Here is a 115,343-nt window from a genome sequence, read left to right on the forward strand (position 1 = left end):
GGGGCGTTGCAGGAGTCGTATCCGGTGTCGGAGGACGTTGATCCGGAGGTGCTCGCGGAGCTGCGGACGCTGGACGACATCGCCGGCTTCCTGGCGTCGACTGTTTCGACCGTTTCCGCCGAGTCCGCCCCGCAGCCCGCCCCCTCGAAGCCCGAGCCCGAGCCCGAGCCCGTTTCCGTGCCTGCCGCCGACTCGCCTGTCGCCGCCGGTGTGATGGAGGCGCTGATGGGGGCGGTGGCGGAGAAGACGGGTTATCCGGTGGAGATGTTGGAGCCCGGGATGGATGTCGAGGCCGATTTGGGCATCGATTCGATCAAGCGGGTGCAGATACTCGGCGCGTTGCAGGAGACGTATCCCGTTTCGGAGGACGTCGATCCGGAGGTGCTCGCGGAGCTGCGGACGCTGGACGACATCGCCGGCTTCCTCGCCTCCACGGTTTCGACCGTTTCCGCCGAGTCCGCCCCGCAGCCCGCCCCCTCGAAGCCCGAGCCCGAGCCTGTGTCGGTGTCTGTCGCCGGCTCGTCTGTCGCCGCCGGTGTGATGGAGGCGCTGATGGGGGCGGTGGCGGAGAAGACGGGTTATCCGGTGGAGATGTTGGAGCCGGGGATGGATGTCGAGGCCGATTTGGGCATCGACTCGATCAAGCGGGTGCAGATACTCGGCGCGTTGCAGGAGGCGTATCCCGTCTCGGAGGACGTCGATCCGGAGGTGCTCGCGGAGCTGCGCACGCTCGACGACATCGCCGGCTTCCTCGCCTCGACCGTGGCCCCCGCCTCCAGTGACCCCGCCCCCCAGACAGCGGTCTCCGTGCCCATCGTCGCCCCCCTCGCCGTCACCTACCCCTCCGCCCCCGGTATCGGCCGTACCTACGCCGACGTCATCGAGATCGCCCCGCCCCACACCCTCGTCGGCGCGTACGCCGAACCGCGGACCGCGGTTCTCGTCGACGACGGATCGACGCTCACCCGGCCGCTCGCCGGGGCGCTGCGCGGGGACGGCTGGCGGGTGGAGATCGTGGCGCTGCCCGGTGTCGACAGCGTGGTGCCGGAGGCGGATGCCGTTCGGCGGCTGGCGAGTTGGGAGGAGAGTGAGCTCGCCGGGACGCTCGTGAGCGGGCGGGTCGATCTCGTCGTGCAGATGGCCGCCGCAGCGGGGCAGGAGTGGGCCGAGGGTGTGCAGCGGCTGGAGCACTGCCTGCTCGTCGCCAAGCACAGCCTGGCCGCGCTGAAGCCGGTGGCCGCGCAAGGCACCCGCGCCGCCTTCGTGGCCGTCACCCGGCTCGACGGGGCGAACGGCTACCGCGGTGGCGGCGACGCCTCTCCGCTGCTCGGCGGGGTCGGCGGGCTGGTGAAGACCCTCGGCATCGAGGTGCCCGAACTCTTCGCCCGTACGGTTGACTTCGCGCCGGAGCTGGCCCCCACCACCGTCGGTGCCCGCTTCCTCGGCGAGATCCACGACCTGTCGGCCGAGCACGCCGACGTGGCGCACGACCCGGCCGGGCGGCGCACGATCGCGCTCGCGGCCGAGCCGCACGAGGCACACGCGGCCGCCGTCCCGGAGGTCTCCTCCGACGACCTGTTCGTCGTCACCGGCGGCGCCCGCGGCATCACCGCCGACTGCCTGCAGGCCCTGGTCTCCGCCCGGCCCGCCGGACTGCTGCTGCTCGGCCGCAGCCGGCCCGCGCCGGAGCCCGACTGGGCCGCGGGTCACGAAGGCCCGGCACTGCGCGGGCTCATCGCACGGCGGGCCGCACAGAGCGGGCAGAAGCCCAACCCCCGGGCGGTCGAGGCGGAGTTCCGCGAGATCACCGCCTCCCGCGAGATCACCGCCAACCTCGCCCGGCTCACCGCCACCGGCGCCCGGGTCGAGTACCTCACCGTCGACATCACCGACGCCGGCGAGGTGCGTCGCGCGCTGACGCCGTACGCCGGACGGGTCACGGGTGTCGTGCACGGGGCCGGTGTCCTCGCCGACCGGCTCGTCGCCCAGAAGTCGGCTGACGAGATACGCCGGGTGCTGGGCACGAAGCTGATCGGCCTCGGCAATGTGCTGGACGCGCTCCGTGGGATCGCCGAGCTGCGGCACCTCGTGTTCTTCTCCTCCGTCGCCGGGTTCTTCGGCAACCGCGGCCAGTCCGACTACGCCATGGCCAACGAGGCGCTGAACCGCATCGCCGTACGGCTGAAGCGGGAACTGCCCTCCGCGCGCGTCACCGCGATGAACTGGGGCGCCTGGGACGGCGGCATGGTCTCCGACGACCTGCGCGCCATGTTCGCCTCGCGCGGCATCGCCCTGGTGCCGATCGCGACCGGAGCGGGCATGTTCGCCGAGCAGTTCACGGCCGGGCACGGCCACGACACCGTGATCGTCACCGGGCCGCTCACCCCGCTGTCCGCGCCGCCCACGGTGGAGGGCTCCGCGCTCACACCCCTGGTCGTCGACCGGACCCTCACCGACCTCGCCGAGCAGCCGCTGCTCGCCGACCACGCCATCGGTGACCGGCGGGTGCTGCCCGCCACCGCGGCACTCGGCGCGCTGGCGAACGCCGTCGAGACGGCGACCGGCGAAACCGTCGTCGGGGCGAGCGGGTTCAAGGTGTTCAAGGGCGTCGCCTGGGACGAGCCCGACGGGCAGCAGCCGCAGCGGCTGCGGCTGTCCGTCGAACCCGCCGACGACGGCATCGACGTGCTCGCCTCCTCCGTGGACGGCAGCGGTCGCAGCCGGCCCGCGTACAGCGTCCGGCTCAGCACGGGTGACACCGGGCCGCGGCCCGCCGACCGCACCGACCTGGCGGGCCTCGCCCGCGGCGCGGCCGGACAGGACGCGGCGCGGCTGTACCGCGACGGCACGCTCTTCCACGGGCCCTCCCTGCGCGGCCTGCGCACGGTGCTGGCCGGCGACGAGCAGCGGCTTCTCGTACGGGCCCGGCTCACCGACGACCGGCCCGCGCTCGGCGGCTACCACACCCGGCTGTACAGCCCCGTCCTGGCCGACCTGCTGCTGCAGGCCGTGCTGGTGTGGGTGCGCGAGCAGCGCGGGCGGGCCTGCCTGCCGATGGAGATCGGACGGCTGAGCCTGTACGCGCCGCTGCCGTCCGACGGCGACTTCCTCATCGCGGTCGAGGACGTACGGCCCGGGCGGACCGGCGTCACCTGCACGGTGACCGCGCTCGACCCGCAGGGCCGGGTGCTCGCCGTGCTGGAGGACGTGGTCGCGGTCGAGGACGCGGAGCTGGACGCACGGTTCAGGCAGCCGGGCCGGGCGGCCGCCACGGTCACGGTCTGACGAGGCTCGGAGGCTGATCCCGCATGGGGAAGTACGCGATCGTCGGACTGTCCTGCCTCTTCCCGGGGGCGGCCACGCCCGACGCCTACTGGAACAACCTGATGGGCGCGGTCGACTCGCGCACCGAGGGCGGTGAGCGGATCTTCGGGCACGACCCGCTCGCCGGGAGCGACAGCGAGGACCGGCACCGCATCTACTGCACGCGGGGCGGATTCCTCGAGGCCGTGCCGGACCTCGACCCCTCCCGGTACCTGCTGCCCGCCGACTACCTGGCCGGCCTGGACCGCTCGTTCCACTGGGCGCTCCGGGTCGCCGGGGACGCCCTGGCCGACGCGGGTGTATCCCCCGCTGCCGCGGACGGCCGGGCGGCCGGCCGGAGGACCGGGGTGGTGTTCGGGAACTATCCGTTCCCCACCCCGGCCTCCGGCCGAACAGCGGGGAAGCTGTGGGACGCCGCGATCTGTGAGGGCCTCGCGGCGGCTGGCTTCCCCGCGGCCGGGTTGCCGTCCGGTGCGGCGGACGGCAACCCGGCCCGTGACCGGGACAACGGCCCGGCACGGGGACCGGTGGCCGCCCGGGCCGAGGCCCACGACCTCGGACCGTTCGGCGGCGGTGCGGCGGGTGGCCGGGGTGGTTCTTCGGCTCAGGGGCTGCTCGACGGCCGGCCCGAAGCTCATCGCCTTGGGTCGTTCGAGGCCGGGGGCGAGGCCGGCAATCTCGGGCCGTTCGGCGGCGGCGCGGCCGGTGGGCGGGGGAGTTCTTCGGCTCAGGGGTCGGTCGACGGCCGGCCCGAAGCTCATCGCCTTGGATTGTTCGAGGCCCGGGCCGAGGCTCACAATCTGTGGCCCGGTGGGCTGCCCGCCCATGTGGTCGCCGCCGCCCTCGGGCTCGGCGGCCCCCGCCACACCCTCGACGCGGCCTGCTCCTCCGCCCTGTACGCCATCAAGCTCGCCTGCGCCCAACTCGCCACCGGGCGTGCCGACCTGATGCTGGCCGGCGGGGTCTGCGCGCCCGACCCGACCGTCATCCACCTGTCCTTCTCCGATCTGCACGCCTACCCGCCGGACGGCGTCAGCCAGCCCTTCGACGCCCGTTCCAAGGGCATCATCACCGGGCAGGGCGCCGCCATGGTCGCTCTCAAGCGGCTCGCCGACGCCCGGCGCGACGGGGACCGGGTGTACGCCGTCGTCGACGCCGTCGCCCTCGGCAACGACGGCCCCGGCAAGCACCTGCTCGTCCCGAACGTCAACGGCCAGCTCGCCGCGTACGAACTCGCCCACCGGGACGCCGGCATCGCACCGCAGGACATCCAGTACGTCGAGTGCCACGCCACCGGCACTCCGCTGGGCGACCGCACCGAACTCGAGGGCGTGGAACGGCACTTCGGGCGCACCCCGCTGCTCGGTTCGGTCAAGGGCAACATCGGGCACCTGCTGACCGCGGCCGGCATGAGCAGCCTCGTCAAGGTCGTTCTCGCGCTCGGGCACGGTGTCATCCCGCCCACCGTCGGTGTGGAGCGGCCGCTGCCGGGCACGGTCGCGGACCGTGTCGTACGCGAACCCACGCCCTGGCCCGCCACCGACGGCGCACGCCGGGCCGCCGTCTCGGCCTTCGGCTTCGGCGGCACCAACGCACACGTAGTCCTGTCCGGACCCGAGACGGATGTGGAGGACGACGGCACCGACCGGCGGGCACCGCAGTCGCTCGCCGTCATCGGCATGGGCGCGCACTTCGGGTCCTTCACCACGCTCGACGAGTTCGAGCGGGCGGGATACGAAGGAACGGGCGCCGTACGGGAGTTGCCGTCCCACCGGTGGCGCGGGTTCGAGACGCTCGGCGAGGGCGGGGCGCCGCAGGCCGCGTACATCGACGGCTTCGAGGTGGACGCCACCTCCTACCGCATCCCGCCCAAGGACCTCGACCACTTCAACCAGCAGCACCTGCTGATGATGCGGGTCGCGGAGGAGGCCCTGAAGGACGCCGGGTACGAGCGTCCCGCCCCCGGCGGCAAGGACGGGGCCAAGGGGCGACGGGTCGCCGTCGTCCTCGGCATGGAGATGGAGCCCAGCGCCGAGGGGCACGGAGCCCGTTACGCGCTCGACCGCAAGCTCGCCGCATGGTCGGCCGCGGCCGGTCTGGAGCCGACGGAGGACCAGCTGGCGGCGCTGACCCGGGCCGCCCGGGACGGCATCCACGACTCCATCGAGGCCAACGAGGTCCTCAGCTACATCGGCAACATCATGGCCGCGCGGATCTCCTCCCTGTGGAACCTGACCGGCCCCTCCTTCACCGTCTCCTCCGACAGCGCCGTCGGCGTCGACGCCCTCGACACCGCCCGGCTGCTGCTGCTCGACCCGAGCATCGAGGCGGTCCTGGTCGGAGCGGTCGATCTCGCGGCCGGCCCGGAGTCCACGCGGGCCCGGGAGCTGCTGGCGCCCGGGAGCCTGCTCGGTGACGGCGCCGGTGCCGTCGTCGTGACCCGGCCCGGCTCCGTCCCGCCCGAGCGCACGGTGTACGCCACCGTCGACGCCCTCGCCGTCCACCACTCGCCGACCCTCGATCCCCGGCCGGCCCCGGACCTCGTGGCCGCGGCGGCCGAGGAGGCGCTCGCTGCTGCCGGACTGACACCGGCCGACGTCGAGCTCGTGGAGGCAGGGGCCGCGCAGGACGGCACGCTGGAGGGCCTGACCCGAGTGTGGTCGGCCGAGCGGGCGGGCGGGGGGCTGCGGACCGCGGTCAGCGGGGTCAACTCCGCGGTGGGGGACACCGGTTGTGCCTCCGCGCTCGCCTCCGTCATCCGGGCCGCGCTGTGCCTGCACTACGGCTACCAGCCCATCGCTCCCGAGGGCATCGACGGTGCCCGGCTCGCCGGGTCCGCGTTCTTCCTCGCCGGCGACTCGCGGCCCTGGCTGCGCGAACGCCGCGAGGGCCGTCGTACGGCCGGTGTCAGCGTCATCGGCAGTGCGGGCAGTCACGCCCATGTGGTGCTCGGCGGCGCGCAGACGCGCGGCGAGGTGGCGGCCACCGACTGGGTGCGCTCCGGCGGCAGCCTCGTCGTGCCGGTCGGCGCCGACGACATCGACACCCTGATGCGGCGGCTGGGCGAACTGCGCGACGCCGTCGACAGCGGCGCCGACTGGACGGCGCGGCTCGCCGAGGACCGGCCCGCCGCGCTCAAGGCCGTACTGGTCGCCGACGACACGGCAGGGCTGGTACGGCAGTTGGACCAGGCGGCCAAGGACCTGCCGGCGGTGTACCGGGCGGGCGGCGAGTGGACCTCGCCGTCCGGGAGCTGCTTCGCCGCCCGTCCGGCGGGCGGGCCGGGCACCAGGACGGCACTGGTCTATCCCGGCGCCTTCAACTCGTATCTCGGCCTCGGGCGTTCGCTCTTCCGCGCCTTCCCCGGACTCCTGCCGCGCTTCGAGACACAGGCCGAACTGCCGGCGGAGATGCTGCGCTCGGCGGCGCTGTACCCGCGTGCCCTGGGGCCGCTCGGCCGGCGTGAACTGATGGGCCGCGAGGCGGAGTTGATCGAGGACATCCCGCTGATGCTGGCCGTCGGCACCAGCTACGCCCTGCTCTCCACCGACCTGGTGCGCGAGGTGCTCGGGGTGCCGGTGCACGGGGCGTTCGGCTACAGCCTCGGCGAGAGCAGCATGCTGTTCGCGACCGGCGGCTGGATCAAGGAGGCCCGCGCCACGACGAAGATCGATGCCTCGCCCCTCTTCGTCGACCGGCTGCGCGGCCCGAAGAAGACCGTACGGGCGCTGTGGGGGCTCGGCGACGAGGTGCCCGACCAGCAGGTCTGGGCGACGCATGTACTGCTGGCGCCCGCGGACGCCGTCCGCGCCTCGGTGCAGCGCCACGACCGCGTCTTCATCACCCACGTCAACACGCCGACCGAGGTCGTCGTCGCGGGCGACCCCGCCCAATGCCGCGACGTGATCGACGAGTTGGGCTGCCAGAGCGCACGCTCTCCCGCAAACCACGTCATGCACTGCCCGGTGGTGGACGGCGTACTTTCGGAACTCGCCGACCTCAACCGCTACCCGACCGGCGACGTGGGCGACCTCGTCCTCTACAGCAGCCGCCACTACGCCCCCGTCGGCGCCCTCGACCAGGACGTCGTCGCCCACAACATCGCCGTCACCCTGCGCGAAACGGTCGACTTCCCCCGACTGATACGACGGGCCTACGAGGACGGCTTCCGCTGCTTCATCGAGGTCGGCCCCTCCAGCACCTGCACCCGCTGGATCCACGAGACGCTCGGCGACGACCCGCACCTCTCGGTCCCCGTCGACCGCCGGGGAGCCCGCGGCGCAACGGACATAGCCCGCCTCGTCGCCCGCCTCGCCACCCACGGCGTCCCGGTCGACCTGACACCGTTCCGCCCCCGCACGGCAGCCCCCCGCCGCGCGCCGGGCCTGCGCACCTTCACGGTGGGCGGCACTCCGGTGGCGCCGCTGGTGAGGGAGGCGGCTGCGCCGGTGCTGGGTGCGGTACGACGGGTGCCCCGCCGGCCCGTCCCACCGCCGACGCCTGCCGCTGCCGTCATGGGCGGCGGAGCCGAGCGGGCAGGACATGGCGCGGCTCCCTCACCGTCGCGCGCCCCGGCCGCGGCGGCGACGAACGCGCCGGGCGGCGAGGCCGCTCCCCGGGACGGAGCCCCACCGCAGGCACCCCCGCCGGGAGGCGGAGACAAACGGCGCCCCGCACCATCACTGCCGGTCCCGGCAGCACGCCCCCTCCGGCCGAAGCCCGCACCGATAGCCACCACGTCGGGCAGGGCAGCCGCGCCGCAGGACCGTGCCGCGCCGGCGGTGCCGGTGCCGGTTGGGAAGGCGGCCGTGCCGGTGTCCGCGTCCGTGGCCCCAGCGGCCGCCCAGCCCGCAGCCGGACCAACCGCACCGGTGGCGACCGCGTCGGGCAGGGCAGCCGCGCCGCAGGACCGCGCCGTGCCGGCGGCGCCGGTGCCGGTCGGGAAGGCGGCCGTGCCGGTGTCCGCGTCCGTGGCCCCAGCGGCCGCCCAGCCCGCAGCCGGACCAACCGCACCGGTGGCGACCGCGTCGGGCAGGGCAGCCGCGCCGCAGGACCGCGCCGTGCCGGCGGCGCCGGTCCCGGTCGGGAACACGCCTGTGCCGGTCCCGGTCCCAGCGGCCGGCCCGCCCGCATCGACGCCCGCCGCGGCCCCCCTGCCGGCAGTGACCGCCGTTGCCCCGCCGCGCTCTGCCCCGCCCGGCGCGGCAGCCCCCGTCCCGGTGACCGCCGGGGCCCCCGACCAAGCCCCGGAACTGCCTGTCACGGCACTCCACGCCACGGAATGGGACACCGCGATGCCGACCCGCCCCGACGGTCCGCCCGTACCCGCGCTCTCGCTGGAGCGGGAACCGATCACGATGCTCCCCGCCGACGCGGTTACGGCGCCGGCCCTCGGTGCCGTGCCGCCGCAGGCCGAGCGCGCCGATGCGCCGCTCCGCCCGGCCATCTTCGGCGCCCCCCTGCCCGTACCGGACAAGCCGCGGCAGCCGGACCGGCCCGCGGACGACCACTCGGCCACGCTCACCCTGGTCCGCAGCCTGCGTGCCGAGATCCTGGAGGCGCACCAGGAAGTCCTGGACGCCCAGCGGGAGTTGCGGGAGGAACTCACCGCCGTGCTGTCCGCCTCGACGCCCGTCCCGGCGGCGCCGGCAGCCGCCACTGCGCGTCCGCCGAAACCCGAGGGCGTCGTCTGGGACGAACACGACCTCCTCGAGTTCGCCGTGGGGAAGGTCGGCAACGTCTTCGGCCCCCGCTTCACCCGCATCGACGGCTACGAACGGCGCGTACGGCTCCCCGCCCCGCCCTACCTCTTCGCCACCCGCGTCACCCGACTCGACGCGGAACCCGGGGAGTTCAAACCGTCCTTCATCCGCACCGAGTACGACGTACCCGAGGACGCCTGGTACGCCGTCGACGGCCAGGTCCCGCCCGCCGTCACCATCGAGGCCGGCCAGTGCGACCTGCTGCTCATCAGCTATCTCGGCGCGGACTTCACCAACCGCGGCCGGCGCGTCTACCGCCTCCTCGACAGCAGCCTCAGCTTCCTGGGAGACCTGCCGCGCACCGGGCAGACCCTGCGCTACGACATCTGGATCGACCAGTTCGTCCGCCAGGGCGACACTCTGCTCTTCTTCTTCCACTACGACTGCTACGCCGACGGCGAGCTCATCCTCAAGCTCAACAACGCCTGCGCGGGCTTCTTCACCGACGAGGAGCTGGAGAGTTCGCCGGGCCTGGTGCAGGGCCGGGTGGCCCCCGGCCTCAAGCAGGCGGCGGACCCCGGGCGCACGGCCTTCAAGCCGCTCGCCACCACCCACCGCACCTCCCTCACCTCCGCCGACCTCGACGCCCTCGCCGAAGGCCGGATCGCCGACGTCTTCGGCCCCGGCCACCGGCAGCCCCCCGGCTGCAACACCTCACTGCGGCTGCCCACCCGGCCGCTGCTGATGGCGGACGAGGTGACCGTCCTCGACCGCAAGGGCGGCAGCCACGGCCTCGGCCGGATCGAGGCCGTCAAGGAACTCGCCCCCGACGCCTGGTACTTCACCAGCCACTTCCCCGACGACCCCGTGCTCGCCGGATCCCTCGTCGCCGAAGGAGCCGTACAGCTCCTGGAGACCTACGCCCTCTCCCTCGGCCTGCACCTCACCCTCCCCGACGCCCGCTTCCAGCCCGTGCCGGACCTGCGGACCGAGGTGAAGGTGCGCGGACAGATCACCCCGCGCAACGCCCGTATCGAATACCGCATCGACATCACCGAGCTGACCCTGTTGCCGCGGCCCTCGCTCGTGGCCGACGTGGTGGTGCTGCGCGACGGAACCCCGTCGATCAGCGTCACCGGACTCGGCATCCGCCTGCGTGAGAAACCCGGCACGCCCTACCGCCCGGAGACCGCCGGCACCGTCCCGCACTTCCTCGGCCGGCTCTCACCGGCCACCGGCGAACCCGCGCTGCTCAACGAGTTCCACATGGCGCACGCGGCCAAGGGCGACCTCGCCGTCGCGATGGGGCCCGAGTTCGAGATCTACGCCGACAGCCGGGCACCGTACATCCCGAACGGCGACTTCCTCTTCGTCGACCGGGTGATGAAGCTGGAGGGCACCCGCGGCACGCTCAAGCGCGGCGCGGTGATGGTCACCGAGTACGACTCGCCCGAGGACGCCTGGTACTACGCAGACAACGGCCACCCGTACATGCCCAACTGCGTCTACATGGAGTCCAGCCTCCAGGCGGCCATCCTCCTCGGCTACTACCTGGGCGCCACCCTGCCCTTCCCCGAGGAACAGTTCAGCATCCGCAACCTCGACGGCCACGCCACCCTCGTCAAGGACATCGACCTGCGCGGGAAGACCGTCCAGCACCGCTCGACGCTGCTGTCCAGCGACCGGATGCCCGGCTCGATCCTGCAGAACTTCTCCTACGAACTCTCCTGCGACGGCGAGGTCTTCTACACCGGGGAGTCCCTCTTCGGCTACTTCAACGAGAAGGCACTCGCCCACCAGGTCGGCCTCGACAAGGGGCAGCACGTGCTGCCGTGGCTGGACACGCAGCCGGCCAGGCCGCCCGGCACCCGACGCGTCGACCTGCGCGACTTCCGGACCGCCGAGTCCGCCCGCCGGGGCCCGCGGCTGGCCGGCGGGCACCTCGACCTCGTCGAATGGGTGGACATCCTGCCCGGTGGCGGCGAACACGGCCAGGGGTATCTGCGCGGGCACCGCTCCATCCGGCCCGACGAGTGGTACTTCTCCTGCCACTTCCACCGCGACCCCGTGATGCCCGGCTCCCTCGGCGTCGAGGCACTGCTGCAGGGCATGCAGGTGTACGCCGTGGAGACCGGCCTCACCGACGGGCTGCGCAACCCGCGCTTCGCGCTCAGCGCCGGCACCGACACGACCTGGAGCTACCGGGGGCAGATCCTGCGCACCGACCCGGACATGGAGTTCGACGTCCACATCAAGGAGATCCGCCGCGAACCCGGCCGGATCGTCCTGCTGGGAGACGCCCACGTCTGGAAGTCGACTCTGCGGATCTATCGCCTCGGCGATCTGGGCATCGAGATCCACCACGACTAGGCGGCCTCGCCGAAGTCCGGTGCGGTTCCGGCAGCGCCCTGAAGGGGCGCGGGGAACTGCGCGACCAGCCACGACGATGCTGCAGTCGATCGACGGCACATCGCGGCACCACGCCACGAGGAGGCGTACTGATGAGCACCGAACAGCCTCGGCCGCGGTGGAGCGGCCCCGTGGCACCCGCGGTCGGCGAAAGCGGGATCCAGGAGGCGCTGATGTGCCTGGACGAGCCCGTCTACATACTGCGCGGGCCCTACGGCCTCGGCGCCGCCGTGGGCGGTGGCGCACGGCCCGGTGGGGAGCACGAGATCGTCGCCGCCGTGCCGCCGCTCGGGCCCGAACGGCTGGGCAGCGCCGCCTTCCTGGAGGCGTACGGGGTGCGTGAGGCGTACATGAGCGGCGCCATGGCGAACGGCATCGCCTCCGCCGATCTGGTGATCGCCATGGCGCGGGCCGGCTACCTCGGCTCGTACGGGGCGGCCGGGCTGCTGCCCGAGGCCGTGGAGAAGGCTCTGGTGCGCTTCGCGGCCGAGATCCCGGGGCTGCCGTACGCCTGCAATCTGATCCACAGCCCGAGCGAGGAGCGTCTGGAGCGCACCGCCGTCGACCTGTATCTGAAGCACCGGGTGCCGTGCGTGGAGGCGTCCGCGTTCCTGGCGCTCACCCCGCACATCGTGCGCTACCGGCTGGCCGGGCTGCGGGCCGGCGGGCCGCACGGGGTCGTCGCCGAGAACAAGGTCATCGCCAAGATCTCCCGTACGGAACTCGCGGAGCTGTTCATGCGGCCCGCGCCCGAGCCGATGGTGCGGGCGCTGCTCGACGAGGGCGGGATCAGCGCGCAGCAGGCGCGGCTGGCCGAACGGGTGCCGCTCGCCGACGACATCACCGTGGAGGCCGACTCCGGGGGGCACACCGACCGGCGTCCGCTGCCCGCGCAGCTGCCGGTGATCATCCGTCAACGGGACGGTTTGATGCGGGAGTTGGGGTATCCGGTGCGGATCCGGGTCGGTGCGGCGGGCGGGATCGGCACGCCCGAGGCGGCCTGGGCGGCCTTCGCGATGGGCGCCGACTATGTGGTGACCGGCTCCGTCAACCAGTCCTGTGTCGAGGCCGGCACCTCCGCGCAGGTCAAGGAGATGCTGGCGCAGGCCGACCTCGCGGACTTCGAGATGGCGCCCGCGGCGGACATGTTCGAGATGGGCGTGGAGCTGCAGGTCCTCAAGCGCGGCACGCTCTTCCCGATGCGCGCGCGGCTCCTGTACGAGCTCTACCGCGACCACGACGGCATCGACGCGATCCCGGCGGCGGCCCGCGCCCGTATCGAGAAGCAGCTCTTCCGGCGGCCCCTGGAGGACGTCTGGGCGGAGACCGTCGCCTACTTCGAGCGTCGCGACCCCGACCAGCTCGCCCGTGCCGCCGCCAGCCCCAAACGGCGGGCGGCGCTGATCTTCCGCTGGTACCTGGGCATGGCCTCGCGCTGGGCCAAGACGGGGGAGGCGGACCGCGCCGTCGACTACCAGATCTGGTGCGGGCCCGCGATGGGCAGCTTCAACTCCTGGGTGCGGGGCACGTACCTGGCCGCCCCGCGGAACCGCCGCGTCGCCGACGTCGCCCGCCACCTCATGACCGGTGCCGCCTTCCACCAGCGCCTGTCCATGCTGCGGGCAGCGGGCCTCGCGCTCTCACCCGCGATCGCCGACTACCCGGTGCCGCAGCCCGACCCGGCCCTGGAGGTACGGCCATGACGGCCCCCTTCGCCGCCGCGGCGCTCCTCGACGAACTGCTCGGCGACCCCTGGCGGGCGGACAACGTCTACGGCTTCGAGGCCGGGGCGGAGCGGGACGACCGGGGCGACTTCCCGCATGCCTTCGCCGCCCGTCTCGACTCCGTCGACTTCCCGCTCGCCTATCTGCCGCCATCGCTGGGCGGCGCGCTGCGCGGCCTGGACGACACGCTGCAACTGGTGCGGGTGGCCGCCCGGCGCGATGCCGCGATCATGCCGGCCACTCTGCTGTCCTGCTCCGCCGTGATGACAGTGCTCGCGGCGGGCACTCCCGAGCAGGCGAAGACCGTCGCCGACTGGGTGCAGGAGGGGCGGACGATCGCCTTCGCACTCTCCGAGGAGCGCTCGGGCAGCGACGTCCTGGCGGGCGCGTGCCGCCTCGATCCGGCGCGGGACGGCGGTTTCCGGCTGACCGGACGCAAGTGGCTCGTCGGCCGGGGGGCCACCGCGGACGCCGCGGTCGTGGTGGCCCGCACGGCAGCGCGCGGCCCGGCAGCGTTCACGGCGGTACTGCTGGGGCCGGGGGAGATGCCCCGGGTGCGGCGGCAGCCCGCGCAGCCCGTCACCGGAATGCGGGGCATCGACTTCGCCGACCTGACCTTCGACGGCACTCCCGTACCGCAGTCGGCGGTGATCGGGGACCTGGGCGGCGGCCTCGCGGGCGCGATGCGGGCCCAGCAGGTGGTACGGCTGCTCAGCACGGCGGCCTGCCTGGCAACGGCGGACACGGCGCTGCGCACGGCACTGCGGTTCACGCAGAGCAGGCGGGTCGGCGGCGTCCGGGTCGCGGACACCGCCCACGGGTCCCGCGAACTGGCATTGGCGGCAGCGGAGTTGTTCGCGGCGGACCTCCTGTCCCTGACCGCCGCCCGCTACGCCCACCTCTCACCGGCGACATTCGGCCTGTGCTCGTCGATCGTCAAGCGCGTGTCCACCCGCCTGACGGCCTCCACGGTGGCCCGCTCCCGCTCCCTGCTCGGCGCCCGCGGCACCCTGGCCCACGGCCCCGGCGCACTCATCGACAAGGCCCAGCGAGACAACACCATCGTGGAGTCGATCGACACCAGCCCGCTCGGCGTACTCCGCGCGGTGGCCTTACAACTCCCGGGCTACGCCCCGGCATTCGCCCCAGTTCACTTCGAGGGGGCGGTCAGGCCGGGGTCCGGCGTCGGGGGCGGGCATGTGGGCGGGCTTTCGGTCGCGGGCGAGTCCGGTGTCCCGATCCGCTTCGAGGCGTCGGTCGGCGGTGAACTGCCGTACGCGGCCGGCCCCGTGAGCCCGGCCGGGCTGGACGCCCTGTTCGCCTTCGGCGAGTCGCTTCCCGGGCTCGATCCGGGGGCGCTCGACCTCTCCGCGCGGCCCAAGGACCTGGTGCTCCTCGGGTTTGCGGCGCATGCGGAAGACATCGCGCGGGACCTCACGGCACGCGGCGAGGAGCGGGGTGCCGGTCTGGTGCGTGACGTACGTACCGCCCTCGCCGACACCTTCGCCGGCGCCGCCGAGGCTCAGCGTGATCGCGCCCGCGGGCTGGGGGCCTCGGCCGAGCTGCTCGATCTCGCCGAGCGTTGTTGTCTGCTGTACGCGGCTGCCGCGGCAGCCCTCGCCTGGCGTGCGCACCCCGACCGCGGTCTGTACGGCGAGGGGCCCGCCGGGGCCGGGTGGCTCACCGCCGTGCTGGCCGTGCTCGTCGCCCTGGCCGAGGGGCGTGATCCGCGGCAGGCGGCTTCCGATCTGCCGTCCGCCGCCCGTGCGCTCACCGCGCTCGACGCCGCGCGGCTCCTGTTCACCGCGTTCCCGGTCCAGCTGTCCGACGGGCCGGCACCCGAGGAGGACGAGACGACATGACCGACCTCACCGCGCTGATGGCGGACCTGGAGCGGTATCTCGGCGACCCGTGGGACGCCGGCGGCCCCATGCCGTACCCGCGCATCCTCGACCTCGACGAACGCCAGGAGTACCCGCACGAGTTCGTGGACACCCTGGCCGCGTGGGGCCTGTACGACTGGATCGTCCCCGCCGCCAACGGCGGCAGGGCCGTCCATGTCGAGGACGGCTTCAACCTCTACCGCCTGGTCGGCCGCCGCGACCCCACCTCCGCCACCGCCATGGTGCTGACCAGCCTCAGCTATATGCCGGTCTGGATCGCCGGCAGCCCCGAGCAGCGGCAGCACTTCGCCGACGCCATCCGCGACGGCAAGAAGCTGGCCTGGGGGCTGTCCGAGCGCCGGCACGGCAGTGACGTACTGGCGAACGAGACCGTCGCCCGCCGCACGGACGGTGGCTGGCTGCTCAGCGGCGAGAAGTGGACCATCGGCAACGCCACCGTCGCCGCCACGGTCATGGTCTTCGCCCGTACCTCGGAGAAGGGCGGGCCCGGCGGGTACTCGGTCTTCGCCGTCGAGAAGGCCGGCATCCCAGCCGAGCAGCTGGAGCATCTGCGTGACGAGCCGCTCCACGGGCTGCGCGGCCTCGACATGAGCGGGGTGCGGCTCACCGACTGCCTCGTGCCGGACTCGGCGCTCGTCGGACGGGTCGGGCAGGGGCTCGAAGTCGCCCTGAAGAGCAGCCAGTTGGCTCGGATCGCGATCTCCAGCATTGCCATGAGCTGTGTGGACACGGCCCTGCGCAGCACCCTCGACTTCGCCTCCCGCCGCGTCATCTTCGGCGGAACGGTGCTCGAAGTGCCGTATTCGAAGCGTCAGTTGGCCGAATGCTTCGCCGAGCTGCTGATCGCCGACGCGCTGACCACCGGCGCCGTACGCTCGCTCCAGCTCGCCCCCGCCCAGGCCAGCATCTGGTCCTCCGTCGTCAAGTACTTCGTGCCGACCCTGCTGGAGGAGACACTCTCCCGGCTGACCACCGTCCTCGGCGCCCGTTACTACCTGCGCGACCACCCCCGCCACGGCATCTTCCAGAAGGTGCTGCGCGACTTCGCCATCTCCAACTTCGCCGACGGCAACACCGTGGTGAACCTCAAGAACATCGCCCTGCAGCTGCAGAACCTGCTCGCGAACGCCGTCGCTCAGGAACCCGCCCCCGTGGCCGAGGCAGTCGCCGCCACTACCCGGCTCTTCGATCCCGCCCACCCCATGGACCCCTACGAGCCCGCCGCGCAGCAGCTCTTCAGCCGCGGCGGCGACGACTCCGTACTCGCCCTCCGCTCGGCCGTCGCCGAACTGCGCCGGGCAGCCGGCGAAGCGGAGGGCCGCGAGGCCGCATGGCTGGCCGGCTGCGCCGACACCGCGGGGCTGATCGCCGACGAAGTGCACCGCCTCGCCGACGAGCACGCCAAGCTCCTCGCCGAGCAGGGGCGGCAGGCCGGGCAGTCCGCCGAGCTGTACGACCTCGCCAAGCAGTACGCGGCCGTGTCGGCGGCAGCCGCCTGCGTCCACCTCTACCTGCGCGGACGCGACAGCTTCGCGCCCGCCCTGCGCTCACCGGCCGTCCTGCTGCTCTGCCTGGAGCGGCTGCTGCGGCGCTTCCACCCCACGCGCCGGGTGACCGGACCCGAGGACGTCGACGCCGTCGCCGGGGTCATGGCGGGCGCCCACCGCGAGGGGCTGCTGTTCTCCTTCCGTCCGTTCCAGGTGAGTTGGTGACCGGAAGATGCGTACGACCGAGGAGGCCCCCGGTCTGCCGGGAGAAGGGGCGGCCCTCCACGACCCGCTGGCCGAAGGCGCCGACGTATGGCTCCTGGCCGAGGAGGACGTGGAACGGTTCGCCGAGGCCACCGGCGGCCTCGAACTGCTCACCGAGGAGGAGCGGGCCCGGCACGACCGGCTGCTCTTCCCCGCCGCCCGCACCCGTTTCCTCGGCGCCCGGCTGCTCTCCCGCCAGGTGCTGTCGCAGTACGCCGACGTGGCGCCGGGGGAGTGGCGGTTCGACAAGGGCCGGTTCGGGCGGCCGACCGTCCAAGGGGCCGACTGGGGGCTCGACTTCAACATCACCCACACCAATGGGCTGATCGCCGCGATCGTGGTGCGCGGCCGTACCGCGGGCGTCGACGCCGAGAACACCCCGGCCCGCCCCGAGGCCCTCCAGTTCGCGCCGAAGGTCTTCACCCCGCTGGAGCAGGAGGTGCTGCGCCGGGACCGGGAGGACCAGCAGGGGCACGCCTTCGCGGACTCCTGGGTGGCCAAGGAGGCGTACACCAAGGCCACCGGCATGGGCATGGCCCGCGGCTTCGACGCCTTCTCCGTACACCGGCTCAGGGGCGGCGGACTGGCCGTCGTCGACGACGAGATCCCGCAGGAGGAGCGGCCGTTGTGGCAGATCCAGGTGCTGCAGGTGTGGGACCGGTTCGCGCTCGGCATCGCCATCCGGGGCAGCGAGGACGAGCCCGGGCCGATCCCCGTACGGCTGCGTTCGGCCATGGCCGAGCTGCTTCCGGAGTCCCCCGTGGGCGGCCCCCGATGAGCAACTGCCCACTCCACGCTGTCCACTCCTGGTCTGACCGCTACCTGACGCCGTCATCCGTTTCCGGCCGTAACGCGCGGTGTGTTGCATGGAAGCCGGAGCCCGCTGCCGTGCGGGCGGTCGCAGACGGAGGACGAGCGATGCCGGCGAAGGGGAACGCGGAGCTGCTCGCGGGCTGTGCCCGTGGCGAGGCGGAGGCATGGGACGAGACCGTGGGCCGGTACGGCCGGCTGGTCTGGTCGGTGGCCCGCAGCCACCGGGTGAGCCGGGTCGACGCCGAGGACGTGCGCCAGCTGACCTGGTTCCGGCTGATGCAGAACGCCGACCGCATCCGCGACCCCGACCGGCTCGGCGACTGGCTCGCCACCGTCGCCCGCCGCGAGGCCATCAAGGCGGCCACCCGCGACCGGCGTCTGGTCATGGTCGGTGACAGTGCCTCGCTGGAGCATCTGCTCGATCACCACGAGAGCCCGGAACAGATCACCCTGCGCGCCGACCGCGGCCAGGAGGTGCTGCGCGCCCTCGACAGCCTCTCCGACCAGTGCCGCGAACTCCTGCTGCGGGCCCTGCAGGACCCGCCGGCCTCGTACCAGGAGATCGCCGCCGCGCTGTCCATGCCGGTGAGCTCGGTCGGCCCGATCCGCACCCGCTGTCTGCGCCGGCTGCGGCGCGCCCTCGACCGGGACGGTACGCAGGCCGCCCCCGACGACGACTGCGCCCGCTGCCCCGTACGCACCCATGACGCAACCGAAACCGAGGTGCCCAGGTGACCGCCCTCACCGCGTCCGAGACCCGGCTGGTCAGCCGGGAGATCACCACCGGCGAACCGCTCGGCGCCGTCGAGCTGTCCACCCCCGACCGTGTCACCTCCGCCGCCCGCCGCGCGGGTGCCGCGGCCCCCGCCTGGGCGGCCACCCCCGCCGAGGAGCGTGCCGCGATCGTCGAACGCGCCGCCGACCTGCTGGTGGAGCGCGCCGAGCAGGCCCAGGAGCTGCTCGTGCGGGAGGGCGGCGCGATCGGCGGCAAGGCGTTCTTCGAAGTGCACCAGGCCGCACAGGAGTTGCGGCACGGCGCCCGGCTCGCCCGGCACCCCGGGCTTCCGCACCCGCCCGCCGACGACCCCGACCGCGCGGCCGAGGTGACCCGCGTCCCGCTGGGCGTGGTCGGCGTGATCGTTCCCTGGAACTTCCCGCTGCTGCTCGCGGCCCGCTCCCTGGGCCCGGCGCTCGCCCTCGGCAACACCGTGCTCCTCAAGCCCGACCCGCACACCCCGCTCAGCGGCGGCCGCCTCTTCGTCGAGGCGTTCGCCGACGCGGGGCTGCCGCCGCACGTGCTGGAGGTCGTGCACGGCGACGCGGAGGCCGGTTCGGCGCTGGTGCAGGCGCCCGACGTGGCCATGGTGTCGTTCACCGGGTCGACCGAGGTGGGCCGCGAGATCGGCGCGCTGTGCGGGCGGCTGCTCAAGCGGGTCGTGCTCGAACTCGGCGGCCAGAACGCCTTCGTGGTGCTCGACGACGTCGACGTGGAGCAGGCCGCGGCCGCCGGGGCCTGGGGCTCCTTCCTGCACCAGGGCCAGATCTGCATGTCCGCCCGCCGCCACCTGGTGCACCGGTCCATCGCCGAGCAGTACACGCGGGCGCTCGCCCGGCATGCGGCCGCCCTGCGCGTCGGCGACCCGTACCGCTCGGACGCCCAGATCGGCCCCGTCATCGACCGGCGCCAGCTCACGACCGTCGCGAACGCCGTGGAGCAGGCCGTCGCCCAGGGCGCCCGGCTGGTCACCGGAGGGCGCCCGCAGCCGCCGTACTACCCGCCGACCGTCCTCGCCGACGTCACCGAGCAGATGGACGTCTTCCACACGGAGGTCTTCGGACCGGTCGCCACGGTCACCGCCTTCGCGGACGACACGGCGGCCGTCCGCCTCGCCAACACCAGCGACCACGGCCTGACCGCCGCCGTCTACACCGGCGACACGGCGCGCGGGGAGGCCATCGGCCGCCAACTCCACTGCGGAGTCACGCACATCGGCGACCAGACCGTCGTCCAGGACGCCGGCCTGCCCTTCGGCGGCATCGGCGCCTCCGGCAACGGCTCCGGCTTCGGCGGGCGCGCGAGCCTCGAGGCGTTCACCCGCTGGCGCACCCTCACCACCAGCACGCCCCCGCGCACGTACCCCTTCTGAGACTCCGATGGGAGCTTCCGTGGCAGCCAAGGTCGAGTTAGTGCCCCAGGTGGCGGACCCGCCCGAGGGAACCGTGGTGTTCCTCATCGGCATGCGGATCAACAGCTTCTGGAAGGTGCACCGCTGGCTGCCGTCCTTCCTGGCGATGGTCCCGATGCTGGTCGAGCTCCACAAGCAGAAGGAGTACGGCTTTCTGGGCGCCCGCACCTGGATCGGCCGCACGGTCGTGGTGATCCAGTACTGGCGCTCCATGGACGAGCTGATGGCGTACGCACACGACACGGACGCCGCCCACCGGCCCGCCTGGGGCCGCTTCAACCGCACCGTCGCCGACAACGGCGCGGTCGGCATCTACCACGAGGCGTATGTCGTCGACCCGGCGCGCATGCACACCGTCTACCGCAACATGCCGCCGTTCGGCATCGCCGCGGCCACCGGCAGCCGGCCCCAGCGGGCCGTGCCGGTGCCACGGGAGCGCGGCAGCGGCAGTCGACAAGAGCGGAGCACAACGTGACGACCACACCAGGGCCCATCCGGGCCGGACAGGACGTGCAGTGGCGCCGGTGCGCCTCCTGCGGCGCGTACATCTACGGCAAGCGGCTCGACCGCAACCGCAAGGTGTGCCCCGAGTGCCAGTTCCACTTCCGTATCCCGCCCGACGTACGGATCGCCCAGCTCGCCGACGCCGGCACCTTCGAGGCGTTCCCGGACGACTACGCGCCGCGCGACCTGCTGGGCTTCCGTGACAGCAAGCCGTACCCGGACCGGCTGCGGGACGCCCAGTCCCGCACCGGGCGGCAGGACGCCGTGCTCGCCGGGCGGATGAGCGTGCGCGGCCGTCACTTGGTCGTCGCCGTCCTCGACTTCACCTTCATGGGCGGCAGCATGGGCACCGTCGTCGGTGAGACCGTCGCCGCCGCGGCCCGCACCGCCCTCGCCGAGCGGCTGCCGCTGCTCCTGATCGCCGCCTCCGGCGGGGCCCGGATGCAGGAGGGCGCGCTGTCGCTGATGCAGATGGCCAAGACCTCCCAGTGGATCGCGGCCTTGCGCGAGGCCCGGGTGCCGGTGATCAACCTCAACACCGACCCGACCTTCGGCGGGGTCAGCGCCTCCTTCGCGATGCTCGGCGACGTCGTCCTCGCCGAGCCCGGCAGCCTCCTCGGCTTCGCCGGGCCCCAGGTCATCCGCAACACCATCCGCCAGGAGCTGCCGGCCGGCTTCCAGAGCGCCGAGTTCCTCCTCGAACACGGCATGATCGACGCCGTCGTACCGCGGGAGAGCCAGCGCGAGCAGCTGGCGCGACTGCTGGCCCTGCTGGGCCCCTCCGTGCCCGAACTCCCCGAAGGATCCGCGGACTCGGTGCTCACCCGCCCGGTACCCACCACCCGCACCACCCGCGAGACCGTCGCCCTCGCCCGGGACATCCAGCGGCCCACCACCCTGGAGTACATCGGGTACGTCTTCGACGACTTCGTCGGCCTGCACGGCGACCGGGCCTTCGGTGACGACGAGGCGCTGGTCGGCGGGATCGCCCGGTTCGGCGGGCAGAGCGTCGTCGTCCTCGGGCACCAGAAGGGCCATGACACGGCCGAGTTGGTGCGCAGCAACTTCGGCATGCCGAACCCCGAGGGCTACCGCAAGGCACTGAGGCTGATGCGCTTCGCCGACCGCTTCGGGCTGCCGGTGATCGCGTTCATCGACACCCCGGGGGCCTTCCCGGGCATCGGTGCCGAGGAACGCGGCCAGAGCGTGGCCATCGCCGAGTGCATCCTCGAACTGTCCCGGCTGCGTGTCCCGGTCGTCTCCGTCGTCACCGGCGAGGGCGGCAGCGGCGGCGCACTCGCCCTCGGCGTCGCCAACTCCGTGCTCATCCTGGAGAACGCCTACTACTCGGTGATCAGCCCCGAAGGCTGCTCCACGATCCTCTTCGGTACCGCCGAACACGCGGGCCGCGCGGCCGACGCCCTGCGTCTGACCGCCTCCGAACTGCTGCGCCTCGGCGTCGTCGACGGCATCGTGCCCGAGCCGCCCGACGGAGCCCACACCGCACCGCACACCACCGCGCTGACGGTCAAGAGCGCCCTCGCGCGGACCCTCGCCCCGCTGCTCGACCTCTCAGGGGAGCAGCTCGTCGACGCCCGACGGAGGCGGTACGACCGCTTCGGGGACCCCCGACTGCAGCCCGTAGTGGACTGGGAGACGCACGATGAGCACTGAGGTGACCACCACCAAGGCCGAGGACAGCACCGACATGACGGTGGAGGAACTACGGGCCCACACCCTGCGCCTCGCCGGTGAACTCCCCGGCACCCTGCGGCGGATCACCCTGCGGGCCGGCGCCCTCAGCGTGGACGTGGAGTGGGAGAACGCGCCGGTGCAGGCGGCTCCGGCCGCCCCGGCCGCGCAGGCGGCCCCCGTGGCGGCGGCCGCGGCTGCGGAGCCGGAGACCGCCCCCGCCGACCTGGTACGGGTCACCGCGCCCCTCGTCGGCACCTACTACCAGGCCTCCTCCCCGGGCTCCGAGCCCTTCGTCAAGGTGGGCGACACCGTGGAGGCCGGGCAGCAGCTCGCCATCATCGAGGCGATGAAGCTGCTCAACTCCATCACCGCGGAGGTCAAGGGCACCGTGCACGCCATCCATGTACAGGACGGGGACGTCGTCGAGTACGCACAGCCGCTCATCGACCTCGTCCCGGCCGGCTGAGACGAGGCGGACGACGACATGTTCGACAAGGTGCTCATCGCCAACCGCGGCGAGATCGCGCTCAGGATCATCCGGACCTGCCGCGACCTCGGGGTCCGCACGGTCGCCGTGTACTCGACCCCGGACGCCGACGCGCAGTTCGTGAAGGCCGCCGACGAGGCCGTCCACATCGGCCCTGGCGCGCCCACCCGCAGCTACCTCAACATCCCCAACATCATCGGCGCCGCCGTCAAGACGGGCGCCGAGGCCATCCACCCCGGCTATGGATTCCTCTCCGAGGACCCGTACTTCGCCGAGATCTGCGCGGACGACGGCATCACCTTCATCGGCCCGCCGCCGGACGTGATGGAGAACGTCGGCGACAAGGCCACGGCCCGCAAACTCATGACGGCCGCGGGCCTGCCGCTGCTGCCCGGCACCACCGAGCCCGTCGACTCGGTCGAGGCCGCCGAGGAGATCGCGCGGGAGATCGGCTACCCCGTGATCATCAAGGCCGCTGCGGGCGGCGGCGGGCGAGGCATCACCGTCGTACGCCGGCCGCGGGACCTGCGCGACGCCTACACGAGGACCAGGGCCGGCGCCCTGGCGGTGTTCAAGAACAGCGCCGTCTACATCGAGCGCTACCTCACCGACACCCGGCACATCGAGATCCAGGTGCTGTGCGACGACTTCGACGGCGCCGTCCACCTCGGCGAACGCGACTGCTCCGTACAGCGCCGCCACCAGAAACTGGTCGAGGAGTCGCCCGGCCCCGGCATCCCGCCCGAACTGCGGGCCAGGCTCGGCGCGGCAGCCGTCTCCGGAGCGCGCGCGGTGGGCTATCGGGGCGCCGGCACCGTGGAGTTCCTGCTGGAGGCCGACCCGGACGCGCAGGACGCCTTCTGGTTCATGGAGATGAACGCCCGGATCCAGGTCGAGCACCCGGTCACCGAACTCGTCACCGGAGTCGACCTGATCAGCGAACAGCTGCGGGTGGCCTCCGGCTCCCCGCTCACCGTCAAGCAGGAGGACATCGAGGTCCGCGGTCACGCCATCGAGTGCCGTATCAACGCCGAGGACCCCGACCGCGGCTTCGCGCCCACGCCCGGACTGCTGGAGAACTACCGCACCCCGGGCGGCCCCTGGGTCCGCGTCGACACCGACTACGTGCCGGGCTCCCGCGTCAGCCCCTACTACGACTCGATGATCGGCAAGCTCATCGTCTGGGGTCCGGACCGCGCCACCTGCCTGGACCGCGCCCTGCGCGCCCTGTCGGAGTTCGAGGTGTCGGGCCCGGGAGTCCACACCACGATCCCCATGCACCAGGAGATACTCGGCCACCCGGAGTTCCGCCGCGGGGGAGTCGCCACGGATTTCCTGGAGCGGCATTTCGCTCTGTAGACGCTCGGAGGCCGACATGTTCGGCGACATCGGCGACATCTGCGACACGGAAGTCGCGATCCTACGTCAACTGGAATGCGGCAGGTCCGACGAATTCATTTCCCGCAGCCTTGGCGTCTCCACCCGCACACTGCGCCGCTATCTGGCCGGAATGTGCGCGAAACTCGGCGTGGTGACCCGCTTCCAGCTGGGCGCGGCCGCAGCCCGGCTGGGTCTGCTCGGCGCCGTGGACACCCCGGACACCTGACGTATGGAAATTCCTGATCTCCGGTACGGGAACTCCGTTGGGCGGCTTCTGTACTTTCGCCCGGGCGAATCCAAGAGTGATGGGTATGTCTCTCCGTATTGTCGTTTCCAGCGTTTCTTCCGACGCACACATGTGGAATCTGGTCTATCTGCAGCTGCTGCTGGAGGAGGCCGGGCACGAGGTGACCAATCTCGGGGTGTGCCCGCCGGACGAAACCGTCATGGACGCCTGCCGCGGTGCCGACCGCCCCGACCTCCTGGTGCTGAGCACCGTCAACGGACACGGCCACCTCGACGGTCTGCGCCTGATCCGGGCCCTGCGCCGCGATCCCGAACTGGCCGCCCTGCCGGTCGTCATCGGCGGCAAGCTCGGGGTGCGGGGCGCGGACGCCGAGGAGGTCCGGCGGCTGCTCGACGCGGGCTTCGACGCCGTGTTCAACGAGTCGGACCAGCCGGCCGGCCGCACCCTGGCAGCCTTCGGCGACTTCCTCGCCGGGCTGGCCGGGCCGGCAGCCGTACGTGAGCCTCTCGTTGCCGGGGCGCCGCGCTGATGCCCCGGTTCGCCGAGTTCGTCCGGACGGCGGCCGCGGCAGGGCGGCTGGTCGTGCAGCCGCGCATGGGCTTCGGTGAACTCGCCCGGATGCGGGCCGGGTTGAGCGCGGTGCGCGACTGCCGGGCGACCTCCGTCGGCACCATCACGCTCGACAGCTACACCCGGGTCGGCGACTACGCCTCCGCCCGCCGCGCCCTGCGCGAGGGAGCCGAGCTCAATGGCTTCCCGCTGCTGGCCCACGGCGCGGGCACCGTGCGCAACCTTCTGCGCGAGGTCTCGGGGGCGGACTTCCCGGTCCAGGTACGGCACGGCTCGCCCCTGCCCCTCGACCTGTTCCGTTCGATGGTCGCCGCGGGCGTCGACGCCACCGAGGGCGGCCCGGTGTCGTACTGCCTGCCCTACGGCCGGGTCCCGCTTCCCGAGGCGACCGACAACTGGGCCCGCTGCAGTGAACTCGCCGCGGGCGCCCCCGACCCCATGCACCTGGAGACCTTCGGCGGCTGCATGCTCGGCCAGCTCTGCCCGCCCTCCCTGCTGGTGGCGCTCAGCGTCCTGGAGGCGATGTTCTTCCACGAGCACGGGCTGCGCTCGATCTCCCTCAGCTACGCCCAACAGGTGCACCTGGGCCAGGACCTGGAGGCCCTGGCCGCCCTGCGCCGCCTCGCGGCCGAACACCTCCCCGACGCCGACTGGCACGTCACCCTGTACACCTACATGGGCGTCTTCCCGCGCACCCCCATCGGCTCCTACCGCCTCGTCGAGGACAGTGTCCGCCTCGCCGTGCACAGCGGCACCGAGCGGCTCATCGTGAAGACCCCCGCCGAGGCCCGCCGTATACCCGCGATCGAGGAGAACGCCGAGGCCCTGGAGTTCGCCGACGCCGTCGCCCGCCAGGCCGCCGCCGACTGCGCGGTCACCAAGTGCCCCCCGCCCACCGACACCGGCCTCCTCGCCGAGGCCCGCACCCTGATCCACGCCACCCTCGAACTCGGCCGCACGGTCGGCTCCGCCCTGGTCACCGCCTTCGCCCGGGGCGTCCTCGACGTGCCGTACTGCCTGCACCGCGACAACGCGAACGCCGCCCGAGCCGTCATCGACGAGCACGGCATGCTCAGCTGGTCGAAGGCGGGCCGCATGCCGGTCACGATCCGCGACACGGACACCTCCCCCCTCACGGCCGACCGCCTGACCACGATGCTCGCCTACAACGAACGCCGCTACGACCGCGAGGACCTGGTCGGCTCCCTGCTGCGGAGCGCGGCATGAGGCCCCGCACGGCGGCCGCCACCTCCCCGACCGCGCTCACCCCCCGCGCCCGCGGCAGCCGGTGCGATCGCGAGGGCTTGGCTGTTGCGGGGCGCGGTATGCGGCCCCGCGTCGTCGTCGCCGCATCCCTGGACGTGTTCGGCTGCAGGGGGCGCCGCCGTGAGGGTCTGGGCGGTGCGTTTTTGGGGAGCGTCGCGTGAGCGCCCGTACGATGCTTGCCGGGACCCTGGCCGCCGTTCGCGCGCGTGGTGCCGTGCGTGCCCTGGTTTCCCAGGGGCAGCCCGGGCTGTCCCTGTGCGCCGCCGACGGGCGTTGGACCGGGCTGGACGCGGACATCGCCCGTGCGGTCGCCGCCGCCGTGCTGGGCGATCCCGAAGCCGTCGACTGGCGGCCGGCGGGATCCGCCGCCCGGCTCAGCCGGCTGGCCGCCGGGCAAGCCGATCTGACGGTCTGCAACGTCAGCTGGACCATGGGGCGCGAGGCCGCCCACGGGCTTCTCTTCGCCGGGGTCACCTGCTACGACGGCGAGGGGTTTCTCGTGCCCGCGGAATCCGGGTTCGAGGACCCCGCCCAACTCACGGGCAGGCGGCTCGCCGTGCACGCCGGCTCCACCTCCCCGGCCAATCTTGCCGCCTGGTACCGGCCGCGGGGCCTCGCCGTGGAGCCCGTCCCCTTCGACCGGCCCGCCGACGCGCTGCACGCCTACGCCTCCGGCGAGTGCGCCGCGTACGTCCTCGACAAGGTCGCCCTCGCGGGCGCGAGGCGTACGCTGCCCGACCCCGAGGCGCACCGGATCCTGCCCGCCGAGATCTCCCGCGAGCCCATGGCCGCCGTGGTGCGGGACGACGACCCCGGGTGGTTCCGGATCTGCCGCTGGGTGCTGCAACTCCTGTTCGCCGCCGAGTACGAGAGCCACCGCACCGGCGGCGCCGGCCGCGACGCCGTCGCCCGCCAGGCCGGACGGCACGGCCCCGCCGCCGGCCTCGACGAGCGGTGGGCGGCCCGTGTCCTCGACGCCGTGGGCAGCTACGCCGACCTGTACGAACGCAACCTGGGCCGCGCCTCGGGCCTCGATGTGCCGCGCGGCCCCAACGAGCTGTGGACCAGAGGTGGTCTGCACTACGCCGTGCCCCTGCACTGAAGACGCGGACCCACCGGGAGAAGAGGTACCGACTGTGAGCACCCCCAGCCGTCAGCAGCAGACCAGAGGAGCCGTCGAACTCACCGCGGCCATGGTCCTGTCGGGCACCCTCGGCGTCTTCGTCGTCGAGTCCGGCCAGCCCAGCTTCAACGTGGTGTTCTTCCGCTGCGTCTTCGGCGCCGTCGCCCTCGCCGCGTACTGCCTGGCCCGCGGCCTGTTCAAGAACCACAACTTCACCCGCCGCACCTTCGCCCTGGCGGTCCTCGGCGGCGTGTGCATCGTCTTCAACTGGGTGCTGCTGTTCAGCAGTTACACCAAGACGTCGATCTCGGTGGCCACGGTCGTCTACCACACCCAGCCGTTCTACGTGGTGATCCTCGGTCTGGTCCTGTTCAAGGAGAAGCTCAACCGGCACCAGGCCGGCTGGATCGTCCTCGCCTTCCTCGGCGTGCTCCTGGTCGCCGACCTCACCTCGGCCGACGGCAAGAAGGGCGACGCCTACTTCCTGGGCGTCGGCCAGGCCCTGCTCGCCGCGCTGCTGTACGCCTTCGCCACCGTCATCGCCAAGCACCTGAAGTCCGTACGCCCCGAACTCACCGCCCTCACCCAGGTGCTGGTCGGCATCCCGCTGCTGCTGCCGTTCACGGCACTCGGCAAGACCGCCGGTCTCGGCGCCGACTGGGCCTGGCTGGTCGGGCTCGGCGTCATCCACACCTGCCTGATGTACATCCTGCTGTACGCCTCGTACCAGAAGCTGCCCACCGCGAAGATCGCGGTCCTGTCCTTCGTCTATCCGGCGGTGGCCATCCTCGCCGACTTCACCGTGTACGGGCACCACATCACGCTCCTCCAGGCCCTGGGCGTCCCGCTGATCGTCCTGGCGGGCCTCGGCGTGAACCTCGGCTGGCGGCTGCTGCCGTCCGCAGGCCGCCGTACGCACGGGGACAAGGCGGCGGCACCCGCGCTCACCCGGATCGGAGAACCCCGATGACCTTCGTCAGCGACACCAAGGCGCCGAAAATCGCGCTCGTCGGCGCGACCGGAGCGGTCGGCCACACCCTCATCGAGCTGATCGAGACACGGGGGCTGCGCCACAACGGCATCAGGCTCGCCGCGTCCGCGCGTTCGGCGGGGCGGCAGCTGGAGGTCGACGGCCGTACCTGCACGGTGGAGGACCTGGACGGCTTCGACTTCTCGGACGTCGACATCGCGTTCTTCTCCGCCGGTACGTCCGTCAGCGAGAAGTGGGCCCGCCCGGCCGCGGCCCAGGGCGCGCTGGTCATCGACAACACCAACGCCTTCCGCATGGACCCGGACACCCCGCTGGTCGTCCCGCAGGTCAACGCGGACGTCCTCACCGGACGCCCGGCGAGCGGCATCATCGCCAACCCCAACTGCTCCACCATCCCGCTGGTGCGGCTGCTGCAGACCGTGGAGCAGCGGTGGGGGATACGGCAGGTGGTCGTCAGCACCTACCAGGCGGCCTCCGGCCAGGGCCAGCACGGCATCGAGGAACTCCAGGAGGGCACCGAACTCGCCCTGCACGACCCGGACGCCGAACTGCCCGCGGAACGCTTCACCGCCCCGCTCGCCTTCAACGTCGTGCCGTTCATCGACCGGCTCCTGGACAGCGGGTTCACCATGGAGGAGCAGAAGATGCTCCAGGAGTCCCGCAAGATCCTCGGCCTGCCGCACCTCGACGTCACCACCACCTGCGTCCGCGTCCCGGTCGTCAACTCGCACTCCGAGGCGGTGTGGGTGGAGGCCGCGGCCCCCGTCGACCGCGCCGAACTGGTCGGCCGCCTGGCAGCCCTGCCCGAGGTCACCGTCCACGACCAGGACATCCCGGGCCGCTTCCCGACCCCGCTGACCGCGGGCAACCCGGACCACGTCCACGTCGGCCGGGTCCGGGTCGCCCCGCACAACCCGCGCGGCTTCTGGCTCTGGCTGGTCGCCGACAACCTGCGTATCGGGGCCGCCCTGAACGCCGTACAGATCGCCGAGACCGTTCTCGACCGGGGGTTGCTGTGACCGACGCTGCCATTCTGAAGTTCGGCGGCTCCACCTTCCGTACCCACGCCGCCTACGACAGGCTCGCGGCCGGCCTCGAAGCCAGGCTGGAGCGTGAGGGCCGCCGGCTCGCCGTCGTGGTCAGCGCCATGCAGGGGGAGACCGAGCAGCTGCGGGGCCGGCTGCACGAGGTCAACGCCCACCCCGAGGACGCCACCCCGGCAGGCATGCTCGCCACCGCCGACCTGATCAGCGCCCACCTGCTCGCCACCGCCCTGCACCGCAGGGGCCGCACCGCGACCGTCCTGGCCGGCCACCAGATCGGCCTGATCACCAACTCGTCCTTCCTGTGGGCCCGGGTGATCGAGACCGACCCGGGACCGCTCGACAGGACGCTGGCCGAGTACGAGGTCGTCGTCGTCCCCGGCGGACAGGCCATCGACGCGCAGGGCCGGCCCACCTGGCTCGGCAAGAACAGCTCCGACCTGTCGGCCATCGCCGTCGCCCGCGCCCTCGGCGGCACCGCCTGCGAGATCCACTCCGACGTCGACGGCATCTACACCTCCGACCCGCACCTGGTGCGCGGCGCACGGCTGCTGCCGAAGGTCTCCTTCAACATGGCCGCCCTGATGTCCCTGTACGGCGCGAAGGTGCTGCACCGCCGGGCCGTGCAGCTCGCCCTGCGGCACGGCATCGAGATCGTCTGCCGCTACAACCGGGCACCGTTCTCCCGCGGCACGACCATCAGCCGCGAGGGCGACCAGATGGCCGCCATCGTCTTCAATCAGCGTTCGGTGGTACTGAGTTACGACAACGACGACTGCGCCGACCTCGCCCACGGCGTCTTCCACGCGGCCGGCATCGACACCGTACGGCTGACCGAGAAACCGTGGGTCGCCGTCGTCGGCGGCTTCGTCGACCTGGAGGCCGTGCAGCGCCGCCAGAACCTCAAACCCGGCACCTACGTCGGTGTCCCGGTCGCCGAGATCCGCGGCTCCAAGGTCACCACCCACCTCGCCGAGAGCGGCGAGGACGCGCTGCATGTCGCCCAGCGCCTGCACGACCGGATCGACCTGCCCGTCATGGAACCCGCACCAGAGCCCCACCTCGCCGGAGTGTGACCGCCTTGACCTTCGCCGACCTCGAACTGCCCGACCGGGTGCGCGACACCATCGGTGCGGAGCTGTGTCTGCTGCCCGACCCGACCACGGACGTCGACCGGGCCCTGACCCGCTACCACCGCGTCTTCGCCGCCCTGCCCACCGAACTCCTCCAGCAGATCATGGACTTCGGACGGCACAACGACTCCCCGGGCGTGATGCTCGTACGCAATCTGCCACTGGACGCGGACCTGCCGCCCACCCCGGTCGACGGCGAACCGTCCACCGCCAAGAACAGCTTCGTCGCCGAAGGCGTGCTGCTCGGCCTGACCGGACTGCTGGGCGAGCCGATCGGCGTGCTCACCGAGAAGGCCGGCCGGCTCGTCCACGACGTCGTCCCGGTCCGGGAGGGGGCACGGGCCCAGACCAACCAGGGCTCCGCGGTCTTCCTCAACTTCCACAGCGACATCACCTACGACACCACCGGCCGCTACGACGTCGCCAACCCGGACTTCCTCGTCCTCAACTGCCTGCGCGGTGCCGTCGGCAACGACGCCTACACGTACTACGCCGACGCCCGCGACCTGTGCCGGCACCTGCCGGACCCCCTGGTCGAGACGCTGCGCAGCCCGCTGTACCGGCTCAACGCCCCCGGCAGCTACACCCGCAGCGTCGGGCAGGAGGTGCTGTCCGAGCCGGTGCCCATCCTCAGCGGCGCCGCCCCCTTCCCGGAGATCACGGTCTCCGCCAACGGCACCCGCCCGCTCACCCGCGGCGCCCGGACCGCCCTCGACGCGCTGCAGGAGGCCTGCCGGTCCGTCGCCCACACCGTACGGCTGGAACCCGGCCAGGCCCTGCTGATCAACAACCGCAAGGGCGTCCACGCGCGCTCCACCTTCCGGGCACACCACGACGGCCGCGACCGCTGGCTCCAGCGCACCTATATCCGCCGCAACCTGTGGAACGTGCGTTACAGGGCCACGCCCGAGGACCGACGCGTTCATTACTGAATGCGGTGCCGTACCTAACGCTCTCAGGCCGACGGGCCCCGCACGGGAGTTCGGGCCGGGAAAGGCGTCCTAGGGTGAAAAGGCAAGAAGCAGCGCGCGGCGACGCGCCGACCTCGTGGGGCTCGGGTGTGTTGGGGGGTGAGGAATTGACGGACGAGATTCCTCTTCTCGGCGACCTCGCGGTGCAGGCCTACGAAGCGGCACTGCAGAAGGGCCGCTTCGACGACGAGGAGATCACCACCGCCCTCGACGCGGACATCACCGCGGTCGAGGAGATACGCAAGTCCCTCCAGGACCTGCACCTGCTCAGCCCGAGCGCACCCGGGCGTCCCGTCGTCCCCCTCGACCCCGAAGTCGCCGAGGCCGAACTGGTCACGCCGCTGGAGGTGGAGATCGGCCGACGCCGACGCGAAATCGGCCGTATCCACGAGGAGTTGCGCTCCCTGGCCGCCGACTACCGCGCCCGGCCGGGCGGCTCGGCGGCCGACGTGCCCATCACCGTCCTCGACGACGTCGAGGAGGTGCGCCGCGAGATCGACCGGGCCCGCTACGGCTGCACCCGGGAACGCATGAGCCTGCAGTCCGGCGGCGGCCGCCCGCCCGAACTCCTCGAGGCCGACCGGGAACACACCCTGGAACTGCTGCGCAGAGGCGTCCGCGTGCGCACCCTCTACCAGCACACCGCCCGCACCAGCCTCGCCACCCGCACCTACGTCCAGGAGATCAGCCGGCGCGGCGCCGAGGTGCGCACCGTCGACGAACTCTCCGAGCGGCTCATCATCTACGACCGCAGAATCGCCTTCATCCCCAAGGAGCGCACCGGCCGCCGGCCGCCCGGCGCCGCCGTCATCACCGAACCGACGGTCGTGGACTATCTGGCCCGCACCTTCGAGTCGGTGTGGCAGATCGGCCGGCCCTTCGAGGTGGACCAGCAGACCGCCGAATACCCGCAAGTCGCGGAAGAAGTACGGCATTCCATTATTCGCCTCATGGCCCTCGGGCTGAAGGACGAGGTCATCGCGCGCAGGCTCGGCATGGCGACCCGGACCTGCCGCCGCCACATCTCCGCCGTCATGGAGGAAATGGGGGCGGTCAGCCGATTCCAGGCGGGCCTTATAATCGGCCGCGAGAACCGGGAGAACGGCGAGGACCGGGAAAACGGCGAAGACCGGGAAAACGGGGATGTTGGCCGCTAGCTGACGTCGCCTGTCCCGAAGGGGACACCGCCGGGACATGGCGCCCGTGCCCGCCCGGTGATTCGCTGGAACAGGAAATCCATCCGTTGTCGGCCCATGCAGGAGAACACCATGGATATCAGGCAGCTGGCGGCGTTCCACAAGGTGGCCACGCTGCTCAGTTTCTCGAAGGCGGCGACGGAACTGAAGTACGCGCAGTCCAGTGTCACCAGCCAGATCAAGGGACTAGAGATGTCCCTGGGCGTCGACCTCTTCGACCGCCTCGGCGGCCGCATCCAGCTCACCGAGGCGGGCCAGCGGCTGCTGCCCTACGCCGAGCAGATGCTGGCCCTGGCCGGCGAGGCCCGCGGCGCCACGGTCGGCTCCGGGGACCCCTCCGGCGTGCTCACCATCGGCTCGATGGAGAGCATCACGTCCTACCGGATGCCGCCACTGCTGGAGTTCTTCCACCACCGCTACCCGGCCCTGCACATCGTGCTCCGCCCGAGCCTGTGCGCGGAGACCTGCCATGCGCTGCGGCAGGGGATGTTCGACATGGGCTTCCTGATGGAGGCCGAGACGCAGCACCCGGGCGTCCAGACCGAAGTCCTCGGCTCCGAACCCCTGACGGTAGTGGCCGCCCCCGACCATCCGCTCACCCAGGTCCCGAAGGTGACCACGGAGGAACTCCGCCGCACCCAGGTCATCTCCGCCGAGGCGGGCTGCGCCTACCGGGAACTGTTCGAGGCCGAACTGAACGACGGCACGGGAGAGGCCCTGCCGTTCCTGGAGTTCGGCACGATCGAGTCCATCAAGCGGGGTGTTGCGGCGGGCCTCGGCATCAGCCTGCTGCCGACGGCCTGCGTACAGGACACATTGGACGCCGGCCTTCTCGTGAAACTGGACTGGGACATCCCGTTCGAGGTGTTCACGCAGCTGGCCTGGCGCCGGGGAAAAAATCTCACGAGGGAGATGCGGGTCTTCACCGACCAGTCCATCCGATTCTTGGCCGAGGAATACGGGCGCTGACAATTCAACTCCGGCATGCAGGAGCGCCCCGTCAGGGGCGCGGGGAACTGCGCGACCAGCCCCCACCGGCCCGCAGATTCACTCACAAGCGATTGACCCCAATTCCCCCAACGCACTCTGCAGCATCCGGATGTGGGCGTCCACTGTCGCCAGGCCCATCCCCATCGTGCTCAGGCACAGGTGAGTCGCCCCAAGATCACGCCAACCAGCCACAAACCCCGCCCACTTTGCCTCGGGCACCTCCGCAAGCTTGAGCCGAGCCTCGAACCCGATCCCCGCGGGATCACGCCCGGCCGCGACGGCATAGGACCGCACACGCTCCACCATGGAGCGCGCCGTCCCGTCCGGAGGACGCTGCGGCAGCCAGCCGTCACCCAGTTCGCCCGCCCGGCGCAGCACAGGCTCCGCGTTGCCGCCGAACCACACCGGAATACGCCCCCGCACCGGCCGCGGCAGGATCCCCGCGTCCTCGATGCGATGCCAGCGCCCCTCGTAGGTCACCGTGGGCCGAGCCCACAGCGCGCGCAGCACCTCGACCTGTTCGGCGCTGCGGGCGCCGCGGTCGGTGAACGTCGCGCCCAGGGCGTCGTACTCCACCCGGTTCCAGCCGATGCCCACGCCCAGCCGCAGCCGGCCGCCGCTGAGAACGTCGACCTCGGCGGCCTGCTTGGCCACCAGGGCGGTCTGCCGCTGCGGCAGCACCAGGACCCCGGTGGCGAGCTCCAGGGTGCGGGTGACCCCGGCGAGATAGCCGAACAGCACGAAGACCTCGTGGAAGGGGTCTTCGCTGGTGTAGCCGTACCAGCCGGGGCGGCGGGCGGTGCCCGCGCCGAGTACGTGGTCGAAGGCGACCGCGTGCGCGAAGCCCAGCTCCTCCACGGCCTCGGCCCAGGCGCGCACCGCGCCCGGGTCCGCGCCGATCTCCGTCTGCGGGAAAACTGCTCCGATACGCATGCTCAGCCGACCAGACCCCAGCCGTCGTCCGCTGAGGACGTGGTCCGCAGTGCGCTGCCGTTCACCATCAGTGCCTCCTCGTGGGTTGGTCGTCCCACGGTCCCCAGCCGACTCCTCGCCCGCGCGGCGCCGCGCCGCAGGTTCCGGCACTCTGTCACACGGCGGATGACACTGCGTCAAGTGAATGGTCAGTTCGAATGAACTGACGTAGTACCCAGGTGGAGCTCGCAGAGTGCGTCGGGCGGCCGCGGCGCCGGGACCTCCCCTCCGGCCCCGTCACTAGCGTCGGCCGGGACCGATCGTCCAGCACGCCCGCCCCGACCCGGGCGCGCCCCCACGGAGTTGCCGATGACTTCCGCCGAAGACCGGATCGACGTCACCGAGACCTGCACCAGGATGCTGTGGCACGTCGACCTGCGCCAGTGGGAGGCCCTGCCGGCCCTGCTCGCGGAGAAGGTGACCCTGGACTACACGAGCCTCTTCGGCGGGCAGCCCGTGGTCAGCACCCGTGACCGCGTCATCGCCGACTGGCGGGCCGGGCTCGGCCACCTCGAGGCCACCCAGCACATGATCGGCAACCAGATCGCCGAGGTGCACGGGGACGAGGCGGTCCTCACCGCCCACTTCCAGGCCACCCATCTGCTGCCCAACGCCCATGGCGGCCCGACCTGGACGCTCGGCGGCCGCTACCGCTTCGACCTGACCCGCAGCGGGTCCGGCTGGCGCATAACCGGCCTGGTGATGACCGCGGCGTGGGCGGACGGCAACCAGCAGATCATGACCCCTCCGGACAGCCAGTAGGCCGTGAGACGGCCACAAGGAGACGACATGAGCGACCTCACCGAGCAGACCCGGGACGTTGCCAAGCGGTGGTTCGCCGCCCTGACGAGCGGCGACTTCGGCACCGCGCTCGGGCTTCTCGCCGACGACGTCGAATGGATCAACTACCGTCCCGTGCCCGGCTACAACGACGACATGAAGTGGATCGGCACCCTGCACAGCAGCGCCGAAGTGGCGGACAGCGTGGGGGTGTTCGCCGGTCAGTGCGAGGTGGTCTCCGAGGAGCTGCTCGACCTCGTCGTCGAGGGCGAGAAGGCCGCCGGGATCATCCACGAGATCTCCCGGGTCAAGGAGACCGGCATCGACTTCGAGATCATCTTCACGCACTGGCTGACCGTCCGCGACGGCCGGATCGTCCGCTGGGAGTCCCACACCGACCCCTCGCAGATCATCCGGGCGATCCGGGGCGAGGCGGTGGCCTCATGAGCGCCGCTCTCATCGCGGCCGTGCGCGGCCGTTCCACCGAGGAGGTCCAGCGGCTGCTGGACGCGGGCGCCGACCCGAGCACGCGCGAGCACTCCTCAGGGCTCACCGTCTTGATGATCGCCGCCGGTCAGGCCGACCCGGCGACCACCGAGACGCTGATCGCGTCCGGCGCCGACGTCCACACCGCCGACACCAGGGCCGGCGCGACCGCGCTGCACAAGGCCTGCCAGGGCGGCAGCCTGGACGTCACCCGGCAGCTCGTCGAGGCCGGTGCCTTCGTGGACGCCGTGGCCCCCACCACCGGGCACACCCCGCTGATGGACGCCCTCTGGTACAAGTACCCGGACCTGGTCGAGTACCTCCTCGACCAGGGCGCGGGCCTCAAGCTCCACACCCACTACGGCTTCTCGCTCGAGGAGCACTTCGCCTACGAGCTGAACGTCAACACGTTCGGCAAGGACAAGCTGCTGCGCGCCGAGCAGCTCCTGAAGGAGCGCCGGGAGGCCGACGCGAGCGCCGTCGAGGCCCAGCCCCTGATGGCCGCCACCGCCGCCGGAGACACCGAGGCCGTACGCCGGCTCCTCGCCGACGGCGCCGAAGTGGACGCCCGCGCCCCCTTCCTCAACGGCTTCAACGACGCCCACACCCCGCTGCTCGTCGGCTCCCGCGACGGCCACGGCGAGATCGTCCGGCTGCTGCTGGGCGCGGGCGCCGACATCAACGCGGTCGAGCCCTGCTTCGGCGCCGTACCCCTGCACAAGGCCGTCTACAACGGCCACGCCGACATCACCGCCGACCTGGTCGCCCACCCGGGCATCGACCTCGACTTCCAGGGCGCCACCAACGGCTACACCCCCCTGCACGACGCCCTGTGGCACGGCTACGCCGACTGCGTGACCGTCCTGCTCGACGCCGGCGCCCGCACCGACCTGGTCGGCCACGACGGGAAGACCCCGCTCGACCTGGCCGTCGAGGTCTTCGGCGACGACGACCCGATCACCCGGCGGATCGCGGCACTCGCGGCGGCGTGACCCCAACTCCCCTAAGGAACCCCATGTTGTTCTACGTCCAGATGCGCTGGAACCACGAGGGCCGGATCTCCCTGGACGAACTCTGGGAGATCGAGCGCGAAGAGGCCGAACACGCCCAGGAGACCCTCGACTCCGGATTCGCCGTCGGCCTGTGGAAGGTCGCCGCGCAGAAGCGCGTGATCGGGATCATCGAGTCCCCGAGCGCCGAGGAACTGGACCGCACGGCCCTCGGCCGGCTGCCGATGCGCGAGTACCTCGAGTTCGAGGAGGTCTGGCCGTTGCGCGACTACCTGGGCTTCGCCGAGGACGTGAAGAAGGCCTACAAGGTCTGACCGAACCGTCCGACCGACCGACTCCCCTGGAGACCGCCATGATCCACCAGCTGATCTTCGCCCATCCCAAACCCGGAATGTCCGAGCAGGAGTTCCAGGACTACTGGGTCGACGTCCATGCGGTGCAGTACGCGAGCAAGATCCCGCAGATCAAGAAGTACCTGATCGACACCCGTATCCCCTTCGGCCCGGAACCGGACGACCCGCTGTGGAGCGGCATCGCCGAGATCTGGCTGGAGAACGACGAGGACCAGCTCGCCTCCCTGCAGACCCCGGAGTTCCTGGAGGGCGCCCGGCTCGACGAGCCCAAGTGGGCCGCCTTCTGGCGCACCGTCGTCCTCGACACCGACGCACACGTCCTGCGGGCCGGGGACCACCCGGCGCCCGAGGACGGCGTGAAGATCGTCGCCCTGGTCAAGCGCGCCGAGGGCACCACCGTGGAGCAGTTCCGCGAGCGCAGCCTCGGCGAGCACGCCGAGCTGATGCTCCAGGTGCCGGGCCTGCGCCGCTACCTCCAGTGCTTCACCCGGGACGGCGCCTACGCCATCGGCGAGGCCCTCCTCGACGCCGCCTACCTGCTCTCCTTCGACAGCCTCGAAGACCTGGAGAAGGCCGCGGCATCCGAGGAGTACGCGAGGGCCAAGGACGACCTCATCACCTTCGTACAGCCCCGCTATCTGCACCACATGGCGGTCAAGGAGCACTGGATCATCGGTTCGGAAGGCGAAGCACGTGACCACCGCTGAGCACACGCACGACAACCAGGCGCGTCGCACCCAACTCGCCCTGGGGACACTGGCCCTGGGCGCGTTCGTCATCGGCACGGCGGAACTCGTCATCGTGGGCATCCTGAACCTCATCGCCAAGGACACCGGCGTCTCGGTCGGCACCGCCGGCCTGCTGGTCACCGCCTACGCCCTCGGCATCTGCGTCGGCGGCCCCCTGCTGACGGCCGTGACCATCCGGCTCGGCCGCCATCTGCTGCTGTGGTCGGCGCTGTCCGTGTTCCTCGTCGGGAACCTGCTCGCCGCGCTCACCACCAGTTTCGGCGCGCTGATCGTGGCGCGCGTCATCACCGGCGCCATCCACGGCCTGTTCATCGGCGTGGCCTCGGCGCTCGCCGCGCACCTCGTCCCGGCCGGGCAGCAGGGCAGGGCCGTCGCCATGGTGTTCGGCGGGATCGCCGTCTCCACCGTGATCGGCGTGCCGCTCGGTACCCTCGCCGGCAACGCGATCGGCTGGCAGGCCACCTTCGTCGGCATCGTCGCCCTCGGCGCGCTGGCCCTGGTCGCCACCCTCGCCTTCGTCCCGAGGGTCGGCATCACCGGGCCGACAGGGCTCGGCTCACAGGTCCGGCACGCCTTCGCACCACGGGTGCTGGCCCAGCTCGGCGTCGGACTGCTTTTGCTCGGCGGCCAGTTCGCCGCGTTCACCTACCTCGCCTCCTACCTGGAGGACGTCACCGGCATCTCTGGCGGCGCGGTCAGCGCCTTCCTGCTGGTCTACGGCATCGCCAGCGCCGTCGGCGTGTTCGGCGGCGGCCGGTTCGCCGACCGCGGGGCGGCCACCACGCTGGTGGTGGCCAACGTCGCGCTCGCGCTCATCCTCACCGCCCTGCACTACGTCGGCGACAGCCCGGCGCTGACCGCCGTGGCGCTCGCCGTGTGGGGGCTGGTCGGCTTCGGCCTGGTGCCCTCCTTCCAGCTGCGGGTGATCACCCTGGCCGGACCCGGCGGCGACCTCGCCGCCACTCTCGGCGCCTCCGCCGTCAACGCGGGCATCGCCGGGGGAGCGGCCGCCGGCGGCTGGGCCGTGGAGGCCCACGGCGTCGGCTCGGTGTTCGTACTCGCCCTGATCGTCATGGTCGTGGCGCTGCCCGCGACCTGGGCCGCGACACGACTGCGCCCGGCTGCCGACGAGCCCGTCCAGGCGGTGTCCCCGGTCGCCGACCCGATCGCCGATCCCACCTGAGGACCCCGAAGGACCGACCCATGCAGATCATCGCGAAGCACAGCCTGCCCACCGTGCAGATCAACGGCGAGGTCGCGGCACACATTCTCAACGCGAGCGACCACCCCGGTCTCAGCGTCTCGGCGTTCATCGTCGACGTCGCGACCGACGCCGGCCCCCCGCGCCACACTCACCCCTACGAGGAGATCTTCGTGATCGTCGAGGGCACGGTACGGCTGGAGGCCGGCGGCGAGAGCGTCGACGCGACCCCGGACGACATCTGCGTCGTACCGGCCGGAATGCCGCACAAGTTCGCCAACCTCGGCCCCGGCCGGGCCCGCATGGTCAACATCCATGCCGCCAAGGACGTCGTCACCGAGTTCGTCCCCGACGAGGCCGACACCAACGAGTCGTACGCGTACAACCGCCCGGGCGCCTGAGAGGACCCGCACATGAGGATCGGCATCCTGGGCAGCGGCGAGATCGGCGGCACCCTCGCCCGGCTGCTCACCGCCGCCGGACACGAGATCGCCGTGGCCAACCGGCGCGGCCCCGGCTCCCTCGCCGGGCTGGTCGCGGAACTCGGCGGACGGGCCCGGGCGGTCGCCGTCGAGGAGGCCATCGCCTTCGGTGACCCGCTCGTCGTGGTGGCCATCCCGTTCGGCGCCTACGAGAGCCTGCCGGCCGACGCGCTCGCCGGGAAGGTCGTCGTGGACACCACCAACTACACACCCGGCAGGGACGGCACGTTCCCCGACCTGGAGTCGGACCGGACCACGTCGTCCGAGCTGATCGCGGCCCACCTGCCGGGCGCCCGCCTGGTCAAGGCGGTCAACACCCTCAACTACAAGTACCTGCTCGACCTCGCCCGGCCGGGCGCAGCGCGCGAGGAACGGACCGCGCTGTTCGTCGCCGGCGACGACCCCGAGGCCAACCGGCTCGTCACCGAACTCCTCGACGAGCTCGGCTTCGCGCCCGTGCCGACGGGCTCCCTCGCCGGGGGAGGACGCCGGCAGCAGCCCGGCACCCCCGTCTTCAACCGCCCCCTCGACGCACGTCTCGCCCAAGAGAGGTGGAGCACATGACCACTGTGGAGACCATCCGGTTCAAGCTGCGTGCCGACGTCGACGACGCCGAGTTCCAGCAGCTCAACCGCACCATGGAGAAGGAGTACCTGGAGAACCGGGCCGGCTTCCTCGCCCGCTCGACCGCCCGCGGCGCCGACGGCGAGTACCTGGTGACCGTCCACTGGGCCTCCCCCGAGGACGCCGAGGCCACCATCGCGGCCTTCTTCGCCGCCCCCGAGACCCAGGCCTTCCTCGCCGCCGTCGACCTGGAGACCGTACAGCCCGGCCGCTACGAGCTGATCGAGAGCTGAGGCCGACTCCTCGGGCTCTCTCCCCGGCCGGGCCGGCTCCAGGACTGTGAGGGATCCGGAGCCGGCCCGGCCCACCTGTCGACAAGAAGAGAAGTGGGAGCCATGGCACCCTCAACGACCACTCCCGCGTCGGCGGCCGCCGTACGCGCACTGCGCACCACCCTGCGGGGGAACGTGCTCGCGCCGGGCGACCCGTCCTACGAACCGGCGCGGCGCCTGTGGAACGGCGCGGTCGACGCACGGCCCGCGGTCATCGTCCGGCCCGCCGACGAGACCGACGTGACCTGGGCGGTCCGTATCGCCCGCACTCACCGGCTGCCACTGACCGTCCGCGGCGGCGGCCACGACTGGGCGGGTCGGGCGAGTGCGGACGACGGCCTGATGATCGACCTGTCCGCGATGCGCCGGGTCACCGTCGACCGGGCCTCCCGCACCGCCGTGGCACAGGGCGGCGCCCGGGCCGGCGACCTCGTCGAGGCCACGCGGACCCCCGGGCTCGCCCCCGTCACCGGCACCGTCAAGGCGGTCGGCTTCGCGGGACTCACCCTCGGCGGCGGCTACGGACTGCTCGCCGGCCGGTGCGGACTCGCCCTGGACAACCTGGTCGCCGCCCGGGTCGTGCTCGCCGACGGCCGCCCCGTCGTCGCCAGTGCCGAGGAGAACCCCGACCTGTACTGGGCGCTGCGCGGCGGAGGCGGCAACTTCGGCGTCGTCACCGAACTGCGGGTACGCCTGCACCCCATCAGCACCGTCCTCGCCGGCATGATCCTCTACCCCCTCGCGCAGGCCGCCTCCGTCCTGCGCGGCTACCGCGAGATCACCGCCTCGGCGGCGGACGAACTGACCGTCATGACCGGCTTCTTCGGCGGACCCGACGGACAGCCCCTGATCTACGTCCTGCCGGTGTGGTGCGGCGACATCGCCCGGGGCCGCCCGGTCATCGACCGCTTCACCGCCCTCGGCACACCCCTGGCCGGACAGGTCTGCCCACAGGAGTACGCGGGCGTCCTCGGCATGTTCGACCAGGTCGTCGTCGACGGCCGGCACAACGAGGTCGGCACCCAGTGGCTGCCCGAACTCACCGACGCCACCGTCGAGTTGATCGTCGACGCGGCGGCCACGGCGACCTCGCCGTACTCCGGCATGTACATCCACCACTTCCACGGCGCCGCCGCCCGCGTACCGGCCGCGGACACCGCCTTCGCACTGCGCCGGGACCATCTGCTCGTCGAGATCGCCGCGGCCTGGGAGGGCGCCGAACGGGCCGCGCCGCACCGGCGCTGGGCGCGCGAGGTGACCACCGCGTTCGCCGAGCACGCGCTGCCCGGCGGCTACCCCAATCTGCTCGGCCCCCAGGAGAGCGGGCGCGCCGCGGCCGCGTTCGGCCCGGGCGCCGCCCGGCTGCTGCGGACCAAGGAACGCTACGACCCCGACCACGTCTTCAGCGCGGCGGCGGCGCTCGAACCGACCCCTACCGACTCAGGAGCCTGATCACCATGACCGAAGCGGCGAGCACCGCCCCCACCGTGCGGGACGCGACCCTCGACGTCCTGCGCGCATTAGGTCTGACCACCGTCTTCAGCAACCCCAGTCACACCGAGATGAAGCTGTTCGAGTACTGGCCCGAGGACGAGTTCCGCTTCGTCATGGGCCTTCAGGAGGCCGCCGTCGTCGGCATGGCCGACGGCTACGCCCAGGGCACCGGCGAACCCGCCCTGGTCCTCATCAACGGCGGGCCCGGCCTCGGCAACGCCATGGGCAGCGTCTACACGGCCGCCGCGGCGAACACGCCGATGGTCATCCTCGGCGGGCAGCAGGCCCGCAAGATGCTCCTCGGGGACCCCTTCCTGGTCGCCAAGGACGCCACCCAGCTGCCCAAGCCGTACATCAAGTGGGCCGGCGAACCCGGGCGTCCGCAGGACGTGCCCGCGCTGATCGCCCAGGCCTACCAGATCGCCAAACAGGCCCCGCAGGGCCCGGTGTTCGTGGCCGTCCCCGAGGACGACTGGGTCCGCCCGGCCGATCCGGAGCCGGTGCGGATCGCCGAGGTGGAGAGCGCCGTCGTACCCGATCCGGCGGCCCTCGCCCGCCTGGCCGAGGCGCTCAACGGAGCCGAGCGGCCCGGACTGGTGGCCGGCGGCCCGGTGGACGCACAGGGCGCGCGCGGCGACCTGATCGCGCTGGCCGAGAAGCTGAACGCGCGGGTGTGGGGTGCGCCCGTGTGGAACCGCGGCGCCTTCCCGGAGAACCACCCCCTGTTCGCCGGCGTCCTGCCGCCCGTCCCCGAACTGGTCAACCAGCGGCTCGCCGAGCAGCACGACGTGGTCGTCGTCCTCGGCGGCCCCGCGTTCACGCTCTTCACGGCGTGGGACCTTTTCTCGACGGCACCCGCGGACCTGGACAGGTCCCCACGGCCCCAACTCACCCCGGACGTAAGCTTCCTGCACGTCACCGACAACCCGCAGGCCGCCGCGGCCACCCTGGCGAACACCAGCTTCGTGGCCCCGCCCGGCGCGGTCGTCAAGGGGCTGGTGCCGCTGGTCGAGCAGCGTGAGCGCGTCGAACTCGCCCCGGTGCGCGAACCGGTGGCGATCCCCGAACCCTCGACGCCGCTCACCCAGGCGTACCTCTTCCACGTCCTCTCCCAGGAACTCCCCGACGACGCCCAGCTCTTCGAGGAACTGCCCATCGCCCGCGCCGACTTCCACGAGCAGATACCGCTCGGCGCGGACAACGGCTACTTCGCCACGGCCAGCGGCGCCCTCGGCTTCCCCTTCGCCGGCGCCGTCGGCTACGCCCTCGCGCACCCCGAGAAGCGAGCCGTGGTCGTGGTCGGCGAGGGCTCGGCGCAGTACACGCTGCACGCCCTGTGGACCGCGGCCCAGCACCGGCTGCCCGTCACCTTCGTCATCCCCGACAACTCCGGCTATCTGTCCCTCAAGTACTACCTCCAGGACCAGAAGTCCTGGCAGAAGGGCTGGGACCTCAGCGGCGTCGACATGGCCCAGCTGGCCCGCGGCTTCGGCGTGCGCGGCGAACGCGTCGAGACCCCGGAGCACCTGCGCGAGTCCCTGCGCAGCGCCCTGACGGCCGACGGACCGGTCCTCCTGGACGTGGTGGTCGCCGACCCGGGGCTGTTCCGCCTCTGACCCGAGGGACCGACACCGGACGCCCTCCGCCCTGCGCGGGGGGCGTCCTTCGTTGCGCACTGGACAACAGCCCCGGCCACGGCCCGATTTGCCGTAGTGCGGTCTGCCACTTGGGGATGTGCGTCACCCGGAGCCCTCCCTTCTGGTAGTGGCCAAAGCCCGAAAACTAGACATGAGTTCGGCAGTTCACGTGTCCGAAGCGAACGCCGACCCAGCCGACCGAGAGGAACCCCATGAGCAGGCGCATCCTCGTCGTCCTGTCCGAGTACGGCTATTGGGGCGAGGAACTGATCGGCCCCCTGGAGACCTTCGACAAGGCGGGATACCACCTCACCTTCGCCACCCCGACCGGCAAGCGGCCCGTGGCGCTGCCCCCGAGCATGGACCCCGACTACGTCGACCCGCCGCTCGGCCGCTCCGTCACCACCCCGGAGATGGCGGCGAAGGTCAAGGCCGTCGAGGCCTCCGACCGCCTCGACAACCCCCTCGACCTGTCGTCCTGGCTGCCCGACCGGCCCTACCGTTCGAAGCCGTACTTCCTGCGCGACTGGGAGGCGTACAACAGCCGCGTGGAGAAGGTCCGCGACCAGATCGCCGACCGCTACGACGCCCTCCTCATCGTGGGCGGCAGCGGCCCGATCGTCGACCTCGCCAACAACTGGCGCGTCCACGACCTGATCCTCGCCTTCCACCACCTGGACCGCCCGATCGCCGCCGAGTGCTACGGCGTGGCCTGCCTGGCGTTCGCCCGCGACCAGGAGGACCGCGAGAGCATCATCCGTGGCAAGCACGTCACCGGGCACTGCATCGAGTACGACTACCTCGACGGCACCGGGTTCGTCGGCACCGACTTCAACATGGGCCCGCCGCCGTACCCGCTGGAGTACATCCTGCGCGACGCGACCGCCCCCGGCGGCGCCTACCACGGCAACTTCGGCAAGACCACCTCGGTGATCGTCGACTACCCGTTCATCACCGGGCGTTCGACGCCCGACTCCTACCTCACCGGTCAGAAGACGGTCGAGGTGCTCGACCAGGGCCTGCGCCAGTGGGGCTTCCGGGCCGCCGCCCAGCCGTAGCCACCGACCCCGACGAGAGGCGGTACCACCATGGACAGCAGGCCGGCCCGGGCGGCGTTCCTCGAACAGCTCGCCGTCGAGGGGGTGCCGTACATGTTCGGCAACCCCGGCACCGTCGAGCAGGGCTTCCTGGACGAGCTGCGCCACTTTCCCGGCATCGAGTACGTGCTGACCCTGCAGGAGGCCGTGGCCGTCGGCATGGCGGACGGCTACGCCCGCTCCACCCGCCGCCCGGCCGTGGTCCAGCTGCACTCCGGGGTGGGCCTCGGCAACGGCATCGGCATGCTCTACCAGGCCAAGCGCGGCCACGCCCCGCTCGTCGTCCTGGTCGGCGAGGCCGGCCTGCGCTACGAGGCGATGGAGGCGCAGATGGCCGCCGACCTGGTGGCCATGGCCGAGCCGGTGACCAAGTGGGCGACGCGGGTCGTGGACCCGGATTCCACGCTGCGGGTGCTGCGCCGCGCGTTCAAGGTGGCCGGCACCCCGCCGTACGGGCCGGTCCTCGTCGTGCTGCCCGCCGATGTGATGGACCGGCCCACGCGCGAGGAGGCAGTGCCGGTGTCCTACCCCGGCACCGCCTCCGCACCAGAGCCGCAGTCGCTGGCGCGTGCGGCGGAGCTGCTGGCCGGGGCGCGCAAGCCGATCGTGATCGCGGGCGACGGGATCCACTTCTCCGGAGCCCAGGAGGAGTTGGGGCGGCTGGCCTCGGTGTGGGGCGCGGAGGTGTGGGGCGCCGACTGGGCCGAGGTCAACCTGTCCGTCCAACACCCTGCCTACGCCGGCCAGTTGGGCCATATGTTCGGCGAGAGCAGCCGTCGGGTCACGGGCGCGGCGGACGCCGTGCTGCTGTGCGGCACCTATGCGCTGCCGGAGGTCTTCCCGGCCCTGGAGGGTGTCTTCGGCGAGGGTGTGCCGGTGGTCCACATCGACCTGGACACCGACGCGATCGCCAAGAACTTCCCCGTCGACATCGGTCTCGTGGCCGATCCCAAGCGGTCCCTCGCGCTGCTCGCCGACGCGATCGAGGCCCGGATGAGCGGCGACCAGCGCACGGCCGCCCAGGACAGGCTGCGACGAGGCGCAGCCGCACGCGCCGAGGCCCGGGCGGCCGCCGCCCGCGGCGCCCGGGAGCGGGCCGACGCGTCGGAACTCCCGCACATCGCCTTCGCCGAGGAGCTGGCGGCCCGGCTCCCGGACGACGTCGTCCTGTTCGACGAGTCCCTCACTGCCTCCCCGGACCTCTTCGGGCCGCTCCCGGCGGCCGAGCCCGGCCGCTGGCACCAGACCCGCGGCGGCTCCCTCGGCGTCGGCATCCCCGGCGCTCTGGGCGCCCAGCTCGCCCGCCCCGACGCCACGGTGGTGGGCTTCAGCGGCGACGGCGGCAGCATGTACACCTTCCAGGCGCTGTGGACGGCGGCCCGGCACGACATCGGTGCCAAGTTCGTCGTGTGCAACAACAGCAGCTACCGGCTGCTGGAACTCAACATCGACCAGTACTGGAGGGAGCAGGGGATTCCGGAGCACGAACACCCGGGGATCTTCGACCTCTCCCGGCCGGCCATCGACTTCGTCGCCCTGTCGAGGTCCCTGGGCGTGCCCGCGCTGCGGGTGGAGAAACCGGGCCAGGTCGCGGCGGCCGTCGACGAGGCGCTGTCGCACCGCGGCCCGTTCCTGATCGACCTGGTCACCGAACGGGGGAGGGGACGGTAACGGTGCGACTGACGGGTCACAAGATCGCCGTACTGATGGAGAGCGACTTCTACGAACCCGAGATCCTGTACTACGCGCGCCGCTTCCCCGAGGAGGGCGCCGAGGTCCACTTCCTGTCCCGGCTGTGGGGCGAGAAGGAGATGACCTTCCAGGGACACGAGCACCGGATGCCGTTCACGGTCACCGAATCCTTCGAGGACGTCGACGAGTTCGCGCTGAAGGAGTTCAGCGCCGTCATCGTTCCCTCCGGCATGGTCGCCGACCGCCTGCGCTACACCGAGGACCCGGACCGGCTCCCGCCTGCCGCAACGTTCCTGCGCCGCGCGTTCGCCGACCCCGCCATCCTCAAGGGCGTCATCTGCCACGGCATGTGGCTCGCGGCCCCGGTGCCGGGACTGGTCCGCGGCCGGCGCGCCGTGGTCCACAACAACCTGCTGGGCGATCTGCGCAACATGGGCGGCAGCTACGTCGACCAGGACGTCGTCGTCGACGACGACCTCGTCACCGCCCGCACCGGCGAGCACTGCCATCTCTTCGCCCGCACCATCATCGACCTGCTCGCCGCACACGGTACGAGAAGCGCCGGCACCGGCTTGTGGGCGCGGTGAGCTGATGGACACTCACGGGGGAACGCGCCGAGCAGGCCGGTCAGCTCTGGTGCTGCTGCTGTCCGGTCAGGGCCTGCGCGGGATCGTAGGTCGTGGGCATCCCGGAGGCCTGCAGCGCCTGGTCGTAGGCGTCCAGGGCCTCCTTCGCGCGGCCCTGGCGCTTCCACACGTCACCGAGGTGGCGCCATTCCTGCGCGGTCTCGTACGACGCCGCGAAGTGCCTGAGCTGGCGGGTCGCCGCGTGCAGGCCCTGCAGGCCCTCCTCGGTCTCCCCGCGCAGCAGATGGATCTCGGCGATCCTGACGCGCGCCCCGACCGCCTCCACGCGCGGGCCCGAACTGAGCAGTCCGAGGGCGCGCCGGGCGTGGGAGACGGCCTCGTCCCACCGGCCGAGCTGGGTGTTCGCGTCGATCAGGCAGATCTCGCACCTGGCCTGTTCCACGGCGGTGCCGAGCTCCGCGAGCGTCTGACCGGCGTCCTGAAGCAGTTCCAGCGCCCGGGTGGGGTCGGGCACCTCGGACTGCAGTTCCAGCCAGGCGACCGTCATCTTGAGCATTGCCACATGCCGCAGGTTGTCGTCGTCGGCCATCATCGCCAGGGCCCGCTCGGTCAGGGCGAGCGCCTCGGGGAGCTGCCGCCGGGAGAGGGCGACGAGACCGGCGTTCCAGTACACCGCGCCGCGGCCGGCGCGTCCGCCGTGGTCCTCGGCCACCGGAACGAGCTTCTGGGCGAGAAGGTGGGCGCGGGTGATGTCACCGCGCATGAGATACGACCCGATGAGCGTCGCACCGACCTGGATGTGGTCCACGGTGACGTCCAGACCGAGCGCGTCCAGCCTGGCCAAGGCCCGCTCGCCGATCTCGATGCCGAGGGTGATGTCGCCCATGTTGCGGTAGCAGCGGCTGAGGGCGACCTGTACACGGCACCACTCGTCGGAGCCGGCCGCCAGGGACGGGTCCCTGCCGAGCTCCTCAAGGACGGGGATGGCGGCCTCGATCCGGTCGAGCTTCTCCAGCGAGGTCGCCTGGCCGATGCGGGCGCGCAGCCGCATGTGCGGGTCCAGCAGGGCGGGTTTGGCGAGGAGTTCACCGAAGGCCTGGAGGGCCTCGCCGTTGTCGCCGTTCCGCAGTGCCATTTCGGCGAAAGAGAGCTTCAGCCTGGTGTCCTCCAGAGCGTGGTCGTCGCGCCCGGTGCGCAGATGATCCGGCGAGCACCCCAGTTTCCCGGCGAGAGCGGAGAGCACCGCATCCGAGGGAGCCCTTTTACCTGATTCGATGAGCGAGATGTAGCTCGCCGAGATATCCGAGGAGGCCAGATCCTGCTGCTTCAGCCCGAGTTTGACCCGGAGGGTCCGGATGCGCCTGCCCAACTCGACCGGAGATGCGCTTTCCGTTTGATCCATTTGGCTTCCCAGAGGTGAGCACATGACTTGAGATGTCATAGATCACAATACCAGCATGACTGGGCCACGCCAATGGGCTTGACCCGGCTGTGGCCTGGAGCGGCCGAAAACACCCTGCTCCGCTTGTGGTTGTCGTGTGCTCGAACAGGACACGGAAATTCCGATTCCAGCAATAGAAATACATTCTCCATTTTACCGAGGCGCACTTGACTGTCGATGTAATGTTCGATTGACTCGAATTGTAAATAAAAAACCTCTAGGGGGAATGGAGAAAAGGAGTGATTCACAAACTCGCCGCAATACTTGTGGCTGTGCTGTTCGTCGCCGGACTGGTCGGCGGCGGGACCTTCCTCGCAGAAGGAGGGGCGTCCGTGCACACGGTCGTGCCCGCGAAGGCAAACGGTCCGGGGGGCGGCGGCTGCTGCTGAACCGGCCGGCGCACCTCGGCCGACCGCCGTAAAGGGAGCCCTACCCGGATACGCCCCGAGGATCCGTGAGCGGAAAATGACAGGCGACTGAACGGCCACCCCCCACAGCCGTCTTCAGGGTCGCCGGGATTTCCCGTTCACACCTGCGCTGTTCCTCCCGTCGAAGTGAAGCGAACACGGGGCAGCGTGTCCGGAACCGGCATCCCGTCGCGTACGCGCCGACCGTCGACGGATCGCCCCGTAGGACAACGGTCGTACGTGTCCGCTGCAGCGCGGGATCAGGCACCGGCACCGCGTCGAGCAGCGCCCTGGTGTACGGGTGGGCAGGCCACTCGAACACCTCCTGGACCTCGCCGGTCTCGACGACGCGACCGGCATGCATGACCGCGACCCGGTCGGCCAGCTGTCGCACCACGGCCAGGTCGTGCGAGACGAACAGACAAGACGGGCCGGGATCCTCCCTCAGCCTGAGCAGCAGATCGAGGATCCCCGCCCCCACGGACACGTCGAGCGCCGACAGGGGCTCGTCCAGCAGCAGCAGTCCTGGCCGGGCGGCCAGGGCCCGGGCAAGGGCGATCCGCTGCCGCTGGCCGCCGGAGAACCGGTGCGGGCAGGCGGACAGGTCCTCCGGGCCGAGCCCGACGAGCCGCAGCACCTCCGCCACCCGCGCGGCCACCCGCTCGGCCGGCATCCGCTGCACCCGCAGCGGCTCGGCGACGATGTCACCCACCGGCATCCGCGGATCCAGGCTCGACATCGGGTCCTGGGGCACGAGCTGCACCGCACTCCGCAGCCGCCGGGCCGCCTCGCGCGACAAGGACGAGGTGTCCTGCCCGAGGATCTCGATCGTCCCGCTCTGCGGGACCGCCAGGGAGACCACTTCGAGCAGCGTGGTGGACTTCCCGGCTCCGGACTCGCCCACGAGCCCGAGGGTCTCCCCCCGGCGCACCTCCAGATCGACCGACTCCACGGCGCGCACGACGTGTTCGGCCGCCGTCCCTCGCCCCCGCCGCAGGCGCCACATGTTCCCTGGCCCGAAGGCGCCGGGCGCGGGATAGGACTTGGCGAGCCCCGTGATCCTCAGAACCGGCTCCGCCTCGGGCCCTCCCGGGAGCGGCCTCCGGTACACGGACGGCGGAAACAACTCGACGCAGCTGCGCTTCGCGGCCTCGTCGCCCCGATGGCAGGCGGCCTCATGCCTCTCATGACCCTTGAGTTCGGGCAACTGCTCCCGGCACTTCCGCTCGGCGAGCGGGCACCGTGGGGCGAAGGCGCAGCCGGGCCCGCTGCTGCCCGCGGCCGGCGGTTCGCCCGGCACGGGGGTGGGCGGTGTCTCCCCGTCGACGCGGGGAACGGCTCCGATCAGCCCCTTGGTGTACGGCATCCGGGGCCGCGCGAAGAGCGCGTCGACGCCCGCGCTCTCGACGATCCGCCCGGCGTACATCACGGCGACCCGGTCCGCCGCCCCCGCCACCACTCCCAGGTCGTGGCTGACCAGCAGCAGGGCCGCGCCGGTGGCCCGCCGCGCCGTCGTCAGCGCCTCGAGCACCTGGGCCCGCACGGTGACGTCCAGGGCACTGGTGGGTTCGTCGGCCACGATCACCTCGGGGCGGCCCGCCATCGCCATGGCGATCATGGCCCGCTGCCGCATCCCGCCCGACAGCTGGTGCGGGTAGGAGCGGGCGGCCCGATCCGGCTCCGGCACCCCGAGCGCGTCCAGGAGGTCGGTCGCGGCCCGCAGCGCCGACTCCCGCCCCGGGCGCGGGCGTTGATGGATGCGCAGCACCTCACCGATCTGGTCCCCCACCCGCTGCACTGGGGTGAACGCGCTCAGCGCGTCCTGGAACACCATGGCGATGTGCCGCCCCCGCACCCGGGCGAGTTCGCGCGCGGGCAGCCCGACCAGCTCCCGCCCGAGCAGCCGCACCGAACCGCTCACCTCCACCCCGGGCGGGCACAGACCGAGCAGCGCCAGCGCGGTGAGGCTCTTGCCCGCCCCCGACTCGCCGACCAGTCCGAGGACCTCCCCCCGGCGCAACCGGAGATCGACGCCGTGCACCAGCGGCACCCCGGCCGACCGGCGGCCCGCCGTACACCCGACACGCAGCCCGCGCACGTCGAGCACCACCTCGCCCGTCACACCCGGCTCCCCGCTGCCCCGCCCACCACCAACGCCTCCGCCTCGGGATCCAGCGCTGCCCGCAACGCATCCCCGATGAGGTGGAACGCCAGCACGAGCAGCACCAGCAGCCCCGCCGGGAAGCAGAACATCCAGGGATACGTCGTCGGCACATCCGCGGCATCGGCGATCAGCGTGCCGAGGGACACGTCGGGCGGCTGCACCCCGAAGCCGAAGTACGACAGTCCGGTCTCGCTGATGACGGCCCCGGCCACCGCCACCGTCGCGTCCGTGACGAGGAAGGACGCCATGTGGGGGAGGATGTGCCGCCGGATGACCACGACCGGACCGACCCCCATGTGCCGGGCCACCAGCACGAACTGACGCTCCTTCAGAGAGCGGGTCATGGCCCGCACCGCCCGCGCCGTGACCATCCAGCCGAACGCGGCGATCAACCCGACGTACGCGAGCCAGCCGAAAGCCCGCAGCCGCGGCGCCACCACCACCAGGACCAGGAACGCCGGCACCACCAGCATCAGATCCACGAGAAGCATCAGCGCCCGGTCCGCCCAGCCCCCGAAGTACCCCGCGCACACCCCCACGACCGCGGCGAGCCCCGTCGAGAAGCCCGCCGCCAACGCCCCGATGAGCAGCGACTTCTGCAGCCCCCGGGCGCACTGCGCGTAGACGTCCTGGCCGATCCGGTTGGTGCCGAGCCAGTGCCGGGCGTCCGGCGGCCGGTGCAGTGCCGAGTAGTCGATGTCGGCGTAACCCCAGCCGGACAGATGCGGCCCGGCGAAGGCGAACAGGAACAGACCGAGCAGCAGCGCCCCGCCCGCCACCGCGCCCGGTGAACGGACCAGCCGCCGCCGTACCGCCGCCCCCCGGGCGGACCTCACGCGTACCGCACCCGTGGATCGAGCGCGCTGTGCAGCAGATCGGCGACCAGGCCGGCCAGCAGGACGAGCGCGGCGCTGAACACCTCGACCGCCATGGCCGCGTTCACATCGCCCCGCTGAGCGGACTCGATGAACCAACTGCCCATGCCGTGCCAGCCGTAGATCTTCTCCGTGAACACGGCGCCCGTGAACAGTGTCAGGAATCCGAAGGAGAAGAACGCCGTCAGGGGGATCAGCGAGGTCCGCAGGCCGTGCCGGAGCAGCGCGCGCCCGGGGGTGAGCCCCTTGGCCCGGGCGGTGCGCAGATGGTCCGAGGCGAGGACGTCCAGCGTGGCACCCCGCTGATAGCGGCTGTACGCGGCGATCGCACCCAACGCGACAGAGAGGGTGGGCAGCGCCAAGTGCACCGCCGCATCTCCGAGTTGGGTCATCGCGCCGCCCTCCAGACCGGGCGTCCGCTCCCCGGTGTACCGGATCACCGTGCGGCCCGCCGCGTCATTGACCGTGAGCGCACCCGCCTGCAGCAGCAGCCCCAGCACGAACGGCGGCACCGACAGCACCCCGAAGGAGAACAGCGTCAGCGCCCGGTCGGGCAGCCGGCCCCGCCGTACCGCCGCCCACACCCCGGCCAGCACCCCCAGCACCGTGCCCACGACCGTCCCGATGATCAGCAGCCGCGCGGTGACCCCCACCCGCCGGCCGAACTCGGCGTCCACCGCCGTGCCGTCGAGGGTGCGGCCGAGATCCCCGTGCAGCGCCCGCCACGCCCAGTGGCCGAACCGCTCCGTCACCGGAGTACCGCTGTCGAGCCCGATGTCCGCGAGCCGCGCATCGACCACGGCGGCCGGCGGCCGGGGCGTCCGGTCCTCGAAGTAGGACCGCGGATCGAGTGCCGCGGAGGAAATCAAATAGCAGAGAAACGTTGAAACGAGAAGCAATATCAGGCAGTTCGTCAGACGTTTTGCCAACAATGCGAGCATCGGGTGTCGGACTCCTCGGCAACCCGTCGGCTTCATGTGCTTGACATGGGCCAATGTTAAGCTCGCCGACGCTCCTTGAAGACGTGTTTGCGCTTTCTTACGGCAGACTGCTCGCCGATGGGCCCGCCGCGTTAGCGGCAGGTGTTGCTGTCACACGGGGGAGAGGGCATCGCAATGACGGGGTTCCTCATACGCGGCAGACGGTTGTGGCCCGCGCTGGTCTGGATCGCCCTCTGCGCTCTGCTGGGCGGCTGCACCGGGGCCCACGGCAGCGCCGCCCCCGGCAACAGCAGCTCCAGCGCGGCGGTTCCGGCCTACGGCCGCACCGACGTCAACCCCCGCCCGCGCGGCGAACTCAAGCAGGGCGGCACCCTGACACTGCCGATCTACCAGTGGCTGACGCAGTTCAACTACTACCAGGCGGACGGCACCCTGGACGACGTCTTCACGGTCGCCGGCATGCTGGAACCTTGTCTGTTCACCCGCGACGCCGAAGGCGCACCCCGGCCTGTGCCCGACTACCTGCGCTCCGCCTCCGTCACCTCCACCACCCCCCAGACGGTCACCTACCGCCTCAACCCCCGAGCGAGGTGGTCCGACGGAAAGCCGCTCGACTGGCGGGACTTCGGGGCCCAGTGGCGTGCGCTGGGCAGAGGTGACGCGCGGTACCGGATCGCCGATCCCAGCGGCTACGAGGACATCACCTCCGTACGTCAGGGTGCGGACGCACACGAGGTGAGGGTCACCTTCAAGCGGCCGTTCGCCGACTGGCAGCGGCTCTTCACGCCGCTGTACCCGGCCGCGGGCTTCGGCAACCCGGCGGACTTCAACACCGGTTGGCAGGGCAAGGCGCCGATCACCGCCGGCGCCTTCAGGATCGGTTCGCTGGACGACACCGGCCAGACCCTGACCCTCGTACCCGACCCCGCCTGGTGGGGAACCCGCCCCCGCCTCGACCGGGTCGTCTTCCGCACCCTCGACCCCGCGACCGCCGTCCAGGCCTTCCTCAACGGCGAGATCGACGCCGTCAACGCCGCCTCCGCCGACGTCTACGACCGGCTCAGGAACGCCCGCGACACCGATATCCGCACCGGCTCCGCCTGGGACGACGTCCAGGTCGCCCTGAACGGCGCAGCGGGCCCCCTCGCGGACGTGCAGGTGCGGCGGGCCGTGCTGCGGGCCATCGACCGCCGTGCTCTCGCCGGGGTGGCGGGCACCGGCCTGCCGGTCGGGGTACCCCTGCTCGGCAACCACTTCTTCATGACCAACCAGCCCGGATACGCGGACAATTCCGCTTCCCTCGGCACCTACGACCTGAAGGCCGCCGAGCGAATTCTGGATCAGCGGGGGTGGCACCGCACCGACGGAAGCGGGACCCGCAGCAAGAACGGTCAGGAGTTGCGTCTGCGTTTCCTCCTCAGCCAGTCCACCAACCGACTTGGTCTCGACCTTTCCCAGCTGATCCAGCAGATGCTCCAGCGCGCGGGAATTGCGGTGGAGATCCAGAAAGTCCCGGCCGACGACTACCTGCCGAAGTACCTCAACCGCGGGAATTTCGACCTGGCGATCTTCCGTTTCAGAGGGCTGACCTATCCCAGCACCCTGTACCCGGTCTACCGGCGGCCGAGCGGCGGCCAGTTCTACGAGAACTACGGCAGGATCTCCAGCCCCGAGATCGACGCCCTGCTCAGCCGTGCCGTGCACACCCTGGACGCGGGACGCCGCGCCCAGCTCTACAACCAGGCCGACCGCCTGATCTGGCAGCTGGGCCACGACGTCCTGCTCTACCAGCGCCCGCAGGTGCTCGCGGTCAGGAAGGGCCTCGCCAACTACGGTGTGCCCGGCCTCGGCGACATCGACTTCACCGCGGTCGGCTGGCAGCGGTAGGGCCGGCTCAGCGTGTCGTAGCCCATCGCCACCGAGGCGAGCGTGACGTGATGGTGCCAGCCGCGGAAAGAGCGGCCCTCGAAGTCGGCGAGCCCGAAGTCCTGCTGGAGCCGGCCGAGGCTCTCGCCCGACAGCGCCCGCAGCTGGGCCAGCGGCAGCACGTCCGACAGCCTGCGCCCGGGCAGGTTGGTCAGCCAGTACGTACGCGGGGTGGGCCGGCCGTACGGCCAGTCGGTGACCAGATGCCTCGGCCGCTGCGGCGGCTGCGCCCCCGCGGACCGGGCGCCCGCACCCCCGCCGTGGGGCGCCTCGGTCAGCAGCAGCGCCGGAGCGGACAGCACCTGGGACTGCCGCATCCGGGCCGTCGTCCGGTCCTGCCAGGCGATCGGCATCCGCTTGCGGTGCTGGACGGCGTGCACGGCGAGCTCCGTCAACGTCCCACTGCCGTACGGCGATCCGGCGCACGGCCGCGGCAGGGTGACCGCGGTGCTGGGCGAGGCCTCGACCAGATATGCCAGCCCGCGCGCCTCGAGGCCGCGCAGCAGGGGTGCCACATCGGCCTCACCGCGCCAGTCCACCAGCACCGGCAAAGGTTCCAGATACCACTCCTCCAGCATCTCGTCGACGGCCTCCAGGATGTACCGCCAGCGCGGCCGTGAGCGCTCCTGAGGCGGCAGATGCGCCTGGGTGCGCAGCCGCTCGTCGCGGTCCCAGCGGGCCGGCAGCATCAGCCGCCAGCTGACCGGGACCCCGCCGTGCCGGCCCACCAGCGAAGTGGCCAGCGCCAGCTGGCAGTTGACGGTGCGCTCCAGCGAGGGCGCGTACTGCCGTGCCACACCCACCGAGCGGTCGCCGTTCTTCGCGAAGACGACCTCGTCGACGCACCAGGCCTCCGAGCGGAAGGCCCGGCTCAGCTGCCCGGCGAGCCGCCGGCGCACCGGACCGCAGGGCCACGGGCTCTGGTTGACGAACTGCTGGATCTGCTGGACGGCCCGGCGGCCCAGCACCTGCTCGGAGATGCGGGCCGGGGTCTTGCGGCCGGGCACGCCGAGCAGTCCACGGACATAGACCTCGCCCCAGCGCCGCTGGTCGGAGCGGCTCAGGGTGCCGAAGAGGTCCTGGCAGTAGGCCGAGAGGTCCACCGGCTCTACGGGCACCTCGTAGGGCGGGCCGAAGTCCGGCTCCGCGGCAAGGATTCCGGGGGGCAGGGTGGTGGTCACGGTTCAGTCCTCCTCGCCCTCTAGCAGGAAGGCGTCAGTGGCCATCAGGGCTTCGCGGACCTCGGGCAGGACGGAGCCGACGACGACGAAGTCGACGTCGAGCCCTGCCTTGGTGCGCTGCACGAGCAGTTCGTTGACCGCGGGCCGGCACATCTCGCTGACCTCGGACAGATGGAACTCCACACGCCGGGGACCCGCGGCCATCACCTCGCCCAGGACCCGGCGGAACTTGTCCAGCTCGCCGCCGTCGACCGCGCCGCCGCAGCGGACGTGCGCGGTGCCGCCGTCGAACTCGCTGCGCATCCTCAGACGCATCTGCACGGGCTCCAGCTCCACCCGCACCCGCACCGGCCCGTCGCTCTCGGGGAGCTTCACGGTGAGCTGCTTGGCGTCGAAGTGATGGTGCTCGCGCCCGTCGACCCACACCCGGGTCAGCTCCACCGTGCCGGGCGGCAACAGGTCGGGCGCCACCCGCAGTTCACGCTCCGGCAGGTCGTCGGGGCGCGGCCGGAAGTACAGGGTGAGCGGCTCGTGGCTGATCAGCAGACCGGTGTAGGCGGCCGCCAGGTAGCACAGCTCCAACGAGTGGTAGCCGGCCATCGCGTGCGAGCCCTTGAGCCGCTCGGTCCCCACCAGATACGGGATCCCGTCGGCCAGCACATTGAAGTAGACCCCGCCGTCCTGGTGGTCCAGGAAGAAGGCGTTGTAGAAGGAGGCGGCCTCCCGCGCGAGCCTGAGCGACTCGGGGTCGTCCGCCGTCCCCGCCAGGATCAGATAGGCGAGGATCGCCTGCTCCTGCTGCCACCAGGCCTTGCGGTCGTGCCACACCATCCGGTGGATGCCGCTGTCCGGGTCCGCCCGCCGCTCCACCACGTCGTACCAGCCGCCGCGCTGCTGGTCGCTGCCGACCGGCGGCATGATCTCGCCGATCCGCCGGGCGGTCTCGGCGTACTCCTGCTTGTCGTGCAGGGCCCGGATCCGGGTCAGGTTCCAGGCGATCTTCAGGTTGTGCCCGACCACTGCCCGGTCCTGCTGCCAGCCCCAGGTGCGGTCCGGACTCCAGTCCTCGTGGAAGCGCTCCTGCACGAACGGGCTGTCCGGCTCGTCCGGGAAGCGGGCCACGATGGTGTCCGCGGTCTCCTCCAGGAGCTCGGCGAAGTCCTCCCGGCCGGTGGCCAGATAGGCGTTGATCAGATACGCGGGGGCGTGGTCGCCGACCGAGTTCCAGTTCTTGCGGGAGCGGTTGCGGCCCAGCGCGTCGTCACAGGCGGAGAGGTTGATCGGGTCGATGTGCGAGAAGAAGCCCCCGCGCTCCTCATCACGGAAGTACCGCTGGAACAGGGCGACCGTCCGGTCGATGTCCTCGAGGATCCGCGGATCGCCGGTCACCCGGTACGTCTGGGTCGGCCCGGCCAGCGCATAGATCTGCTCGTACATCGGGATGGCGTCGAAGTCGTCCCCGAACTCCGAGGCGTACACCTTGCGCCGTCCGGTCGGGGTGATGTCCATGCCGTGGTACCAGTAGACGATCCCGTCCTGCTTGTCGTCGACGCGCATGTACTGCCGTAAGTACTCGGTCCCGCTCTCGGCCGCGTCCAGGAACCGGTCCTCGCCGGTCAGCAGATACGCGGTCGAAAGGCCGTAGACCAGCCGGGAGATGGTGTCGGTCTCCTGCCGCACGTTCTCACCCGCGTGCTCGGGCAGGTGCGCCCCGTCGAGGGTGAGGTGGGTGCGGTAGTTGCGCCAGTCGAACTTGCCGTCGGGGAACTGGCCGCGCAGATAGAAGTCGGCGATCGCCGCGGCCTGCTGCACCCACCAGTTGGGATGCTCGAAGACGTAGTGGCCGCGGCTCTCCTCGGGGAAGGTGATCTCCTTCGCCTCGAAGCGCGCGCCGCCCTCCCACTCGTAGAAGATCCCGTACGCGAACAGGAAGCGCCCGGTGCCGAGCATGTCCCGGGTGCGCGAGGTGGTGTCGTGGTAGGGGTCGCCCAGGTTGCGGACGATGCGGGAGACGACGTTGCGGGCCAGGTGCACGGTGAACTCGCGGCCGTCGGAGGTGCGCAGCCCGAAACGGTGCTGGGTGGGGCTGTGGTACGTCACATATCCCGCGAGGGTGTCGGAGAAGATACGGCGGTCGGTGGTGACACTCATCTCGTCACGTGCCCTTCTCGTCGGGTAGCGCCACAAGGAGGACGACACTGCGGCCGTGGGCGTGGAAGACGGCCCCGTCGACCGGTTCCTCCGCGCCGGCGGGCAGCAGGTCGTGCGGCCCGGAGCAGGCCGTGTCCAGGACCCGGAACCAGCGGTGGCCCTCGACGGCCGGCAGCTCGAAGTCCAGGCCCAGGTGGTACATGTTCAGGATCAGATGCAGGTCGGGGTCGCCGTCGAAGCCGCCGAGCGTGGCCGCCAGCACCCGGGCGTCCGCGTGGTCCCAGCCGGGGCACAGCAGCTTGGTGCCGTGCCAGGTGACGTCGGCCTGACCCCGTTCATTGCGGCGCTCGGTGAAGAAGCGGGCCTCACGGAAGGTCCCAAAACGCTTGCGGAGCCCGATGACCCGTTCTGTGAAGGAACGTATCTCCGTTTCCTTCTCCGCCTGGTCCCAGTCCAGCCAGGAGGTCTCGTTGTCCTGGCAGTAGGCGTTGTTGTTGCCGTGCTGGCTGTTGCGGAACTCGTCCCCGGCGAGCAGCATCGGCACGCCCCGGCTGAGCATCAGGATCGACAGGAAGTTCTTGATCTGCCGCACCCTGAGCCGCTCCACCTCCTCGGAGTCCGTCGGGCCCTCCACCCCGCAGTTCCAGCTGAAGTTCTCGTGCGCACCGTCGGCGTTCGACTCGCCGTTGGCGTGGTTGTGCTTGTGCTGGTACGAGACCAGGTCGTTGAGGGTGAACCCGTCGTGGCAGGTCACGAAGTTGATGCTGTTGGTGGGCAGCACCTGCTGCGGGAAGAACAGGTCGGCCGATCCGCCGAGCCGGGAGGCGATCTCCCCGACCAGGCCGGCGTCCCCGCGCACGAAGCGCCGTACGTCGTCCCGGAACGGCCCGTTCCACTGCGCCCAGCGCTTCCCCGGGAACCGGCCGACCTGGTACAGCCCGCCGCCGTCCCAGGGCTCCGCGATGATCTTCGTCTCGGCGAGCACCTGCGACAGCTCGATCGCCCACAGGGCCGGCGGTACGGCCATCTCGTAGCCCATGGGCCCGCGGGACATCTCCGAGGCCAGGTCGAAGCGGAAGCCGTCGACATGGTGCTCGGTCACCCAGTACTCCAGGCACTCCAGGATGAACTTGGTGACCATCGGATGGTTGGCGTTGACCGCGTTCCCGCAGCCCGTGAAGTCCATGTAGCGGCTGCGGTCCTGCGGCCACAGGTGGTAGTACGCCTCGTTGGCCAGGCCCCGGAAGCTGATCGTCGGCCCGTACTCGTTGCCCTCGCTGGTGTGGTTGAAGACCACGTCGAGAATGACCTCGATGCCCGCCCGGTGCAGTGCCTTGACCATGTCCCGGAACTCGGTGATGTGCCCGGCGAGATGGGGCTCGGCGCAGTAGCCGGTGTGCGGGGCGAAGAAGCCGTACGGGTCGTAGCCCCAGTAGTTGTGCAGCAGTGTGCCGTCCGGGCTGGTGCGCAGGATCTGCGTCTCGTCGAAGTCGAAGACGGGCAGCAGCTCCACGGCGGTGATGCCGAGCCGCTTCAGCTCCGGGATCTTCTCCACGACCGCGGAGAAGGTGCCGGGGTGGGCGGCGCGCGAGGTGGGCGAGGCGGTCAGTCCGCGGACGTGCATCTCGTAGATGACCGTGTCCGCCATCGGCGTCCGTAACGGACGGTCGCCCTCCCAGTCGTAGTCGTCGAGGTCGACGACCAGGCTGCGCATGCAGTGCTCCACGTTGTCCCCGCCGCCGATGGCGTGGGTGCGGTCCCAGCAGCTGTTGATGTTGGCCCGTGCGTATGGATCGAGGAGCACCTTGCGGTGGTTGAAGCGGGCCCCCGAGTGGTGGGTGTTGCGGGGGCCGTCGATCCGGTACGCGTACACCTGCCCCGGACCGATCCCGGCCACATGGCAGTGCCAGAAGTGGAAGCTGCGGTGCCGCTCGGGGTGCAGGCGCACGACGCGGGACGGCAGGGGCGCGTCACAGCGGTCGAACAGCAGCAGGTCGACGCGTGTCGCGTGCTCGGAGAAGAGCGAGAAGTTCACGCCGTCGGCGTCGACGGTGGCGCCCAGGGGCTGTGGGCGCCCCGGTGTGACTCTCGGGACGGCCTCCGGCAGACGCTCGATCGTCAGGCTTCCCTGGGTCCTCACAGAGCTTCACCTCTTGTCACCTGGGAGTCACTGGCTCCGAACCAGTCAACAAGCCCTGTAAGGTCGAGTCAAGTAAATTGTAAATCCGGAGGGCGCCACGGAGCCCGGCGCGCGCCGGAGCGCACGGGGGGAGCTGGGACTTCGCCGGCCCACGGGGAATCTTGCGGAATCCGCGCGGGAACGGCGCCGGACGAGGGGTTGCGGCCAGATCGGCCGCGAACATACGACGGAGCCCCCGGCCGCTGAGCGGCCGGGGGCTCCGGCTGGTGTCCGAGGGGGGACTTGAACCCCCACGCCCGATAAAGGGCACTAGCACCTCAAGCTAGCGCGTCTGCCATTCCGCCACCCGGACAAGGTGTCTGTCGTGCGGGGTTTCCCCCGCGGCGACGAAGGAAACATTACCAGGCTTTCGAGAGGTCCCCGGTCACCCCCCGTCCGGCGTGAACGGCGTGTGACGGGCGGGGTCCGGTCTTGGGGAGCGGCCGGGCGGGGAGGGAGGATGAGGGGAACCACCAGCAGTGACAGCGGGAGGAAGCAGCGTGAGCGAGACGGACACGGCCAGGGGCGTCACCGGCGAGGACGAGGTCGTGGACCTCTGCCGCGAGCTGATCCAGATCGACACCAGCAACTACGGCGACCACTCCGGGCCGGGTGAGCGGGAGGCGGCCGAGTACGTCGCGGAGAAGCTCGCCGAGGTGGGCCTCGACTCGAAGATCTTCGAGTCGCACCCGGGCCGGGCCTCCACGGTCGCCCGGATCGAGGGCGAGGACCCGTCACGGCCCGCGCTCCTCATCCACGGCCACCTCGACGTCGTACCGGCCAACGCCGACGACTGGACCCACCACCCCTTCTCCGGCGAGGTCACCGACGGCTGTGTGTGGGGCCGCGGGGCCGTCGACATGAAGGACATGGACGCCATGACCCTGGCGGTCGTGCGCGACCGGCTGCGCAGCGGGCGCCGGCCCCCGCGCGACATCGTCCTCGCCTTCCTCGCCGACGAGGAGGCGGGCGGCACGTTCGGCGCCCGGCATCTGGTCGACAAGCACCCCGACCTCTTCGAGGGCGTCACCGAGGCGATCAGCGAGGTCGGCGGCTTCTCCTTCACGGTCAACGAGCAGCGGCGGCTCTATCTGATCCAGACGGCCGAGAAGGGCATGCACTGGATGAAGCTGACCGTGGCCGGCACCGCCGGGCACGGGTCGATGATCCACCGGGACAACGCCATCACCGAACTGTCGGAGGCCGTCGCGCGGCTCGGACGGCACAAGTTCCCGGTACGGGTGACGAAGACCACCCGGGCCTTCCTCGACGAACTCGGCGACGCGCTCGGCACCGAGCTGGATCCGGAGGACATGGAGGGGACCCTGGCCAGGCTCGGCGGCATCGCCAAGCTCATCGGCGCGACCCTGAGCAACACCGCCAACCCCACCCAGCTCGGCGCCGGTTACAAGGTCAACGTCATCCCGGGCGAGGCCACGGCGCACGTCGACGGGCGCTTCCTGCCCGGGTTCGAGGAGGAGTTCCTCGCCGACCTGGACAAGATCCTCGGGCCGAAGGTGAGGCGCGAGGACGTGCACGCCGACAAGGCCGTCGAGACCACCTTCGACGGGGCGCTGGTGGACGCCATGCAGTCCGCGCTGGTGGCCGAGGACCCGGCCGCCAAGGCGATCCCGTACATGCTCTCCGGCGGCACGGACGCCAAGTCCTTCGACGAGCTGGGCATCCGCGGCTTCGGCTTCGCGCCGCTCAAGCTGCCCCCGGAGCTGGACTTCGCCGGCATGTTCCACGGTGTCGACGAGCGGGTGCCGGTCGACGGCCTGAAGTTCGGTGTGCGGGTGCTGGACCGCTTCATCGACGCCTCGTGACCTTCGTAATCGGCCGCGCGTACGGAGCGGGCCCGAGAAGGGTGAATGCGACCATCAGCTCGTAGCTCCATTACTTCCTCCTCGTTACAGGTAATGCGATCAGCAACACGAGATCGCTTTTGCCAACAAGGAGGAATAATGCTCAAGAAGGTCGTCGCTGCTGCGGCTGCCACTGGTGGTCTGGTTCTCGCGGGTGCGGGCCTGGCCGTCGCCGACGCCGGTGCTCAGGGTGCCGCGGTGCACTCCCCGGGTATCGCTTCCGGCAACGTCGTTCAGGTGCCCGTGCACGTCCCCGTGAACGTCTGCGGCAACACGATCTCCGTGATCGGGCTGCTGAACCCCGCCTTCGGCAACACCTGCATCAACAAGTGAGGTCGACCCGCTGAGGGTCGTTCACGCCCGTCGGCTCCGGAGCGCGGCCCTGCGCTCCGGAGCCGACGGGCCGTTTCGCGAATTTCCACATGGGATTTCGCGGGATTCCAGGTCAGGAATGAAGGCAGGGAGAATTCAGCAATGCGACAGGTCACCCGCAAGGGCCTGATGACCGTGATGGCGGCGACCGGCGTGCTCGCCGCGGCGGGCGGTTACGCCCACGCCGACTCGGGCGCGAACGGCTCCGCTTCGGACTCGCCCGGCGTGCTGTCCGGCAACACGGTGCAGGCGCCGGTGCATGTACCGGTGAACGTCTGCGGCAACACGGTCAACGTCGTCGGACTCCTCAACCCGGCGCACGGCAACGAGTGCAGCAACGAGGGCGGCGGCAGCTCGTCCGGCGGGCACGGCGGCTCCGGCGGCGGAGCCCACGCCGGCGGTCACGCCAGTCACTCGCCCGGCATCGGCTCGGGCAACACCGTTCAGGCACCCGTCGACGCGCCGGTGAACGTCTGCGGCAACACTGTCGACATCGTCGGACTGCTCAACCCGGCGCACGGCAACGAGTGCAGCAACGAGGGCGGCGGGCACGGCGGTTCCGGCGGCGGAGCCCACGCCGGCGGACATTCCAGTGACTCGCCCGGTATCGGCTCGGGCAACACCGTCCAGGTGCCGGTCGATGTACCGGTGAACGTCTGCGGCAACACCGTCGACCTCGTCGGCATCGGCAACTCCGCCGAGGAGAACGAGTGCACCAACGGCGGTTCCGGCGGTGGGCACACGACGCCTCCCGGCGGCGGCCACCAGACACCGCCGCCCGGGAACCCGGGACACCCCGGCAACCCCGGACACCCCGGTAATCCGGGACATCCGGGGAATCCCGGCACACCCGGTCACCCCGGCACCCCTGGCCACCCCGGCACCCCTGGCCACCCGGGCAACCCGAACCACCCCGGTCACCCCGGCAACCCGAGCACGCCGGGCGGCTCCTCGCACACCAACCACCCGGGCACCCAGACGGTGACCCAGCCGCAGGGCGGCGCACAGCTCGCGCACACCGGCAGTGACCTGCCGATCGGCGTCGTGCTCCCGGTGGGCGCCGGGGCGCTGCTGGCGGGCGCGGTCATGTACCGCAAGGCGCGCGCCTCGGTCTGAACCGGCGCATATCACGCCAAGCACCGCAAACTTCCCCTACGGTGCGCAGAACGGAGCGGGCCCCGTGCTGGCGGGGCCCGCTCCGTTTCCGTCGTCTCCGTCCTCGCCTCAGCTCACCACGTGGCCCGCACCTGGCGGATGATCCGCCGGCGCAACCGCACCCTGCGGCTGCCGTCGCGCAGCAGGCTCAGACGGTCCAACTCCCAGTGTCCGTACTCGGCATGGTCCGTCAGCAGGCGTGTCGCGTCCTTGCGGGACACCCCGCGCGGTACGTACACGTCGACAAATTCGTATTCCGGCATCGCATCTATTGTGCGGGCTGGGGCCCGGTACGGATAGCGTCTGCACTATGTCTGATGCTGCGCAGCCCACCGCTGCCGAGGTACGAGCCGCCGCCGAGGCGGTCAAGACCGCGCTCGACCGTCACCTGGCCGCGGTCGAACGCAGGTCCGGGGAGGACGACCAGGCCGTCTACGAGGCGTTCAACGAGCTCGCCGCGGCCGCCGAGACGTACGACGAGCTGCTCTACGACCGCTACGACGAGGTCACGCCCTTCGAGATCCCCGGTGCGGAGGACACGCTGCCGCCGTACGCGGGCCCCGAGGAGCCGAACGCGCTGAGTGTGCTGATCCGCCGCGACTACGCCGTGGCGGATCAGCATCGGCTGCTGGCGCAGGCGGAGCGGGTGGAGGCGGCGGACGACGACGGGCGGGGGGCGGCGGCCTCCGCGACCGTGCACGGGGCGCTGGGCGTGCTGTTCGGCGAGTTCGAACCGGACGAGATCGCCTCGCGGCACAAGGAGTTCGGCCTCGAGGAGGGCGACTCCACGCTCTGGGTGACGGCCACGGACGAACCGGCCGAGCCGGGCGACTGGCTGGAGGCGCCGTTCGAGCAGATCGATCCGCAGCGGGTGGTCTGCCGCTTCGACGTCAGCGCGGTCTTCGACGACGAGATCGACGACGGCCGCCTCGCCGGCGTGCACGACGACGACCTCGAGGACGAACTCGACACCGACCTGGACGGCGACGAGGACCTGGAGCCACTGGACGCGGATCGCTGAGCGCAGGGCTCGACCGGGCCATTACGGCGGCGGCGTCCACGGAGATCATCCGTGGACGCCGCCGCCGTTCGGGTGCGTGGTGGGTGCGGTCGGTGTCCGGCTGCCGGGAGCCTGGGTCAGGCGGTGGCCGGTACCTGTGCGCTGAGCAACAGCGGCAGACGGGTCGTGCGGGGCTTGGCGGGGACCTCGGCCACGGCACGGGGGAGCGCCTGGTCCACGCCGTGGACCACCGAGAGGTGGCGGTCCGCCCTGCCGAACGCCGTGTAGACCCAGGGCCGGCTGAGGGACTGCGCCGCGTCCCCGGGCAGCACCACGACCACCGCGGGCCACCGGTTGCCCACCGCCTGGTGCGCGGTCAGCGCCCACCCGTGCCGCACGGACTGCTCCACCCGCTCCTTCGGTACGACGACGGGGGTGCCCGCACAGGACAGATGCAGCCCGGCGGCGTCGGCCGACACGACCTTGCCCGCTGTCGTACGGCCCGGTGCGGGGGAGTAGGCGATCCGGTCGCCGGGGTCGAAGCCGCCGAAGCGGCCGGGGCCGGGGTTGAGGCGCTCCTTCAGCGCCGCGTTGAGCGCGCGGGTGCCGGCCGCGCCGCCGTGGCCCGGAGTGATCACCACGGTCTGCTCGGGGGGCACGCCGATCGCCCGGGGCACCGAGTCGGCGACGAGCTGCACGGTCCGGTGCACCGCCTCGCCCGCGTCCCGCACCGGGACGATCACGACCTCCTTGCCGGGGGCCTCGACCTGGCCCAGCTCACCGATGCCGACACCGGAGACCAGTTCGCCCAGCGGGCCGAGGTCCGGCCGCCGCGAGGCGATCCGGGGGCAGACCCGCGCCGCCAGCAGATCGGCGAACACCCGCCCGGGCCCGGCCGACCACAGGACCCCCGGATCCCCGGCCAGCACCAGCCGGGCACCGTCGGGCAACGACTCGACGAGCAGGGCCCCCGTCTCGACGTCCAGCTGAGGCGCGTCGAGCACAACAAGAAGATCCAGATCCAACGCCCCGTCCGCATCCCGCCCGGGCCCCTCGTCACCGGAGAGCAGCCCGGCGACGGTGGCGACGCAGGAGGCGCCCCCGGGGCCCGCCGGCGCATGACTGTCGGGCCGGACCCTCGACGTGACGTGCTCAGGCGCAGCCCCGCCCGCGGTGCCGCCGCCCGGCGCAGGCTCGTTCCCCGTGGAGCCTCCCGGTGTGCCGCTGTTCGTCACGCTGGGCTCCGCAGCGGCGCCGCTCGCCGCGTTGCCGCCCGGCACGGAGGCGCTCCCTCCGTCGTGTCCCTGCACGGCCCCGGCGGGGCGGCCCGCGCACAGCGCTGCGAAGCGGTCGCGGCCCAGCGGGCTGTGGGTGGCCGCCCAGGCGCGCAGGCCGAGGGCGGTGGCTGCCTGCAGCAGTGCTGCCGGTTCGGCCAGGGAGGCCTCGCCGCCGGTGTGCAGGACCAGGCCGTGGCCCGCGACCGCGCGGACCAGTTCGGCGGTGGAGTCCGGTGCGGAGGCGGCGGCCTCCTCCCAGGCCTCGGCCGAACCGTCCTCCTTCGGCACCGAGTTGATCAGGCGGGCCAGTCCGTCGGCGAGGCTCTCCTCCGCGAGCGCGTACCGCTCCAGGCCGACCAGGATCCGTACCGGACGCTCTTCGGACTCCTCGGCCGTCTCCGGTGCCGGAGCGGTCGGGTCGAGGGCGTCCTGGAAGACCAGTGCCTCACCCTCCGCGACAGCGCTCTGCACGGCCGCGTCGGCGTCGGGCACGCCCCGCTGGGTCAGCGCCGCGGTGAGCGCGGGCATCTCCAGCGCCGTGTGCCCGGCGAGGGCCGCCTGCTCCAGCAGCCAGCCCGTCAGCGCCCGGCCCCGCCGTTCGTCGTCCGGACCGCACTCCGCGCCGAGCAGCGCCCGCGCGAAGCCGTCGGCCTGCTCGGGCCGCACACCGCCGACACGCAACAGCAGCCAGGGGTCCTCCCGCAGAACGTCCTCGGCGCCCTCGCCGAGAGCGGCGGCGACCTGCGGCGCCAGAGCGTCCGGTGCGCCGCCGTCGCTCAGCGCGCGCCGTACCGCGTCGAGGGTCTCCGGCGCCGGAGCAGCGGGCGCGGCCGCGGACGCCGGCTGCGGACGCCGTACCGGCTCGGGGGCGGGGCGGCGCGGAGCGGACTCGCTGAACACGGTGGCCACGGGCTTCGCGCCGCTCTCCACGGCACGGACGGCGGCCAGCAGATCGGCGGCCTTCCCGCTGAGCTTCGCGCCGCTCGCGACCGGCCCCGCCTTCTCGGCCTTGCGCCGCTCGATGCGCTCCCGCTCCAGCCGCTGAGCCGCCAGCTCGGCCTCGGCTTCGGACAGTTGGGCGGCCAACTCGCCGTCACCGCCCGCCGCGGTCACGCCCTCGCCGCCCGGCCCCGCGGCGCCCGGCGTCCCCGGCTCGGCGTTCTCTGCGTCCTCGGTGGGCTCGGGCTCCGTGCTCACAGCGTGCTCCAGTCGTGATCGGGATAGCGGTGCACGGGCGCCGACACGTCGTCGAGCGCCCGGCAGATCTCGTCAGGAAGACTAAGGGCCTCCACTGACAATGCCGCCGTGAGCTGCTGGGAGTTGCGCGCACCGACGATGGGCGCGGCCACCCCGGGCCGGTCGCGGATCCACGCGAGGGCGACCTGGAGGGGTGTCACCGCGAGCCCGTCCGCCGCGGTCTGCACAGCGTCCACGATGCGGCTCGCGGTGTCGTCGAGGTACGGCGCGACGAACGGCGCCAGGTGCTCGGAGGCGCCGCGCGAGTCGGACGGCACGGCCTCGCCCCGGTACTTGCCCGTCAGGACCCCGCGGCCCAGCGGCGAGGACGGCAGCAGGCCGATGCCCAGGTCCAGCGCGGCCGGCAGCACCTCGCGCTCCACACCCCGCTGCAGCAGCGAATACTCCATCTGCGTGCCCGCCAGCCGGGTCCGCAGCCCTGGGGCCGCCAGCTGCCACGTCGCCGCCTTGGCGAGCTGCCAGCCGCAGAAGTTGGAGACGCCGGCGTACCGCGCCCGGCCGCTGCTGACCGCCAGGTCGAGGGCCTGCAGGGTCTCCTCCAGCGGGGTGTGCGGGTCGAAGGCGTGGATGTGCCAGACGTCCACGTAGTCCGTGCCGAGCCGGGCCAGCGAGGCGTCCAGCGCGGAGAGCAGGTGCCCGCGCGAGCCGTCGACCCGGCGCTCCGGGTCCGGCACGCTGCCCGCCTTGGTCGAGATCACCAGGTCCCGGCGCGGAACCAGGCCTTCTATGAGCCGTCCGAGCAGGTACTCGGCCTCCCCGTCGCCGTACACGTCCGCCGTGTCGACAAGGCTCCCGCCGGCCTCCCAGAACGTCTTCAAGAGGTCCGCGGCGTCGTGCTCGTCGGTGTCCCTGCCCCAGGTGAGCGTGCCGAGTCCGATGCGGGACACGCGAAGGCCGGTACGGCCGAGATACCTCTGCTCCATGAACGCCGAGATTACTGGCCCGACCCTTCGGCGTGGGGGCCTGTGGACAACCAGTTTCCACGCGCTAGGGTCTGCCGAACAGGGACGTTACTGATGGGTAAGGGGCAGGCGCATGCAGCTCGGGATCAACCTCGGCTACTGGGGTGCCGGAATGGACGCGGACAACCTGGAGGTCGCCAAGGAGGCCGACCGGCTCGGGTACGCCGTGTGCTGGGCCGCCGAGGCCTACGGGTCGGACGCGGCCACCGTGCTCAGCTGGGTCGCCGCCCAGACCGAGCGCATCGATGTCGGGTCGGCCATCTTCCAGATCCCGGCCCGCCAGCCCGCCATGACCGCGATGACCGCCGCCACCCTCGACTCGCTCTCCGGCGGCCGCTTCCGCCTCGGCCTCGGCGTCTCAGGACCGCAGGTCTCCGAGGGCTGGTACGGCGTCAAGTTCGACAAGCCGCTGGCACGCACGCGTGAGTACGTCGAGATCGTGCGCAAGGCGATGACGCGCGAGCGGCTGTCGTTCGAGGGCGAGCACTGGACGCTGCCGCTGCCCGGCGGCCCGGGCAAGCCGCTCAAGCTGACCGTGCACCCCGAGCGCGAGCACATCCCGCTGTACATCGCCGCGATCGGCCCGAAGAACCTCGAGCAGACCGGTGAGATCGCCGACGGCGCCCTGCTGATCTTCCCCTCGGCCGAGCACCTCGAGGAGACCACGATCAAGCACCTGCGCGCCGGGCGGGAGAAGGCCGGCAAGACCCTCGACGGCTTCGACGTCTGTCCGACGCTCCCGCTCTCCGTGGGCGAGGACAAGGACGTGGCCACCCTCGCGGACGCGTTCCGGCCCTACACCGCCCTGTATGTCGGCGGCATGGGCAGCGCCAAGCAGAACTTCTACAACCAGCTCGCCCAGCGCATGGGGTTCGAGGCGGCCGCCGCCGAGGTCCAGGCGAAGTACCTGTCCGGCGACAAGCAGGGCGCCGCTGCCGCGATCCCGCACGACCTGATCGACAAGACGGCACTGCTCGGTTCCGTGGACCGCATCGCGGACCGGATGAAGGAGTACGCGGCGGCCGGAGTCACCACCCTGAGCCTCAACCCGGCCGGCTTCACGCTTCAGGAGCGGGTCGCCTCGCTCCGCGCCGGTACCGAGGCCCTGGAGCGGGCCGGACTGGCGTAACGCGCGCTCCGGGGCGGCCGGTGAGAGGTTTCTGCGGCCGTGGTGGGGGCTCGGGGGTCTTCCCCGCCACGGCCGTCACGGGGAACAACGCGCCCGGCCGCGCGCGGTTACGCCTCCGATGTGACCCCTTGGGTCCTCCTTTTGGCCGAGTTGTCCGACACAGCTGTTGCAGCACCTCCAGCGCCGCATTTGACTCGTTCTTCGCGGGGCCCTCCGGGATCCGGCGGGGGCCGGCAGAACAGAGACCGGCAGAGAGGTGCCCACGATGCTTTCGGCCAGGAGTCTTTTCCAGGAGATCCTCGACGACGACGAGTCGTTCGCCCTGTTCTGCTCCATCGCGGCCGGCGGGGAGTCCCAGGGCGGCTGGGAGAACGGCCGGATCGCCGCGCTGGTCCCCGACAGCCAGCGCGCCCTCGCCCCCAAGATCAGCCGGCACGGCGCCGACGAGGACAAGCACGGCCGGATCTTCAACGCCCTGATGACGAAGCGCGGTCTCGAACCCGTCCCCGTACCGCCCGAGACCGACTACACGATGCTCCTGGAGAAGAACGGCATCGGCCTGCCCCACGACAAGCTCAGGAACGACGAACCGCTCACCGTGCAGGACCTCGTCACCTACCTCTCCCACAGCCGGGTCACCGAGCAGCGCGCCTCCGAGCAGATGCGACTGCTGCGCCGGCACTTCGCCGACCACCCCGACATCGGACGCGCGGTGCGGATGATCTCCGACGACGAGGACAACCACCTGGCGTACTGCCACGAGGAGTTGCTGCGCTTCGCATACGCCGGACACGGCCGCGCCATCCAGCGCACGCTGCGGGAGTGCGCGCTCGCCGAGATCCGCATCTACCGGGACGTCAGCCTCGCCGTCATGGACCACATGGGGCGCATCCTCGGCTGGCCGCGGGCCAAGTCGGCGCTGCTCGCCGCCGGCATCCACGCCGGCTACGCCTACGAGCGGTTGGCCGGCTGGCGGCGCATGGTGAGCCTGCGGATGCCCGAGCGGCGCGACGCACTGGGCGGACCCGCCACGACGGCACCCGAGTTCGCCTGAACTACAGCCAGCCCCGGTGCTTGAAGAGGCGGTACAGCAGCACCTCCAGGCCGGCCATCACCAGGATCACCGCCGGATACGACAGACTCCAGTGCAGCTCCGGCATGTGGTCGAAGTTCATGCCGTAGATTCCGGCGATCATCGTGGGGATCGCGGCCATGGCCGCCCACGCGGAGATCTTCCGCATGTCGTCGTTCTGCCGCACGCTCATCTGCGCGAGATGCGCCGACAGCACGTCCGAGACCAGCCGGTCCAGGCCCTCCACCGACTCGTTCACGCGCGTCAGGTGATCGCTCACGTCCCGGAAGAAGGGCTGCGCCTTCTCGTGCACGAAGGGCACCCGGGTGCTGAAGACGCCCCCGCCCGCCAGCCGGGCCAGCGGCTGCGCCAGCGGGCCCGTGGCCCTGCGGAACTCCAGGATCTGCCGCTTGAAGGCGTAGATGCGGGACGCCGTGTGCCGTGAGCCCCCGCTGCTCGGCGAGAACACCTCCGTCTCCAGCTCCTCCAGGTCGGTGCCCAGCTCGCCGGCCACCTCCACGTAGTGGTCGACCACGGCGTCCGCGATGGAGTACAGCACCGCGGTGGGGCCGTGCCGGAGCATCTCGGGCTCCTCCTCCAGCCGGTGCCGCACCGCCGCGAGCGGCGCCTCCTCGCCGTGCCGCACCGTCACCACGAACGAGTCGCCGATGAAGACCATGACCTCCCCGGAGGTGACGATGTCGCTCTTCGCCTCGTACCCGACCGGCTTGAGGACCATGAACAGCGAGTCGTCGTACACCTCCAGCTTGGGCCGCTGATGCGCGTTCAGGGCGTCCTCGACGGCCAGCGGATGCAGCCCGAACTCCTGCGAGACCCGGTCGAACTCGTTCTCCGTCGGCTCGTACAGGCCGATCCAGACGAAGGCGTCGCGCCCGCGACGGCACTGCGCCAGGGCGTGCGAGAAGTCCGCGGGCCCCTCCGTCCGGCGCCCGTCCCGGTAGATGGCGCAGTCGACGATCACGGAGCGTATTCTCCCGCCCCGGGCCCGCCGATGCACCCCGGCGTATGCCTACTCTTGGCCGCATGCCCACGCTGATCCTGGTCCGGCACGGACGTTCCACCGCCAACACCGAGGGGGTGCTCGCCGGCTGGACGCCCGGTGTCGCCCTCGACGAGCGCGGCGCCGCGCAGGCCGCCGCCCTGCCCGGCAGGCTCGTCGGGCTGCCGATCTCCGAGGTCGTCACCAGCCCGCTGCAGCGCTGCCAGGAGACGGTCCGGCCGCTCCTCGACGCCCGCCCCGAGCTGACCGCGCACACCGACGAACGGATCGGGGAGGCCCACTACGGCGACTGGTCCGGCCGCAAGCTCGCCGAACTCAAGGACGAGCCGCTGATGGAGGTCGTGCAGGCGCACCCGTCGGCCGCCGCCTTCCCCGGCGGCGAATCGATGCGCGCGATGCAGACCCGCGCCGCCGAAGCCGTACGAGAATGGAACGCGCGCGTGGAGCGCGACCACGGCGCCGACGCCGTCTACCTGATGTGTTCGCACGGCGACATCATCAAGTCGCTCGTCGCGGAGGCACTCGGACTTCATCTCGACCTGTTCCAGAGGATTTCCGTTGAACCGTGTTCCATCACCGCGATCCGTTACACACGTCTGAGGCCGTTTCTCGTACGGCTCGGTGACACCGGCGATTTCGCGTCACTGGCGCCGCGCGAGGAACCCCCGGCCGACGACGCCACGGTCGGGGGCGGTGCGGGCGCACCGTGATCGTCGGGCGCAGTAGGGTGAAGCGGTCGCAGTAGCGCCGCACCCGTCCGCACCAGCAGGCCGTGCGGTCATCCGGTCCGAAGTCGATTCACGAATTCCAGGAGACAGGACGTGTCCCGTCAGGTGTTCCTCTACGACCCCCCGGACCGCTTCGTGGCCGGTACGGTCGGTATGCCCGGACGCCGTACGTTCTTCCTCCAGGCCACCGCGGGTCCCCGCGTGACCAGCGTGGCCCTGGAGAAGACCCAGGTCGCCGCCCTTGCCGAACGCATGGACGAACTGCTCGACGAGGTCGTACGGCGCAGTGGCGGCAGCGCCGCCGTCCCGGCCGTGGCCTCCGCCGAGATCTCCGACACCGATCCGCTGGACACCCCCGTCGAGGAGGAGTTCCGCGTCGGCACCATGGCCCTCGCCTGGGACGGCGAGGAACAGCGCATGATCGTCGAGGCGCAGGCCCTCGTGGAGCTCGACGCCGACTCCGAGGAGGACCTCGCCGAGGCGGAGGAGCGCCTGCTCCAGGACGAGGAGAACGGGCCCCCGATGCTGCGGGTCCGGCTGACCGGCGCGCAGGCCAGGGCCTTCGCCAAGCGCGCCCTCGACGTCGTCAACGCCGGGCGGCCGCCGTGCCCGCTGTGCAGCCTCCCGCTCGACCCGGAAGGACACGTATGTCCGCGCCAGAACGGATACCGCCGCGGAGCGTGACGAGCGACGAGCCGCTCGCCGACCTGCTCACCCATGGCGAGCTCACCGTGCGCGGCCGTATCCGCGAGGCGTCCAACGCCGCGCTGTACTGCACGATCTCCCACGACGGCCGGGAAGCGGCCTGCATCTACAAGCCCGTGGCCGGCGAGCGGCCCCTGTGGGACTTCCCCGACGGCAACCTCGCCCGGCGCGAGGTGGCCGCCTACGAGGTCTCCGAGGCGACCGGCTGGGGCCTCGTCCCGCCCACCGTGCTGCGGGAGGGGCCGTACGGCGAGGGAATGGTCCAGCTGTGGATCGAGGTGAGCCCCGAGGCAGAGCTGCTCGCCCTGGTCGACGGTGAGGAGCCGGAGCCGGGCTGGAAGGCGATCGGCTTCGCCGAGGTCGGCGACGGGAAGACGGCGCTGCTGGTGCACGCCGACGACGAGCGGCTGCGCCGGCTCGCCGTGCTCGACGCCGTGATCAACAACGCGGACCGCAAGGGCGGCCATCTGCTGCCCACGGCCGACGGCCGGTTGTACGCGATCGACCACGGAGTGACCTTCAACACCGAGAACAAGCTCAGGACACTGCTGTGGGGGTGGGCGGGGGAGTCGCTGGCCCCGGAGGCCGTCGACGTCCTCAAGACCCTCCAGGAGGCCCTGGCCGCGCAAGGAGCGCTGGCCACGCGGCTGGCGCCACTGATCACGGACGCCGAACTCGACGCCACGCGCGCGCGTGTCGCCGTACTCCTGGAGTCGGGGACGCATCCCGAGCCCAGCGGTGAGTGGCCTGCGATTCCCTGGCCGCCCGTGTAGAAGCAGACCGGCGGGTATCGCGCAAGAGCGCCTTACCGGCCATCCGGCCCGGTCCGGTTCGTATACGGAACTTCCGTCCGGTTAGGCTCATGACATGCATGCCTGGCCCGCTTCCGAGGTCCCCGCCCTGCCTGGTCAGGGCCGCGACCTGAGGATCCACGACACCGCGACCGGCGGTCTGGTCTCCCTCGACCCCGGTCCCGTCGCCCGTATCTACGTCTGCGGCATCACGCCGTACGACGCGACCCACATGGGTCACGCGGCGACCTACAACGCGTTCGACCTCGTTCAGCGCGTGTGGCTCGACACCAAGCGGCAGGTTCAGTACGTCCAGAACGTCACCGACGTGGACGATCCGCTGCTGGAGCGGGCGCACCGTGACGGCATCGACTGGGTCGCCCTCGCCGAGCAGGAGACGGCCCTGTTCCGCGAGGACATGACCGCTCTGCGGATGCTGCCGCCGCAGCACTACATAGGCGCGGTCGAGGCGATACCCGGCATCGTGCCGCTCGTCGAGCGGCTGCGGGACGCGGGAGCCGCCTACGAACTCGACGGCGACATCTACTTCTCCGTGGAGTCCGACCCCAACTTCGGCAAGGTCTCGGGCCTGGACGCGGCGGCCATGCGGCTGCTGTCCGCCGAGCGCGGCGGCGACCCGGACCGCCCGGGCAAGAAGAACCCCCTCGACCCGATGCTGTGGATGGCCGCCCGCGAGGGCGAACCCAGCTGGGACGGCGCATCGCTCGGCCGCGGTCGCCCCGGCTGGCACATCGAGTGCGTCGCCATCGCCCTGGACCACCTCGGCATGACCTTCGACGTCCAGGGCGGCGGCTCCGACCTCGCCTTCCCGCACCACGAGATGGGCGCCTCGCACGCCCAGGTGCTGACCGGCGAGTTCCCCATGGCCAAGGCGTACGTCCACGCCGGCATGGTCGCCCTTGACGGCGAGAAGATGTCCAAGTCCAAGGGCAACCTGGTCTTCGTGTCCAAGCTGCGGCGCGACGGGGTGGACCCGGCCGCGATCCGGCTGGCGCTGCTCGCCCACCACTACCGCTCCGACTGGGAGTGGACCGACCAGGTGCTGGAGGACGCCGTGGCCCGCCTCGGGCGCTGGCGCGCCGCCGTCTCCCGTCCCGACGGGCCGCCCGCCGAGGCCCTCGTCGAGGAGATCCGCGAGGCTCTCGCGAACGACCTGGACGCCCCGGCCGCGCTCGCCGCGGTCGACCGCTGGGCCGCACTGCAGGACGCCGAAGGCGGCACGGACATCGGCGCACCCGGTGTCGTGTCGCGGGCGGTGGACGCTCTGCTGGGCGTGGCCCTGTAGCCGTAGCCGGCACGGCACGGGAAAGGGGCGCTTCCTCCATGGAGGAAGCGCCCCTCGTGTTGCTCGGGTCTGCTGCGCGATGTTGGCGCGCCGGCTACGTCGCTCGGCCTGTTTTTCTGCCGGGGGTCCGGGGGTTGTCCCCCGGGAAGACGCAGTACCCGGTGCGGATCAGATCCTGCGCACCTGGATGCTGCGCAGGACGTTCGGAGAACCCGAGTCCCAGATGCCGACGACCTGGTGGCCGAAGGCGAATGCCTCCTGGACCTGGTCATGGGTCTGGGGGTTCGGGTTGGCGAAGATCCTGAACTGGCCCTGGATGCGCAGTGCGATCAGGCTGGGCTGGCCCGGCAGCGGCTGCAGGACGTCGATGTAGCCGTCCGCTATGCCGGCCTGCAGCACCTGCTGCTGGACCTGCTGCTGAACGTGCTGCACGGCGATCTGGGCGATCTGGTGGAGCTGCTGCTGCACCTGCTGCTCGTGCTGCTGTTGTTGCTGCTGACCGTAGCCCTGGTGCTGGCCGAGCTGCTGCAGCAGCTGCTGGAAGGGCTGCTGCTGGCCGAGCTGCTGGAGCTGCTCCAGCGAGCCCATGCCCATGCCCATGGGCTGCTGCTGCCCGAACGGCTGCTGCTGGTACTGCTGGTAGGGCGACGTGCTCGGGAACTGCTGGCCCTGCTGTTGTCCCAGTTGGCTCATCTGCGGGGTGGTGCTCATACGGGTGTCACCTTCCCTTGATGGTTGGGATTCGTCAGCCCGTGACGACCAGGCCGACGATCTCGTCGTCCGAGAACCACACTCGGACGTCGGGCCGTCCCCCCGCGAAGGCGGAGTGCACCGCCTGGTGGATCTCCGGGGACGGGTGGTTCAGGTTCCGCCAGGCACCGGCCACGAACAGCCTCAGCCTGGGCGGGAGTTCACGGGGATAGGGCAGCAGCTCGTCCCAGTACCGTTCGGCCTGGCCCGAGCCGACCGCCTCCGGCAGCAGATGGGTGACCGCCGCCTTGATGTCGGGCCGGTTGCCGATCCGCTGCGAGGCGGGCCGGCCCGGCGCGTCCTGCTGCGGGGAGCCCGTGGCCCGCAGCACGGCGCGCGCACGCTCCGGGGACATCGGCTGCTGGCCGGCCGCCTTGAGCATGCCCTGCAGCGCGGCCAGGGCGCCGACCACCACCGGGGAGGCGGAGGAGGTCCCGGAGAACGTGTCCGTGTACCAGGCGATCTCCTCGGGGCCGCCCTGCAGGTCGCCGGGTTTGTCCCAGAAGCCGCCGGTGGTCGTGACCTCGCGGCCCCAGCCCTGGGCGTCCAGCCGGGCGCCGTAGTTGGAGAACGCGAGCCGGGAGCGGTCCGGGCCGTGGTCGCGGCCGTGCGTGCCGGGCGGCGGTGCGCCCGCGCCGACCAGGACGGCACCGGAGGAGTGGTTGGAGGGATTGAACGGGTTGCGCCACCACTCGGGGAAGTCGTCCGGGCGGCGCTCGTAGACCGCGTCGTCCAGCGACTCGGCGCCGTTGCCGGCCGCCTCGACGACGAGGACGCCCTTGGCGGTGGCGTACCGGATGGCCGCGAAGTCGTCCGGCCACCACTCTAGAGCGACATAGCCGCGCTGGTCGTCGCGCTCGGCGTACTCGAACCGCGGTCCCGGGCGGTGCAGTTCGACCAGTACGAGGTCGCCGGGGCCGAGCCGGTCGGCCGCCGCGTGGATCGCGGCCGCCGTGCCGATGCCCTGGAAGGACGCGGCCGCGGTCACCGCCTCGGGCACGATGCCGTTGACACCGTACTCATTGCGGTCGCCGCCGATCACGCCGATCACGGCGGTGCCGTGGTTGCGCCAGGCGAGATCGGTCAGCGGGGTGCCGACCACGACGCCGGCCAGCTTGGCGGCCAGGTCCTCATGGCCCAACTGCCAGGCGCCCTCGACGTCGACGACCGTCACCCCCTGCCCCGACCCACCGGGGCGCTGCCATGCCCAGTGGGCGTCTATCCCCTCCGGCGCGGGGCGCAGATAGCCCTGCCGGCTGCTGAAGTCGGGGGTGACGGGCGCCCCCTCCTTGAGCCGGCCGCTCTCCTGAGCCAGGGACGCCGGTACGGCACCGGGCTTGATGTACGCCGTCTCGACTCCCGGCAGCGCGGCGATCCGCGAGCGCAGTTCCTCCGCGCGGCTCTCGCCGCCGCGCACCCGGTAGAACATCGCGAGGTCGGGCACATGGCCCTCGCCCGGGGCGGCGGACTGCTGCAGCCGCTCCTCGCTGCCGAACAGCGGCTGAAGGGCCAGCTGTTCATCGCTGAGGAACATGTTGAGAGCGGAGACATCGGCTCCCGAGGCCGAGCGGATGCCCTCGGCCTGGGCGCGCAGCCGGGCCTCGGGACGCGCGACGACGATCAGTTCCTGCTCGGCTCCTCGATAGGTGAATCCCGCTCCGTCGGGCCCCGGCCCGGACGTTCCCGGCCCTTGCGCCGGCTGTACCTGGTCGCTCATCGGTACCGCTCCCTTCGGTCCGTGCGGGTGCGCCATCGGTGCACAACCAAGCACGGTCTCGGCGAGGCGTCCAGACCGTCTTCACCAACTCGGTTTGAAAACAAGTTGAATTGGGTAGCGTGTGCAATCCGTCCTGAAACAGAGGTCACGTAGCAAACCGGCCAAAGACTGCGGAGTTGTCGGTCATGGGACGGGGCGACAGCCATGGCGCGGGGCGGCAGAACGCAAAGAGGGCGGTGCGCAAGCTGCGCACCGCCCTCACCGGTCGACCCTGCTAGTCCTCCGACGACTCCTCGTCGTCCGGACCCGGCTTCGGTGGCTTCGGCGGCTTCGTACGACCGCTGGGGTTGTCCCGCAGATATGACGTGCTGTCGCTGCCGTCCGCGGTCGCGTGTCCGCCGCTCGACGGGCCTGAGCCGTCCCGGCGCCGCAGATAGCGCTCGAACTCGCGGGCGATCGCCTCGCCCGACGCTTCCGGCAGCTCCGCGGTGTCCCGGGCCTCCTCCAGCGTCTGCACGTACTCGGCGACCTCGCTGTCCTCGGCGGCCAGCTGGTCCACGCCGACCTGCCAGGCGCGCGCGTCCTCGGGCAGTTCGCCCAGCGGGATGCGCACGTCGATCAGGTCCTCCAGGCGGTTGAGCAGGGCCAGCGTCGCCTTCGGGTTCGGCGGCTGCGACACGTAGTGCGGCACCGCCGCCCACAGCGACACCGCCGGCACGCCCGCGTGCGTACAGGCCTCCTGCAGCACACCGACGATGCCCGTCGGGCCCTCGTACTTGGTCTCCTCCAGGTCCATGCGCTGCGCCAGGTCCGCGTCCGACGTGGTGCCGCTGATCGGGACCGGCCGGGTGTGCGGGGTGTCGCCCAGCAGGGCACCCAGCACCACCACCAGTTCCACACCCAGTTCGTGCGCGAAGCCCAGCAGCTCGTTGCAGAACGAGCGCCACCGCATCGACGGTTCGATACCTCGGACGAGTACGAGATCGCGCGGCTTCTCGCCGCCGACGCGGACCACCGACAACCTTGTCGTGGGCCATGTGATCTTGCGCACGCCCGCATCCATCCACACCGTGGGGCGGTTCACCTGGAAGTCGTAGTAGTCCTCGGCGTCCAGCGCCGCGAACACCTCGCCCTTCCACTCCCTGTCCAGATGCGCGACCGCGGTGGAGGCGGCGTCGCCGGCATCGTTCCAGCCCTCGAACGCGGCCACCATGACCGGGTCGATCAGCTCGGGAACCCCCTCGAGCTCGATCACCCAGGCCTCCTTCCGACGTGCCCTCGCTTGACCACACAACCTTACGGCGTTCCGCGGGGGCGCCCGCAGCCCCCTTGCACGGGGGAGTGAACGGATCACTGCCCCGTCCGGGGCCCTCGAACACCCATGATCGTCATCGCGGGCCCCCGCGCGGGAAGCCGCTCACAGCGTCGAGCGGAGCCACTGCTCCACGCTCGCGATGTGCACCGTCGCCCAGGACCGCGCGGCCTCCGCGTCCCGGTCGCGCAGCGCGGCCAGGATCGCGCGGTGCTCGTGCAGGGTGCGGCTGACCGCGTCCTCCTGGGTCAGGCCGCGCCAGATGCGGGCCCGGGTGGTCGGCCCCGACAGACCGTCCAGCAGCGAGCAGAGCACCGAGTTGCCGGAACTCTGCACGATGCCCCGGTGGAAGTCGAGGTCACAGGCGACCAGCTCCTCCACCGACGGGGTGTCCCCGAGCTTCTCCAACTGGGCCCACAGCGCGTCCAGTTGCTGCTCGCTGATCCTGGACGCGGCCATCGCCGTCGCGGCCGGCTCCAGGATGCGGCGCACCGCCAGGAACTCCAGCACCGTGTCGTCGCGGTGGAAGTCGACGACGAAGCTCAGCGCCTCCAGCAGCAGCTGCGGATCGAGGCTGGTCACATAGGTGCCGTCGCCCTGCCGCACATCCAGGATCCGGATCAGTGACAGGGCCCGCACTGCCTCCCGCAGGGAGTTGCGGGACAGCCCCAGCTCGGCGGCGAGTTCGCTCTCCTTGGGCAGCCGGTCGCCGGGGCGCAGCGCGCCGGAGACGATCATTCCCTTGATCTTCTCGATCGCCTCGTCGGTGACTGCCATGGGCGGCCTCCCTGTCGTTCAGACCTGTCGTTCAGACATCCGATGTATCAGGTCATTATGGGGGTTCAGTGGGCTGAACGGGGTGTCGAACGCTCAGCCCGGGGCGAGAATCTCCAGGTCGGCGAGGACGGCGCCCTCGTCGAGGGTCCTCAGGCCACGGTCCCGCATCAGCAACCGCCCGTCCACGACGGTGTCCCGTACGTCCGCCGAGTGTGCCGCGTACGCGAGCGTGGACCAGGGGTCGTGCAGCGGCCGCAGGTGCGGGGCGCCCAGGTCGAGGACGATCAGGTCGGCCCGCTTGCCCGCCTCAAGGGAGCCCAGCTGGTCGGCGAGCCCCAGCGCCCGCGCCCCTTCGATCGTCGCCATGCGTACGGCCTGCTCGGCGCCGACCGCCGTGGGGTCGCCGCCCGCTTTGTGGACCAGGGCCGCCTGCCGCACCGCCCCCAGCATGTCCAGCGTGTTGGAGCTGACGGCTCCGTCCGTGCCGAGCCCGACGGTCACCCCGGCGCCGAGCAGCCGGGGCACCGGCGCGATTCCGCACCCGAGTTTCAGGTTCGACACCGGGCAGTGCGCGACCGATGTGCCGGTGCGGGCCAGTGCCGCGATCTCGGGCCCGGTGAGGTCGACGGCGTGCGCGAGGAGCACGTCCGGGCCGAGGATGCCGAGGGAGTCGAGCAGTTCGACCGGCCGCTTTCCGTGGCGCACCTCCACGGTGGCGACCTCGGTGGCGTTCTCGGCGGCGTGGAGGTGCAGCAGCGCCCCGAACTCCCGGGCCAGGGCGGCGATGTCGGTGAGCTGGCCGGGGGAGAGGGTGTAGGCGGAGTGCGCGAAGAGGGCGGGGCGGTGGCCGGGGCGTGCCGTGCCGCGCGCCGCCAGGTCGCGGCGGGCCCAGGAGAGCCGGTCCTCGTAGGCGATGCCGTCGGCCGGGTCCGGCACGTCCATGAAGGTGGGGCCGGAGTGCAGGCGCCAGCCCGCCTCGCGGGCCGCCTGCTCGGCCGCCTCGTGGAACCAGTACATGTCGAGCGCGGAGGTGACCCCGGCTCGTATGCTCTCGGCGACGGCCAGCCGCACCGCCGCCGCCACGTTCTTCGGCGTCAGCAGCTCGGCCTCCCACTTGATCACCCGCTCCAGGAATCCCTGCAGGGTGACGTCGTCGGCGCGGCCGCGCAGCAGGGTCATCGCGAGATGGGTGTGGGTGTTGATCAGACCCGGCAGGACGAGGCAGCCCTGCGCGTCAACGGATTCCTCAGCTGTGAACCGTGTACACAGCTCTTCGGCGGGTCCCACGGCGACGATCTCGCCCTCGTGGACGGCGACCGCACCGCCGTGTACGACGGTTCCGGCGTCGTCCATGGTCAGGACGTCACCGCCGTGAACCAACAGGTCGATGTTCACAGCGTGTTCGCTGTTCACAGACCGTGCTCCTCGGCCAGCAGCCGCAGCGCTTCCAGCGACACCACCGCACCCCGCTGGACGCCCGCCGCGACGACCTCCCGATGCGGGTCGTAGACGCTGGTGCCCTCCTCGTCGACCAGCTCGTCCGCGTTCGCCCCGTCGACGACCAGCACGCCGCCCGCGACCAGCCCCCGCAGCGAGGCCGTGACCAGCAGCGCCGACAGCTCCATCTCGATGGCGGCGAGCCCGGCACCGTCGTAGGAGAAGAGGGGGATGAGCCCCGGCTGGAAGGCGGCCCGCGTCCACACGATCCCCCGGTGGTGCGGGGCGCCCGCCTCGCGTGCCGCACGCTGCAGGGCCAGCACCGCCTCGGGGGAGGAGACCGCCGGGTACTCCGGCGGCAGCAGCTGCTGCGTGACCCCGTCGTCCCGTACGGCCGCCTCCGCGACGACCAGGTCGCCGTCGCCGATGCCGGGCTTCATGGCGCCCGCCGTGCCGAACCGCAGGAGCACTCGCACGCCCGCGTCCGCGAGCTCCTGGAACAGGAGGATCGCGCCAGGACCGCCCACCCCGTGCGAGGCGACGACGACCGGCAGTCCCTTCCAGCTCCCGCTGAACACACGGTATTCGCGGTGGTACGACACCTCTTCGGCGCCGTCCAGGAGCGCGGCCACGGCGGCCGCGCGCGCCGGGTCGCCGACGACGACCGCGTGTGCCGGTAGCCCCGTGCGGGGGATGCGGGTGATGGGCAGCAGGTCCTGCGTCATGAAGCGGCTCCGGAGGAGGGACGAGTGCGGCGACGGCGGGCCGTCGTGAGGAAGAGGGCACCGAGGGTGACGACGTACGGCGCGGCGTCGGTGGCCTGCTGCGGCAGGCCGAGGCCCTGGAGCCGGAAGCCGGTCGCCTCGGCGAGACCGAACAGCAGTGCGGCGAGCAGCACGCCGACGGGCGCGGCCCGCCCGAGCATGACCGCCACCACCGCGATCCAGCCGCGGCCCGCCGTCATGTTCTCGGAGAACAACGTGACGTTCCCGAGCGCGAGTTGAGCGCCGGCGAGACCGCACAGCACACCCGAGACCAGCACCGCCGCGTACTTGTACCTGGCCGGGCTCACCCCGAGCGTCGCCGCCGCGTCCGGTGCCTCGCCGACCCCGCGCAGTCTCAGCCCCCACACGTGCCGCGACAGCATGACGGCGGCCACCGCCACCGCCACCCACGCCAGATACGCGAGCGGCGTGAAACCGCCGACCAGCGGCAGCCCGGCCAGCGACGGGTCGTCGAAGGTGCCCTGCACCCCGAAGACCGTACGCAGGAGGAAGCTGGTCAGGCCGACCGCCAGGAGATTCATGGCGATGCCCAGCACCACCGCGTCTCCGCGCAGGGTCACGGCTCCCACCGCGAGGATCAGCGAGTACGCGGCGGATGCGAGCGCCGCCGCCAGTACGCCCAGCCACGGGCTGCCGGTGAACCAGCTCGTTGCCACGGAGGTGAAGCAGCCCATCAGCATCATGCCTTCGAGGCCGATGTTGAACACGCCCGCCCGCTCGCACAGGGCGCCGCCCAGGGCGGCCAGCAGGATCGGGGTGAGCGCACGCAGCGCCGACATCAGGAGATCGGAGTCGAGGAACATCACACCGCCTCCCTGCGACGGTTGAACCACTGGCCGGGAAAGCGCAGCCGGGCCGCCAGGAACACGATCACCACGGCCTGCAGCACCTGCGTCAGCTCGCGCGGCACCTCGGTCGTCCGCTCCATCGCCAGCCCGCCGACCCGGAGGACCGCGAAGAAGAAGGACGCGACGACCGTGCCGAGGGGCGCCGCGGTCGCCAGCAGCGCGGCCGTGAGCCCGGTCCAGGTGTAGCCGGGCGCGGTGAGCGAGCCGTCGACGAAGCGGTACGGGAAGCTCAGCACCCCGATGGCGCCCACGAGCCCGGCCAGCGCCCCGGAGACCGCCAGCAACTTCAGTGTCAGGCCGCGCCGTTCCACACCCGCGTACGCGGAGAAACGCGCATTGAGTCCGGTCATCCGGATCTCGTAGCCGAAGGCGGTACGCCGGTCGGTGAACCAGTACGCGGCTGCCGCGAGCCCGACGAGGACGAGGCCCACGGTCACGGTGGAGTCGCCGAACGCGGGCAGCGCCACCCCGTCCGGCAGCGCACGGGTCTGCGGGAGGCTGGAGCCGGGCTCCTTGAGCGGATAGCGCGCCAGATAGGAGGCGAGCGACACCGCCGGGTAGCTCAGCAGAAGGCTGCTGACCAGCAGCGGAACCCCGAGATGGTTCTCGCAGAGGGCGGCCAGGACGGCGTACGCGGCGCCCGCCGCCATCCCTGCGAGGAGGGCGAGGACGACGGTGAGGGGCGCGGGCAGCGGGGAGTAGAGACCGGTGACGGCCGCGCTGATCCCGCCGAGCACCAGCTGTCCGTCACCGCCGAGGTTGATCAGCCCGGCGCGCAACGGGATCGCCAGTGCGAGGGCCATGCCGAGGACGCTGGTGGCGGTGGTGAGCGTGGAGCCGATGCCGTCGCTGCCGAGCGAGCCGGTGAGGACCGCCTCGTAGGCCGCGACCGGGTTCGCGCCGGTGCCGACGAGGAAGAGGGCGCCGACGAGGACGCCGGCGAGTACGGAGAAGGTGATGGGGGAGCGGAGGGCGCTCGACATGCGGTGGGGTATGGGCTTGCTCATGTCAGTCGACGGCCTCCACGGAGGTGGTGGTAGGTGATGTACCACTGGCCGGCACGGCTGCGCCCGCCATGGCCAGCCCCAGCGTCGGCTCGTCCGCCTCCGCCTTGCCGTACGACGCCGTGATCCGGCCCCCGTACATCACGAGCACCCGGTCCGCGAGGCCCCGGATCTCGCTCAGCTCGGCCGAGACGAGCAGGACCGCGTGGCCGGCGTCGCGGTAGGCGACCAGCTGGTCGTGGATGTTCTGGATCGCCCCGATGTCGACACCCCGGGTGGGCTGCTCGACGAGCAACAGCGGTGCGTCATGGGCGAGTTCGCGGCCGATCAGCAGCTTCTGCAGATTGCCGCCGGACAGCGCGGTGGCGGGTACGTCGGGTGTGGCAGCCTTGATGCCGAACCGCTCGACGAGCCGCTCGGCGTGGGCGCGGACGGCCGCCGGCGGCAGCAGCCCGCGGGACGACAGGCTTCTGCGGTGGTGGCCCATCGCGAGGTTGTCCCCGACGGACGCCGCCGGTGCCGTACCGACCGCATGGCGGTCCTCGGGTACGTACGCCAGTCCGCGCGTCCGGCGTTCGGCGGCCGAGGCGTGCGTGATGTCCTGCCCGGCGAGCGCGACCCGGCCCCCCGTGACCGGCCGCAGCCCGGCCAGCGCCTCGACCAGTTCGCTCTGCCCGTTCCCCGCGACGCCCGCGATGCCGACGATCTCCCCGGCGCGGACGGCGAGTTCGACCCCGTGCACGGCGTCGGTCGTCAGACCGGAGACGTCGAGGACGACCTCGCCCGGGGTGCCCGGCGCGTGGATGCGGTCCAGCTCGACGGCGCGGCCGGTCATCGCCGCCGCGATCTCCTCGGCCGAGGTCTCGGCGGTGACCAGCCGGGCCGCGACCCGGCCGTCCCGCAGCACGGTCACCCGGTCGCTTCCCTCCAGCACCTCGCGCAGCTTGTGCGTGACGAGAATGACCGAACGGCCCTGTGCGGCAAGGGACGTGAGCACGGCGAACAGCGCGTCCGCCTCGGCGGGCGTCAGCACGGCGGTCGGTTCGTCGAGGATGAGCGTACGGGCGCCGCGATGCAGCAGCTTGAGGATCTCCACGCGCTGTCTCAGCCCCACCGGCAGCTCACCGACCCGGGTGTCCGGATCGACCGCGAGGCCGTGCTCCTCGGCGAGTTCGCGCACCCGGCGGCGCGCCGCGCCCCGGTCCACCAGGCCGAAACGGCGCGGCTCGGCGGCGTACACCACGTTCTCGGCGACGGTCAGCGAGTCGAACAGCTTGAAGCTCTGGTGGACCATGCCGAGCCCGGCGGCCATGGCGTCGGACGGACTGCCGAAGTCCGCGTCCCGGCCGTCGACACGGATCGTCCCGGCATCCGGGCGCTCCATGCCGTACAGGACCGACATGAGCGTGGACTTGCCGGCGCCGTTCTCGCCCATCAGGGCGTGGATCTCGCCGCGGCGGACGGTCAGGTCGACGCGGTCGTTGGCGAGCGTGCCGGGGAACCGCTTGCTGATTCCCCGGAGTTCGACCGCGATGTCCGCGTCACTTGGCCGCGGGGTCATCGACCTTCAGCTTCCCGGCGACGATCCGGTCGCGCAGCGCCTCGACCTTCTTCAGCACGTCCTTGTGGCCGGCGATCACGCACTTCGAGGCGTCGACGCCGGCTTCCAGGCCGGTCAGGCTGATGCCGCCCTCCTTCAGGCCGTACGAAACGGTCCTGCCCGCCTTGCCGCCGAGGACCTGGTCGATGCCCTTCTCCACGGCGACATCGGTGCGCTTGATCACATTGTCGACGACCGTGCCGGGCGCCGAGGGGCACTGGTTGACGTCGACGCCGTAAGCGAACGCACCCTTGGCCTTCGCGGCCTCGAAGACGCCGTAGTTGCCGGCCGCGGCAGCCGCCATGATCTGGTCGTAGCCCTTCGAGAGCAGCGAGTTCGCCTGCTCCTTGGCGCGTGCCGAGTCGTCGAAGGGGGACTGGCCGCCGACGAAACGGGTGGACGTCTGCGACGTGGCGGCGACCTTCTTCGCACCGGCCGCGAACGGGTCGCTGTAGCGCCGGAACTGGGGCGTGTCGAGCACGTCGACCGCGCCGACCTTGCCGGACCTGCTGAGCAGACCGGCCTCGGCGCCCGCGAGATAGACCCCCTCGTGCTCCCGGAAGACCGCGCAACTGACGTTCTTGTACGTCTTCGTCGTGCACGCGTCGATCATCAGGAACTGCTGCTTCGGGTGCGCCTTGGCCTGCTGCGCCACCAGGTCGGCGAACTCGAAGCCGACCAGCACGATGACGTCCGGCTTCGCCTCCACGGCGGCCTGCACGTTCTGCTGCTGCGAGGCGGTGTCCGTGGACTCGTACACCTTCTGTGATCCGTCGTGCTGCTTCGCCGCGGCCCTCACGCCGGTGACGGCGAGCTTGAGGAACTCGTTCTGCCCGACGGCGTCCGGCGTGACCAGGGTGAAGGACGTGCCGCTGCCGCCGCTCGCGCCGACGGAGGCGTCGTTCTTCGCGGCGGCGTTGCACGCGGTGGCCGCGGTGACCAGGAGCGCGGTGGCGGCGGCGACTTGGAGGGTACGGCGGGATCTGCGGTGCATCGGGGAGACCTTCCGGGGTACGGCAGAGCACGCCCGGGCAGGGGCGTGTGAAGGGTGGACGGGGAACGCCGAGGGGGACGGGTCAGCGTCGACAGCCGTCGCCGGCGCACCGGCCGAAGTCCAGGAAGCGGCGCTTGGTGAGCAGCACGACATCCTCCTTCGTCTCGATGCGCGGACTGGGTGCTGGACTGTAACACCCGATTCCAGACACCTGCCCGATTGTCTCGAACTATGGTTCTCCCAGGTCATGTACGGTGGCCGGGACCACCGGAAGATCAGGAGTGCCCCGAAATGTCCCAGGAACTGCGCGCCGTCGACTGGACCGGAAACGGCCTCGCGCTGATCGACCAGACCCTGCTCCCGCACCGCACCGAGACCAGGAATGTCCGCGATGTGGGTGCTCTGGTGGACGCGATCCAGCGCCTCGTGGTGCGCGGCGCACCCGCGATCGGCGCGGCGGGAGCGTACGGGGTCGCCCTCGCCCTGCTGCAGGGACGGCGCGAGGGCTGGACGGACGCCGAGACCCGCGCGGCCGTCGCCCGGATACGCGAGGCCCGGCCCACTGCCGTGAACCTCATGGTGTGCGTGGACCGGGTCATGACCCGCTTCGACGAGGGCCTGGACGCGGTGCTGGAAGAGGCCGCGGCGGTACAGCGCGAGGACGTCGACGGCAACCGCGCGATGGGCGCGCACGGGGCCGACTGGCTGCTCGAAAGGACGGGCCTGGAACGGCCGTTGCGCATCCTGACCCATTGCAACACCGGCGCTCTGGCGACGGCCGGCTGGGGCACCGCCCTCGGCGTCATCCGTGAACTGCACGCCCGCGGACGCCTCGAGGTCGTCTACGCCGACGAGACACGCCCCCTCCTGCAGGGTTCCCGCCTGACCGCCTGGGAGCTGGTCCAGGAGGGCATCCCGCACTACGTCCAGGCCGACGGCGCCGCGGCCGGCACGATCCTGCGCGGCGCGGTCGACGCGGCGGTCGTGGGCGCGGACCGCATCGCCGCCAACGGCGACACCGCCAACAAGGTCGGCACCGTGGGCGTCGCCCTGGCCTGCGCCGACGCCGGCATCCCGTTCCTGGTGGCGGCCCCCACGACCACCGTCGACCTGGCCACCAAGACCGGCGACGACATCCACATCGAACTCCGCGGCGAGGCGGAGGTGCTGGAGTGGGGCGGCATACGGACGGCGCCCGCCGAGTCGCGGGGCCACAACCCGGCGTTCGACGTGACGCCGGGGCGGCTGGTGACCGGGCTGGTGACGGAGCGGGGCGTGCTGGAGGTGGCCGCCGGTCAACTGCCCGGCGACTACCTGAAGTAGAGAAAAGGGGTCCCGGCACCGGGCCCCCTTCTCCCTGTCAGCGCTCCGACAGCTCCAACTCCAGCAGCCACTCGACCACTTCGGTGTGATGCCGGGCCTGTCGCGGGTCGTCCCCCCACACGTACAGCCCGTGCCCGGCCACCACCACCGCCGGCATCCGGGGATCCCGTGCCGCCTCCAGGCGGTCCCCGAGCACCTTCATGTCCTGGCTGTTGGCGATGACGGGCAGCGTCACCTCGACGTCGTGCGCGGGCTGACCGACGCCCTTCAGCATCTCCAGGTCCTTGAAGACGACCCCGCCGGGCTCCCGCCGCCCCATGGCGACGGAGGCCACCGTGTGCACGTGCACCACCGCGCCCGCGCCGGTCAGCGCGGCCACGCGCGCGTGCAGCTCGGCCTCCGCGGACGGCTTCCCGCCCCGTACGGCCGCACCCAGACGGTCGACCAACACCACGTCCGCAGGCGTGAGTTCCCCCTTGTCGTGACCGCTGGCGGTGACCGCCAGCAGCAACGGATCGCGGGACAGCACCACGGACAGGTTGCCGGAAGTGCCTCGCATCCAGCCGAAGGAGGCGAAACGGGCGGACTCGGCGGCCAGTACCGCCCCCGCCTCCTCCAGGTCGAGTGCGCTGATGCCGTCGGTCATAGGGTGCTCCCGGAAGTACTGATGTCGATCTCGTCGAACGTCCCCGCCTGCGCGTGGTCCCCGACGCCCTGCTCGAAGTACGGCTCCCCGGACCGTCGGATCCCGACCGCCTGCCAGCCGGCCGCGCGCGCCGCGTCCAGCTCGCCCGGCCGGTCGGAGAGGAAGAGAAGACGCTTGGGCGCGACGCCGGTCGCCCGGGCGATGCGGGCGTACGACTCCGTTTCCTGCTTGGGCCCCGCGTTCTCGGTGTCGTACAAGCCCGAGACCAGCGGCAGCAGATCGCCCTGCGGGCTGGAGGCGAACCACGCCCGCTGCGCCGCCACCGACCCGGACGAGTAGACGTACAGCCGTACGCCCGCCGTGTGCCAGGCGCGCAGCGCCGGTACGACGTCGTCGTAGAAGTGCGAGACGAGGTCGCCGCGCGCGAAGCCCTCCGACCAGATGACGCCCTGGAGGGTCTTCAGGGGTGTGGCCTTGCGGTCCTCGTCGAGCCAGGCGTTCAGCGCCTTCTCGATACGGGAGGTGTCGGCGTCGGGGTCGCCGAGTTCCTCCCGCACCTGTGCCACTGCCCGCACCACGTCCGGATCACCGCTCTGCTCGGAGAGCAGTGCTCCGAAACGAGAGCGTGAGTACGGGTACAGCACGTCGACCACGAAGCCCGTGGCGCTCGTGGTGCCCTCGATGTCGAGCACCACCGCGTCCACGTCGTAGTGCAGTGTCACACCGCACCCTTGTCCGCCGCGTACCCCGCCGCGATCGTGTCGTAGTCCGGGAACCGTGACGCGATGGTGGACCCGGTGAAGTTCCCGATCCAGCCGTCCTCCTCGTGGAAGAACCGGATCGCGGTGAACGACGGCTTCGTGCCCATGTCGAACCAGTGCGTGGTGCCGCGCGGCACGCCCAGCAGGTCGCCCTTCTCGCAGAAGACGGCGTGCACCTCGCCGTTCACGTGCAGATAGAAGATGCCGGAGCCGGAGACGAAGAAGCGGACCTCGTCATCGTCGTCATGGGTGTGCTCCTGCAGGAACTTCTCGCGCGCCGCCTTCGCCTTCGCCGGGAACTCCGGGTCGTCGCTGGGGTGCAGGCCGAGGACGTCGACGGTGGTGAAGCCCTCCTCGGCGTTCAGCTTGTCGATCTCCGGGCCGTAGGCGGCGAACACGGTGTCGCTGTCGGCGTCGAAGGGGACGTCCTCGCGGATCGGCCACTGCTCGTAGCGCACACCGAGCGGCTTGAGCGCCTCGGCGATCTCGGCGGGGTCCGCGGTGCGGCGCACGAGGGTCTCGGGGCCGGACTCGGACCAGGTCGTCAGCAGGGTCATGGCAGCAACTCCAGGAGACTGAAGGGAAGTCCGGATACCGAGACAAGCACCGGACGGGCGGAGAGGAAAGGGCGATGCGGCGAAAGTGAGGGCGGACAGGGGGTCAGCCGCGACACAGCGCGCCGGGACAGCGGCGCATGCAGGGCATGAGCGGCGCGGTCGCGCATGGTGTCGTCATGGGGGCCTCACTGTGCCGGGTCGGGTGCCGGTCCGGTGATGGTAACTCCGGGGAAGGCCGCCACCCGGTGTGACGCAGTCGTTGTCTCACCTGCTGAGAAACCGCTTACATCTCTTTGACGTGTGGCTGAAAACGTTCTCATGATCTAGGCATGAAGACGCTGCTGCTCGTGCGGCGGCTGTACGTGGACTTGCTCCGGTCGACCACAGCCAGCTGTCGCTGACCCATCCGGAGCCCCGACGCGCCCTGCCCCGGCGCGAGTTCGCCACACCCCTTCGTGCGGTGGTGCATTCCTTTTCCTGCTCCGGTTCAAGCATTCCCTCTTCCCCTCCGTGTCGTTTCTGCGCCACCCCTTGCACCAGGAGCCCCTCATGTCCCGTACCCGCGTTCCCCTTGCCGCGCTCTCGCTGGCCTCCGTCTCCGCGCTCCTGCTCGCGGGCTGCTCGCAGTCCACGGACGCCTCGAAGAGCACCGGCGACACCGCCGCCTCGGCCTCCGCCGCCACCGGCAAGAAGCCCGCCCCCTTCAGCAAGGGAACGGTCAAGGTGGCCCTGGTCCGGCAGAGCGGCGCCGGCGACTACTTCGAGCAGTGGGGCAACGGCGCCAAGGCGCAGGCCAAGGCCCTCGGCATCGACCTGACCACGTACGACGCCCAGGCCGACAACGCCAAGCAGGCCACCGACCTGTCCTCGGCGATCAACTCCGGCGCTCAGGCGATCATCATCGACCACGGCTTCCCGGCCACCATCCAGCCGGAGATCGACAAGGCCGTGAAGAAGGGCATCAAGGTCGTCGTCTACGACGTCGAGACCAAGACCAAGGGTGTCGTCTCCACCGAGCAGGACGACGCGAGCATGGCCCAGGCCGTCCTCGATGTGATGGCCAAGTCGGTCGGGAAGAACGCCAAGGTCGGCTATGTGAACGTGGCCGGTTACGCCGCCCTCGACAAGCGCGACACCGTCTGGAAGAAGACGGCCGACGCGCAGGGCTGGAAGCAGGAGTTCAAGGTCGGCAAGGTCACCGACTCCACCGCCACCGACAATGTTCCGCTGGTCTCCGCCGCCCTCACCCAGCACTCCGACGTGACCGGCATCTTCGCCCCCTACGACGAACTCGCCAAGGGCACCGTCCTCGCCGTCCAGAACAAGAAGCTGCAGGACAAGGTGAAGGTGTTCGGCGCGGACGTCTCCAACGCCGACATCCAGAACATGACCGCGGCCCACAGCCCCTGGGTGGCCACCGCGGGCACCGACCCGTCCGCGGTCGGCGCCGCCGTCGTCCGTACGGCCGCCCTGGAACTGGCCGGACAGCTGAACAAGGACACGGTGTCCTTCCCCGCCGTCGCCATCACCCAGGACTTCCTGCGCAAGAACAAGATCGAGAACATGGACCAGCTGCGCGCGGCCCTGCCGGCGCTGAACCTCTCCAAGGTCAGCACCGCGGACTGGATCTCCGATGTCGCCCACTGACGCGGCGGCTGAGGATGTGCCCGCGGTCAGCCTGCGGGACGTCAGCATGGCCTTCGGCGGCAAGACGGTGCTCGCCTCCGTCTCCCTCGACATCGCCCCGGGCAGCGTGGTCGCGCTGCTCGGCGCGAACGGCGCCGGAAAGTCCACGCTGATCAAGATCCTCTCGGGCGTGCACACGGATCACGGCGGCGAGGTGCGGGTTGCAGGAGAGCCCGCGGCTCTTCAATCGCCTCTCGCCGCCCGCCAATTGGGCATCCAGACGGTGCACCAGCGCATCGGCGAGGGCATCGTGCCCGGCCTCACGGTCGCCGAGAACCTGGTCTTCGAGGAGCTGGCGCAGAAGCGCGGCAACCCCTTCCTCAACGGGAGCCGGCTGCTCGCCCGCGCCCGTGAGATCCAGGCGTCCCTCGGCCTCGACTGGAGCGACGCACTCCTCAGGAAGGACGTCACCGAACTCGGCATCTCCGACCGCCAGTTGCTGATCCTCGCCCGCGCCCTGGCCACCCGCCCCCGCCTGCTGATCCTCGACGAGCCGACCTCCGCGCTCTCCGCCGCCGAGGCGGAGCGGCTGTTCGCGCTCGTCGAGAGGATGCGGGACGAGGGCATCGCGGTCCTCTACGTCTCCCACCGCCTCGGCGAGATCGACGCACTCGCCGACCGCCTGGTCGTCCTGCGGGACGGCCGTCTCACCGACGACCAGGCCAGGCCCTTCGACTGGGACGCCGCCCTGCGCGCCATGCTGGCGCAGGCCCAGGAGGCGACCACCGCCCGCCCGGTCGCGGAAGGCGCCGAGGGGGAGGTCGTACTGTCCCTGCGAGGAGTACGCCTCTTCGAGGGGCGCGCTCCCCTCGACCTCGACATCCGCACCGGCGAAGTCACCGGCGTCGTAGGCCTGTTGGGTGCGGGAAAGACCGAACTGGCCCGCGGCCTGTTCGGCGCCGAACCCTTCACCACGGGCACCGTCGAACTGGACGGCAGGCCGTACGAGCCGCGCCGCCCCGGCGACGCCATCCGCGGCGGCGTCCACCTGGTCCCCGAGGACCGGCACGCCGACGCCCTCGTGCCCGGCTGGTCGGTGGCGCAGAACATCTCCCTGCCGTTCCTCGGGTCGCTGTCCCGGGCGGGGCTGGTCAACCGGTCGAGGGAGGACGCGCTCGGCCGCGAGACCATCGAAGCCCTGGGCGTCGTCACCCGCGACGAGCACAGCACCGTCGAGGAACTGTCCGGCGGCAACCAGCAGAAGGTCGTCGTCGGCCGCTGGCTCGCCGAGAAACCCCGCGTTCTCATCCTGGACGAGCCGTTCCGAGGCGTGGACATCGGCGCCCGCCGCGACATCGGCCGCCGGGCCCGAGCCCTGGCCGCCGAGGGCTCCGCCGTCCTCGTCCTGTCCGCCGACGTCGACGAGATCCTCGAGATCGCCGACCGGGTCGTCGTACTCGCCGCCGGGGAGATCCACCTCGACGCCTACGGCGAGGACGCGGAGCGCGACCGCGTCATCCAGACCATCGCCGTGTCCGTCTGATGCCGCCCGCCGGCCGTACGCCTCGTACGCCCGAAGGAAGCCCCGAAGGAAGCAGCACCCCATGACCACCCAGCAGAGCACCGAGGTCCCGGTGAAAGCGGCGCTCCCGCCCGCCGTGAGCACCGCCGTGCGTGTCCAGAACGCCGTCATCAAGTACGGCTTCATCTTCGTCACCGTCGCGCTCTTCCTCTACTTCGCCCTGAGCGAGGGCTCCTTCCGCGAGTCGGCGACGCTCCTGGACACGCTGCGGTACGTCTCCGTGGCCGCGATCCTCGGCCTCGGCGTCACCCTCACCATGGCCGTCGGCGGAATGGACATGTCCGTCGGCGCGGTCGCCGGCCTCGGCGTCTCCGTCGCCGCCCAGACGATGGTGGTCCACAACCAGATCGGCACCGTCGCCATCCTCGCGGTGCTGGCGGCAGGAGCACTCGCAGGCCTGCTCAACGCGCTCCTCATCGTCGTCCTGAAGATCCCCGACATGCTGGCCACCCTCGGCACCATGTTCGTGATCCAGGGCTCCAAACTCATCCTGGTCGACGGTCAGTCCATCACCCCCGGCATGACGATGTCCGACGGCTCCACCGCGCCCGGGAAGTTCACCGCGGGCTTCCTGAAGATCGACCGGGGCACGGTCCTCGGCATCCCCATCTCCGTCCTGATCTTCGGCGGCCTGACGATCGCCGCCTGGGTCTTCCTGGCCCGCACCCGCTGGGGCCGGATCCTGTACGCCATCGGAGCCAACCCGGAGGCCTCCCGCCTGGCCGGCATCCGTGTCGGCGCCTACCGGGCGCTGGCCTACGTCATCTCCGGTGTGCTCGCCTCCGTCGGCGGCCTGATCCTGGCGTCCCGCATCGGCCAGGGCGACGTCTCCGCCGGCACCTCCCAGCTGCTGGAGGCGGTCGCGGTGGCGCTGGTCGGCACGTCGGTCCTCGGCAGGGGCCGCCCGAACGTCTGGGGCACGGCCCTCGGCGCGGTCCTGATCGGCATCATCACCACCGGCCTCACGATCAAGGGCCTGCCGTACTACACGCAGGACGTCGTCGAGGGCGCGGTGCTCATCCTCGCCCTGGTCTTCAGCTTCACCCTGTCCAAGCGCCGTACCGCATAAGGAAGTTCGAGGAGTTCGCACGATGGGCTACCGCATCCTGGAGACCGAGGACATCCCCGCCTACCTGCACGAGCGCGGCCACTGGGCGGACCCGGCCGACATACGCGTCCGCGAGGTGTCGGACGGCAACATGAACCGCGTCTTCCTGGCCTCCTCCGCCGACGGCACCCACAGCCTCGCCGTCAAGCAGGCCCTGCCCTGGGTCCGCGTGGCCGGCCCGTCCTGGCCGATGAACCCGGACCGCGCCGACGCCGAGGCCCGCGCCTACGAGCAGATCGCCAGGGTCGCCCCCGACAAGATCCCCGCGGTCCACGGCTACGACCCCGAGAACTACGCCCTCGTCATGGAGGACATGTCCGACCTGGAGGTCCTGCGCACGCTCCTCAACGAGGGCGCGTCGTACGGCCCCCACACCTCCGCCCGCATCGGCGAACTCGTCGCCCAGCTCTCCTTCGCGACAAGCGACTTCGGCATGGCCTCGGTGGACCGCAAGGCGCTGATCGCCACCTCGGTCAGCCCCGAGCTCTGCAAGATCACCGAGGACGTGGTGCTGTCCGAGCCGTACATCCAGCACGAACACAACCACTGGCACGAGGGGTTGGACGACCTGGCGACGGCCTTCCGCGCCGACACCCGCCTCCGCACGGAGGTCGCCGACCTCCGCCACGCCTTCATGACCAGCGCCCAGGCCCTCCTCCACGGCGACCTGCACACCGGCAGCATCATGGTCGGCACCCGCGAAGGCACCCCGGTCGTCCGGGTCTTCGACCCCGAGTTCTCCTTCGTCGGCCCGATCGGCTTCGACCTCGGCCTGTACTGGGCCAACGCCCTGGTCTCGGAGGAACGGGCACGCGCGCTGGGCACCCTGTCCGACCACGCCGACCAACTCCGCCTCTCCTGGGAGGCCTTCGACGCGGAGTTCCGCCGCCTGTGGCCGACCCGTGTGGACACCTTCTTCGACGACGCGTATCTGGATCGGTTCCTGCGTCGCCTGTGGACGGAGGCACTGGGTTACGCCGGCACGGAAATCGTCCGCCGCATCATCGGCTTCGCCCACCTGACCGACCTGACGACCCTGCCGGACCCGGTACCGGCGTCCCGGCGTGCCCTGCTGCTGGGACGCGAACTGATCCTGCGGCGCGAGGAGTTGGCGGACGTGGCAGCCGTACGCGAACTCGTCACCTCACTGGGCTGACGGGGCGTCGAACCACTGCTTGCCGACCGCCCGGTGCTTCCCGTCGTCCTCGCGATCCGTCGGAATCCTCGGCACTGGCCTGATCACTGTCCATACGCCCATGAAAACACCCGCCACCGACAACGACGGGCGCACGCGAAAAGGGCGGCTCCGTCGGCGCGGAGTCGCCCCTCTCGCGGATCCGGTCCCCTAGGGGAGAGGGACCGGTCCCCGATCGTGCCGGCCCTGGTCAGGGAAGGGGCCGACGCGAGGTCACTTCTTGTCGAGCAGGTCCTGCACCTTGGCGCGGACCTCGTCCGTGGCGAGGCCCCGGATCGTCAGCGTCGTACGACGGCGCAGCACGTCGTCCGCCGTCTCGGCCCACTCGTTGTCCCGGGCGTACACCACCTGCGCCCAGATCTCCGGGGCGTCGGGGTGGACACGCTCGCCCAGTTCCGGGTTCTCGTTGGCGAGGCGGGCGATGTCGAAGGACAGCGAACCGTAGTGCGTGGCCAGGTGCTTGGCCGTGTCGGCGGCCATCCGCGGACCGGGCGCCGGGTTGTCGACCAACAGCCGGTGGGCGACCGCACGCGGGTTGGCGACACCCGGCAGCGGCAGCTTCTTCGGCAGCGAGGAGATGGGCTCGAAGTCGTCACCCAGGGGAGCGCCCGGCAGGGCCTCCAGCTTCTGCATCACCGTACGGCCGATGTGCCGGAAGGTGGTCCACTTGCCACCCGCGACGGACAGCATCCCGCCGCGGCCTTCGGTGACCACGGTCTCGCGCTTGGCCTTCGCCGTGTCGCCGGGGCCGCCCGGCAGCACCCGCAGACCCGCGAAGGAGTACGTGATCAGGTCACGGCTGAGCTGCTGGTCCCGGACCGAGAACGCGGCCTCGTCCAGGATCTGGGATATGTCCTTCTCGGTGACCGAGACATCCGCCGGGTCGCCCTCGAACTCCTCGTCGGTCGTGCCGAGAAGCAGCATGTCCTCCCAGGGGAGGGCGAAGGTGATGCGGTACTTGTCGATGGGCGTGGCGAGCGCGGCCTTCCACGGGGAGGTGCGCTTCAGGACCAGATGCGCGCCCTTCGACAGCCGGATCGACGGCGCGGCATTCGGGTCCTCCATACGGCGCAGGTGATCGACCCAGGGGCCGGTCGCGTTCAGCACCAGACGGGCGTTGACGCCGAACTCGTCACCCGTCGTACGGTCCTTGAGGTCCGCGCCCGTCACCCGGCCCCTGGTGAACCGGAGACCGGTCACCTCGGCGTGGTTCAGGACGACCGCGCCCGCCTCGACGGCCGCGCGGACCGTCATCAGCGCCATGCGCGCGTCGTTCATCTGGTCGTCGCCGTAGACGGCGACGGCCTTGAGGTTCTCGGTGCGCAGCTCGGGCACGTCCTGCGCCGCCTTCGCGGGGGACAGGAGGTGGCCGACGCCGTCACCGAACGCGGAGAGCGCGGAGTAGGCGAAGACGCCCGCCCCGAGCTTCGCAGCGCCGTGCGGCCCGCCCTTGTACACGGGGAGGTAGAACGTGAGCGGGTTCGCCAGATGGGGGGCCACCTGACGAGACACCGCACGGCGCTCGAAGTGGTTCTCCGCCACCAGCTTCACCGCGCCGGTCTGCAGATAGCGCAGACCGCCGTGGAGCAGCTTGGAGGAGGCGGAAGAGGTGGCGCCGGCGAAGTCGCCGGCGTCGACCAGCGCCACCCTGAGGCCGGACTGCGCGGCGTGCCAGGCGGTGGAGATGCCCAGGATGCCGCCGCCGATCACGAGGAGGTCGTACGACGCCTTGGCGAGCTGCTCCCGGGTCTCGGCGCGGCTCGGGTTGGAGCCGGAGGCCGGGCGCGTCCCCAGGGCAGGCACGGACTGCAGGGTGGGCTGACTGGTCATTTCGGGTTCTTACTCCTCATCAGAGCTTTCGAGGGCCTTGGCTGAGCCCTCGTCAGCCCTCTTCGTCCTCGAGCCAGCCCATCGTCCGCTCGACGGCCTTGAGCCAGCTCTTGTACTCACGGTCGCGGGTCTCCGCGTCCATGCGGGGGGTCCACTCGGCGGCCCGGCGCCAGTTGGCACGCAGGTCGTCGGTGCTGGTCCAGAAGCCGACGGCGAGACCGGCGGCGTAGGCGGCACCGAGGCAGGTCGTCTCGGCGACCATCGGGCGCACCACCGGCGCGTCCAGGAAGTCCGAGAGGGTCTGCATCAGCAGGTTGTTGGAGGTCATGCCGCCGTCGACCTTGAGGGCCGCGAGCTCGACACCCGAGTCCTTGGTCATGGCGTCCGTGATCTCACGGGTCTGCCAGGCGGTGGCCTCCAGCACGGCGCGCGCGAGGTGCGCCTTGGTGACGTACCGGGTCAGACCGGCGATCACACCGCGGGCGTCGGAGCGCCAGTACGGGGCGAACAGACCGGAGAAGGCCGGCACGAAGTAGGCGCCGCCGTTGTCCTCGACCGAGAGCGCGAGCGTCTCGATCTCGGCGGCGGTGGAGATCAGGCCCATCTGGTCGCGCATCCACTGCACCAGCGAACCGGTGACGGCGATGGAGCCCTCGAGGGCGTAGACCGGCTTCTCGTCGCCGATGCGGTAGCCGACGGTGGTCAGCAGGCCGCTGTACGAGTTGATGATCTTCTCGCCGGTGTTCAGCAGCATGAAGGTGCCGGTGCCGTACGTCGACTTGGCCTCGCCCTCCGCGAAACAGGTCTGGCCGAACAGGGCCGCCTGCTGGTCGCCGAGCGCGGAGGCGACCGGGATGCCGCCGAGCAGCTCGCCCAGCTTGCCGCCCTTGATCTCGCCGTAGACCTCGGCGGAGGAGCGGATCTCCGGCAGCATCGCCAGCGGGACGCCGATGGACTCGGCGATCTTCTCGTCCCACTCCAGCGTGTGCAGGTTCATCAGCATGGTGCGGGAGGCGTTGGTGACGTCGGTGTAGTGCTTGCCGCCGTCGACACCACCGGTCAGGTTCCAGATGACCCAGGTGTCCATGGTGCCGAAGAGGATGTCGCCCGCCTCGGCGCGCTCGCGCAGGCCCTCGACGTTGTCGAGCAGCCAGCGGGCCTTGGGGCCGGCGAAGTAGGAGGCGAGGGGGAGGCCCGTCTCGCGGCGGAAGCGGTCCTGGCCGACGTTGCGCCCGAGTTCCTTGCACAGGGCGTCGGTGCGGGTGTCCTGCCAGACGATGGCGTTGTGGACGGGCTCACCGGTGTTCTTGTCCCAGAGCAGCGTGGTCTCGCGCTGGTTGGTGATGCCGATGGCCTTGATGTCGTCACGGGTGATGCCGGCCTTCTGGATGGCTCCGGCGACGACTTCCTGGACGTTGGTCCAGATCTCGTTGGCGTTGTGCTCGACCCAGCCCGGCTTGGGGAAGATCTGCTCGTGCTCCTTCTGGTCGACGGAGACGATACGTCCGTCGCGGTCGAAGACGATGCAGCGGGAAGAGGTGGTGCCCTGGTCGATCGCGGCGATGAAGGGGCCGGCGGTGTGGGCGTCGGTCACGGTGTGCTCCTGGAGTTCCTTGGATAGGGGCTGTCTGTACGGCGCGGTGCTGTTCAAGCGCGGTGAAGCCTGGTGCTCTTAAGCAAAAGCGACGTTGTAGATGCCTGCAGCGATCGCGGCGCCGATCAGGGGACCGACGACCGGGACCCAGGCGTAGCCCCAGTCGGAGCCGCCCTTGTTGGGCAGGGGCAGGAGGGCGTGCACGATGCGCGGACCGAGGTCACGGGCCGGGTTGATCGCGTAGCCGGTCGGACCGCCGAGGGACAGACCGATGGAGACGACGACGAGCGAGGTGATCAGGGCGCCCAGGACGCCCAGGCCCTTGCCACTGTCGTTGAGGCCCTGCGTGAGGACGGCGAGCACCAGCACGATGGTGCCGATGACCTCGGTGGCGACGTTCTGCCAGGCGACCCGGACCTCGGGGCCGGTGGAGAAGATGCCCAGGACCGGGCCGGCGCCCTTCTCCTGGGCCTCGACGGCCTTGGCCGCCGTGGCCTGCGCACCCGGCCCGCCGACGATCTCCTTGTCGGTGAGGTGCGCGTGGAACTGACCGTAGTAGGCGACCCAGACCAGGGCCGCGCCGATCGCGGCGCCGAGCAGCTGCCCGCCCCAGTAGACCGGGACGTCGCTCCAGGCGATGCCGTTCTTCTTGAGCGCGAGTGCGAGCGTCACGGCCGGGTTGAGGTGGGCGCCGGAGAGCGGCGCCGAGGTGTAGACCGCCGTGAGTACCGCGAAGCCCCACCCGAAGGTGATGGCCAGCCAGCCGGCGTTACGGGCCTTGGAGGCCTTCAGCGTCACGGCGGCGCAGACGCCGCCGCCGAGCAGGATGAGTATGGCGGTACCGATGGTCTCGCCGATGAAGATGTCGGAGCTGGACACCCGCGACTCCTTTGTCCTTCGTCCAGGGGACCGAACCCCGGGTCCCTCCGGGAGTTCGAGCTGCCCTCGGGGGTGAGAGCGAATACCGGCCCTTGGCGTTGTCACACTCTAGCGCGTATTGCCGGTAGGTGTTCGACAATGCCGACCGATGGACGGGAGTCTTGCCCCGGCCTCAGGTGTGCGTCAAGGGCCTGTGTTGGCGAAAATGCGATCGTTATCGATTGCTGTGAGCTGTCGATCTTGCAGGTCAGGTGCGTACGGACGGGTAACAAGCGGGTGGCGTACCGACCGGGCGGTTCGCCGTGGCGTGCCCGGGCACGACGGAGGCCGGGACACCACTCGGCGTCCCGGCCTTCTCCCGCGTCCCGCCGCGCCTCTCAGAACCGTCCGGCGCCCAGGTCCCGCGACACCGCACGGGCACAGTCCCGCACCGCGGCGATCAGCTCGGGGCGCAGCTCGCCGTCCCGGCACAGCCGCTCCACGGCGCCCGTGATGCCCACCGCGCCCACCGGCATCCGCCGCCGGTCGTGGATGGGCGCGGCCACGGACGCGACGCCCTCCCAGGTCTCCTCGACGTCGGCCGCGTAGCCCCGCGCACGCGAGATGTCGAGGATGTGCTCGAAGTCCTCCTGCTCGCACACGGTCCGGTCGGTGAACGGCTTGCGGTCGGCCTCGATGGCCTCGCTGTGCGCGACGGGGTCGTACGCCGAGAGGACCTTGCCCAGGGCCGTGGAGTGCAGGGGCTGCATGGCCCCTATCTCCAGCACCTGGCGGCTGTCGTCGGGCCGGAAGACGTGGTGCACGATCAGCACGCCCTGCTGGTGCAGGACGCCGAGATACACGCTCTCCCCGCTGGACCGGGCCAGGTCGTCCGTCCACACCAGGGCGCGCGCCCGCAGCTCGTGCACGTCGAGATAGGTGGTGCCCAGGCGCAGCAGTTCGGCGCCCAGCTGATAGCGCCCGGAGGCGTCGTCCTGCTCGACGAAACCCTCCTGCTGGAGGGTGCGCAGAATCCCGTGGGCGGTGCCCTTGGCGAGGCCCAGTGACGAGGCGATGTCCGAGAGGCCGAGCCGTCGCTCGCCGCCCGCGAGCAGCCGCAGCATCGCGGCCGCCCGTTCGAGCGACTGGATGTTCCGTGCCATCGCCGTACTGCCTCCGTCCCCTTCGACCGTCGACGTGCGACGTCGCTGCCGCTGTTCGGCAATGTCGAACACTACCGGTCGATGCCGACCTCCCGCTAATGGTCGGTGCGCATCCGTCGGGTTCTGTTGTGTCACTGGTATCCCGGGAGTGACCTGCCCGTCATCCTCGTCCGTCCCGTGGACGCCCCTGACCATCCCGGGCCGACCCCGGTTACCCTGACGAGGTGCGCCTACCGGGGGCAGATCCCGGACAGGCGCAAAGCCGACAGCCGTCGCACCTAAGGGAGCCCCTTCATGGCCTCGTCGCCACTGACCCCTTCCGCCGACAGCCGGACCCGTGTGTCCGCGCTCCGTGAGGCCCTAGCCACCCGAGTGGTGGTCGCCGACGGAGCCATGGGCACCATGCTGCAGGCGCAGGACCCCACCCTCGAGGACTTCGAGAACCTCGAGGGCTGCAACGAGATCCTCAACCTCACCCGGCCGGACATCGTCCGCTCCGTCCACGAGGAGTACTTCGCGGCGGACGTCGACTGCGTCGAGACCAACACCTTCGGCGCCAACCACACGGCCGCGTCGGAGTACGACATCGCGGACCGGGTGCACGAGCTGTCCCAGGCCGGTGCCCGGATCGCCCGCGAGGTGGCGGACGAGTTCGCGGCCCGCGACGGCCGCACCCGCTGGGTCCTGGGTTCGATCGGCCCCGGCACCAAGCTGCCGACGCTCGGCCACGTCGGCTACACCACGATCCGCGACGGCTACCAGGCCAACGCCGAGGGCCTGCTCGCGGGCGGCGCGGACGCCCTGATCGTGGAGACCACCCAGGACCTGCTGCAGACCAAGGCCTCGGTGCTCGGCGCCCGCCGCGCCATGGAGGCGACCGGCACGGAGGTGCCGCTGCTGGTGTCGATGGCCTTCGAGACGACCGGCACCATGCTGCTCGGCTCGGAGATCGGTGCCGCGCTCACGGCCCTGGAGCCGCTGGGCATCGACATGATCGGCCTGAACTGCTCGACCGGCCCGGCCGAGATGAGCGAGCACCTGCGCTACCTCACCCGGCACTCCCGCATCCCGCTGCTGTGCATGCCGAACGCCGGCCTGCCGGTCCTCACCAAGAACGGCGCGCACTTCCCGCTCGGCCCCGAGGGCCTGGCGGACGCCCAGGAGAACTTCGTCCGCGACTACGGCCTCTCCCTCATCGGCGGCTGCTGCGGCACCACCCCCGAGCACCTGCGCCAGGTCGTCGAGCGGGTCCGCGGCCTCGCCCCGGGCGAGCGCGACCCGCAGCCCGAGCCGGGTGCCGCCTCCCTCTACCAGACCGTGCCGTTCCGCCAGGACACCTCGTACCTGGCGATCGGCGAGCGCACCAACGCCAACGGCTCCAAGAAGTTCCGTGAGGCCATGCTGGCCGGCCGGTGGGACGACTGTGTGGAGATGGCCCGCGACCAGATCCGCGAGGGCGCCCACATGCTGGACCTGTGCGTGGACTACGTCGGCCGGGACGGCGTCGCCGACATGGAGGAGCTGGCCGGCCGCTTCGCCACCGCCTCCACCCTGCCGATCGTGCTGGACTCCACCGAGGTCGACGTCATCAAGGCCGGCCTGGAGAAGCTCGGCGGGCGCGCGGTCATCAACTCCGTCAACTACGAGGACGGCGACGGCCCCGAGTCCCGCTTCGCGAAGGTCACCAGGCTCGCGCAGGAGCACGGCGCCGCGCTGATCGCGCTGACCATCGACGAGGAGGGCCAGGCCCGCACCCCTCAGAAGAAGGTCGAGATCGCCGAACGGCTCATCGACGACCTGACGACGAACTGGGGCATCCACGAGTCGGACATCCTCATCGACACCCTGACCTTCACCATCTGCACCGGTCAGGAGGAGTCCCGGGGGGACGGCATCGCCACGATCGAGGCGATCCGCGAGCTCAAGCGCCGCCACCCGGACGTACAGACCACGCTGGGCCTGTCCAACATCTCCTTCGGCCTCAACCCGGCCGCGCGCATCCTGCTCAACTCCGTCTTCCTCGACGAGTGCGTCAAGGCGGGCCTGGACTCGGCGATCGTGCACGCCTCGAAGATCCTGCCGATCGCCCGCTTCAGCGAGGAAGAGGTCACCACGGCCCTCGACCTGATCTACGACCGCCGCGCCGAGGGCTACGACCCGCTGCAGAAGCTGATGGCCCTGTTCGAGGGCGCCACCGCGAAGTCCCTGAAGGCGGGCAAGGCCGAGGAACTGGCCGCCCTCCCGCTGGAGGAGCGCCTCAAGCGCCGGATCATCGACGGCGAGCGCAACGGCCTGGAGGCCGACCTCGACGAGGCCCTCCAGACCCGCAAGGCCCTCGACATCGTCAACGAGACGCTCCTGGACGGCATGAAGGTCGTCGGCGAGCTGTTCGGCTCCGGCCAGATGCAGCTGCCGTTCGTGCTGCAGTCCGCGGAGGTCATGAAGGCCGCGGTCGCCCATCTCGAACCGCACATGGAGAAGTCGGACGCCGAGGGCAAGGGCACCATCGTGCTGGCCACCGTGCGCGGCGACGTGCACGACATCGGCAAGAACCTCGTCGACATCATCCTGTCCAACAACGGCTACAACGTCGTCAACCTCGGCATCAAGCAGCCGGTCTCCGCGATCCTGGACGCCGCGGAGGAACACCGCGCCGACGTCATCGGGATGTCCGGGCTCCTGGTCAAGTCCACGGTGATCATGAAGGAGAACCTCGAGGAGCTCAACCAGCGCGGCCTCGCGGCGAACTTCCCCGTCATCCTCGGCGGCGCGGCCCTCACCCGCGCCTACGTCGAGCAGGACCTGCACGAGCTGTACGAGGGCGAAGTCCGCTACGCCCGCGACGCGTTCGAGGGCCTGCGCCTGATGGACGCGCTGATCGGCGTCAAGCGCGGCGTGCCCGGCGCGAAGCTGCCGGAGCTCAAGCAGCGCCGGGTGCGGGCGACTTCGGCCGTCGAGGTGGAGGAGCGCCCGGAGGAGGGCCACGTCCGCTCCGACGTCGCCACCGACAACCCCGTCCCCACCCCGCCGTTCTGGGGCACCCGCGTCATCAAGGGCATCCAGCTCAAGGAGTACGCCAGCTGGCTGGACGAGGGCGCCCTGTTCAAGGGCCAGTGGGGCCTCAAGCAGGCCCGCACCGGTGAGGGGCCGACGTACGAGGAGCTCGTCGAGACCGACGGCCGGCCGCGGCTGCGCGGTCTGCTGGACCGGCTGCAGACCGACAACCTGCTGGAAGCGGCCGTGGTCTACGGCTACTTCCCGTGCGTGTCCAAGGACGACGACCTGATCATCCTGGACGAGCAGGGCAACGAGCGCACCCGCTTCACCTTCCCGCGTCAGCGCCGCGGCCGCCGGCTGTGCCTGGCGGACTTCTTCCGCCCGGAGGAGGCGGGGGAGACCGACGTCGTCGGCCTGCAGGTCGTCACCGTCGGCTCGCGGATCGGCGAGGAGACGGCCCGCATGTTCGAGGCCAACGCCTACCGCGACTACCTCGAACTGCACGGCCTGTCCGTGCAGCTGGCGGAGGCGCTCGCCGAGTACTGGCACGCGCGCGTGCGGTCGGAGCTGGGCTTCTCGGGCGAGGACCCGAGCCAGATGGAGGACATGTTCGCCCTGAAGTACCGGGGCGCCCGCTTCTCCCTCGGCTACGGCGCCTGCCCCGACCTGGAGGACCGCGCCAAGATCGCCGACCTGCTCCAGCCCGAGCGCATCGGCGTCCACCTCTCCGAGGAGTTCCAGCTCCACCCGGAGCAGTCCACCGACGCGATCGTGATCCACCACCCCGAGGCGAAGTACTTCAACGCCCGCTGATGAACCCGTCGAAAAGGCCGCCCCGGAAAGGCCCGACCCGACGGCACATCGGCGCACGTCAGGGCGGCTCCCGGCGGCACACACGGTGTGCCCCGGACCACGCCGGATAAACGAGGCGCTTCGGCCGCAACAGTCGTACACTGGTCGGTCCACTGCAGGCCGGTTCCCCGCGCGGGAACCGGCCTGCTCGCCCCTCAAGGAGGTGCGCCCGGATGACCAGTACGGTCCCCGCGCTCGGAACCCGTACGGCCGAAGGCTCAGCCCTGCAGGCCGTACTCCTCGACATGGACGGAACCCTCGTGGACACGGAGGGCTTCTGGTGGGACGTCGAGGTCGAGGTCTTCGCCGGCCTCGGCCACACCCTGGACGACACCTGGCGCCATGTCGTGGTCGGCGGTCCCATGACCCGCAGCGCGGGGTTCCTGATCGAGGCCACCGGCGCCGACATCACCCTCGCCGAGCTCACGGTGCTGCTCAACCAGGGCTTCGAGGACCGCATCGACCGCGCCCTGCCGCTGATGCCGGGCGCCGCCAGGCTGCTCGCCGAACTCTCCGAGTACGAGATCCCCACCGCCCTCGTCTCCGCCTCCCACCGGCGCATCATCGACCGCGTGCTCAGCTCGCTCGGCCGGCACCACTTCGCCCTGTCGGTGGCCGGCGACGAGGTGCCGCGCACCAAGCCGCATCCCGACCCGTATCTGACCGCGGCCGCCGGACTCGGCGTGGACCCGGCCAGATGCGCCGTCGTCGAGGACACCGCGACCGGTGTCGCCTCGGCCGAGGCCGCCGGCTGTCATGTGGTCGTAGTGCCCTCCGTGGCTCCCGTCGCCCCCGCCGCCCGGCGCACGGTCGTCACCTCCCTCGAAGACGTCGACCTGGCATTTCTGCGCGGATTGATCACCCTCTGATCACCCACTGATCGCCCCTTGATGACGGAAATGCGCTGAGCGTTCACCCAGTGTGCAGCGCTGATAGGACATGAATTCCCAGGGCTGGTGTACGAGGGAATTCGAAGCGCGGCTGATGGCCCAATTCCGGTGTCGGTCCCTGCCACTGGGGATGTGAGGTTCCCCACTTACCCGGGCCTCGACAGGTCGTGCAGGCTGTGCTCTTCGCCCCTTTTCGGGGTGCGAGCACGTGCCCTTGTGTCCCGATTGATGGAACGCTGCACGAATCCTTCCCCGGTCGGGTTTTCGGTCTGTCCGCAACCGGTTTCGCTGCGTGATGGGGGCTCAACTCCGGTGACTGCGAACCGCCGTGCTGGTGCGGACTAATCTCGTCGCGAGAACCATCGCCTCTACCCCCGTGATCCGCCGCGACACCCCTGCATGCCGGATACACGGACCTGAACAGCTCTGGAGAAACACGAGCATGAACCGCAAGACTTTGGTGCTGCCGGCCGTGGTCGGCCTGCTCGCGCCCGTGCTCGCCGCCTGTGGCAGTTCCGACAGCAGCGGCAGCGGCGGGGACGCGATCGCCGTCGGCACCACGGACCGGTTCACCGCCACGAAGGACGCACCCGCGCCGCTCGATCCGGCGTACGCGTACGACGTCGGCACCTGGAACATCCTGCGCCAGACCGTGCAGACCCTGATGATCCAGCCGAAGGGCGAGGGCGATCCCGTGCCCGAGGCCGCGCAGAGCTGCGGCTTCACCGACTCGGGCAACGAGCGCTACGCCTGCACGCTGCGCGACGGTCTGAAGTTCTCCAACGGCGACAAGATCACCGCGGCCGATGTGAAGTACTCCATCGACCGCGCCCGCGCCATCAAGGCCGACTCCGGCGTGTCCGCCCTGCTCAACACCATCCAGACGGTCGAGACCCAGGGCGACAAGCAGGTCATCTTCCACCTCAGGACGGCGGACGCCACCTTCCCGTACAAGCTGTCCACTCCGGTCGCGGGCATCATCAACCCCGCCGACTACCAGAAGAACAAGCTGCGGGACGGCTTCGGCGTCGACGGATCCGGCCCGTACACCCTCTCGGCCGACGTCAAGAACGACGAGATCGTCAAGGCCACGTTCACCAAGAACCCCAACTACAAGGGGACGCTGAAGGTGAACAACTCCAAGGTCGACATGATCTCCTACGCGGACGCCGACGCGATGGGCAAGGCCCTGGACAAGGGTGACATCGACGTCATGACCCGCACCATGGCGCCGGAGCAGATCCAGAAGCTGTCCGCCGGCACGGACAGCAACGAGGACCTGGTCGAGATGGCGGGGCTGGAGATCCGCTACCTCGCCTTCAACACCAACGCGCCGACCGTGAAGAACAAGGCCGTCCGCCAGGCGATGGCCCAGCTGATCAACCGCGGCGAGATCGTCGCCAAGGTGTACGGCACCCAGGCCGAGCCGCTGTACTCGCTGGTCCCGGCAAGCATCACCGGCCACTCCAACTCGTTCTTCAACAAGTACGGCGACCCGAGCACCGCCAAGGCCAAGGCCCTGCTGACCGCCGCCAACATCAGCACCCCCGTCAAGCTGACGCTGCACTACACGACCGACCACTACGGCTCGGGCACCAAGAAGGAGTTCGAGGTCCTTCAGAAGCAGCTCAACGACAGCGGGCTGTTCAACGTGGACATCCAGGGCTCCCCCTGGACGACCTTCGTCCCGGCCGAGCGCAAGGGCAAGTACGACGTCTGGGGCATGGGCTGGTTCCCGGACTTCCCGGACGCCGACAACTACCTCGCGCCGTTCCTCGACACGGACAACTTCCTGAAGTTGCCCTACCGCAACAGCAAGATCATCAACACGCTGATCCCGGCGTCCCGTCGTGAGGCCGACCGCCTCGCAGCCTCCTCCAACCTGACCGAGATCCAGGACATCGTCGCCGACGACGTCCCGATCCTGCCCCTGTGGCAGGGCAAGCAGTACGTCGCCGCCCGAGGCGACGTCACGGGGACCGCGTACGCGCTCAACTCCTCCTCGACCCTTCAGCTGTGGGAGCTCGGCCGTGGCGTGAGCGGCTGATCTCTCTCGTCCCCGGGGCCCGGGGAGTGTGGCCCCGGGGGTTCCGAACCCGACGAGAAGGCACAAGCAGTGAACATGCGTAACCAGTGGCCAGTCCTGCCCGTAGTGGCGGGGCTGGCCTCCGGCCTTTTGACCGGCTGCGGAACGGGCGGCTCGGACTCCGGGGGGGCCGGCTCGTCCGTCGTCATGGGAATGTCGGACGACGTCCTGGCGACCGACCCCGCCTCCGGTTACGACCCGGGTTCCTGGCTGTTGTTCAACAACGTCTTCCAGTCGCTGCTCAGCTTCCCCGACGGAGGCACGGAGCCCGAGCCGGAGGCCGCCAAGTCGTGCGCCTTCACCGACGCGTCCACCAAGGTCTACCGGTGCACGCTCAAGGACGGCCTGAAGTTCAGCAACGGTGACCCGCTCACCTCCGAGGACGTCAAGTTCTCCTTCGACCGCATGCTCAAGATCAACGACGCCGCCGGTCCGGCCATCATGTTCCCCATGCTGGACAAGGTCGAGGCACCCGACGCCAAGACCGTCGTCTTCCGGCTGAAGGTGCCCGACGCCACCTTCCCGAGCAAGATCGCCTCCGGCGCGGGCTCCATCGTCGACCACACCCAGTACGACGGGAACAAGCTGCGCAGGGACGGCACGGCGGTCGGCTCCGGCCCGTACAAGCTGGACTCGTTCGGCGACGACAAGGCCGTCTTCTCGGTCAACGGCAACTACAAGGGCAACGCGAAGCCGAAGAACTCCGGCGTGACGCTGCAGTTCTTCCACGGCAAACCGTCCGCCCTGAAGAAGGCGCTGCTCGACGGCAAGATCGACATCGCCTACCGGGGCCTGAGCGCCGGCGACATCGCCGACATCGAGAACGCCGACAACAACTCCAAGGCCGAGGTCGTCGAGGGCAGCAGCGCCGAGGTCCAGCACCTGGTCTTCAACATGAAGGACCCGGTCGCCGGAAAGCTCGGCGTGCGCAAGGCCATCGCCTACCTGCTCGACCGCGACGCCCTCATCAAGGACGTCTACCAGGGCACGGCCACCCCGCTGTACTCGATCATCCCGGCGGGCATCGCCGGCCACAACACGGCCTTCTTCGACACCTACGGCGCCAGCCCCTCACCGGCCAAGGCCGCCGCCGCCCTGCGGAACGAGGGCATCACCGGCAAGGTGAAGCTGACCCTCTGGTCCACCCCGTCGCGCTACGGCCCGGCCACCGACCAGGAGCTGAAGGAGATCGCGGGGCAGCTCAACGCCAGCGGCCTCTTCGACGCCGACGTCAAGTCGGTCCCCTTCGACCAGTACGAGAAGGACATCGCCAAGGGCAAGTACGGCGTGTACGTGAAGGGCTGGGTGCCCGACTACCCGGACGCCGACAACTTCACGGCCCCCTTCTTCGGCCGGGGCAACGTGCTGAGCAACCACTACAGCAACAGCACGATCACCGGCACCCTCATCCCGCGCACCGCCGCCGAGAGCGACCGCGCCGCGACCGACAACGACTACGGCAGGCTGCAGGACATCGTCGCCGACCAGCTGCCCGTCCTCCCGGTCTGGCAGGCCAAGCAGTACGCGGTCACCCGCCAGAACGTCTACGGCCTCGAGTACTGCCTGGACGCGTCGACGGTCTTCCGCTTCTGGGAACTCAGCAAGGGCTGAGCGGGTACATACGCACAGGGCGCTGCTTCCTCGTCGGAGGAAGCAGCGCCCTGTCCCGTATACGACCTGCTACTGCGCGCCGGGCCGCACCAGCCCGCTCTCGTACGCATACACCGCGGCCTGCACCCGGTCACGCAGCCCCAGCTTCGTCAGCACATGTCCCACGTGCGTCTTGACGGTGGTCTCACTGACGAACAGATCGGCGGCGATCTCCGCGTTGGACAGCCCGCGGGCCACCAGCTTCAGCACCTCCACCTCGCGCTCGGTCAGCGTGTGCAGCGTGTCCGGCACGGGCTCGTCCCCAGAGGGCAGATGCGTGGCGTACTTGTCCAGCAGGCGCCGGGTGATGCTCGGCGCCAGCATGGCCTCACCGCCGGCCACCACCCGGATCGCCTGCACCAGCTCGTTGGCCGGCGCGTCCTTCAGCAGAAAGCCGCTGGCACCCGCCCGCAGCGCCTCCACCACGTACTCGTCGAGGTCGAACGTGGTCAGCACCAGCACCTTCGCCGGGCCGTCCCGCCCGGGCCCGGTGATCTGCCGGGTCGCCTCCACCCCGTCCATACGAGGCATACGGATGTCCATCAGGACCACATCGGGCTGCAGCGCCCGCACCTGGTCGAGGGCCTGGAGGCCGTCTCCGGCCTCGCCGACGACCGCGATGTCCTGCTCGGCCTCCAGAATCATCCGGAAGCCGGTACGCAGCAGCGGCTGGTCGTCGACCAGTAGGACGCGGATGGCCACGTAAGTCTCCTTCGCTAGTCCGGCCCCATTCTGCCCTGCGAGCCGTACACGGACTCGGCCGCCCTCAGAGCCGGCGGACAAACCCTCGTCGCGTAGCCGCCGACGCTGACGCACACACTGCGCTGCCGACCCCGCCCAGGGGGCTGCCTCATCTCTCGGCTTCGATGGAGTCAGCCATCGCTTCCGCGACGACGCGGCACGGACGCGCGGCGCCTTCCTGCCCGGCCCGAGCGGCTGCCTCCCTTCTCGGCTTCCCTCGAGCAAGACCGCGCCTGCGCCTGCGCGGCGGCACACGGCACGCCCGCTCGGCGCGTTGCCGAACCGCCCGGGTGGCTCCCCCCATCTCGGCTTCGCTCGAGCGGGACCCATGTCGAGGACACTCCGGCGCCTTGCGATCGCACGCCCCATGCGCCGCCGGGAGCCCCTCGGGCGCAGGACGGGGTCTAATCGCCGGTTCTGACCGGCAGCGGGTACGGCGGGGGAGTGCCGCCGAATTCCGGGCAGTGCGCCTGGTGGTCGCACCAGCCGCACAGCTTGGTGGGGCGCGGGCGCCAGTCGCCCGACTCGGTGGCCTGACGGATCGCCTCCCACAGCGCCAGCAGCTTGCGCTCGACACGCTCCAGGTCGGCGAGGACCGGGTCGTAGGTCAAAACGTCCCCGCTGCCGAGATACACGAGCTGCAGCCGCCTCGGCACCACGTTCTTCAGACGCCACACCACCAGGGCGTAGAACTTCATCTGGAACAGCGCCCCTTCGGCGTACTCCGGCCGCGGCGCCTTGCCCGTCTTGTAGTCGACGATCCGCACCTCACCCGTGGGCGCCACATCCACCCGGTCGATGATCCCGCGCAGCATCAGCCCCGAGTCCAGCTCGGCCTGCACGAACAGCTCCCGCTCGGCAGGCTCCAGCCGGGTCGGATCCTCCAGCGTGAACCAGCGCTCGACGAGCTGCTCCGCCTCGCCCAGCCAGCGCGCCAGCCGCTCGCCCTGAGGATCGTCCTCGAACAGCTCCACCACTTCCGGCCGGCTCTCCCGCAGCCGGTCCCACTGCCCGGGGATCAGGGACTTGGCGCGCGGCGCGGTCCGCTCCGCGGCCGGGGCGTCGAAGAGCCGCTCCAGCACCGCATGCACCAGCGTGCCCCGGGTAGCCGCCTCGCTCGGCTTCTCGGGCAGCCGGTCGATGACACGGAACCGGTAGAGCAGGGGGCACTGCATGAAGTCACTGGCCCGCGAGGGCGACAGACTGGCGGGCGCTATGGCGACGCGCGGGCCCGTGCCCGCCGTGTCGACCGTCCGCGCCGCTTCCGCCGGCTCCACCGCCACCGGCGCATCCGCCTGCGCCACCTCGCTGCTGGGGGCCTCCGCCGCGCCCTCCGTACTCGTCTCCATGCCCCAGACCATACGGCCCGCCACTGACAGTGACCCGCCCTCGGGCCGTGACAGCTGCGACGCCTGGGGAAAGAGAGGGGGTGCCGGGGCGGAACGCCTCGCGACGGCCGCATACCATCGACCCGAGACCCTTCCGCCCGGCAGGCGCGGAAGACGCTTCGAACGAGGGGACATCGTGGACGAGAGCGGCGGGAGCGGGCAGCCGCGGTCCGGCACCGACGAGCCGGCCGACCACCACGCAGGGTCAGGGACCCCGGCCGCCCCCGCGCCCACCCCGGCCGACCAACAGCCCCCCGCGGCCGCCGAGGACAACCCCGCGCCGGACGACGGCACCAACCCCGCGAGCAGCGGCGAGCACGAGAACCGGCCCACCGCGGACGACACGGCCGCCCCGGAAAAGAGCCCTGCGGAGGGATCCGCGGCGAACGGCCCGGCGGACGAGCGCACCTTCGCCCACTCCGGCACCGCCAGGAACCGCCCGCCCAAGCGCCCCCGGGAGCCCGGCGGCGGCCTCCTCATGGGCCGCCCCTTCGGCGTGCCCGTGTACGTCGCGCCCAGCTGGTTCCTCGTCGCCGCCCTGATCACCTGGGTCTTCGGCGGCCAGCTCGACCGCGTCCTGCCCGAACTCGGCGCCGCCCGCTACCTCGTCTCCCTCTTCTTCGCCGTCGCCTTCTACGCCTCCGTCCTCGTCCACGAACTGGCCCACACGGTCGCCGCCCTCCGCTTCAAACTCCCCGTCCGCCGCATCCAGCTCCAGTTCTTCGGCGGCGTCTCCGAGATCGAGAAAGAGGCCGAGACCCCGGGCCGCGAATTCGTCCTCGCCTTCGTCGGCCCGCTCCTCTCCCTCGTCCTCGCCGGCCTCTTCTACGTCGCCCTGCAGCCCGTCGAACCCGGCACCGTCCCCGGCGTCCTGCTCGCCGGCCTGATGATCTCCAACCTCATCGTGGCCGCCTTCAACCTCCTGCCCGGCCTGCCCCTCGACGGCGGCCGCATGCTCCGCGCCGTCGTCTGGAAGATCACCGGCAAGCCCATGAGCGGCACCATCGCCGCCGCCTGGGTCGGCCGCGCCCTCGCCGTCTCCGTCCTCATCGGCCTCCCGCTGCTCACCCAGTCCGGCGCCCTCGGCACCACCGCCGAGGACAGCGTCGGCATGGACACCGTCACCGACGCCCTGCTCGCCGCCATCCTTGCCGCGATCATCTGGACCGGCGCCGGCAACAGCCTGCGCATGGCCCGCCTCCGGGAACACCTGCCGGAACTGCGCGCCCGCAACCTCACGCGCCGCGCCGTACCCGTCGAGACCGACACGCCCCTGTCCGAGGCCCTGCGCCGCGCGAACGCCGCCGGTGCCCGCGCCCTCGTCGTCGTCGACCCCGAAGGCAACCCCCTCTCCCTCGTCCGGGAGGCCGCCATCGTCGGCGTACCCGAACACCGCCGGCCCTGGGTCGCCGTCAGCGGCCTCGCCCAGGACCTCACCGACGGCATGCGCGTCTCCGCCGAACTCGCAGGCGAAGACCTCCTCGACGTGCTGCGCGCCACCCCCGCCACCGAATACCTGGTGGTCGAGGAGACCGGCGAGATCTACGGCGTCCTGTCCGCCGCCGACGTCGAGCGGGCCTTCGTGAAGGCCATGGCCAGACCCTCCTGACGAAGGCCATGGCCAGGCCGTCCCCGTGGTCGGCGGCCCCGCCAAACCCCGGTAGTCTGTTCACATGTCCGAACCGACCGGTGCCGCCCGCAGGCGCGGGCCCTTCAAGGTCGGGGACCAGGTTCAGCTGACCGACCCCAAGGGCCGCCACTACACGTTCACGCTCGAGGCCGGGAAGAACTTCCACACCCACAAGGGTTCCTTCCCGCACGACGAACTGATCGGCGCTCCCGAGGGCAGCGTTGTCCGCACCACCGGGAACGTCGCCTACCTCGCGCTGCGCCCCCTGCTCCCCGACTACGTCCTGTCCATGCCCCGCGGGGCTGCCGTCGTCTACCCCAAGGACGCCGGGCACATCCTCGCCTTCGCCGACATCTTCCCCGGCGCGCGCGTCGTCGAGGCCGGCGTCGGCTCCGGCTCGCTCAGCAGCTTCCTGCTGCGCGCCATCGGCGACCAGGGCATGCTGCACAGCTACGAGCGCCGCGAGGACTTCGCCGAGATCGCCCAGCAGAACGTGGAGCGCTACTTCGGCGGCCCGCACCCCGCCTGGCAGCTCACCGTCGGCGACCTCCAGGACAACCTCTCCGACACCGACGTCGACCGCGTCATCCTCGACATGCTCGCCCCCTGGGAATGCCTGGAGGCCGTCTCCAAGGCGCTCGTCCCCGGCGGCATCCTGTGCTGCTACGTCGCCACCACCACCCAGCTCGCCCGGACCGTCGAGTCCATCCGCGAGATCGGCTCCTTCAACGAGCCGACCGCCTGGGAGACGATGATCCGCAACTGGCACATCGAGGGCCTCGCCGTCCGCCCCGACCACCGGATGATCGGCCACACCGGCTTCCTGCTCACCGCCCGCCGCCTCGCGGACGGCGTCGAGCCACCCATGCGCCGCCGCCGCCCCGCCAAGGGCGCCTACGGCGAGGACTACGCCGGCCCCAACGCCGACGGAGGCGGCCGCTGACGCGGCCGCACCCAACGAAAGGGCGCTGCCGCCGAGTTCCCGGACATCATCCGCAACTCGGCCGCAGCGCCCTTCCGTTGACACCACACCGCAAACGGAACAAACCAGGCATCGCTCATTCGAGGAACCGAACACCCCGCCGTTCCCCCGCACTGTGACGTGTGGCACGATGCAGGCCACCCCCACCGGCACAGCCCTCACAGGAGACACTCCTAGTGCAGCAATCCGCCGTCCCGGAACTGGCACACACGCACACCCGCCCCATCCACTGGGTCGCCACCGCCACGGCCGTCTCAGGCGTCATGGCCCTCTCCTCGCTCCTGCAGCCCAACTCCGCGACAGCGGCCCAGCCGGCCGACCCGCGGACCGGGACCGCCCACACGGCGACCGCACCCAGCACGGCGGGAGTGGCCTTCCCCCTCGCCTGCGGCCCGGTCAAGGCGGTCGTACAGAAGAAGGCCACCGGGGACCTCGACGGCGACGGCAACCCCGAAACCGTGGCCGTCGTCCACTGTGACGCCCCCATGGGCACCCCGCCCGACGGCGTGTACGTCCTCACCCGCGGCACAGACGGCAAGCCGCGCGTGGTGGCGACCCTGCTCGACCCCAAGGCCGGCGACACCGTCAGTGACTTCGCCGTACGCGACGGAGCCGTCGCCGCGACCCTGCTCGGCTACTCGTCCACCGACGTGCCCCGCTGCTGCCCGGACGTGACGCAGAGTGCCAAGTGGCAGTGGAAGAACGGCGCGTTCACGCGCTCCACACCCGCCGGTGCGCACAGCGTCTGAACCGGGTCACCGGTGTGTGTGAGAAAACAGACAGATGTGACGGCTCGTGTCCGTCGCATCACTCCGCGTCGGGGCCGTAGACCTCGACCTTGTCCGAAACCCGACGCACATGGATGCAGTCGCCCGGACACTCCTTGGCGGAGTCCACCACATCCATGAGAAGCGGCAGCGGCACGCGCGTCGTGGCGCCCTGGGCCTGCAGCAGTTCGTCGTCCGCGCCCTTCACATAGGCCAGACCGTCGATGTCCAACTCGAACACCTCCGGTGCGTACTGGGCGCAGATCCCGTCGCCGGTACACAGGTCCTGGTCGATCCAGACCTCCAGCTCCTCGCCGCCGGTCGCGACCTCCTGCTGCACGCTCATGTCTCCTGCCGTTCGGCTGTCGAGCCGCCGAAAACCGGGCAGGCTCCGACGGATGTTGACCGCTTCGACCCTACCTCCGGCGGCTTCCCCGTCGCGTTCGGTCGATATGCCGGGTTTCAGCCGACAGTCGCGCAGGTATGATCCTGGGTCTCGAACGCTCATTCGCCTGATGGGCGCCCCACTGGAGACCCTCCGGTCGGCACGCAGGCCCGTGCAGTGGCCGAAAACCGCTGCACGAGCCCGCCCCTGTCGACCGCATCACGTCGGCGGCGCACGACGGACCCCGGCGGCCCGCCGAGCGCCCCGCGCCGAGCCGCCCCGCTCCTGTTCGCAGGTGCGCGGCGTCAACAACTAGGCTCGACCCCGATGGGTGTTGAACACTCCATCGCTGATTACTGCCTGCTTTCGAAGGTTGATGAATGGGTATTCCCCTGGCGTGAGGAACGGCGCAAGGGGCAAGATCGGACACGCCCCTACCGTCTTTGTGATCTAGGGGTTTCAATCGACACCCACCCAGGTAGGGTCTGGAAGCGTCCAGCTCCCCTTGGAGGAGGTGAGGACCGTGGCAGCCCACGACGACGACATGAACCGCGGCATCCGCCCGGGACGAGGGTCCGACGACCCGGCCGGGCAGATTGCCTACCTTGAGCAGGAGATCGCCGTCCTGCGACGCAAGCTCGCCGACTCTCCGCGACACACGAGGATTCTCGAAGAGCGGATCGTCGAGCTGCAGACCAACCTGGCCGGCGTGTCCGCCCAGAACGAGCGACTCGCCAACACGCTCCGTGAGGCCCGCG

Annotated in this window: 92 protein-coding genes and 1 tRNA gene (1 of these 93 only partly in view); 60 read left to right on the forward strand and 33 right to left on the reverse strand. The window is 71.2% G+C overall.

The features are described from left to right. Positions 1-24 precede the first annotated feature (24 nt). The 22 genes from ACFY1U_RS26065 (at position 25) to ACFY1U_RS26170 (ending at position 33,388) form a co-directional block, all read left to right on the forward strand. Positions 25-3,285: an SDR family NAD(P)-dependent oxidoreductase gene (locus ACFY1U_RS26065; RefSeq protein ID WP_390696555.1), complete on the forward strand. Its 3,261-nt coding sequence runs from the start codon at positions 25-27 to the stop codon at positions 3,283-3,285. 23 nt (positions 3,286-3,308) lie between these two features. Then, positions 3,309-11,396, forward strand: coding sequence for a beta-ketoacyl synthase N-terminal-like domain-containing protein (locus tag ACFY1U_RS26070; RefSeq protein WP_390696556.1), 8,088 nt, complete (start codon positions 3,309-3,311; stop codon positions 11,394-11,396). A gap of 131 nt (positions 11,397-11,527) precedes the next feature. After that, positions 11,528-13,138 carry a PfaD family polyunsaturated fatty acid/polyketide biosynthesis protein gene (locus tag ACFY1U_RS26075; RefSeq protein WP_390696557.1) on the forward strand — a complete coding sequence of 537 codons (1,611 nt, stop codon included), beginning with the start codon at positions 11,528-11,530 and terminating at the stop codon, positions 13,136-13,138. Next, positions 13,135-15,021: an acyl-CoA dehydrogenase family protein gene (locus ACFY1U_RS26080; protein ID WP_390696558.1), complete on the forward strand. Its 1,887-nt coding sequence runs from the start codon at positions 13,135-13,137 to the stop codon at positions 15,019-15,021. The genes ACFY1U_RS26075 and ACFY1U_RS26080 overlap by 4 nt, the downstream gene beginning before the upstream one ends. Beyond that, positions 15,018-16,775, forward strand: coding sequence for an acyl-CoA dehydrogenase family protein (locus tag ACFY1U_RS26085; RefSeq protein ID WP_390696559.1), 1,758 nt, complete (start codon positions 15,018-15,020; stop codon positions 16,773-16,775). The genes ACFY1U_RS26080 and ACFY1U_RS26085 overlap by 4 nt, the downstream gene beginning before the upstream one ends. A 7-nt stretch (positions 16,776-16,782) precedes the next feature. Then, positions 16,783-17,592 carry a 4'-phosphopantetheinyl transferase family protein gene (locus ACFY1U_RS26090; protein WP_390696560.1) on the forward strand — a complete coding sequence of 270 codons (810 nt, stop codon included), beginning with the start codon at positions 16,783-16,785 and terminating at the stop codon, positions 17,590-17,592. A gap of 140 nt (positions 17,593-17,732) precedes the next feature. After that, complete coding sequence (locus tag ACFY1U_RS26095) at positions 17,733-18,362, forward strand: RNA polymerase sigma factor (RefSeq protein WP_390696561.1); 630 nt, start codon at positions 17,733-17,735, stop codon at positions 18,360-18,362. Further along, a complete protein-coding gene (locus ACFY1U_RS26100) occupies positions 18,359-19,774 on the forward strand; it encodes an aldehyde dehydrogenase family protein (RefSeq protein WP_390696562.1) in 1,416 nt (471 codons plus the stop codon). Before ACFY1U_RS26095 ends, ACFY1U_RS26100 begins: the two co-directional genes overlap by 4 nt. Before the next feature lie 19 nt (positions 19,775-19,793). Next, entirely contained in the window at positions 19,794-20,288 is a 495-nt protein-coding gene (locus ACFY1U_RS26105) for a DUF4188 domain-containing protein (RefSeq protein WP_344404267.1), read from the forward strand. Further along, positions 20,285-21,991 carry an acetyl-CoA carboxylase carboxyltransferase subunit alpha gene (locus ACFY1U_RS26110; RefSeq protein ID WP_390696563.1) on the forward strand — a complete coding sequence of 569 codons (1,707 nt, stop codon included), beginning with the start codon at positions 20,285-20,287 and terminating at the stop codon, positions 21,989-21,991. Before ACFY1U_RS26105 ends, ACFY1U_RS26110 begins: the two co-directional genes overlap by 4 nt. Continuing rightward, positions 21,981-22,478, forward strand: coding sequence for an acetyl-CoA carboxylase biotin carboxyl carrier protein (accB, locus tag ACFY1U_RS26115; RefSeq protein ID WP_390696564.1), 498 nt, complete (start codon positions 21,981-21,983; stop codon positions 22,476-22,478). The genes ACFY1U_RS26110 and accB overlap by 11 nt, the downstream gene beginning before the upstream one ends. 18 nt (positions 22,479-22,496) lie before the next feature. Continuing rightward, positions 22,497-23,858 (forward strand): acetyl-CoA carboxylase biotin carboxylase subunit, encoded by a 1,362-nt coding sequence (gene accC, locus ACFY1U_RS26120; protein ID WP_390696565.1) that lies wholly within the window; start codon positions 22,497-22,499, stop codon positions 23,856-23,858. A gap of 16 nt (positions 23,859-23,874) precedes the next feature. After that, a complete protein-coding gene (locus tag ACFY1U_RS26125; protein ID WP_390696566.1) occupies positions 23,875-24,105 on the forward strand; it encodes a helix-turn-helix transcriptional regulator in 231 nt (76 codons plus the stop codon). Positions 24,106-24,235: 130 nt separating this feature from the next. After that, positions 24,236-24,655 carry a cobalamin B12-binding domain-containing protein gene (locus ACFY1U_RS26130; protein WP_390696567.1) on the forward strand — a complete coding sequence of 140 codons (420 nt, stop codon included), beginning with the start codon at positions 24,236-24,238 and terminating at the stop codon, positions 24,653-24,655. Further along, on the forward strand, positions 24,655-25,923 hold the full coding sequence (locus tag ACFY1U_RS26135) for a methylaspartate mutase (RefSeq protein WP_390696568.1): 1,269 nt from the start codon (positions 24,655-24,657) through the stop codon (positions 25,921-25,923). The genes ACFY1U_RS26130 and ACFY1U_RS26135 overlap by 1 nt, the downstream gene beginning before the upstream one ends. Positions 25,924-26,119: 196 nt before the next feature. Then, positions 26,120-27,064, forward strand: coding sequence for a transporter substrate-binding domain-containing protein (locus ACFY1U_RS26140; RefSeq protein WP_390696569.1), 945 nt, complete (start codon positions 26,120-26,122; stop codon positions 27,062-27,064). A gap of 91 nt (positions 27,065-27,155) precedes the next feature. Continuing rightward, positions 27,156-28,055 carry a DMT family transporter gene (locus tag ACFY1U_RS26145; RefSeq protein WP_344404345.1) on the forward strand — a complete coding sequence of 300 codons (900 nt, stop codon included), beginning with the start codon at positions 27,156-27,158 and terminating at the stop codon, positions 28,053-28,055. Next, positions 28,052-29,095, forward strand: coding sequence for an aspartate-semialdehyde dehydrogenase (locus ACFY1U_RS26150; protein WP_390696570.1), 1,044 nt, complete (start codon positions 28,052-28,054; stop codon positions 29,093-29,095). The genes ACFY1U_RS26145 and ACFY1U_RS26150 overlap by 4 nt, the downstream gene beginning before the upstream one ends. After that, positions 29,092-30,195, forward strand: a complete 1,104-nt coding sequence (locus tag ACFY1U_RS26155; protein WP_390696571.1) for an aspartate kinase — start codon at positions 29,092-29,094, stop codon at positions 30,193-30,195. The genes ACFY1U_RS26150 and ACFY1U_RS26155 overlap by 4 nt, the downstream gene beginning before the upstream one ends. A 5-nt stretch (positions 30,196-30,200) precedes the next feature. Beyond that, positions 30,201-31,184, forward strand: a complete 984-nt coding sequence (locus ACFY1U_RS26160) for a TauD/TfdA family dioxygenase (RefSeq protein ID WP_390696572.1) — start codon at positions 30,201-30,203, stop codon at positions 31,182-31,184. Positions 31,185-31,330: 146 nt separating this feature from the next. Next, positions 31,331-32,380 (forward strand): LuxR C-terminal-related transcriptional regulator, encoded by a 1,050-nt coding sequence (locus ACFY1U_RS26165; protein ID WP_390696573.1) that lies wholly within the window; start codon positions 31,331-31,333, stop codon positions 32,378-32,380. A 111-nt stretch (positions 32,381-32,491) separates the two neighbouring features. Beyond that, positions 32,492-33,388, forward strand: coding sequence for a LysR family transcriptional regulator (locus tag ACFY1U_RS26170; RefSeq protein ID WP_390696574.1), 897 nt, complete (start codon positions 32,492-32,494; stop codon positions 33,386-33,388). A 78-nt stretch (positions 33,389-33,466) separates the two neighbouring features. On the opposite strand, the gene ACFY1U_RS26175 is transcribed toward ACFY1U_RS26170, so the two are convergent. Then, the gene (locus ACFY1U_RS26175) at positions 33,467-34,342 is read right to left on the reverse strand and encodes an LLM class F420-dependent oxidoreductase (protein WP_390696575.1); all 876 of its coding nucleotides are present in this window, start codon (positions 34,340-34,342) and stop codon (positions 33,467-33,469) included. A gap of 348 nt (positions 34,343-34,690) precedes the next feature. On the opposite strand from ACFY1U_RS26175, the gene ACFY1U_RS26180 reads away from it, so the two are divergent. The 14 genes from ACFY1U_RS26180 to ACFY1U_RS26245 all read left to right on the forward strand — a co-directional run bounded on the left by ACFY1U_RS26180 (position 34,691) and on the right by ACFY1U_RS26245 (position 46,845). Further along, on the forward strand, positions 34,691-35,143 hold the full coding sequence (locus ACFY1U_RS26180; protein ID WP_390696576.1) for a nuclear transport factor 2 family protein: 453 nt from the start codon (positions 34,691-34,693) through the stop codon (positions 35,141-35,143). A 27-nt stretch (positions 35,144-35,170) separates the two neighbouring features. Then, positions 35,171-35,608 (forward strand): nuclear transport factor 2 family protein, encoded by a 438-nt coding sequence (locus ACFY1U_RS26185; protein ID WP_390696577.1) that lies wholly within the window; start codon positions 35,171-35,173, stop codon positions 35,606-35,608. Next, positions 35,605-36,639 (forward strand): ankyrin repeat domain-containing protein, encoded by a 1,035-nt coding sequence (locus ACFY1U_RS26190; RefSeq protein WP_390696578.1) that lies wholly within the window; start codon positions 35,605-35,607, stop codon positions 36,637-36,639. The genes ACFY1U_RS26185 and ACFY1U_RS26190 overlap by 4 nt, the downstream gene beginning before the upstream one ends. 23 nt (positions 36,640-36,662) lie before the next feature. After that, positions 36,663-36,971, forward strand: coding sequence for a muconolactone Delta-isomerase (locus tag ACFY1U_RS26195; protein WP_030947702.1), 309 nt, complete (start codon positions 36,663-36,665; stop codon positions 36,969-36,971). A 38-nt stretch (positions 36,972-37,009) separates the two neighbouring features. Continuing rightward, positions 37,010-37,717: an EthD domain-containing protein gene (locus ACFY1U_RS26200; RefSeq protein ID WP_390696579.1), complete on the forward strand. Its 708-nt coding sequence runs from the start codon at positions 37,010-37,012 to the stop codon at positions 37,715-37,717. Then, positions 37,704-38,942: an MFS transporter gene (locus ACFY1U_RS26205; RefSeq protein ID WP_390696580.1), complete on the forward strand. Its 1,239-nt coding sequence runs from the start codon at positions 37,704-37,706 to the stop codon at positions 38,940-38,942. Before ACFY1U_RS26200 ends, ACFY1U_RS26205 begins: the two co-directional genes overlap by 14 nt. 20 nt (positions 38,943-38,962) lie before the next feature. Then, a complete protein-coding gene (locus tag ACFY1U_RS26210) occupies positions 38,963-39,361 on the forward strand; it encodes a cupin domain-containing protein (protein ID WP_390696581.1) in 399 nt (132 codons plus the stop codon). 12 nt (positions 39,362-39,373) lie between these two features. Further along, positions 39,374-40,006: an NADPH-dependent F420 reductase gene (locus tag ACFY1U_RS26215; RefSeq protein WP_390696582.1), complete on the forward strand. Its 633-nt coding sequence runs from the start codon at positions 39,374-39,376 to the stop codon at positions 40,004-40,006. Next, complete coding sequence (locus ACFY1U_RS26220) at positions 40,003-40,299, forward strand: hypothetical protein (RefSeq protein WP_390696583.1); 297 nt, start codon at positions 40,003-40,005, stop codon at positions 40,297-40,299. Before ACFY1U_RS26215 ends, ACFY1U_RS26220 begins: the two co-directional genes overlap by 4 nt. 102 nt (positions 40,300-40,401) lie before the next feature. Further along, complete coding sequence (locus tag ACFY1U_RS26225) at positions 40,402-41,790, forward strand: FAD-binding oxidoreductase (RefSeq protein ID WP_390696584.1); 1,389 nt, start codon at positions 40,402-40,404, stop codon at positions 41,788-41,790. Positions 41,791-41,795: 5 nt separating this feature from the next. Then, positions 41,796-43,448 (forward strand): benzoylformate decarboxylase, encoded by a 1,653-nt coding sequence (gene mdlC / locus ACFY1U_RS26230; protein ID WP_390696585.1) that lies wholly within the window; start codon positions 41,796-41,798, stop codon positions 43,446-43,448. Positions 43,449-43,681: 233 nt separating this feature from the next. Continuing rightward, a complete protein-coding gene (locus ACFY1U_RS26235) occupies positions 43,682-44,527 on the forward strand; it encodes a type 1 glutamine amidotransferase domain-containing protein (protein WP_390696586.1) in 846 nt (281 codons plus the stop codon). A gap of 30 nt (positions 44,528-44,557) precedes the next feature. Further along, positions 44,558-46,237: a thiamine pyrophosphate-binding protein gene (locus tag ACFY1U_RS26240; protein WP_390696587.1), complete on the forward strand. Its 1,680-nt coding sequence runs from the start codon at positions 44,558-44,560 to the stop codon at positions 46,235-46,237. 2 nt (positions 46,238-46,239) lie between these two features. After that, positions 46,240-46,845 carry a DJ-1/PfpI family protein gene (locus ACFY1U_RS26245; protein ID WP_390696588.1) on the forward strand — a complete coding sequence of 202 codons (606 nt, stop codon included), beginning with the start codon at positions 46,240-46,242 and terminating at the stop codon, positions 46,843-46,845. 40 nt (positions 46,846-46,885) lie between these two features. On the opposite strand, the gene ACFY1U_RS26250 is transcribed toward ACFY1U_RS26245, so the two are convergent. The 4 genes from ACFY1U_RS26250 to ACFY1U_RS26265 all read right to left on the reverse strand — a co-directional run bounded on the left by ACFY1U_RS26250 (position 46,886) and on the right by ACFY1U_RS26265 (position 52,673). Further along, positions 46,886-48,247, reverse strand: a complete 1,362-nt coding sequence (locus ACFY1U_RS26250) for a helix-turn-helix domain-containing protein (protein WP_390696589.1) — start codon at positions 48,245-48,247, stop codon at positions 46,886-46,888. A 468-nt stretch (positions 48,248-48,715) separates the two neighbouring features. Continuing rightward, the gene (locus tag ACFY1U_RS26255; protein ID WP_390696590.1) at positions 48,716-50,815 is read right to left on the reverse strand and encodes a dipeptide ABC transporter ATP-binding protein; all 2,100 of its coding nucleotides are present in this window, start codon (positions 50,813-50,815) and stop codon (positions 48,716-48,718) included. Then, a complete protein-coding gene (locus ACFY1U_RS26260) occupies positions 50,812-51,693 on the reverse strand; it encodes an ABC transporter permease (RefSeq protein WP_390696591.1) in 882 nt (293 codons plus the stop codon). The genes ACFY1U_RS26255 and ACFY1U_RS26260 overlap by 4 nt, the downstream gene beginning before the upstream one ends. Next, positions 51,690-52,673 (reverse strand): ABC transporter permease, encoded by a 984-nt coding sequence (locus tag ACFY1U_RS26265; protein WP_390696592.1) that lies wholly within the window; start codon positions 52,671-52,673, stop codon positions 51,690-51,692. Before ACFY1U_RS26265 ends, ACFY1U_RS26260 begins: the two co-directional genes overlap by 4 nt. 174 nt (positions 52,674-52,847) lie before the next feature. Here ACFY1U_RS26265 and ACFY1U_RS26270 point away from each other — a divergent pair, with 174 nt between their 5' ends. After that, a complete protein-coding gene (locus ACFY1U_RS26270) occupies positions 52,848-54,560 on the forward strand; it encodes an ABC transporter family substrate-binding protein (protein ID WP_390696593.1) in 1,713 nt (570 codons plus the stop codon). Here ACFY1U_RS26270 and ACFY1U_RS26275 read toward each other — a convergent pair. The 4 genes from ACFY1U_RS26275 to ACFY1U_RS26290 form a co-directional block, all read right to left on the reverse strand. After that, positions 54,503-55,780, reverse strand: a complete 1,278-nt coding sequence (locus ACFY1U_RS26275; protein ID WP_390696594.1) for an IS701 family transposase — start codon at positions 55,778-55,780, stop codon at positions 54,503-54,505. The genes ACFY1U_RS26270 and ACFY1U_RS26275 overlap by 58 nt on opposite strands. Before the next feature lie 3 nt (positions 55,781-55,783). Beyond that, the gene (locus ACFY1U_RS26280) at positions 55,784-57,931 is read right to left on the reverse strand and encodes an AGE family epimerase/isomerase (protein ID WP_390696595.1); all 2,148 of its coding nucleotides are present in this window, start codon (positions 57,929-57,931) and stop codon (positions 55,784-55,786) included. Positions 57,932-57,935: 4 nt separating this feature from the next. After that, positions 57,936-60,071 carry a glycogen debranching protein GlgX gene (gene glgX / locus ACFY1U_RS26285; protein WP_390696596.1) on the reverse strand — a complete coding sequence of 712 codons (2,136 nt, stop codon included), beginning with the start codon at positions 60,069-60,071 and terminating at the stop codon, positions 57,936-57,938. A 264-nt stretch (positions 60,072-60,335) separates the two neighbouring features. Continuing rightward, positions 60,336-60,423, reverse strand: a tRNA-Leu gene (locus ACFY1U_RS26290). 187 nt (positions 60,424-60,610) lie between these two features. Between ACFY1U_RS26290 and ACFY1U_RS26295 the strand changes: the two genes are divergently transcribed. The 3 genes from ACFY1U_RS26295 (at position 60,611) to ACFY1U_RS26305 (ending at position 63,463) form a co-directional block, all read left to right on the forward strand. Then, entirely contained in the window at positions 60,611-61,936 is a 1,326-nt protein-coding gene (locus ACFY1U_RS26295; RefSeq protein ID WP_351466112.1) for a M20/M25/M40 family metallo-hydrolase, read from the forward strand. A gap of 138 nt (positions 61,937-62,074) precedes the next feature. Then, positions 62,075-62,308 carry a chaplin ChpH gene (gene chpH / locus ACFY1U_RS26300; RefSeq protein ID WP_030947654.1) on the forward strand — a complete coding sequence of 78 codons (234 nt, stop codon included), beginning with the start codon at positions 62,075-62,077 and terminating at the stop codon, positions 62,306-62,308. A gap of 141 nt (positions 62,309-62,449) precedes the next feature. Then, entirely contained in the window at positions 62,450-63,463 is a 1,014-nt protein-coding gene (locus tag ACFY1U_RS26305) for a chaplin (protein WP_390696597.1), read from the forward strand. Positions 63,464-63,576: 113 nt separating this feature from the next. Here ACFY1U_RS26305 and ACFY1U_RS26310 read toward each other — a convergent pair whose 3' ends face one another. Next, the gene (locus tag ACFY1U_RS26310; protein WP_005485166.1) at positions 63,577-63,765 is read right to left on the reverse strand and encodes a DUF5703 family protein; all 189 of its coding nucleotides are present in this window, start codon (positions 63,763-63,765) and stop codon (positions 63,577-63,579) included. A 47-nt stretch (positions 63,766-63,812) separates the two neighbouring features. Here ACFY1U_RS26310 and ACFY1U_RS26315 point away from each other — a divergent pair, with 47 nt between their 5' ends. Next, a complete protein-coding gene (locus ACFY1U_RS26315; RefSeq protein WP_390696598.1) occupies positions 63,813-64,523 on the forward strand; it encodes a hypothetical protein in 711 nt (236 codons plus the stop codon). A gap of 116 nt (positions 64,524-64,639) precedes the next feature. Here ACFY1U_RS26315 and ACFY1U_RS26320 read toward each other — a convergent pair whose 3' ends face one another. Then, positions 64,640-66,976 carry a helix-hairpin-helix domain-containing protein gene (locus ACFY1U_RS26320; RefSeq protein WP_390696599.1) on the reverse strand — a complete coding sequence of 779 codons (2,337 nt, stop codon included), beginning with the start codon at positions 66,974-66,976 and terminating at the stop codon, positions 64,640-64,642. Beyond that, positions 66,973-67,959, reverse strand: coding sequence for an aldo/keto reductase (locus ACFY1U_RS26325; protein WP_390696600.1), 987 nt, complete (start codon positions 67,957-67,959; stop codon positions 66,973-66,975). Before ACFY1U_RS26325 ends, ACFY1U_RS26320 begins: the two co-directional genes overlap by 4 nt. Positions 67,960-68,071: 112 nt before the next feature. Here ACFY1U_RS26325 and ACFY1U_RS26330 point away from each other — a divergent pair, with 112 nt between their 5' ends. After that, on the forward strand, positions 68,072-69,127 hold the full coding sequence (locus ACFY1U_RS26330) for an LLM class F420-dependent oxidoreductase (RefSeq protein ID WP_390696601.1): 1,056 nt from the start codon (positions 68,072-68,074) through the stop codon (positions 69,125-69,127). Positions 69,128-69,392: 265 nt separating this feature from the next. Then, positions 69,393-70,181 (forward strand): ferritin-like domain-containing protein, encoded by a 789-nt coding sequence (locus tag ACFY1U_RS26335; protein ID WP_390696602.1) that lies wholly within the window; start codon positions 69,393-69,395, stop codon positions 70,179-70,181. A gap of 1 nt (position 70,182) precedes the next feature. Here the strand turns inward: ACFY1U_RS26335 and corA are convergent, their stop codons facing one another. Continuing rightward, a complete protein-coding gene (gene corA, locus ACFY1U_RS26340) occupies positions 70,183-71,181 on the reverse strand; it encodes a magnesium/cobalt transporter CorA (protein WP_390696603.1) in 999 nt (332 codons plus the stop codon). A gap of 62 nt (positions 71,182-71,243) precedes the next feature. Between corA and ACFY1U_RS26345 the strand changes: the two genes are divergently transcribed. The 4 genes from ACFY1U_RS26345 (at position 71,244) to mshC (ending at position 74,750) form a co-directional block, all read left to right on the forward strand. Beyond that, the gene (locus tag ACFY1U_RS26345; RefSeq protein ID WP_390696604.1) at positions 71,244-71,930 is read left to right on the forward strand and encodes a histidine phosphatase family protein; all 687 of its coding nucleotides are present in this window, start codon (positions 71,244-71,246) and stop codon (positions 71,928-71,930) included. A 111-nt stretch (positions 71,931-72,041) separates the two neighbouring features. Beyond that, a complete protein-coding gene (locus ACFY1U_RS26350; protein WP_389075517.1) occupies positions 72,042-72,632 on the forward strand; it encodes a DUF3090 domain-containing protein in 591 nt (196 codons plus the stop codon). Further along, complete coding sequence (locus ACFY1U_RS26355; RefSeq protein WP_390696605.1) at positions 72,596-73,426, forward strand: SCO1664 family protein; 831 nt, start codon at positions 72,596-72,598, stop codon at positions 73,424-73,426. Before ACFY1U_RS26350 ends, ACFY1U_RS26355 begins: the two co-directional genes overlap by 37 nt. A gap of 94 nt (positions 73,427-73,520) precedes the next feature. After that, on the forward strand, positions 73,521-74,750 hold the full coding sequence (gene mshC / locus ACFY1U_RS26360) for a cysteine--1-D-myo-inosityl 2-amino-2-deoxy-alpha-D-glucopyranoside ligase (RefSeq protein WP_115909158.1): 1,230 nt from the start codon (positions 73,521-73,523) through the stop codon (positions 74,748-74,750). A 168-nt stretch (positions 74,751-74,918) separates the two neighbouring features. On the opposite strand, the gene ACFY1U_RS26365 is transcribed toward mshC, so the two are convergent. The 10 genes from ACFY1U_RS26365 to ACFY1U_RS26410 form a co-directional block, all read right to left on the reverse strand. After that, on the reverse strand, positions 74,919-75,461 hold the full coding sequence (locus ACFY1U_RS26365) for a hypothetical protein (protein WP_390696606.1): 543 nt from the start codon (positions 75,459-75,461) through the stop codon (positions 74,919-74,921). Between the two features lie 34 nt (positions 75,462-75,495). Continuing rightward, positions 75,496-77,217: a S8 family peptidase gene (locus tag ACFY1U_RS26370; RefSeq protein ID WP_390696608.1), complete on the reverse strand. Its 1,722-nt coding sequence runs from the start codon at positions 77,215-77,217 to the stop codon at positions 75,496-75,498. Positions 77,218-77,491: 274 nt separating this feature from the next. Continuing rightward, positions 77,492-78,472 carry a PAC2 family protein gene (locus ACFY1U_RS26375; RefSeq protein ID WP_115909161.1) on the reverse strand — a complete coding sequence of 327 codons (981 nt, stop codon included), beginning with the start codon at positions 78,470-78,472 and terminating at the stop codon, positions 77,492-77,494. Between the two features lie 162 nt (positions 78,473-78,634). Continuing rightward, on the reverse strand, positions 78,635-79,306 hold the full coding sequence (locus tag ACFY1U_RS26380; protein ID WP_390696609.1) for a FadR/GntR family transcriptional regulator: 672 nt from the start codon (positions 79,304-79,306) through the stop codon (positions 78,635-78,637). A gap of 93 nt (positions 79,307-79,399) precedes the next feature. Further along, positions 79,400-80,701 (reverse strand): amidohydrolase, encoded by a 1,302-nt coding sequence (locus ACFY1U_RS26385; RefSeq protein ID WP_390696864.1) that lies wholly within the window; start codon positions 80,699-80,701, stop codon positions 79,400-79,402. A 14-nt stretch (positions 80,702-80,715) separates the two neighbouring features. Beyond that, the gene (locus ACFY1U_RS26390; protein ID WP_390696610.1) at positions 80,716-81,468 is read right to left on the reverse strand and encodes a nucleoside phosphorylase; all 753 of its coding nucleotides are present in this window, start codon (positions 81,466-81,468) and stop codon (positions 80,716-80,718) included. Further along, positions 81,465-82,331 carry an ABC transporter permease gene (locus tag ACFY1U_RS26395; protein WP_390696611.1) on the reverse strand — a complete coding sequence of 289 codons (867 nt, stop codon included), beginning with the start codon at positions 82,329-82,331 and terminating at the stop codon, positions 81,465-81,467. Before ACFY1U_RS26395 ends, ACFY1U_RS26390 begins: the two co-directional genes overlap by 4 nt. Continuing rightward, positions 82,331-83,383, reverse strand: a complete 1,053-nt coding sequence (locus tag ACFY1U_RS26400) for an ABC transporter permease (protein ID WP_390696612.1) — start codon at positions 83,381-83,383, stop codon at positions 82,331-82,333. Before ACFY1U_RS26400 ends, ACFY1U_RS26395 begins: the two co-directional genes overlap by 1 nt. A 1-nt stretch (position 83,384) precedes the next feature. Continuing rightward, entirely contained in the window at positions 83,385-84,941 is a 1,557-nt protein-coding gene (locus tag ACFY1U_RS26405; RefSeq protein ID WP_390696613.1) for an ABC transporter ATP-binding protein, read from the reverse strand. Further along, the gene (locus ACFY1U_RS26410; RefSeq protein ID WP_390696614.1) at positions 84,922-85,974 is read right to left on the reverse strand and encodes a BMP family ABC transporter substrate-binding protein; all 1,053 of its coding nucleotides are present in this window, start codon (positions 85,972-85,974) and stop codon (positions 84,922-84,924) included. Before ACFY1U_RS26410 ends, ACFY1U_RS26405 begins: the two co-directional genes overlap by 20 nt. Positions 85,975-86,265: 291 nt before the next feature. Here ACFY1U_RS26410 and mtnA point away from each other — a divergent pair, with 291 nt between their 5' ends. Then, positions 86,266-87,297 (forward strand): S-methyl-5-thioribose-1-phosphate isomerase, encoded by a 1,032-nt coding sequence (mtnA, locus tag ACFY1U_RS26415; RefSeq protein ID WP_390696615.1) that lies wholly within the window; start codon positions 86,266-86,268, stop codon positions 87,295-87,297. Positions 87,298-87,334: 37 nt separating this feature from the next. Here the strand turns inward: mtnA and mtnB are convergent, their stop codons facing one another. The 3 genes from mtnB to ACFY1U_RS26430 are packed head-to-tail and all read right to left on the reverse strand — an operon-like array spanning position 87,335 to position 89,261. Continuing rightward, positions 87,335-87,943: a methylthioribulose 1-phosphate dehydratase gene (mtnB, locus tag ACFY1U_RS26420; protein WP_390696616.1), complete on the reverse strand. Its 609-nt coding sequence runs from the start codon at positions 87,941-87,943 to the stop codon at positions 87,335-87,337. Then, the gene (gene mtnC, locus ACFY1U_RS26425) at positions 87,940-88,665 is read right to left on the reverse strand and encodes an acireductone synthase (protein ID WP_390696617.1); all 726 of its coding nucleotides are present in this window, start codon (positions 88,663-88,665) and stop codon (positions 87,940-87,942) included. Before mtnC ends, mtnB begins: the two co-directional genes overlap by 4 nt. After that, positions 88,662-89,261, reverse strand: a complete 600-nt coding sequence (locus tag ACFY1U_RS26430; RefSeq protein ID WP_390696618.1) for an acireductone dioxygenase — start codon at positions 89,259-89,261, stop codon at positions 88,662-88,664. The genes mtnC and ACFY1U_RS26430 overlap by 4 nt, the downstream gene beginning before the upstream one ends. Positions 89,262-89,810: 549 nt before the next feature. Between ACFY1U_RS26430 and ACFY1U_RS26435 the strand changes: the two genes are divergently transcribed. The 4 genes from ACFY1U_RS26435 to mtnK all read left to right on the forward strand — a co-directional run bounded on the left by ACFY1U_RS26435 (position 89,811) and on the right by mtnK (position 94,733). Beyond that, positions 89,811-90,908, forward strand: coding sequence for a substrate-binding domain-containing protein (locus ACFY1U_RS26435; protein WP_390696619.1), 1,098 nt, complete (start codon positions 89,811-89,813; stop codon positions 90,906-90,908). Further along, positions 90,895-92,430, forward strand: a complete 1,536-nt coding sequence (locus tag ACFY1U_RS26440; RefSeq protein WP_390696620.1) for a sugar ABC transporter ATP-binding protein — start codon at positions 90,895-90,897, stop codon at positions 92,428-92,430. Before ACFY1U_RS26435 ends, ACFY1U_RS26440 begins: the two co-directional genes overlap by 14 nt. A gap of 61 nt (positions 92,431-92,491) precedes the next feature. Next, positions 92,492-93,538 carry an ABC transporter permease gene (locus ACFY1U_RS26445; protein ID WP_390696621.1) on the forward strand — a complete coding sequence of 349 codons (1,047 nt, stop codon included), beginning with the start codon at positions 92,492-92,494 and terminating at the stop codon, positions 93,536-93,538. Between the two features lie 22 nt (positions 93,539-93,560). Beyond that, positions 93,561-94,733 (forward strand): S-methyl-5-thioribose kinase, encoded by a 1,173-nt coding sequence (mtnK, locus tag ACFY1U_RS26450; RefSeq protein ID WP_390696622.1) that lies wholly within the window; start codon positions 93,561-93,563, stop codon positions 94,731-94,733. A gap of 252 nt (positions 94,734-94,985) precedes the next feature. Here mtnK and ACFY1U_RS26455 read toward each other — a convergent pair whose 3' ends face one another. The 4 genes from ACFY1U_RS26455 to ACFY1U_RS26470 all read right to left on the reverse strand — a co-directional run bounded on the left by ACFY1U_RS26455 (position 94,986) and on the right by ACFY1U_RS26470 (position 100,217). After that, positions 94,986-96,602: an FAD-dependent oxidoreductase gene (locus tag ACFY1U_RS26455; RefSeq protein WP_390696623.1), complete on the reverse strand. Its 1,617-nt coding sequence runs from the start codon at positions 96,600-96,602 to the stop codon at positions 94,986-94,988. A gap of 52 nt (positions 96,603-96,654) precedes the next feature. Beyond that, on the reverse strand, positions 96,655-98,196 hold the full coding sequence (gene glpK / locus ACFY1U_RS26460; RefSeq protein ID WP_390696624.1) for a glycerol kinase GlpK: 1,542 nt from the start codon (positions 98,194-98,196) through the stop codon (positions 96,655-96,657). 78 nt (positions 98,197-98,274) lie between these two features. Then, positions 98,275-99,075, reverse strand: coding sequence for an MIP/aquaporin family protein (locus ACFY1U_RS26465; RefSeq protein WP_344404329.1), 801 nt, complete (start codon positions 99,073-99,075; stop codon positions 98,275-98,277). 377 nt (positions 99,076-99,452) lie between these two features. Continuing rightward, on the reverse strand, positions 99,453-100,217 hold the full coding sequence (locus ACFY1U_RS26470; RefSeq protein WP_390696625.1) for an IclR family transcriptional regulator: 765 nt from the start codon (positions 100,215-100,217) through the stop codon (positions 99,453-99,455). 294 nt (positions 100,218-100,511) lie between these two features. Between ACFY1U_RS26470 and metH the strand changes: the two genes are divergently transcribed. The 4 genes from metH to ACFY1U_RS26490 all read left to right on the forward strand — a co-directional run bounded on the left by metH (position 100,512) and on the right by ACFY1U_RS26490 (position 108,653). Beyond that, positions 100,512-104,027 carry a methionine synthase gene (gene metH / locus ACFY1U_RS26475; protein WP_390696626.1) on the forward strand — a complete coding sequence of 1,172 codons (3,516 nt, stop codon included), beginning with the start codon at positions 100,512-100,514 and terminating at the stop codon, positions 104,025-104,027. A 212-nt stretch (positions 104,028-104,239) separates the two neighbouring features. Further along, on the forward strand, positions 104,240-104,935 hold the full coding sequence (locus ACFY1U_RS26480; protein ID WP_390696627.1) for an HAD family hydrolase: 696 nt from the start codon (positions 104,240-104,242) through the stop codon (positions 104,933-104,935). Between the two features lie 463 nt (positions 104,936-105,398). Then, positions 105,399-107,003, forward strand: a complete 1,605-nt coding sequence (locus tag ACFY1U_RS26485) for an ABC transporter substrate-binding protein (RefSeq protein WP_390696628.1) — start codon at positions 105,399-105,401, stop codon at positions 107,001-107,003. A 69-nt stretch (positions 107,004-107,072) separates the two neighbouring features. After that, positions 107,073-108,653, forward strand: a complete 1,581-nt coding sequence (locus tag ACFY1U_RS26490) for an ABC transporter substrate-binding protein (protein WP_390696629.1) — start codon at positions 107,073-107,075, stop codon at positions 108,651-108,653. A gap of 69 nt (positions 108,654-108,722) precedes the next feature. On the opposite strand, the gene ACFY1U_RS26495 is transcribed toward ACFY1U_RS26490, so the two are convergent. Both ACFY1U_RS26495 and ACFY1U_RS26500 read right to left on the reverse strand, forming a co-directional pair. After that, on the reverse strand, positions 108,723-109,394 hold the full coding sequence (locus ACFY1U_RS26495; protein ID WP_099927643.1) for a response regulator transcription factor: 672 nt from the start codon (positions 109,392-109,394) through the stop codon (positions 108,723-108,725). Between the two features lie 443 nt (positions 109,395-109,837). Further along, positions 109,838-110,782: a RecB family exonuclease gene (locus ACFY1U_RS26500; protein WP_390696630.1), complete on the reverse strand. Its 945-nt coding sequence runs from the start codon at positions 110,780-110,782 to the stop codon at positions 109,838-109,840. A gap of 175 nt (positions 110,783-110,957) precedes the next feature. Between ACFY1U_RS26500 and ACFY1U_RS26505 the strand changes: the two genes are divergently transcribed. From ACFY1U_RS26505 to ACFY1U_RS26515, 3 genes are all read left to right on the forward strand, one after another. Then, positions 110,958-112,430, forward strand: a complete 1,473-nt coding sequence (locus ACFY1U_RS26505; protein ID WP_390696631.1) for a site-2 protease family protein — start codon at positions 110,958-110,960, stop codon at positions 112,428-112,430. Positions 112,431-112,494: 64 nt separating this feature from the next. Beyond that, positions 112,495-113,394: a tRNA (adenine-N1)-methyltransferase gene (locus ACFY1U_RS26510; RefSeq protein ID WP_390696632.1), complete on the forward strand. Its 900-nt coding sequence runs from the start codon at positions 112,495-112,497 to the stop codon at positions 113,392-113,394. 215 nt (positions 113,395-113,609) lie between these two features. Next, a complete protein-coding gene (locus ACFY1U_RS26515) occupies positions 113,610-114,182 on the forward strand; it encodes a hypothetical protein (protein ID WP_390696633.1) in 573 nt (190 codons plus the stop codon). Positions 114,183-114,240: 58 nt separating this feature from the next. Here ACFY1U_RS26515 and ACFY1U_RS26520 read toward each other — a convergent pair whose 3' ends face one another. Continuing rightward, complete coding sequence (locus tag ACFY1U_RS26520) at positions 114,241-114,546, reverse strand: ferredoxin (protein WP_390696634.1); 306 nt, start codon at positions 114,544-114,546, stop codon at positions 114,241-114,243. Between the two features lie 562 nt (positions 114,547-115,108). Here ACFY1U_RS26520 and arc point away from each other — a divergent pair. Then, positions 115,109-115,343, forward strand: the start of a protein-coding gene (arc, locus tag ACFY1U_RS26525) for a proteasome ATPase (RefSeq protein WP_099927637.1). It continues 1,532 nt past the right edge of the window; the window shows 235 of its 1,767 coding nt (coding positions 1-235); the start codon lies at positions 115,109-115,111; its stop codon lies off the right edge, out of view.

The organism is Streptomyces sp. NPDC001351, assembly GCF_042896045.1.
Classification (GTDB): domain Bacteria; phylum Actinomycetota; class Actinomycetes; order Streptomycetales; family Streptomycetaceae; genus Streptomyces.

Excerpts from the sequence above, each read along its gene's own strand:
- ACFY1U_RS26405 (WP_390696613.1), bottom strand. The coding sequence starts at position 84,941 with ATGACCCCGCGGCCAAGTGACGCGGACATCGCGGTCGAACTCCGGGGA.
- ACFY1U_RS26315 (WP_390696598.1), top strand. The coding sequence starts at position 63,813 with ATGTCTGATGCTGCGCAGCCCACCGCTGCCGAGGTACGAGCCGCCGCC.
- ACFY1U_RS26445 (WP_390696621.1), top strand. The coding sequence starts at position 92,492 with ATGACCACCCAGCAGAGCACCGAGGTCCCGGTGAAAGCGGCGCTCCCG.
- ACFY1U_RS26095 (WP_390696561.1), top strand. The coding sequence starts at position 17,733 with ATGCCGGCGAAGGGGAACGCGGAGCTGCTCGCGGGCTGTGCCCGTGGC.
- mtnK (WP_390696622.1), top strand. The coding sequence starts at position 93,561 with ATGGGCTACCGCATCCTGGAGACCGAGGACATCCCCGCCTACCTGCAC.
- ACFY1U_RS26265 (WP_390696592.1), bottom strand. The coding sequence starts at position 52,673 with ATGCTCGCATTGTTGGCAAAACGTCTGACGAACTGCCTGATATTGCTT.
- ACFY1U_RS26190 (WP_390696578.1), top strand. The coding sequence starts at position 35,605 with ATGAGCGCCGCTCTCATCGCGGCCGTGCGCGGCCGTTCCACCGAGGAG.
- mdlC (WP_390696585.1), top strand. The coding sequence starts at position 41,796 with ATGACCGAAGCGGCGAGCACCGCCCCCACCGTGCGGGACGCGACCCTC.
- ACFY1U_RS26280 (WP_390696595.1), bottom strand. The coding sequence starts at position 57,931 with ATGAGTGTCACCACCGACCGCCGTATCTTCTCCGACACCCTCGCGGGA.
- ACFY1U_RS26235 (WP_390696586.1), top strand. The coding sequence starts at position 43,682 with ATGAGCAGGCGCATCCTCGTCGTCCTGTCCGAGTACGGCTATTGGGGC.
- ACFY1U_RS26305 (WP_390696597.1), top strand. The coding sequence starts at position 62,450 with ATGCGACAGGTCACCCGCAAGGGCCTGATGACCGTGATGGCGGCGACC.
- ACFY1U_RS26335 (WP_390696602.1), top strand. The coding sequence starts at position 69,393 with ATGCTTTCGGCCAGGAGTCTTTTCCAGGAGATCCTCGACGACGACGAG.
- ACFY1U_RS26310 (WP_005485166.1), bottom strand. The coding sequence starts at position 63,765 with ATGCCGGAATACGAATTTGTCGACGTGTACGTACCGCGCGGGGTGTCC.
- ACFY1U_RS26485 (WP_390696628.1), top strand. The coding sequence starts at position 105,399 with ATGAACCGCAAGACTTTGGTGCTGCCGGCCGTGGTCGGCCTGCTCGCG.
- mshC (WP_115909158.1), top strand. The coding sequence starts at position 73,521 with ATGCATGCCTGGCCCGCTTCCGAGGTCCCCGCCCTGCCTGGTCAGGGC.
- ACFY1U_RS26380 (WP_390696609.1), bottom strand. The coding sequence starts at position 79,306 with ATGGCAGTCACCGACGAGGCGATCGAGAAGATCAAGGGAATGATCGTC.
- ACFY1U_RS26080 (WP_390696558.1), top strand. The coding sequence starts at position 13,135 with ATGACGGCCCCCTTCGCCGCCGCGGCGCTCCTCGACGAACTGCTCGGC.
- ACFY1U_RS26430 (WP_390696618.1), bottom strand. The coding sequence starts at position 89,261 with ATGACCCTGCTGACGACCTGGTCCGAGTCCGGCCCCGAGACCCTCGTG.
- ACFY1U_RS26435 (WP_390696619.1), top strand. The coding sequence starts at position 89,811 with ATGTCCCGTACCCGCGTTCCCCTTGCCGCGCTCTCGCTGGCCTCCGTC.
- ACFY1U_RS26355 (WP_390696605.1), top strand. The coding sequence starts at position 72,596 with ATGTCCGCGCCAGAACGGATACCGCCGCGGAGCGTGACGAGCGACGAG.
- ACFY1U_RS26370 (WP_390696608.1), bottom strand. The coding sequence starts at position 77,217 with ATGAGCGACCAGGTACAGCCGGCGCAAGGGCCGGGAACGTCCGGGCCG.
- ACFY1U_RS26070 (WP_390696556.1), top strand. The coding sequence starts at position 3,309 with ATGGGGAAGTACGCGATCGTCGGACTGTCCTGCCTCTTCCCGGGGGCG.
- ACFY1U_RS26200 (WP_390696579.1), top strand. The coding sequence starts at position 37,010 with ATGATCCACCAGCTGATCTTCGCCCATCCCAAACCCGGAATGTCCGAG.
- chpH (WP_030947654.1), top strand. The coding sequence starts at position 62,075 with ATGCTCAAGAAGGTCGTCGCTGCTGCGGCTGCCACTGGTGGTCTGGTT.
- ACFY1U_RS26410 (WP_390696614.1), bottom strand. The coding sequence starts at position 85,974 with ATGCACCGCAGATCCCGCCGTACCCTCCAAGTCGCCGCCGCCACCGCG.
- ACFY1U_RS26210 (WP_390696581.1), top strand. The coding sequence starts at position 38,963 with ATGCAGATCATCGCGAAGCACAGCCTGCCCACCGTGCAGATCAACGGC.
- metH (WP_390696626.1), top strand. The coding sequence starts at position 100,512 with ATGGCCTCGTCGCCACTGACCCCTTCCGCCGACAGCCGGACCCGTGTG.
- ACFY1U_RS26090 (WP_390696560.1), top strand. The coding sequence starts at position 16,783 with ATGCGTACGACCGAGGAGGCCCCCGGTCTGCCGGGAGAAGGGGCGGCC.
- ACFY1U_RS26390 (WP_390696610.1), bottom strand. The coding sequence starts at position 81,468 with ATGACGCAGGACCTGCTGCCCATCACCCGCATCCCCCGCACGGGGCTA.
- ACFY1U_RS26215 (WP_390696582.1), top strand. The coding sequence starts at position 39,374 with ATGAGGATCGGCATCCTGGGCAGCGGCGAGATCGGCGGCACCCTCGCC.
- mtnA (WP_390696615.1), top strand. The coding sequence starts at position 86,266 with ATGTCCCAGGAACTGCGCGCCGTCGACTGGACCGGAAACGGCCTCGCG.
- ACFY1U_RS26085 (WP_390696559.1), top strand. The coding sequence starts at position 15,018 with ATGACCGACCTCACCGCGCTGATGGCGGACCTGGAGCGGTATCTCGGC.
- ACFY1U_RS26185 (WP_390696577.1), top strand. The coding sequence starts at position 35,171 with ATGAGCGACCTCACCGAGCAGACCCGGGACGTTGCCAAGCGGTGGTTC.
- accC (WP_390696565.1), top strand. The coding sequence starts at position 22,497 with ATGTTCGACAAGGTGCTCATCGCCAACCGCGGCGAGATCGCGCTCAGG.
- ACFY1U_RS26480 (WP_390696627.1), top strand. The coding sequence starts at position 104,240 with ATGACCAGTACGGTCCCCGCGCTCGGAACCCGTACGGCCGAAGGCTCA.
- ACFY1U_RS26345 (WP_390696604.1), top strand. The coding sequence starts at position 71,244 with ATGCCCACGCTGATCCTGGTCCGGCACGGACGTTCCACCGCCAACACC.
- ACFY1U_RS26125 (WP_390696566.1), top strand. The coding sequence starts at position 23,875 with ATGTTCGGCGACATCGGCGACATCTGCGACACGGAAGTCGCGATCCTA.
- ACFY1U_RS26400 (WP_390696612.1), bottom strand. The coding sequence starts at position 83,383 with ATGAGCAAGCCCATACCCCACCGCATGTCGAGCGCCCTCCGCTCCCCC.
- ACFY1U_RS26150 (WP_390696570.1), top strand. The coding sequence starts at position 28,052 with ATGACCTTCGTCAGCGACACCAAGGCGCCGAAAATCGCGCTCGTCGGC.
- ACFY1U_RS26135 (WP_390696568.1), top strand. The coding sequence starts at position 24,655 with ATGCCCCGGTTCGCCGAGTTCGTCCGGACGGCGGCCGCGGCAGGGCGG.
- ACFY1U_RS26325 (WP_390696600.1), bottom strand. The coding sequence starts at position 67,959 with ATGGAGCAGAGGTATCTCGGCCGTACCGGCCTTCGCGTGTCCCGCATC.
- ACFY1U_RS26175 (WP_390696575.1), bottom strand. The coding sequence starts at position 34,342 with ATGCGTATCGGAGCAGTTTTCCCGCAGACGGAGATCGGCGCGGACCCG.
- mtnB (WP_390696616.1), bottom strand. The coding sequence starts at position 87,943 with ATGACCGACGGCATCAGCGCACTCGACCTGGAGGAGGCGGGGGCGGTA.
- ACFY1U_RS26440 (WP_390696620.1), top strand. The coding sequence starts at position 90,895 with ATGTCGCCCACTGACGCGGCGGCTGAGGATGTGCCCGCGGTCAGCCTG.
- ACFY1U_RS26330 (WP_390696601.1), top strand. The coding sequence starts at position 68,072 with ATGCAGCTCGGGATCAACCTCGGCTACTGGGGTGCCGGAATGGACGCG.
- ACFY1U_RS26075 (WP_390696557.1), top strand. The coding sequence starts at position 11,528 with ATGAGCACCGAACAGCCTCGGCCGCGGTGGAGCGGCCCCGTGGCACCC.
- ACFY1U_RS26365 (WP_390696606.1), bottom strand. The coding sequence starts at position 75,461 with ATGAGCACCACCCCGCAGATGAGCCAACTGGGACAACAGCAGGGCCAG.
- ACFY1U_RS26195 (WP_030947702.1), top strand. The coding sequence starts at position 36,663 with ATGTTGTTCTACGTCCAGATGCGCTGGAACCACGAGGGCCGGATCTCC.
- ACFY1U_RS26395 (WP_390696611.1), bottom strand. The coding sequence starts at position 82,331 with ATGTTCCTCGACTCCGATCTCCTGATGTCGGCGCTGCGTGCGCTCACC.
- ACFY1U_RS26455 (WP_390696623.1), bottom strand. The coding sequence starts at position 96,602 with ATGACCAGTCAGCCCACCCTGCAGTCCGTGCCTGCCCTGGGGACGCGC.
- ACFY1U_RS26510 (WP_390696632.1), top strand. The coding sequence starts at position 112,495 with ATGTCCGAACCGACCGGTGCCGCCCGCAGGCGCGGGCCCTTCAAGGTC.
- ACFY1U_RS26470 (WP_390696625.1), bottom strand. The coding sequence starts at position 100,217 with ATGGCACGGAACATCCAGTCGCTCGAACGGGCGGCCGCGATGCTGCGG.
- ACFY1U_RS26520 (WP_390696634.1), bottom strand. The coding sequence starts at position 114,546 with ATGAGCGTGCAGCAGGAGGTCGCGACCGGCGGCGAGGAGCTGGAGGTC.
- accB (WP_390696564.1), top strand. The coding sequence starts at position 21,981 with ATGAGCACTGAGGTGACCACCACCAAGGCCGAGGACAGCACCGACATG.
- ACFY1U_RS26270 (WP_390696593.1), top strand. The coding sequence starts at position 52,848 with ATGACGGGGTTCCTCATACGCGGCAGACGGTTGTGGCCCGCGCTGGTC.
- ACFY1U_RS26220 (WP_390696583.1), top strand. The coding sequence starts at position 40,003 with ATGACCACTGTGGAGACCATCCGGTTCAAGCTGCGTGCCGACGTCGAC.
- ACFY1U_RS26500 (WP_390696630.1), bottom strand. The coding sequence starts at position 110,782 with ATGGAGACGAGTACGGAGGGCGCGGCGGAGGCCCCCAGCAGCGAGGTG.
- ACFY1U_RS26180 (WP_390696576.1), top strand. The coding sequence starts at position 34,691 with ATGACTTCCGCCGAAGACCGGATCGACGTCACCGAGACCTGCACCAGG.
- ACFY1U_RS26130 (WP_390696567.1), top strand. The coding sequence starts at position 24,236 with ATGTGGAATCTGGTCTATCTGCAGCTGCTGCTGGAGGAGGCCGGGCAC.
- ACFY1U_RS26170 (WP_390696574.1), top strand. The coding sequence starts at position 32,492 with ATGGATATCAGGCAGCTGGCGGCGTTCCACAAGGTGGCCACGCTGCTC.
- ACFY1U_RS26240 (WP_390696587.1), top strand. The coding sequence starts at position 44,558 with ATGGACAGCAGGCCGGCCCGGGCGGCGTTCCTCGAACAGCTCGCCGTC.
- ACFY1U_RS26250 (WP_390696589.1), bottom strand. The coding sequence starts at position 48,247 with ATGGATCAAACGGAAAGCGCATCTCCGGTCGAGTTGGGCAGGCGCATC.
- ACFY1U_RS26145 (WP_344404345.1), top strand. The coding sequence starts at position 27,156 with ATGGTCCTGTCGGGCACCCTCGGCGTCTTCGTCGTCGAGTCCGGCCAG.
- ACFY1U_RS26225 (WP_390696584.1), top strand. The coding sequence starts at position 40,402 with ATGGCACCCTCAACGACCACTCCCGCGTCGGCGGCCGCCGTACGCGCA.